This window comes from Bradyrhizobium sp. USDA 3256, from assembly GCF_054058275.1.
The window spans coordinates 4285372-4395644 of the sequence record NZ_JBSSAE010000002.1; the positions used below are offsets into that span (position 1 = coordinate 4285372).

At 64.3% G+C, this 110273-nt stretch carries 113 protein-coding genes and 1 riboswitch (2 of these 114 only partly in view); of the genes, 55 read left to right on the forward strand and 58 right to left on the reverse strand.

Annotated elements, in window-relative coordinates; translation table 11 throughout:
• From ACVWY5_RS22060 to ACVWY5_RS22085, 6 genes are all read right to left on the reverse strand, one after another.
• A protein-coding gene (locus ACVWY5_RS22060; RefSeq protein WP_018272401.1) for an XdhC family protein crosses the window boundary here: on the reverse strand, positions 1 to 236 show its 5' portion. It extends 88 nt beyond the left edge of the window; 236 of the gene's 324 nt are visible here — the first part of the coding sequence; its start codon is at positions 234 to 236; its stop codon lies beyond the left edge, outside the window.
• A gap of 29 nt (positions 237 to 265) precedes the next feature.
• Complete coding sequence (locus ACVWY5_RS22065) at positions 266 to 1468, reverse strand: vWA domain-containing protein (protein ID WP_028336802.1); 1203 nt, start codon at positions 1466 to 1468, stop codon at positions 266 to 268.
• Positions 1469 to 1573: 105 nt separating this feature from the next.
• Positions 1574 to 2479, reverse strand: coding sequence for an AAA family ATPase (locus tag ACVWY5_RS22070; protein WP_028336801.1), 906 nt, complete (start codon positions 2477 to 2479; stop codon positions 1574 to 1576).
• A 48-nt stretch (positions 2480 to 2527) separates the two neighbouring features.
• Positions 2528 to 3334 carry an FAD binding domain-containing protein gene (locus ACVWY5_RS22075; RefSeq protein WP_028336800.1) on the reverse strand — a complete coding sequence of 269 codons (807 nt, stop codon included), beginning with the start codon at positions 3332 to 3334 and terminating at the stop codon, positions 2528 to 2530.
• A 55-nt stretch (positions 3335 to 3389) separates the two neighbouring features.
• Positions 3390 to 3875 (reverse strand): (2Fe-2S)-binding protein, encoded by a 486-nt coding sequence (locus ACVWY5_RS22080; RefSeq protein WP_028336799.1) that lies wholly within the window; start codon positions 3873 to 3875, stop codon positions 3390 to 3392.
• 155 nt (positions 3876 to 4030) lie between these two features.
• Positions 4031 to 4477 (reverse strand): SRPBCC family protein, encoded by a 447-nt coding sequence (locus ACVWY5_RS22085; RefSeq protein ID WP_016840413.1) that lies wholly within the window; start codon positions 4475 to 4477, stop codon positions 4031 to 4033.
• 210 nt (positions 4478 to 4687) lie between these two features.
• On the opposite strand from ACVWY5_RS22085, the gene ACVWY5_RS22090 reads away from it, so the two are divergent.
• The 3 genes from ACVWY5_RS22090 to ACVWY5_RS22100 all read left to right on the forward strand — a co-directional run bounded on the left by ACVWY5_RS22090 (position 4688) and on the right by ACVWY5_RS22100 (position 7544).
• The gene (locus tag ACVWY5_RS22090) at positions 4688 to 6043 is read left to right on the forward strand and encodes a 3-carboxy-cis,cis-muconate cycloisomerase (protein WP_028336798.1); all 1356 of its coding nucleotides are present in this window, start codon (positions 4688 to 4690) and stop codon (positions 6041 to 6043) included.
• 83 nt (positions 6044 to 6126) lie between these two features.
• Positions 6127 to 6909 (forward strand): 3-oxoadipate enol-lactonase, encoded by a 783-nt coding sequence (pcaD, locus tag ACVWY5_RS22095; RefSeq protein ID WP_028336797.1) that lies wholly within the window; start codon positions 6127 to 6129, stop codon positions 6907 to 6909.
• 251 nt (positions 6910 to 7160) lie between these two features.
• Positions 7161 to 7544: a carboxymuconolactone decarboxylase family protein gene (locus tag ACVWY5_RS22100; protein WP_028336796.1), complete on the forward strand. Its 384-nt coding sequence runs from the start codon at positions 7161 to 7163 to the stop codon at positions 7542 to 7544.
• Between the two features lie 102 nt (positions 7545 to 7646).
• Here ACVWY5_RS22100 and ACVWY5_RS22105 read toward each other — a convergent pair whose 3' ends face one another.
• Positions 7647 to 8180, reverse strand: coding sequence for a hypothetical protein (locus ACVWY5_RS22105; RefSeq protein ID WP_028336795.1), 534 nt, complete (start codon positions 8178 to 8180; stop codon positions 7647 to 7649).
• A gap of 192 nt (positions 8181 to 8372) precedes the next feature.
• Between ACVWY5_RS22105 and ACVWY5_RS22110 the strand changes: the two genes are divergently transcribed.
• Entirely contained in the window at positions 8373 to 9131 is a 759-nt protein-coding gene (locus tag ACVWY5_RS22110; RefSeq protein WP_028336794.1) for a hypothetical protein, read from the forward strand.
• A gap of 94 nt (positions 9132 to 9225) precedes the next feature.
• Here the strand turns inward: ACVWY5_RS22110 and ACVWY5_RS22115 are convergent, their stop codons facing one another.
• Positions 9226 to 9372 carry a hypothetical protein gene (locus ACVWY5_RS22115; RefSeq protein WP_016840407.1) on the reverse strand — a complete coding sequence of 49 codons (147 nt, stop codon included), beginning with the start codon at positions 9370 to 9372 and terminating at the stop codon, positions 9226 to 9228.
• Between the two features lie 369 nt (positions 9373 to 9741).
• Here ACVWY5_RS22115 and ACVWY5_RS22120 point away from each other — a divergent pair, with 369 nt between their 5' ends.
• The 7 genes from ACVWY5_RS22120 (at position 9742) to ACVWY5_RS22150 (ending at position 16541) form a co-directional block, all read left to right on the forward strand.
• Positions 9742 to 10659 (forward strand): ABC transporter permease subunit, encoded by a 918-nt coding sequence (locus ACVWY5_RS22120; RefSeq protein WP_028336793.1) that lies wholly within the window; start codon positions 9742 to 9744, stop codon positions 10657 to 10659.
• A 10-nt stretch (positions 10660 to 10669) separates the two neighbouring features.
• Positions 10670 to 11995: a high-affinity branched-chain amino acid ABC transporter permease LivM gene (gene livM / locus ACVWY5_RS22125; protein WP_028336792.1), complete on the forward strand. Its 1326-nt coding sequence runs from the start codon at positions 10670 to 10672 to the stop codon at positions 11993 to 11995.
• A complete protein-coding gene (locus ACVWY5_RS22130) occupies positions 11992 to 12825 on the forward strand; it encodes an ABC transporter ATP-binding protein (protein ID WP_028336791.1) in 834 nt (277 codons plus the stop codon). Before livM ends, ACVWY5_RS22130 begins: the two co-directional genes overlap by 4 nt.
• 128 nt (positions 12826 to 12953) lie before the next feature.
• Positions 12954 to 13346: an endonuclease domain-containing protein gene (locus tag ACVWY5_RS22135; protein ID WP_431014791.1), complete on the forward strand. Its 393-nt coding sequence runs from the start codon at positions 12954 to 12956 to the stop codon at positions 13344 to 13346.
• The gene (locus tag ACVWY5_RS22140; RefSeq protein ID WP_028336790.1) at positions 13343 to 14077 is read left to right on the forward strand and encodes an ABC transporter ATP-binding protein; all 735 of its coding nucleotides are present in this window, start codon (positions 13343 to 13345) and stop codon (positions 14075 to 14077) included. Before ACVWY5_RS22135 ends, ACVWY5_RS22140 begins: the two co-directional genes overlap by 4 nt.
• A gap of 168 nt (positions 14078 to 14245) precedes the next feature.
• Complete coding sequence (locus ACVWY5_RS22145) at positions 14246 to 15364, forward strand: branched-chain amino acid ABC transporter substrate-binding protein (protein WP_028336789.1); 1119 nt, start codon at positions 14246 to 14248, stop codon at positions 15362 to 15364.
• 181 nt (positions 15365 to 15545) lie between these two features.
• The gene (locus ACVWY5_RS22150) at positions 15546 to 16541 is read left to right on the forward strand and encodes a P1 family peptidase (protein ID WP_028336788.1); all 996 of its coding nucleotides are present in this window, start codon (positions 15546 to 15548) and stop codon (positions 16539 to 16541) included.
• Positions 16542 to 16764: 223 nt separating this feature from the next.
• Here ACVWY5_RS22150 and ACVWY5_RS22155 read toward each other — a convergent pair whose 3' ends face one another.
• The gene (locus ACVWY5_RS22155; protein ID WP_028336787.1) at positions 16765 to 17556 is read right to left on the reverse strand and encodes an EF-hand domain-containing protein; all 792 of its coding nucleotides are present in this window, start codon (positions 17554 to 17556) and stop codon (positions 16765 to 16767) included.
• A 251-nt stretch (positions 17557 to 17807) separates the two neighbouring features.
• On the opposite strand from ACVWY5_RS22155, the gene rpe reads away from it, so the two are divergent.
• The gene (rpe, locus tag ACVWY5_RS22160) at positions 17808 to 18509 is read left to right on the forward strand and encodes a ribulose-phosphate 3-epimerase (protein WP_028336786.1); all 702 of its coding nucleotides are present in this window, start codon (positions 17808 to 17810) and stop codon (positions 18507 to 18509) included.
• Positions 18510 to 18522: 13 nt separating this feature from the next.
• Here rpe and ACVWY5_RS22165 read toward each other — a convergent pair whose 3' ends face one another.
• The 7 genes from ACVWY5_RS22165 to ACVWY5_RS22195 all read right to left on the reverse strand — a co-directional run bounded on the left by ACVWY5_RS22165 (position 18523) and on the right by ACVWY5_RS22195 (position 24271).
• Positions 18523 to 20001, reverse strand: coding sequence for a serine/threonine protein kinase (locus ACVWY5_RS22165; protein WP_028336785.1), 1479 nt, complete (start codon positions 19999 to 20001; stop codon positions 18523 to 18525).
• A gap of 5 nt (positions 20002 to 20006) precedes the next feature.
• The gene (locus ACVWY5_RS22170) at positions 20007 to 20747 is read right to left on the reverse strand and encodes a metallophosphoesterase family protein (RefSeq protein WP_028336784.1); all 741 of its coding nucleotides are present in this window, start codon (positions 20745 to 20747) and stop codon (positions 20007 to 20009) included.
• 108 nt (positions 20748 to 20855) lie between these two features.
• Complete coding sequence (locus ACVWY5_RS22175) at positions 20856 to 21449, reverse strand: TetR family transcriptional regulator (protein WP_028336783.1); 594 nt, start codon at positions 21447 to 21449, stop codon at positions 20856 to 20858.
• The gene (locus tag ACVWY5_RS22180; protein WP_016843141.1) at positions 21446 to 21580 is read right to left on the reverse strand and encodes a hypothetical protein; all 135 of its coding nucleotides are present in this window, start codon (positions 21578 to 21580) and stop codon (positions 21446 to 21448) included. Before ACVWY5_RS22180 ends, ACVWY5_RS22175 begins: the two co-directional genes overlap by 4 nt.
• A gap of 621 nt (positions 21581 to 22201) precedes the next feature.
• On the reverse strand, positions 22202 to 22810 hold the full coding sequence (locus ACVWY5_RS22185; RefSeq protein ID WP_028336782.1) for a hypothetical protein: 609 nt from the start codon (positions 22808 to 22810) through the stop codon (positions 22202 to 22204).
• A complete protein-coding gene (locus ACVWY5_RS22190) occupies positions 22803 to 23492 on the reverse strand; it encodes a hypothetical protein (RefSeq protein ID WP_028336781.1) in 690 nt (229 codons plus the stop codon). Before ACVWY5_RS22190 ends, ACVWY5_RS22185 begins: the two co-directional genes overlap by 8 nt.
• Complete coding sequence (locus tag ACVWY5_RS22195) at positions 23489 to 24271, reverse strand: MotA/TolQ/ExbB proton channel family protein (protein WP_028336780.1); 783 nt, start codon at positions 24269 to 24271, stop codon at positions 23489 to 23491. Before ACVWY5_RS22195 ends, ACVWY5_RS22190 begins: the two co-directional genes overlap by 4 nt.
• Positions 24272 to 24515: 244 nt before the next feature.
• On the opposite strand from ACVWY5_RS22195, the gene ACVWY5_RS22200 reads away from it, so the two are divergent.
• From ACVWY5_RS22200 to ACVWY5_RS22210, 3 genes are all read left to right on the forward strand, one after another.
• A complete protein-coding gene (locus ACVWY5_RS22200; RefSeq protein ID WP_028336779.1) occupies positions 24516 to 25886 on the forward strand; it encodes a histidine kinase in 1371 nt (456 codons plus the stop codon).
• 1 nt (position 25887) lies between these two features.
• A complete protein-coding gene (locus ACVWY5_RS22205) occupies positions 25888 to 26556 on the forward strand; it encodes a response regulator (protein WP_028336778.1) in 669 nt (222 codons plus the stop codon).
• 169 nt (positions 26557 to 26725) lie between these two features.
• On the forward strand, positions 26726 to 27898 hold the full coding sequence (locus ACVWY5_RS22210; RefSeq protein ID WP_028336777.1) for a M20 aminoacylase family protein: 1173 nt from the start codon (positions 26726 to 26728) through the stop codon (positions 27896 to 27898).
• A 214-nt stretch (positions 27899 to 28112) separates the two neighbouring features.
• On the opposite strand, the gene ACVWY5_RS22215 is transcribed toward ACVWY5_RS22210, so the two are convergent.
• Positions 28113 to 28676: a cytochrome b gene (locus ACVWY5_RS22215; RefSeq protein WP_028336776.1), complete on the reverse strand. Its 564-nt coding sequence runs from the start codon at positions 28674 to 28676 to the stop codon at positions 28113 to 28115.
• A gap of 184 nt (positions 28677 to 28860) precedes the next feature.
• Here ACVWY5_RS22215 and murI point away from each other — a divergent pair, with 184 nt between their 5' ends.
• From murI to ACVWY5_RS22255, 8 genes are all read left to right on the forward strand, one after another.
• Positions 28861 to 29658 carry a glutamate racemase gene (gene murI / locus ACVWY5_RS22220; RefSeq protein WP_028336775.1) on the forward strand — a complete coding sequence of 266 codons (798 nt, stop codon included), beginning with the start codon at positions 28861 to 28863 and terminating at the stop codon, positions 29656 to 29658.
• 158 nt (positions 29659 to 29816) lie between these two features.
• Positions 29817 to 30593: an HpcH/HpaI aldolase family protein gene (locus ACVWY5_RS22225; protein WP_028336774.1), complete on the forward strand. Its 777-nt coding sequence runs from the start codon at positions 29817 to 29819 to the stop codon at positions 30591 to 30593.
• Positions 30594 to 30845: 252 nt separating this feature from the next.
• On the forward strand, positions 30846 to 31235 hold the full coding sequence (locus ACVWY5_RS22230) for a cupin domain-containing protein (protein WP_028336773.1): 390 nt from the start codon (positions 30846 to 30848) through the stop codon (positions 31233 to 31235).
• A gap of 119 nt (positions 31236 to 31354) precedes the next feature.
• Positions 31355 to 32140, forward strand: coding sequence for a hypothetical protein (locus ACVWY5_RS22235; RefSeq protein ID WP_028336772.1), 786 nt, complete (start codon positions 31355 to 31357; stop codon positions 32138 to 32140).
• A gap of 270 nt (positions 32141 to 32410) precedes the next feature.
• Positions 32411 to 33028 carry a 30S ribosomal protein S4 gene (rpsD, locus tag ACVWY5_RS22240; protein ID WP_028336771.1) on the forward strand — a complete coding sequence of 206 codons (618 nt, stop codon included), beginning with the start codon at positions 32411 to 32413 and terminating at the stop codon, positions 33026 to 33028.
• Positions 33029 to 33147: 119 nt separating this feature from the next.
• The gene (locus ACVWY5_RS22245) at positions 33148 to 33375 is read left to right on the forward strand and encodes a hypothetical protein (protein ID WP_028336770.1); all 228 of its coding nucleotides are present in this window, start codon (positions 33148 to 33150) and stop codon (positions 33373 to 33375) included.
• Positions 33347 to 33652, forward strand: a complete 306-nt coding sequence (locus tag ACVWY5_RS22250) for a type II toxin-antitoxin system RelE/ParE family toxin (RefSeq protein WP_321177057.1) — start codon at positions 33347 to 33349, stop codon at positions 33650 to 33652. The genes ACVWY5_RS22245 and ACVWY5_RS22250 overlap by 29 nt, the downstream gene beginning before the upstream one ends.
• 39 nt (positions 33653 to 33691) lie before the next feature.
• A complete protein-coding gene (locus ACVWY5_RS22255) occupies positions 33692 to 34759 on the forward strand; it encodes a threonine aldolase family protein (protein WP_028336769.1) in 1068 nt (355 codons plus the stop codon).
• Positions 34760 to 34880: 121 nt separating this feature from the next.
• Here ACVWY5_RS22255 and ACVWY5_RS22260 read toward each other — a convergent pair whose 3' ends face one another.
• The 4 genes from ACVWY5_RS22260 to grxD all read right to left on the reverse strand — a co-directional run bounded on the left by ACVWY5_RS22260 (position 34881) and on the right by grxD (position 38460).
• Entirely contained in the window at positions 34881 to 36143 is a 1263-nt protein-coding gene (locus ACVWY5_RS22260; RefSeq protein ID WP_028336768.1) for a serine hydrolase domain-containing protein, read from the reverse strand.
• Positions 36144 to 36246: 103 nt separating this feature from the next.
• The gene (locus tag ACVWY5_RS22265; RefSeq protein ID WP_028336767.1) at positions 36247 to 37530 is read right to left on the reverse strand and encodes a serine hydrolase domain-containing protein; all 1284 of its coding nucleotides are present in this window, start codon (positions 37528 to 37530) and stop codon (positions 36247 to 36249) included.
• A 49-nt stretch (positions 37531 to 37579) separates the two neighbouring features.
• Positions 37580 to 38131, reverse strand: coding sequence for an O-acetyl-ADP-ribose deacetylase (locus tag ACVWY5_RS22270; protein WP_028336766.1), 552 nt, complete (start codon positions 38129 to 38131; stop codon positions 37580 to 37582).
• The gene (gene grxD, locus ACVWY5_RS22275; protein WP_028336765.1) at positions 38128 to 38460 is read right to left on the reverse strand and encodes a Grx4 family monothiol glutaredoxin; all 333 of its coding nucleotides are present in this window, start codon (positions 38458 to 38460) and stop codon (positions 38128 to 38130) included. The genes ACVWY5_RS22270 and grxD overlap by 4 nt, the downstream gene beginning before the upstream one ends.
• A gap of 293 nt (positions 38461 to 38753) precedes the next feature.
• Between grxD and egtB the strand changes: the two genes are divergently transcribed.
• Genes egtB through ACVWY5_RS22290 form a run of 3 tightly spaced genes read left to right on the forward strand, consistent with a single transcriptional unit; the run spans position 38754 to position 41453 of the window.
• Positions 38754 to 40007, forward strand: coding sequence for an ergothioneine biosynthesis protein EgtB (egtB, locus tag ACVWY5_RS22280; RefSeq protein WP_028336764.1), 1254 nt, complete (start codon positions 38754 to 38756; stop codon positions 40005 to 40007).
• 53 nt (positions 40008 to 40060) lie between these two features.
• Positions 40061 to 41029: an L-histidine N(alpha)-methyltransferase gene (gene egtD, locus ACVWY5_RS22285; RefSeq protein ID WP_028336763.1), complete on the forward strand. Its 969-nt coding sequence runs from the start codon at positions 40061 to 40063 to the stop codon at positions 41027 to 41029.
• A 28-nt stretch (positions 41030 to 41057) separates the two neighbouring features.
• The gene (locus ACVWY5_RS22290) at positions 41058 to 41453 is read left to right on the forward strand and encodes a DUF4345 domain-containing protein (protein ID WP_028336762.1); all 396 of its coding nucleotides are present in this window, start codon (positions 41058 to 41060) and stop codon (positions 41451 to 41453) included.
• Positions 41454 to 41462: 9 nt separating this feature from the next.
• Here the strand turns inward: ACVWY5_RS22290 and ACVWY5_RS22295 are convergent, their stop codons facing one another.
• Together ACVWY5_RS22295 and ACVWY5_RS22300 are read right to left on the reverse strand one after the other, a co-directional pair.
• Positions 41463 to 42644: a low temperature requirement protein A gene (locus tag ACVWY5_RS22295; RefSeq protein ID WP_038377820.1), complete on the reverse strand. Its 1182-nt coding sequence runs from the start codon at positions 42642 to 42644 to the stop codon at positions 41463 to 41465.
• A 33-nt stretch (positions 42645 to 42677) separates the two neighbouring features.
• Entirely contained in the window at positions 42678 to 42914 is a 237-nt protein-coding gene (locus ACVWY5_RS22300) for a BolA family protein (RefSeq protein WP_016843470.1), read from the reverse strand.
• Positions 42915 to 43140: 226 nt separating this feature from the next.
• Between ACVWY5_RS22300 and ACVWY5_RS22305 the strand changes: the two genes are divergently transcribed.
• Positions 43141 to 43500: a DUF427 domain-containing protein gene (locus ACVWY5_RS22305; RefSeq protein ID WP_028336760.1), complete on the forward strand. Its 360-nt coding sequence runs from the start codon at positions 43141 to 43143 to the stop codon at positions 43498 to 43500.
• Between the two features lie 129 nt (positions 43501 to 43629).
• On the opposite strand, the gene ACVWY5_RS22310 is transcribed toward ACVWY5_RS22305, so the two are convergent.
• Positions 43630 to 43803, reverse strand: coding sequence for a DUF1328 domain-containing protein (locus tag ACVWY5_RS22310; protein WP_028336759.1), 174 nt, complete (start codon positions 43801 to 43803; stop codon positions 43630 to 43632).
• Positions 43804 to 43990: 187 nt separating this feature from the next.
• On the opposite strand from ACVWY5_RS22310, the gene ACVWY5_RS22315 reads away from it, so the two are divergent.
• Positions 43991 to 45175, forward strand: a complete 1185-nt coding sequence (locus ACVWY5_RS22315; protein WP_028336758.1) for an acyltransferase family protein — start codon at positions 43991 to 43993, stop codon at positions 45173 to 45175.
• Positions 45176 to 45268: 93 nt separating this feature from the next.
• Here the strand turns inward: ACVWY5_RS22315 and ACVWY5_RS22320 are convergent, their stop codons facing one another.
• Both ACVWY5_RS22320 and ACVWY5_RS22325 read right to left on the reverse strand, forming a co-directional pair.
• Positions 45269 to 48349 carry an efflux RND transporter permease subunit gene (locus ACVWY5_RS22320; protein WP_028336757.1) on the reverse strand — a complete coding sequence of 1027 codons (3081 nt, stop codon included), beginning with the start codon at positions 48347 to 48349 and terminating at the stop codon, positions 45269 to 45271.
• A gap of 31 nt (positions 48350 to 48380) precedes the next feature.
• On the reverse strand, positions 48381 to 49496 hold the full coding sequence (locus ACVWY5_RS22325; RefSeq protein WP_028336756.1) for an efflux RND transporter periplasmic adaptor subunit: 1116 nt from the start codon (positions 49494 to 49496) through the stop codon (positions 48381 to 48383).
• Positions 49497 to 49660: 164 nt separating this feature from the next.
• Between ACVWY5_RS22325 and soxR the strand changes: the two genes are divergently transcribed.
• Together soxR and ACVWY5_RS22335 are read left to right on the forward strand one after the other, a co-directional pair.
• Complete coding sequence (gene soxR / locus ACVWY5_RS22330; RefSeq protein ID WP_028336755.1) at positions 49661 to 50137, forward strand: redox-sensitive transcriptional activator SoxR; 477 nt, start codon at positions 49661 to 49663, stop codon at positions 50135 to 50137.
• 109 nt (positions 50138 to 50246) lie between these two features.
• Positions 50247 to 50507 (forward strand): GlsB/YeaQ/YmgE family stress response membrane protein, encoded by a 261-nt coding sequence (locus tag ACVWY5_RS22335; RefSeq protein ID WP_016843463.1) that lies wholly within the window; start codon positions 50247 to 50249, stop codon positions 50505 to 50507.
• A gap of 90 nt (positions 50508 to 50597) precedes the next feature.
• On the opposite strand, the gene purL is transcribed toward ACVWY5_RS22335, so the two are convergent.
• Positions 50598 to 52829, reverse strand: a complete 2232-nt coding sequence (gene purL / locus ACVWY5_RS22340) for a phosphoribosylformylglycinamidine synthase subunit PurL (RefSeq protein ID WP_028336754.1) — start codon at positions 52827 to 52829, stop codon at positions 50598 to 50600.
• 173 nt (positions 52830 to 53002) lie between these two features.
• Between purL and ACVWY5_RS22345 the strand changes: the two genes are divergently transcribed.
• Positions 53003 to 53479 (forward strand): PaaI family thioesterase, encoded by a 477-nt coding sequence (locus tag ACVWY5_RS22345; RefSeq protein WP_028336753.1) that lies wholly within the window; start codon positions 53003 to 53005, stop codon positions 53477 to 53479.
• Positions 53480 to 53569: 90 nt separating this feature from the next.
• Here ACVWY5_RS22345 and ACVWY5_RS22350 read toward each other — a convergent pair.
• A protein-coding gene (locus ACVWY5_RS22350; RefSeq protein WP_456671695.1) for an IS5 family transposase occupies positions 53570 to 54330 on the reverse strand; the annotation gives its coding sequence in 2 pieces (ribosomal slippage) (positions 53570 to 54003 and positions 54003 to 54330; 762 coding nt in all).
• 244 nt (positions 54331 to 54574) lie between these two features.
• Here ACVWY5_RS22350 and ACVWY5_RS22355 point away from each other — a divergent pair.
• Together ACVWY5_RS22355 and ACVWY5_RS22360 are read left to right on the forward strand one after the other, a co-directional pair.
• Complete coding sequence (locus ACVWY5_RS22355; RefSeq protein WP_028337752.1) at positions 54575 to 56809, forward strand: alkaline phosphatase family protein; 2235 nt, start codon at positions 54575 to 54577, stop codon at positions 56807 to 56809.
• Positions 56810 to 57070: 261 nt separating this feature from the next.
• Entirely contained in the window at positions 57071 to 58039 is a 969-nt protein-coding gene (locus tag ACVWY5_RS22360; RefSeq protein WP_028337753.1) for a DMT family transporter, read from the forward strand.
• A gap of 218 nt (positions 58040 to 58257) precedes the next feature.
• Here the strand turns inward: ACVWY5_RS22360 and ACVWY5_RS22365 are convergent, their stop codons facing one another.
• Genes ACVWY5_RS22365 through purC form a run of 4 tightly spaced genes read right to left on the reverse strand, consistent with a single transcriptional unit; the run spans position 58258 to position 60962 of the window.
• Positions 58258 to 59220 (reverse strand): tripartite tricarboxylate transporter substrate-binding protein, encoded by a 963-nt coding sequence (locus tag ACVWY5_RS22365; protein WP_028337754.1) that lies wholly within the window; start codon positions 59218 to 59220, stop codon positions 58258 to 58260.
• Between the two features lie 5 nt (positions 59221 to 59225).
• Positions 59226 to 59927 (reverse strand): phosphoribosylformylglycinamidine synthase subunit PurQ, encoded by a 702-nt coding sequence (gene purQ, locus ACVWY5_RS22370; protein ID WP_028337755.1) that lies wholly within the window; start codon positions 59925 to 59927, stop codon positions 59226 to 59228.
• Positions 59928 to 59939: 12 nt separating this feature from the next.
• Positions 59940 to 60179 (reverse strand): phosphoribosylformylglycinamidine synthase subunit PurS, encoded by a 240-nt coding sequence (gene purS / locus ACVWY5_RS22375; protein WP_026192985.1) that lies wholly within the window; start codon positions 60177 to 60179, stop codon positions 59940 to 59942.
• Between the two features lie 15 nt (positions 60180 to 60194).
• Positions 60195 to 60962 (reverse strand): phosphoribosylaminoimidazolesuccinocarboxamide synthase, encoded by a 768-nt coding sequence (gene purC / locus ACVWY5_RS22380; RefSeq protein WP_016843454.1) that lies wholly within the window; start codon positions 60960 to 60962, stop codon positions 60195 to 60197.
• Positions 60963 to 61311: 349 nt separating this feature from the next.
• Between purC and ACVWY5_RS22385 the strand changes: the two genes are divergently transcribed.
• Entirely contained in the window at positions 61312 to 61635 is a 324-nt protein-coding gene (locus ACVWY5_RS22385; RefSeq protein WP_028337756.1) for a DUF1476 domain-containing protein, read from the forward strand.
• 29 nt (positions 61636 to 61664) lie between these two features.
• On the opposite strand, the gene ACVWY5_RS22390 is transcribed toward ACVWY5_RS22385, so the two are convergent.
• Positions 61665 to 62609, reverse strand: coding sequence for a LysR family transcriptional regulator (locus ACVWY5_RS22390; protein WP_028337757.1), 945 nt, complete (start codon positions 62607 to 62609; stop codon positions 61665 to 61667).
• Between the two features lie 112 nt (positions 62610 to 62721).
• On the opposite strand from ACVWY5_RS22390, the gene ACVWY5_RS22395 reads away from it, so the two are divergent.
• Together ACVWY5_RS22395 and purB are read left to right on the forward strand one after the other, a co-directional pair.
• Positions 62722 to 63534, forward strand: coding sequence for an isocitrate lyase/PEP mutase family protein (locus ACVWY5_RS22395; RefSeq protein ID WP_028337758.1), 813 nt, complete (start codon positions 62722 to 62724; stop codon positions 63532 to 63534).
• A gap of 195 nt (positions 63535 to 63729) precedes the next feature.
• Positions 63730 to 65160 (forward strand): adenylosuccinate lyase, encoded by a 1431-nt coding sequence (gene purB / locus ACVWY5_RS22400; protein WP_028337759.1) that lies wholly within the window; start codon positions 63730 to 63732, stop codon positions 65158 to 65160.
• 67 nt (positions 65161 to 65227) lie between these two features.
• Here the strand turns inward: purB and cynS are convergent, their stop codons facing one another.
• Both cynS and ACVWY5_RS22410 read right to left on the reverse strand, forming a co-directional pair.
• Positions 65228 to 65716, reverse strand: a complete 489-nt coding sequence (gene cynS / locus ACVWY5_RS22405) for a cyanase (protein ID WP_051376380.1) — start codon at positions 65714 to 65716, stop codon at positions 65228 to 65230.
• A gap of 119 nt (positions 65717 to 65835) precedes the next feature.
• Entirely contained in the window at positions 65836 to 66564 is a 729-nt protein-coding gene (locus ACVWY5_RS22410; protein ID WP_028337760.1) for an SDR family oxidoreductase, read from the reverse strand.
• Positions 66565 to 66808: 244 nt separating this feature from the next.
• Here ACVWY5_RS22410 and ACVWY5_RS22415 point away from each other — a divergent pair, with 244 nt between their 5' ends.
• Together ACVWY5_RS22415 and ACVWY5_RS22420 are read left to right on the forward strand one after the other, a co-directional pair.
• Complete coding sequence (locus ACVWY5_RS22415) at positions 66809 to 68047, forward strand: ABC transporter substrate-binding protein (RefSeq protein ID WP_028337761.1); 1239 nt, start codon at positions 66809 to 66811, stop codon at positions 68045 to 68047.
• Positions 68048 to 68258: 211 nt separating this feature from the next.
• A complete protein-coding gene (locus tag ACVWY5_RS22420) occupies positions 68259 to 69773 on the forward strand; it encodes a sensor histidine kinase (RefSeq protein ID WP_028337762.1) in 1515 nt (504 codons plus the stop codon).
• 66 nt (positions 69774 to 69839) lie between these two features.
• Here the strand turns inward: ACVWY5_RS22420 and ACVWY5_RS22425 are convergent, their stop codons facing one another.
• Both ACVWY5_RS22425 and ACVWY5_RS22430 read right to left on the reverse strand, forming a co-directional pair.
• On the reverse strand, positions 69840 to 70028 hold the full coding sequence (locus ACVWY5_RS22425; RefSeq protein ID WP_321177153.1) for a hypothetical protein: 189 nt from the start codon (positions 70026 to 70028) through the stop codon (positions 69840 to 69842).
• Positions 70029 to 70030: 2 nt separating this feature from the next.
• Positions 70031 to 70285: a hypothetical protein gene (locus tag ACVWY5_RS22430; protein WP_321177154.1), complete on the reverse strand. Its 255-nt coding sequence runs from the start codon at positions 70283 to 70285 to the stop codon at positions 70031 to 70033.
• 189 nt (positions 70286 to 70474) lie between these two features.
• Between ACVWY5_RS22430 and ACVWY5_RS22435 the strand changes: the two genes are divergently transcribed.
• The 3 genes from ACVWY5_RS22435 to ACVWY5_RS22445 all read left to right on the forward strand — a co-directional run bounded on the left by ACVWY5_RS22435 (position 70475) and on the right by ACVWY5_RS22445 (position 72622).
• Positions 70475 to 71167: a glutathione S-transferase family protein gene (locus tag ACVWY5_RS22435; protein WP_028337763.1), complete on the forward strand. Its 693-nt coding sequence runs from the start codon at positions 70475 to 70477 to the stop codon at positions 71165 to 71167.
• 181 nt (positions 71168 to 71348) lie between these two features.
• Positions 71349 to 71585, forward strand: coding sequence for a hypothetical protein (locus ACVWY5_RS22440; protein WP_321177155.1), 237 nt, complete (start codon positions 71349 to 71351; stop codon positions 71583 to 71585).
• 191 nt (positions 71586 to 71776) lie between these two features.
• Positions 71777 to 72622 carry a class I SAM-dependent methyltransferase gene (locus ACVWY5_RS22445; protein ID WP_038378027.1) on the forward strand — a complete coding sequence of 282 codons (846 nt, stop codon included), beginning with the start codon at positions 71777 to 71779 and terminating at the stop codon, positions 72620 to 72622.
• A gap of 364 nt (positions 72623 to 72986) precedes the next feature.
• Here ACVWY5_RS22445 and ACVWY5_RS22450 read toward each other — a convergent pair whose 3' ends face one another.
• On the reverse strand, positions 72987 to 74186 hold the full coding sequence (locus tag ACVWY5_RS22450; RefSeq protein WP_028337764.1) for a TrmJ/YjtD family RNA methyltransferase: 1200 nt from the start codon (positions 74184 to 74186) through the stop codon (positions 72987 to 72989).
• A gap of 356 nt (positions 74187 to 74542) precedes the next feature.
• On the opposite strand from ACVWY5_RS22450, the gene ACVWY5_RS22455 reads away from it, so the two are divergent.
• The 3 genes from ACVWY5_RS22455 to ACVWY5_RS22465 all read left to right on the forward strand — a co-directional run bounded on the left by ACVWY5_RS22455 (position 74543) and on the right by ACVWY5_RS22465 (position 78148).
• Positions 74543 to 76270, forward strand: a complete 1728-nt coding sequence (locus tag ACVWY5_RS22455; RefSeq protein ID WP_028337765.1) for an alpha/beta hydrolase family protein — start codon at positions 74543 to 74545, stop codon at positions 76268 to 76270.
• Positions 76271 to 76396: 126 nt separating this feature from the next.
• Complete coding sequence (locus ACVWY5_RS22460; protein ID WP_016848511.1) at positions 76397 to 77611, forward strand: NADP-dependent isocitrate dehydrogenase; 1215 nt, start codon at positions 76397 to 76399, stop codon at positions 77609 to 77611.
• A 36-nt stretch (positions 77612 to 77647) separates the two neighbouring features.
• Positions 77648 to 78148, forward strand: a complete 501-nt coding sequence (locus ACVWY5_RS22465) for a DUF3455 domain-containing protein (protein ID WP_051376381.1) — start codon at positions 77648 to 77650, stop codon at positions 78146 to 78148.
• Positions 78149 to 78251: 103 nt separating this feature from the next.
• Here the strand turns inward: ACVWY5_RS22465 and ACVWY5_RS22470 are convergent, their stop codons facing one another.
• Positions 78252 to 79502: a cyclic nucleotide-gated ion channel gene (locus ACVWY5_RS22470; RefSeq protein ID WP_028337767.1), complete on the reverse strand. Its 1251-nt coding sequence runs from the start codon at positions 79500 to 79502 to the stop codon at positions 78252 to 78254.
• Between the two features lie 11 nt (positions 79503 to 79513).
• Positions 79514 to 82201: an alanine--tRNA ligase gene (gene alaS / locus ACVWY5_RS22475; RefSeq protein ID WP_028337768.1), complete on the reverse strand. Its 2688-nt coding sequence runs from the start codon at positions 82199 to 82201 to the stop codon at positions 79514 to 79516.
• A gap of 202 nt (positions 82202 to 82403) precedes the next feature.
• A riboswitch (glycine riboswitch) is annotated at positions 82404 to 82492 on the forward strand.
• Between the two features lie 140 nt (positions 82493 to 82632).
• On the opposite strand from alaS, the gene gcvT reads away from it, so the two are divergent.
• From gcvT to ACVWY5_RS22495, 4 genes are all read left to right on the forward strand, one after another.
• Positions 82633 to 83778, forward strand: a complete 1146-nt coding sequence (gene gcvT, locus ACVWY5_RS22480) for a glycine cleavage system aminomethyltransferase GcvT (RefSeq protein WP_028337769.1) — start codon at positions 82633 to 82635, stop codon at positions 83776 to 83778.
• 20 nt (positions 83779 to 83798) lie between these two features.
• Positions 83799 to 84164, forward strand: a complete 366-nt coding sequence (gene gcvH, locus ACVWY5_RS22485; protein WP_028337770.1) for a glycine cleavage system protein GcvH — start codon at positions 83799 to 83801, stop codon at positions 84162 to 84164.
• A gap of 23 nt (positions 84165 to 84187) precedes the next feature.
• On the forward strand, positions 84188 to 87061 hold the full coding sequence (gene gcvP / locus ACVWY5_RS22490; protein WP_028337771.1) for an aminomethyl-transferring glycine dehydrogenase: 2874 nt from the start codon (positions 84188 to 84190) through the stop codon (positions 87059 to 87061).
• Between the two features lie 172 nt (positions 87062 to 87233).
• Positions 87234 to 87665, forward strand: a complete 432-nt coding sequence (locus ACVWY5_RS22495; RefSeq protein WP_028337772.1) for an acyl-CoA thioesterase — start codon at positions 87234 to 87236, stop codon at positions 87663 to 87665.
• A 28-nt stretch (positions 87666 to 87693) separates the two neighbouring features.
• Here the strand turns inward: ACVWY5_RS22495 and ACVWY5_RS22500 are convergent, their stop codons facing one another.
• From ACVWY5_RS22500 to ACVWY5_RS22515, 4 genes are all read right to left on the reverse strand, one after another.
• The gene (locus ACVWY5_RS22500; RefSeq protein WP_028337773.1) at positions 87694 to 88683 is read right to left on the reverse strand and encodes a hypothetical protein; all 990 of its coding nucleotides are present in this window, start codon (positions 88681 to 88683) and stop codon (positions 87694 to 87696) included.
• A gap of 144 nt (positions 88684 to 88827) precedes the next feature.
• On the reverse strand, positions 88828 to 89916 hold the full coding sequence (recA, locus tag ACVWY5_RS22505; RefSeq protein ID WP_028337774.1) for a recombinase RecA: 1089 nt from the start codon (positions 89914 to 89916) through the stop codon (positions 88828 to 88830).
• 451 nt (positions 89917 to 90367) lie between these two features.
• On the reverse strand, positions 90368 to 90841 hold the full coding sequence (locus tag ACVWY5_RS22510; RefSeq protein ID WP_321177157.1) for a hypothetical protein: 474 nt from the start codon (positions 90839 to 90841) through the stop codon (positions 90368 to 90370).
• Positions 90841 to 91329, reverse strand: a complete 489-nt coding sequence (locus ACVWY5_RS22515) for a helix-turn-helix domain-containing protein (RefSeq protein WP_456671696.1) — start codon at positions 91327 to 91329, stop codon at positions 90841 to 90843. The genes ACVWY5_RS22510 and ACVWY5_RS22515 overlap by 1 nt, the downstream gene beginning before the upstream one ends.
• A 732-nt stretch (positions 91330 to 92061) precedes the next feature.
• On the opposite strand from ACVWY5_RS22515, the gene ACVWY5_RS22520 reads away from it, so the two are divergent.
• Complete coding sequence (locus tag ACVWY5_RS22520; RefSeq protein WP_321177158.1) at positions 92062 to 92964, forward strand: transposase; 903 nt, start codon at positions 92062 to 92064, stop codon at positions 92962 to 92964.
• 219 nt (positions 92965 to 93183) lie between these two features.
• Here ACVWY5_RS22520 and ACVWY5_RS22525 read toward each other — a convergent pair whose 3' ends face one another.
• The 6 genes from ACVWY5_RS22525 to ACVWY5_RS22550 all read right to left on the reverse strand — a co-directional run bounded on the left by ACVWY5_RS22525 (position 93184) and on the right by ACVWY5_RS22550 (position 97373).
• Positions 93184 to 93534 (reverse strand): hypothetical protein, encoded by a 351-nt coding sequence (locus tag ACVWY5_RS22525; protein ID WP_028337776.1) that lies wholly within the window; start codon positions 93532 to 93534, stop codon positions 93184 to 93186.
• 487 nt (positions 93535 to 94021) lie between these two features.
• Positions 94022 to 95614: an IS66 family transposase gene (tnpC, locus tag ACVWY5_RS22530; RefSeq protein ID WP_456671629.1), complete on the reverse strand. Its 1593-nt coding sequence runs from the start codon at positions 95612 to 95614 to the stop codon at positions 94022 to 94024.
• A 74-nt stretch (positions 95615 to 95688) separates the two neighbouring features.
• Complete coding sequence (tnpB, locus tag ACVWY5_RS22535) at positions 95689 to 96033, reverse strand: IS66 family insertion sequence element accessory protein TnpB (protein WP_028338262.1); 345 nt, start codon at positions 96031 to 96033, stop codon at positions 95689 to 95691.
• Entirely contained in the window at positions 96030 to 96377 is a 348-nt protein-coding gene (locus ACVWY5_RS22540; RefSeq protein ID WP_028352414.1) for a transposase, read from the reverse strand. Before ACVWY5_RS22540 ends, tnpB begins: the two co-directional genes overlap by 4 nt.
• Before the next feature lie 187 nt (positions 96378 to 96564).
• Positions 96565 to 96798, reverse strand: a complete 234-nt coding sequence (locus ACVWY5_RS22545; RefSeq protein ID WP_321177067.1) for a hypothetical protein — start codon at positions 96796 to 96798, stop codon at positions 96565 to 96567.
• 2 nt (positions 96799 to 96800) lie between these two features.
• On the reverse strand, positions 96801 to 97373 hold the full coding sequence (locus ACVWY5_RS22550) for a hypothetical protein (protein WP_321177068.1): 573 nt from the start codon (positions 97371 to 97373) through the stop codon (positions 96801 to 96803).
• A gap of 642 nt (positions 97374 to 98015) precedes the next feature.
• Between ACVWY5_RS22550 and ACVWY5_RS22555 the strand changes: the two genes are divergently transcribed.
• Positions 98016 to 98201 (forward strand): hypothetical protein, encoded by a 186-nt coding sequence (locus tag ACVWY5_RS22555; RefSeq protein ID WP_028337109.1) that lies wholly within the window; start codon positions 98016 to 98018, stop codon positions 98199 to 98201.
• A gap of 936 nt (positions 98202 to 99137) precedes the next feature.
• Here the strand turns inward: ACVWY5_RS22555 and ACVWY5_RS22560 are convergent.
• Positions 99138 to 99323, reverse strand: coding sequence for a hypothetical protein (locus ACVWY5_RS22560; protein ID WP_157343216.1), 186 nt, complete (start codon positions 99321 to 99323; stop codon positions 99138 to 99140).
• A gap of 1332 nt (positions 99324 to 100655) precedes the next feature.
• Here ACVWY5_RS22560 and ACVWY5_RS22565 point away from each other — a divergent pair.
• Positions 100656 to 100859: a hypothetical protein gene (locus ACVWY5_RS22565; RefSeq protein ID WP_028337111.1), complete on the forward strand. Its 204-nt coding sequence runs from the start codon at positions 100656 to 100658 to the stop codon at positions 100857 to 100859.
• A 67-nt stretch (positions 100860 to 100926) separates the two neighbouring features.
• Here ACVWY5_RS22565 and ACVWY5_RS22570 read toward each other — a convergent pair whose 3' ends face one another.
• The 3 genes from ACVWY5_RS22570 to ACVWY5_RS22580 form a co-directional block, all read right to left on the reverse strand.
• Complete coding sequence (locus ACVWY5_RS22570; RefSeq protein WP_016848527.1) at positions 100927 to 101157, reverse strand: hypothetical protein; 231 nt, start codon at positions 101155 to 101157, stop codon at positions 100927 to 100929.
• Between the two features lie 97 nt (positions 101158 to 101254).
• Positions 101255 to 101560, reverse strand: a complete 306-nt coding sequence (locus tag ACVWY5_RS22575; protein ID WP_028337112.1) for a hypothetical protein — start codon at positions 101558 to 101560, stop codon at positions 101255 to 101257.
• A 175-nt stretch (positions 101561 to 101735) separates the two neighbouring features.
• Positions 101736 to 101867: a hypothetical protein gene (locus ACVWY5_RS22580; protein WP_050387707.1), complete on the reverse strand. Its 132-nt coding sequence runs from the start codon at positions 101865 to 101867 to the stop codon at positions 101736 to 101738.
• A gap of 218 nt (positions 101868 to 102085) precedes the next feature.
• On the opposite strand from ACVWY5_RS22580, the gene ACVWY5_RS22585 reads away from it, so the two are divergent.
• A complete protein-coding gene (locus ACVWY5_RS22585) occupies positions 102086 to 103561 on the forward strand; it encodes an amidase (RefSeq protein WP_028337113.1) in 1476 nt (491 codons plus the stop codon).
• A 40-nt stretch (positions 103562 to 103601) separates the two neighbouring features.
• Positions 103602 to 104063: a PaaI family thioesterase gene (locus ACVWY5_RS22590; protein ID WP_028337114.1), complete on the forward strand. Its 462-nt coding sequence runs from the start codon at positions 103602 to 103604 to the stop codon at positions 104061 to 104063.
• A gap of 152 nt (positions 104064 to 104215) precedes the next feature.
• Here ACVWY5_RS22590 and ACVWY5_RS22595 read toward each other — a convergent pair whose 3' ends face one another.
• Positions 104216 to 104509, reverse strand: coding sequence for an HdeA/HdeB family chaperone (locus ACVWY5_RS22595; RefSeq protein ID WP_028337115.1), 294 nt, complete (start codon positions 104507 to 104509; stop codon positions 104216 to 104218).
• Between the two features lie 214 nt (positions 104510 to 104723).
• Positions 104724 to 105677: an amidohydrolase family protein gene (locus tag ACVWY5_RS22600; RefSeq protein ID WP_028337116.1), complete on the reverse strand. Its 954-nt coding sequence runs from the start codon at positions 105675 to 105677 to the stop codon at positions 104724 to 104726.
• Between the two features lie 80 nt (positions 105678 to 105757).
• Between ACVWY5_RS22600 and ACVWY5_RS22605 the strand changes: the two genes are divergently transcribed.
• On the forward strand, positions 105758 to 106357 hold the full coding sequence (locus ACVWY5_RS22605) for a hypothetical protein (protein ID WP_321177069.1): 600 nt from the start codon (positions 105758 to 105760) through the stop codon (positions 106355 to 106357).
• On the forward strand, positions 106354 to 106578 hold the full coding sequence (locus ACVWY5_RS22610) for an MGMT family protein (RefSeq protein ID WP_080667252.1): 225 nt from the start codon (positions 106354 to 106356) through the stop codon (positions 106576 to 106578). The genes ACVWY5_RS22605 and ACVWY5_RS22610 overlap by 4 nt, the downstream gene beginning before the upstream one ends.
• Before the next feature lie 509 nt (positions 106579 to 107087).
• On the opposite strand, the gene ACVWY5_RS22615 is transcribed toward ACVWY5_RS22610, so the two are convergent.
• Both ACVWY5_RS22615 and ACVWY5_RS22620 read right to left on the reverse strand, forming a co-directional pair.
• The gene (locus ACVWY5_RS22615) at positions 107088 to 109112 is read right to left on the reverse strand and encodes a pyrroloquinoline quinone-dependent dehydrogenase (RefSeq protein ID WP_028337118.1); all 2025 of its coding nucleotides are present in this window, start codon (positions 109110 to 109112) and stop codon (positions 107088 to 107090) included.
• Positions 109113 to 109183: 71 nt separating this feature from the next.
• Positions 109184 to 110273 carry the 3' portion of a caspase family protein gene (locus ACVWY5_RS22620; RefSeq protein ID WP_028337119.1) on the reverse strand. Its footprint extends 353 nt past the window's final position, so 1090 of the gene's 1443 nt are visible here — the last part of the coding sequence; the start codon falls outside the window, past its right edge — the gene reads right to left on this strand; its stop codon occupies positions 109184 to 109186.

Consider the following 110273-nt stretch of genomic DNA (forward strand, 5'->3'; position numbering starts at 1 on the left):
AGCATTTTGGGCTGGCCGCTCGCGATGACGTCGAGCGCCTCAGTGACGACCGCGCCTTCGACGCAGCCGCCGGAGACCGAGCCGAGGAAGGTGCCGTCGTCATTGATGACGAGGCTCGAGCCGGCCGGGCGCGGCGCCGAGCCCCAGGTCTCGACCACGGTGGCAAGCGCCACGCCATGGCCCTCTTTCTGCCAGGTCTCGGCGGCCTGCAGGATGTCTTCGTCGCGGTTGAGCATGGTGGCCTCCTGCTATCGGGTCAGGCTTCTTAGGCTACAGAACGGATCAGGCTGCGGTGGTGCGCCGGCGGCGGGGACGACAGCGCCCCGATCAAGCCCTTGATGGACGTCAAGTTATGCACCGGGCGAAATTCGTCAACGTGGGGCAACATCATTTTGATGCCTTGCGCCTTGGCCTCGAAGCCGGAGTAGCGCAGCAGCGGATTGAGCCAGATCAGGCGGCGGCAGGAACGGTGCAATCGGTCCATCTCGAAGGCCAGTTTGGCATCTGCCTCCCGTTCTAGTCCATCGGATATAAGGAGGACGATGGCGCCCTGCCCGAGCACCCGGCGGGCCCAGAGCTGGTTGAAGCTGTGCAGCGAGGTCGCGATCCGCGTCCCGCCGGCCCAGTCCTCGACCGAGGAGGAGCAGCTCGCCAGCGCCTCGTCGGGGTCACGGGCCCGTAACGCCCGCGTCACATTGGTCAGGCGGGTGCCGAACAGGAATACCGAGACCCGCTTGCGGTAGTCGGTGATGGCGTGCAGGAAATGCAGGAACAGGCGGGTGTACTCGCTCATCGAGCCGGAGATATCGAGCAGCGCCACGATCGGCGCCGGTTTCTCGATCCGGCCGAGCTTTCGGATGTCGATGATCTCGCCGCCGGTGCGCAGCGAGTTGCGCACCGTGCGGCGCATGTCGAGCCGCAGGCCCCGCGCATCCGGCTGGTAGCGGCGTGTCACAAGCTCGGCCTGCGGCAGCCGCATCTTGGCGATCTCGCGCGTCACCTCGGCGATCTCCGCCGCGGTCATCTGCGCAAAATCCTTCTTCTGCAGGATCTCCTTGTCGGACACCGAGAGCTTCAGCTCCTGCTCCTGGGCCTGCGGCCGCTCCTCGCTCCGCGCCGGCTGGGCCATCGCCTCCTGGACGCGGCGCGAGGCCGGCGGCGGCTTCTTCCTGGCGTGGTCGGGCAGCGGCACCGAATCCAGCATGCTCTTCCACTCCTCGGCGGCGCGGAAGAACAGCATAAAGGCCTGGCGGAAGATCAGCGCGTGCTCGTGGCGCTTGACGAAGATCGCTTCCAGCGTGGCATAGAAATCGGAGCGATGGCCGACCTCGATCAGCTGCAGCGCGTCGAGCGCGTCGATCACCGAGCCCGGCCCGACCGGGAGCCCGGCCGCCCGCAGCGCGCGGGCAAAGCCGATCACGTTGTCGGCCATGTGGCCGGTCGGAGGCGCGAGGTGGTTGATCGCCATTGTTGTTTGGCCTCGTCATTCCGGACCGCACGAAGTGCGGATCCGGAATCTGGAGATTGCGGCGCGAGACTCCGGGTTCACGCTTCGCGTGCCCCGGAATGACGGCTAGTCGCTCGTCGCTTCCTTCAATGTCTTCTGCAGCGCATCGCCCTGCATGCGCGCGATGTCGTCCTGATACTTCAAGAGCGCGCCCAGCGTGTCGCCGACGACCTGCGGGGTCAGCGAGCGGGCGTCGAGCTCGGACAGCGCGGTGGCCCAATCGATGGTCTCGGCAACGCCCGGCGACTTGTAGAAATCCTGGTTGCGCAGCGCCTGCACGAAGCGGACGACCTGCTGCGACAGCTTGGCGGAGATGTTCGGCACCCGCGACTTGACGATCGCGAGTTCGCGCTCGGCGGAGGGATAATCCACCCAGTGATAGAGGCAGCGCCGCTTCAGCGCGTCGTGGATCTCGCGGGTGCGGTTCGAGGTGATGATCACGATCGGCGGTGCCGGCGCCTTCACGGTGCCGAGCTCGGGGATCGTGACCTGGAAGTCGCTGAGGATTTCCAGCAGATAGGCCTCGAACGCCTCGTCGGCGCGGTCGAGCTCGTCGATCAGCAGCACCGGAGGACCCGCGACATCGGGCTCGAGCGCCTGCAGCAGCGGCCGCTTGATCAGGAAGCGCTCGGCGAAAATGTCGCTCGCGAGCTGGTCGCGATCGGTATCGCCGGAAGCCTCCGCCAGGCGGATCGCGATCATCTGCGCCGCACTGCTCCACTCATAGACCGCGGAGGCGACGTCGAGGCCTTCATAGCATTGCAGACGGATCAGCTTGCGCCCAAGCGCCGCCGACAACACTTTTGCGATCTCGGTCTTGCCGACGCCGGCCTCGCCTTCCAGGAACAGCGGCCGGCCCATCCGCAGCGCGAGATAGGTCACGGTCGCGAGCGACCGCTCGGCGAGATAGCCGCGCGAGGTCAGGAGATCCTCGAGCGCATCGACGGAAGTGGGTAACGCCGATGCACTCATGGAACAGCCAGTCTTCGAACAGAGGTCAGCAAAGTCACGCCTTGGTACTTAGTCCTTGGCGTTCGCGGCTTCCACCGCCCTGCGCGTCAAAACGCCGATCAGATGCGCGCGGTATTCCGCACTGCCGTGCAGGTCGCTGTTCAGCCCGTCGGCCGAAACCGCGATGCCGTCGAGCACCTTGTGCGAGAAGCGCTTCTTCAAAGCGTCCTCGAACGCAGTGACGCGGAAGACGCCGTCGGAGCCCGCACCGGTGACCGCGACGCGCACGTCGGACGGACGCTTGGCCACGAACACGCCAACCAACGCATAACGCGAGGCCTGGTTGCGGAACTTAACGTAGGCCGCCTTCTTCGGCAGCGGGAACATCACCTTGGTGATGATCTCGTCGGCCTCCAGCGCGGTCGAGAACAGGCCCTGGAAATACTCCTCGGCCTTGAGGCGGCGCTTGTTGGTGACGATGGTTGCGCCCAGCGCCAGCACCGCAGCCGGATAGTCGGCGGTCGGGTCGTTGTTGGCGAGCGAGCCGCCGATGGTGCCACGGTGACGCACCGCGGGATCGCCGATCAGGCCGGCAAGCTCGGCCAGCGCCGGGATCGCCTCGCCCACGACCGCGGAGCTCGCGACTTCGGCATGCTTTGCGGTGGCGCCGATGACCAGCGAGCGGCCCTTCATCTCGATCGTATCGAGACCTTCGATGTGGGAGAGATCGACCAGATGCGGCGGGCTGGCGAGCCGCTGCTTCATGACCGGCACCAGCGTGTGACCGCCGGCGATCAGCTTGGCGTCCTCGTTCTTCACCAAGAGGTTGGCGGCCTGCCGCACGGTGCCGGGACGGTGATATTTGAATTCGTACATTGGAATGTCCTGATCGCGCTCGCGATGAATTGCTGACTAGGCGAGGTCCGACTTGTTAAGCGAGGTCCGATTTGGCCATCGCCTTGGCGCCGGCGGCGATCGAAGCGACGATGTTCTGGTAGCCGGTGCAGCGACACAGATTGCCTTCCAGCTCCTCGCGGATCACCTCGTCGGAGAGCTCGTGGCCCTTGCGATGGACCAGGTCGACCGCGGTCATGATCATGCCCGGCGTGCAGAAGCCGCACTGCAGCCCGTGATGCTCGCGGAAGGCCTCCTGCATCGGATGCAGCGGCGCACCGTCGGCCGCAAGCCCCTCGATGGTCTTGACCTCGTGACCGTCGGCCATCACCGCAAGCGTCGTGCAGGACTTCACCGCCCTGCCGTCCAGATGCACAACGCAGGCGCCGCACTGCGAGGTGTCGCAGCCGACATGGGTGCCTGTCAGCCGCAGGTTTTCGCGCAGAAACTGGACCAGAAGGGTACGGGGGTCGACATTCGCGTTCACGGGGTTGCCGTTCACGATCATTGAAATCTTGGCCATCAGCACTCTCTTATCTGCGCCACCGCATATCGGCGAAGCAGGCGGTTTTAAATCATTCCAGACGGCATAATATGGGCGCGCCCCGCGATGGGCAACCTTTCGAGCCACCCATCCAGGACATGGCCGGACCTGAATAATCCAGCCGAAAGGCGGGGCTAACCCTGCACCGCCTTGGCGAAATTTGCAAAGAATTCATCGGCCAGCTTCTTGGCGGCGCCGTTGATCAGGCGCTGGCCGAGCTGGGCGAGCTTGCCGCCGATCTGCGCCTCCACATTGTAGCTCAGAAGCGTGCCGCCATCCTTGTCGGCAAGGCCGACGGTGGCGCCGCCCTTGGCAAAGCCGGCGACCCCGCCCTCGCCTTCGCCCGAGATCTTGTAGCCGTTCGGCGGGTCGAGATCGCTCAATGTGACCTTGCCCTTGAAGCGGGCCGAGACCGGGCCGACCTTCATCTTGGCAGTGGCGCGGAAGCCGCCCTCGTCGGTTTTCTCCAGCTCTTCGCAGCCGGGAATGCAGGCCTTCAACACTTCGGGATCGTTGAGCTTGTCCCACACAGCCTGGCGCGGCGCTGCAAGCTGGACTTCGCCGGTCATTGTCATGGCCATGGGGGACCTCCTCGATCGCTAGAACCTTTTCCCCCAAGTAAAGCAGCCGGGACACAAAGGAAAGGGCACCTTCGGAGGATGAGCGATGCATATTCGCAACCGCAGCAAGCCAAGCCCATTGTTCACGAAATTGCGCAATCCCCGCTGTTGAAAATGCAGGCAGCCCCAGGGCATTGGCATCGACGCGCGACAGTGGTTAGGTCGCCGGCCATGAGCACAGCCCTCTCCCCCCTGCTTGCGCCGATGCTGTCGAGCGCCGCGATGCGCGCGGTGTGCGACGACGCCGCCACGCTGCAGAACATGCTGGATTTCGAAGCCGCGCTGGCCCACGCCGAGGTGGCCTGCGGGGTGATTCCCGCAGCGAGCGCAGGACCAATCGGCGCCGCCTGCAAGGGCGAATCATTCGACCTGGCCGCGCTGGCAGAGGCCGCGACGCGGTCCGGCAATCTGGCGATCCCGCTGGTGAAGGCCCTGACTGCCAACGTCGCCCAGGCGGATGCGGAGGCGGCGCGCTATGTGCATTGGGGCGCGACCAGCCAGGACGTCATCGACACCGCGACCATGCTGTCGCTGCGCGCGGGGATCGACGCGCTGCTGACCGACCTCGACCGCGCCGTTGCGGGCTTCGCCGGGCTTGCGCGCGCCCATCGCGACACCGCCATGGTGGCGCGGACCTGGCTGCAGCACGCGCTGCCGATGCCGTTCGGGCTGAAACTCGCCGAATATGCCGCGGCGCTGCATCGCTCCCGCACGCGCTTGCTGCGCCTGCGCCGCGAGACGCTGGCGCTGCAATTCGGCGGCGCCGCCGGAACGCTCGCCGCGCTTGGCGACAAGGGCCTCGCGGTCGCCGCCGCCCTTGCGCAAGAGCTTGATTTGCCGCTGCCGGATGCGCCCTGGCATACCCATCGCGACCGCATCGCCGAGGCCGCGTCGGTGCTCGCGATCCTCGCCGGCAGTTGCGGCAAGATCGCGCGCGACGTGTCGCTGATGATGCAGACCGATGTCGGCGAGGCCTTCGAGCCTGCCGGCGCCGGCCGCGGCGGCTCCTCCACCATGCCGCACAAGCGCAATCCGGTCGCCGCCGCGAGCGCGCTGGGGGCTGCGACCATGGCGCCGAACCTTGCCGCTACGATCTTCGCCGCGCAGGTGCAGGACCATGAGCGCAGCGCCGGCCCGTGGCATGCGGAATGGCCGACCTTGCCGGCCCTGATGCTGGTGACCTCGGGCGCACTTGCCGCGATCGTCGATCTCGCCGAAAGGCTCGAGGTCGATGCGGCGCGGATGCGCGTCAATCTCGATGCGACTCAAGGGTTGATCATGGCGGAAGCCATCACCTTTGCGCTCGCCGACAAGATCGGCAAGAGCGACGCCCATCATGTGATCGAGGCCGCCAGCAAGCGCGCGGTCGCGGAGAAGAAGCACCTGCGCGAGGTGCTGTCGGCGGATGCCAAGGTCACCGCGCATCTCGACGCGAAACGAATTACGGAGCTGTTCGAGCCGATGGCCTATCAAGGCGCCTCGCAGGTGCTGATCGACCGCCTGCTGGCTTCGCTGGATGACAAATAGCGACGATGTCGTTGCCGGGCAGAAGCGCGAAGCGCGTCTTCGCGCAGATGGCCCGGCAAGCGCATGACGAGAGGGACAAGACGATGCCGATGATCAACGCCGACGGATGCCTGCTCAACGTCCAGGTGGACGGCCGCGACGGCGGACCGACCTTGATGCTGTCGAATTCGCTCGGCTGCACCTTGCAGATGTGGGAGCCGCAGATGCGGGCGCTGACGCAGCTGTTCCGCGTCATCCGCTACGACCGCCGCGGTCACGGCAAATCCGGCGTGCCACCGGGCCCCTACTCCATGGAGCGCTTCGGCCGCGACGTGCTGGCGATCCTCGACGACCTCAACATCGAGAAGGTGCACTGGTGCGGCCTGTCGATGGGCGGCATGGTCGGACAGTGGCTGGGAGCGAATGCCCCGGAAAGATTCGGCAAGATCATCCTCGCCAACACCGCCTGCTACTATCCCGATCCGACCAACTGGCTGAACCGCATCAAGGCGGTGAAGGAAGGCGGCATCGCCGCCGTCGCCGACACCGTGATCGCGGGCTGGCTGACCGCCGATTTCCGCGAGCGCGAGCCGGAGACCACGGCGCGCATGAAGGCGATGCTGCTGGCCTCGCCGGTCGAAGGCTATCTCGCCTGCTGCGAGGCGCTATCGACACTCGACCAGCGCGCGCTGCTGCCCAGGATCAAGAGCCCGACCCTGGTGATCGCAGGAAAGCAGGACATGGCAACGCCGGTGTCGGCAGGCGAAATGATCCGCAGCGGCATTCCCGGCGCCAGCATGACGCTGCTCGATGCCGCGCATATTTCCAATGTCGAGCAGTCGCACGCCTTCACCGAGGCCGTGGTCGGCTTCCTGACGCAGCGGTAACGGTCGTCGTCATTCCGGGGCGATGCGAAGCATCGAACCCGGAATCTCGATCCGCATCCATAACTTCGAGATTCCGGGTTCGGTCCTGCGGACTGCCCCGGAATGACGTAACCGGGAAGGATGCTCTATTGGCGACAATCACTGTGCAGCCCGGATGCAGCGAAGCGAAATCCGGGACAAGTCTTCGGCAGACGCCGCCCCTCGGATTGCGCTGCGCTTTATCCGGGCTACGATTTCATGAGGAGACATCCATGGACGACAATCAGCGCCGCGACGACGGCATGACGCAGCGCCGCAAGGTGCTCGGCAATGAATGGGTCGACAAGTCGATCAAGAACCGCAATGCGTTCAACACCGACTTCCAGGACCTGATCACGCGCTATGCGTGGGGCGACATCTGGACCCGGCCGCATTTCGATCACCGCACCCGCCGCGTGCTTGTGATCGGCACCATGGTCGCGCTCGGCCAGTGGGACGAATTCCGCCTGCATGTACGCGCCGCGCTCGCCGAGGGCGGCTTCACGCCCGAGGACATCAAGGAGATCCTGCTGCAGCAGGCGATCTATTGCGGCGTGCCGGCGGCCAATCACGCCGTCAAGGAAGCCGGCGCGATCATTGCCGAGCTAGGAGCATGATCCGGAAAAGTGCGAAGCGGTTTTCCCTCGCGACAAACGCGGAACGCGTTTGCGCGGAGATCATGCTCAAACAACGAACTAAAGCGCGATGACTATAGCGCTTTAGGGCTGCTGAAGGGATAGCTGGCCTGCGGGCGTTTCGGTGGTCGTTGCTGCATTGGCAGATGCTTGAGCTCGCTTCGGCGAGGTCTCGAACAACATCACGATCGCGGTCCCGAGCAGCATCAGAAGCTCGGACGCATGCATGCGCATCGCTTCGACCTCGCCGACCTTGGAAGCCATCATCATGCTGGCGAAGCTCAGCACGCTGCCGAGGCAGAGCGCCACCGCAAGTGCCTCATCGGCGCCACTGCTGTTCTTGCGCAGCGGCGAGAACGCGGCCATCGCGAGGAAGACCGCGAAGAACGCCACCACGGTGATCCGCGCCAGCGCGAGCAGCCATGCGAGGCGCACCGTCGCCATCTTGCCGAGGTGCAGATAGTCGCTGGCATAGAACGCGATCGACACGCTCGGCCGCTCATAGAGGCCGTGGATCGGCGACACCATGATGCTGAAGGCGATAATGCTCCAGACCGGAATGAAATAGGCCGCAAGCAGCGCGCCGTTGAAGGAGCTGATCCGCCAGTTGTTCGACATTGCCGCTTCCCGTGCATCCGGCGCCTTTCAGACCGGCGACGGTTCAGGGCGCGAGCTAACGCCGATCAATTGCCGGCAGCAATTTAAACCCTTTGTTAAGGTTAAGCGCGATGCGATGGTTCCGGATCGATGCGATCGGGCCCGGCCGGGATCTGCGCAAGATCGGCGCCGGGCGGGAATAAACGGGGTAAAATGACCGAAAGAACGCGCGTTTTCGTCGCAACGCCCTGCTACGGCGGCGATCTGAAGATGGCCTATGTGTTGTCCGCCCTGAAGCTTCAGGCTGCGGCCACTGCCCGGGGCATCGACATCCAGTTTCATCTGATCGGAAACGAATCGCTGATCGTGCGCGCCCGAAATGAACTGGCCCACCAATTCCTTGCATCCGGCGCCAGCCATCTCCTGTTCATCGATGCCGATATCGGGTTCGAACCCGAGTCCGTCTTCCGGCTGCTGGATTGCGGCGCCGACGTTTCGGCCGCGGCCTATCCGCTCAAGCACATCGATTGGGCAAAGGTGCAGCGGGCCGCGGACGCCAAGCGCAAGAACCTCGCGTCATCCTCGCTCGACTATGTCGTCACATGGGAGGGCGACCAGATCACGGCGCGCGGCGACGGCTTCGCCAAGGTCCGCTATGCCGGAACCGGCTTTCTCATGATGAAGCGATCCGCCCTCGTCAGGCTGTGCGACGCCCATCCCGAACTCAAATATCGGGCGAACCACAAGTCCAACGACTTGAACACCGGCGACCTCCTGCGCGCCGACCTCGACCGCGTGTCGCTGTTCGAATGCATGATCGACAAGACGACCGGCGAGTATTTGTCCGAAGATTACGCGTTCTGCCGGCGCTGGATCGATCTCGGCGGCGAAATCTGGCTCGACCTTCGAAGCGAGCTTACGCATTTCGGTTCGTACGCCTTCCGCGGCCGCTTCGCCGACCAGTTGGCCTGAACAAGACAGCCCAAGCGAAAAGGGTCTCAGCCTGAACAAGGAAGGCCTCGCCTTTTGGCGAGGCCTTCCTGCTAGTTCGGCTCAATCGTCCGAATTAGCGCTCCGGATTGGGCTTCTGGCCCTGCCGGCCCGGATCCTGCTGTTGCTGGCCGGGCTTCTGGCCGCCGCCCTGCTGCTGCTGGCCGGGCTTCTGACTCGGGTTCTGGTTCGGCTGGCCCGGATTCTGATTTGGGTTGCTCATTCAGCTACTCCCTTTGCTTTCATGAAGCTGGGGACAACGCGCGCGTCGCAAGCGCAGTTGCTCGGGGAACACGGGTTCCGGCGTGATCATTGCAGGGCAAAGCCATGTCGGCCCTGTGACATCGGAACCGCATCCGCCAAACTAGTTGTGTACAAGCCCTTTCTGCTACTGCCACGCTGTTGCCGCGGCCGGGGTTCCACTGTTAGAAAACGACACGACGCGACGGATCAGGCTGCCGGGGCCCTCGCCGCGTCACCCTCGGCCAAGCGTTTTCAAGCGAAGTGGGAACCGGTTCGCGTGAAGAAAGCGCGTCCAGATCAACACGAGAGCCTGGTCGGTTCTCAACCGAACGGGCTCTGACGGCAGCGCATGGATTATTTCGCCCAGCAACTGATCAACGGCCTCGTGCTCGGTTCGATCTACGGCCTGATCGCCATCGGCTACACGATGGTCTACGGCATCGTCGGCATGATCAACTTTGCGCATGGCGACATCTTCATGATCGGCGGCTTCATCGCGCTGATCTCGTTCCTGGTGCTGGTGTCGCTCGGCCTCACCGCGATCCCCCTGATCCTCCTGATCGTGCTGCTGGTCTCGATGGCGATCACCGCGCTCTATGGCTGGACCATCGAACGCATCGCCTACCGACCGTTAAGGCATTCGTTCCGCCTGGCGCCGATGCTGTCGGCGATCGGCATGTCGTTCGTGCTGACCAATTTCTCTCAGGTGTCGCAGGGCGCGCGGGTGAAGCCGGTGCCGCCGATCATCACCGGCGGCTATACGTTGCATGAAGGCCCGGCGGGCTTCGCCGTGCAGCTCTCCAACATCCAGATCATGGTCGTGCTCGCCACCATCGTCGTGCTGGCGCTGTTCACCTGGCTGGTCTCGCGCACCCGGCTCGGACGCGACATGCGCGCCTGCGAGCAGGACCAGACCATGGCCGCGCTGCTCGGCGTCGATGTCGACCGCACCATCTCGATGACCTTCGTGATCGGCGCCGCGCTCGCCGCGGTCGCAGGCATGATGTATCTCTTGTATTACGGCCTGGTCGATTTCTTCATGGGCTTCGTCGCCGGCATCAAGGCGTTCACCGCCGCCGTGCTCGGCGGCATCGGCTCGCTGCCGGGCGCGATGCTCGGCGGGCTCGCGATCGGCCTGATCGAGACGTTCTGGTCGGCCTATTTCTCGGTGGAGTACAAGGACGTCGCCGCGTTCTCGATCCTGATCGTGGTGCTGATCTTCATGCCGACCGGCCTGCTCGGCCGTCCCGAAGTCGAAAAAGTCTGACAGGCACTTCGTGAGCGCGACCTCAGCCCGCCCCTCGCACGCCGCGCAGCCCTCGGGCAGCGCCTTCATTCTCAAGAAAGCCCTGATCAGCGCCCTTGTCGCGCTGGTGCTGTTCTCGCTGATGATCGGCATTCGCACCGAGGCCGGGCCGCAGGGCGGCCTGATCTACTGGACGCGGTTCGGCGACCTCGCGGCCCTCGTCGGCGCGGTGTTCGGCGGCAGCATCGTCGTCGAGCTGCTGCGGCAATGGTGGGGGCCGGTCGACAAGGACCGCGTCGTGCCGAAGCCGGTGCAATCGGCGATGTCGTTCGCCGGCCGCTGGCTGGCGCCGGCGCTGCTGGTGTTCACCTTCCTCGTGCCGGTCATCTTCTACAACCAGCGCTACATTCTCGACCTTTCGATCCTGGTCCTGACCTATGTGATGCTGGGATGGGGATTGAACGTCGTGGTCGGCCTCGCCGGCCTGCTCGACCTCGGCTATGTCGCCTTCTACGCGGTCGGCGCCTATTCCTACGCATTGCTCGCGACCAATTTCGGATTGTCGTTCTGGGTCTGCCTGCCGCTTGCCGGCATCCTGGCGGCGTTCTGGGGCGTGCTACTCGGCTTCCCGGTGCTGCGGCTGCGCGGCGACTATCTCGCGATCGTGACGCTCGCCTTCGGCGAGATCATCCGCCTCGTCATCATCAACTGGCAGAGCCTGACCGGCGGCCCCAACGGCGTCTCCGGAATTCCCCGCCCGACCATGTTCGGCATTCCGCTGACGGCGGGTGACGACGGGCTCGCCGCCAAGCTCGGCATCGAATTCTCGCCGACCCACCGCCTCGTCTTCCTGTTCTATCTGATCCTGGCGATGGCGCTGATCACCAACTGGGTGACGATCCGGCTGCGGCGGCTGCCGATCGGCCGCGCCTGGGAGGCGCTGCGCGAGGACGAAGTCGCCTGCCGCGCGCTCGGCATCAACACCACGACGACCAAGCTGACGGCGTTCGCGACCGGCGCGATGTTCGGCGGCCTCGCCGGCGCGTTCTTCGCCACGCGGCAGGGCTTCATCAGCCCGGAATCCTTCACCTTCCAGGAATCGGCGCTGGTGCTGGCGATCGTCGTGCTCGGCGGCATGGGCTCACAACTTGGCGTGGCGCTCGCCGCGCTGACCATGATCGGCGGCTTCGAGCTGTTCCGCGGCCTCGATCAATACCGCATGCTGGTGTTCGGCATGGCGATGGTGCTGCTGATGATCTGGCGGCCGCGCGGGCTGATCGGCCATCGCGCGCCGACCGTGTTCCTGGAACGCAACCAGGCGATCTCGTCCGACCTCGTCAAGGAGGGCCACGGATGAGCGGCGACCCCATCCTCACCGTCGACCGCCTGATGATGCGCTTCGGCGGCATCGTCGCGGTCAACGAGCTGTCCTTTGCGGCCGAGCGGCGCAAGATCACCGCGCTGATCGGGCCGAACGGCGCCGGCAAGACCACCGTGTTCAACTGCATCACCGGGTTCTACCGGCCGAGCGGGGGCGCGATCCGCCTCGCCCATGACGACGGCCGCACCATCCAGCTCGAGCGGCTGAACGATTTCCGCATCTCCAAGCAGGCCAAGGTGGCGCGCACCTTCCAGAACATCCGGCTGTTTCCCGGCATGACCGCGCTGGAAAATCTGATGGTCGCCCAGCACAACGCGCTGATGCGCGCCTCGGGCCTGACCCTGCTCGGGCTGCTCGGCCTGCCGTCCTGGCGCGAGGCCGAGCAGCGCGCCATCGATCTGGCGCGGACCTGGCTCGCGCGCGTCGGCCTGCTCGACCGCGCCGACGATGCCGCGGGCAACCTGCCCTATGGCGACCAGCGCAGGCTCGAGATCGCGCGCGCGATGTGCACTGAACCTGTGCTGCTCTGTCTCGACGAGCCGGCGGCGGGTCTGAACGCGCGCGAGAGCGGCGGGCTCAACGAGCTGCTGCTGTCGATCCGCAACGAACAGGGCACCTCGATCCTCCTGATCGAGCACGACATGTCGGTGGTGATGGAGATCTCCGATCACGTCGTGGTCATGGATTACGGCGTCAAGATCGCCGAAGGCACGCCGCAGACGGTGCGCGACGACCCCAAGGTGATCGCCGCCTATCTCGGCGCCGACGAGGAAGAGGCGATCGCCGTGATGGAGAGCGGCACGTGACGAGCGCAGCCAGCAAGCCCCCCACATCCCCCTGCAAGGGGGAGGTCGACCGCGAAGCGGGCGGGTGGGGGTCACGCTTTTCCCGCACGAAAGATATGACGGCACGGGCGCGGTCTCTCCGCGCAAACATGACCGATGCGGAAGCCTGCCTCTGGCGTGCGTTGCGTCGCGATCAACTCAGCGGCTTCTCTTTCCGCAAGCAGCACCCGATCGGCCCGTACACCGTCGACTTCTACTGCTCGCGCCTTGGTCTGGCTGTTGAGGTGGACGGTGGTCAGCATGCCGAGCAGCGGAAGCAGGCCGACGATCGCCGAACCGCATGGCTCGCGGAAAAAGGCGTCACCGTGGTTCGCTACTGGAACAACGACGTGCTGTCGAATTTGGACGGCGTGCTGAGCGACTTGGTCACGCACATGGAGAGATTGGCGCAAGCGGCGACAACCCCCACCCCAACCCTCCCCCTTTTAGGGGGAGGGAGAACCGACACCGCCATGTCGGCCAAGAAGGGGAACGAGTCATGACTCAGCCCCTGCTCGCGGTGCGCGGCGTGCGCGCGGCGTATGGCAAGATCGAGGCGCTGAAGGGCGTCGATATCGAGATCAATCGCGGGGAGATCGTCGCCCTGATCGGCGCCAACGGCGCCGGCAAGTCGACGCTGATGATGACGATTTTCGGCAGGCCGCGCGCCCGCGCCGGCGCCATCGAATTCGACGGCCGTGACATCACCGGCGTGCCGACCCACGAGATCGCGCGGCTGCGGATCGCACAATCGCCGGAGGGCCGGCGGATCTTTCCGCGCATGAGCGTCGCGGAAAACCTGCAGATGGGCGCCGATGCCACCGAATGCAGCGAGGCCGAACGTGCAGCCGGGCTGGAGCGGGTGTTCGCGCTGTTCCCGCGCCTGAAGGAACGCGTCGCACAACGCGGCGGCACGCTGTCGGGCGGCGAGCAGCAGATGCTGGCGATCGGCCGCGCCCTGATGAGCCGGCCGCGGCTGCTGATGCTGGACGAGCCCTCGCTCGGGCTCGCGCCGCTGATCGCGCGCCAGATCTTCGACGCCATCCGCACGCTGAACCGGCAGGACGGCCTCACCGTCCTGATCGTGGAGCAGAACGCCAACCATGCGCTGAAGCTCGCCCATCGCGGCTATGTCATGGTCAACGGGCTGATCACGCTGGCCGGAACCGGCGCCGAATTGCTGCAGCGCCCGGAAATCCGCGCCGCCTATCTGGAAGGCGGCCGCCGCGGCTAGCTTGACGTTCCGTGCCGCCCCCGCAAGCAAGACGCGGCGGATGCAGCGTCGATTTGCCTGAAAATTGCCGGTGACTTCGCCGCGAAATCAGCTGAGAATGCGCGCGGTTTTGGGGGCCCGGCGTGCCGGGCCCCTCCCGCAAGAGGCAACGACCACGAGGGACGTCTCATGAAATCACTGAAGCTGATCGGCCTGGCACTTGGCGCTTCGTTCGCATTATCGGCGAGCGCGTTCGCGCAAGACATCACCATCGCCGTCGCGGGCCCGATGACGGGCTCCGAATCCGCTTTCGGCCGGCAGATGAAGAACGGCGCCGAGCAGGCGGTCGCCGACATCAACGCCGCCGGCGGCGTGCTCGGCAAGAAGCTCGCGCTGGAAGCCGACGACGACGCCTGCGATCCGAAGCAGGCACGCTCGATCGCGGAAAAGATCGGCTCTTCGAAGATCCCGTTCGTGGCCGGCCATTTCTGCTCGTCGTCCTCGATCCCGGCCTCCGAGGCCTATGCCGACGCCAACGTGCTGCAGATCACCCCGGCCTCGACCAACCCGCTGTTCACCGAGCGCAAGCTCTGGAACGTGGCGCGCGTCTGCGGCCGTGACGACCAGCAGGGCCTGGTCGCCGCCGACTACATCATGAAGAACTACAAGGGCAAGAACGTCGCGATCCTGAACGACAAGACCACCTACGGCAAAGGCCTCGCCGACGAGACCAAGAAGGCGCTGAACAAGGCCGGCTTCCAGGAGAAGATGTTCGAGTCCTACAACAAGGGCGACAAGGACTTCAACTCTATCGTCTCGCGCCTGAAGCGCGACAACATCGATCTGGTCTATGTCGGCGGCTACCACCAGGAAGCCGGCCTGATCCTGCGCCAGATGCGCGACCAGGGCCTGCAGACCGTGCTGATGGCCGGCGACGCCATGAACGACAAGGAGTTCGCCTCGATCACCGGCCCCGCCGCCGAAGGCACGCTGTTCACCTTCGGTCCCGACCCGCGCAACAAGCCGACCGCGAAGGCGATCGTCGAGAAGTTCAAGGCCAAGAACATCGACCCCGAGGGCTACACGCTCTACACCTACGCCGCGATGCAGGTCTGGACCCAGGCCGTCGCCAAGGCCGGCTCGACCGACGCCAAGAAGGTGATGGACGCCATCAAGGCCGGCGAGTGGGACACCGTGCTCGGCAAGATGGCCTTCGACGCCAAGGGCGACATCAAGGCGATCGACTACGTGGTCTACAAGTGGGACGCCAAGGGCAACTATACCGAGATCAATCCGAAGGGCTCCTGAGCCTCTCGCGCGTCTGATCCAATCAGAGATACGAGAACGCCCCGGTCCCCACCGGGGCGTTTTTTCTAACCTGATGCCTGCAAGTCTTACCGCACGTCTCCGCCCGCCCGTGCCCGACGGTTGATGCATCCGTCGCGGCTGCTATACCGGATCGGTCGGACAGCAGGCGGATGGACCCATCGTGAAAAACCTTCTCACTGATATTGCCGGCGTTGCCGTCGGCCATGCCGACGATCCAACGGTCGCCTCCGGCGTCACCGCCATCCTGTTCGAGCGGCCGGCGGTCGCCTCGATCGATGTCCGCGGCGGCGGTCCCGGCACCCGCGAGGAAGCGCTGCTTTCGCCGCACAACGTCGTCGAGGCAATCGACGCCATCGCGCTGTCCGGCGGCTCGGCGCACGGGCTCGATGCCGCCGGCGGCGTGCAGGCCTGGCTCGCCGAGCGCGGCCGCGGCTTCCGCATCCGCGACGCGGTGATCCCGATCGTGCCGGGCGCGATCTGCTTCGACCTGCTCAACGGCGGCAACAAGGCGTGGGGACGCTTCCCGCCCTATCGCGACCTCGGCTACGCTGCGGCCAATGCCGCGTCCGATGACTTCGAGCTCGGCAGCGTCGGCGCCGGCATGGGCGCGACCACGGCCAACCTGAAGGGCGGCCTCGGCTCGGCGTCGGCACTAACCGATGACGGCGTGACGGTCGCGGCGCTCGCGGTGGTCAACGCGGTCGGCAGCGTCACGGTCGGCAGCGGCCCCTGGTTCTGGGCGGCGCCGTTCGAGGTCGGCCGCGAGTTCGGCGGGCGCGGCCTGCCGCCCTCGTTCACGGCAGACATGCTGAAGGCGCGGCTGAAGGGCGGCGCGGACGCCAGCGCCGCCGAGAACACCACCCTCGTCGTGGTGGTGACCGATGCGCAGCTGACGAAGCCGCAGGCGCGGCGGCTCGCGATGATCGCGCAGACCGGCATGGCGCGCGCGATCTATCCGGTGCACGCCCCGCTCGACGGCGACGTGGTGTTTGCCGCCGCGACCGGCGCCAAGCCGATCGATCCGCTGTTCGGCCTCACCAGGCTCGGTGCGCTCGCCGCCAACACGGTGGCGCGCGCCATCGCCCGCGGCGTCCATTCGGCGACCGCGCTGCCATTCGCCGGCGCGCTGCCGAGCTGGCGGGACAGATTCGGTTAGGCCGCGAAGGCAGTTGCTCCCTCGCCCCGTTCTTACGGGGTCGAGACGAGCGAAGCTCGCTCTTAGAGGGTTGGGGTGAGGGGCTGCCTCAGCATCGTGGGTGACAGACGGACTCGCGGAGACTCCCCTCACCCGGAACGCCTCTGACGATGCGTTCCGGCCTCTCCCCGCACGCTGGGAGAGGCGGAGCTCGCGGCTACGCCGTCTCAGATAGCGTAATGTGTTACGCGCTGACCGAAATCGCAGCGAAGTCCTGCGCCGAGATCGCCTTCGCCTGGCGCTGGATCAGCTGCTCGACGATATTGTAGGACGAGGCCGCGTTGAGGGTCGCGGAGGACGCGGCCGGCGTCGTCATCGACACCTTCGAGCCGTCGGCGTAGGTCGTCGTCGTGGTGGTCGAGCCGTCGCTGTTGGTCACCGACGTCGAGGTCGCGCCGTCCAGCGCCTGCATCAAGGGATCGGAGCTCGATCCGCCCGCGCCGCTGCCGGATTCGTCGGTCGAGCCGCTGGCCATGTGATGCCGATGATGGCCACCGCCCTTGTGACCCTGCAAGGCCTGGGACATCTCGTCGAGGCTGACGTTACCGTCGCCATTGCTGTCGAGCTTGGAGAACACGTCGTCGGCCTGCGCCGTGTTGGTGCCGCCGGCGCCGAGCGCGTTCTCGAATTCGGACTGGGTGATCTTGCCGTTGCCGTCGGCATCGATCTGCGAGAACAGGTCCTTGAGCGCATCCGAGCGGCTGGCCGCCGTCGGGCTGTTTGAAACCGCGGTTTGGGACTGGCTTTGCGCGGAAATCAGCGCGCCCATCGTCAGCGGCGAAATCTGCGCGGAGCCGCTGCCCGAGCTAGTACCGGTGCTGCTGCCGGTCGACGTCGATGTACCGGTCGAAGGGGCGAACAGGCCGGTGGTCTGGCTCCCCTGACTGGAGCTGCCGGTCCGGGTCGTCGACTTCGACGACATCAGCGAGCTCAAGAGGTCAATGGCCGACGACGCAGCGCCAAGGGCGAACAGCATGGCAATACTCCAACAGGGCCGCGCCTGGCGGCTCAAAGCTGGTCAGTGGCTGAGCAAAGGGCGTGCCATGGCAAAAACCCAGCAAAACCAGGCGTTCCTGCATCGAAGCGGGTTCCGCGCACCCGGCAAGAGCTGCCGCCGGCGGAAGAATTTTCCGGTCGCGGAGCGCCGTCCGCTCGCATTGCCCGCCACGCGTCCGCATGTTAGGCGGACTCACCCGTCGCCCCCTGAAGTGTTCCGGAACAGCTGACATGACTCAGTCATTCACCCCGCGTCCCCTCGTTATCGCTCCGTCGATCCTGGCGTCGGATTTCTCAAAGCTCGGCGAGGAGGTCCGCGCCGTCGACCAGGCCGGCGCCGACTGGATCCATCTCGACGTGATGGACGGACACTTTGTGCCGAACATCTCCTACGGCCCCGACGTCATCAAGGCGATGCGGCCGCACACCAGGAAGATCTTCGACGCCCATCTGATGATCTCGCCCTGCGATCCCTACCTGGAGGCGTTCGCCAAGTCGGGCTGCGACCACATCACGGTGCATGCCGAGGCCGGCCCGCATTTGCACCGCTCGCTGCAGGCGATCCGCGCGCTCGGCAAGAAGGCCGGCGTCTCGCTCAATCCGGCAACGCCGGCAAGCGCGATCGAATATGTGCTCGACCTGATCGACCTCGTGCTTGTCATGTCGGTCAATCCCGGCTTCGGCGGCCAGGCCTTCATCCGCTCGGCGATCGGCAAGATCAGCGATGTCAGGGCGATGGTCGCGGGCCGCCCGATCGACATCGAGGTCGACGGCGGCGTTGCGCCCGACGTCGCGGGCCAGCTTGCGGCCGCCGGCGCCAACGCCTTTGTCGCGGGGTCCGCCGTGTTCAAGGGCGGCACCGTCGATGCCTACAAGACCAACATCGCCGCCATCCGCCATGCCGCGGCCGAAGCTCGCGGCGAGGCGATCTGATGATCCGGGGGAGCTAGAACACTGCGGGCGGCGTGGCCGCGGCATTCGCCGCTTGCTCCGCCGCCTCATCGCCCTCGCCGCCGTCCGCTTGCGACGCCAGCCGCGACGGCCGTACCACGGTCACCGTGCACGGCGCTTCCCCCGCGACCCTGGCGGACACGCTGCCGAGCAGCGCGCGCCGCAGCGAGTTCTGCCGCGCGCCGATGATGATGTGATCGACCAGATTGAGCGCGGCGAATTCCAGGATCGCGGCGGCGGGATCGATCGCCTCCAGCACATGCACGGTCAGCCGCCCTTCCTCGAGCCCGAACGGCCGCACCCAGTGCTGCAGCGCCACCAGGCGGTCGACATGCTTGTTCTGGCCCTGCTCGTCGTGGGTGCGGTCGATCGCCAGGCGATTGAGCTTCAGCACGTTCACGCAGGCGAGTCGCGCCGACGGTGAGGTCGACAGCACGCGCTCGGCGGTGACGCGGATGGTGTCGTTCAGTGCCTCGGCACCCTCGCCGATATCGAGCGCGACGGCCACGATCGGGCTCGAGGCGAGCTGGGCCGCGACATCGGACTTCGGTCGCGGCGGCACCGCGCCGAGATTGAAGCGGCGGCGCCAGACCGTGGTGAGCGGGTCGCGGCTCAGCCGCTGCGCCCGCGCCGTCAGCTTCACCTGATCGGGATGGCCGAGATCGAAGGCAAGCTGCGCCGCGGTCGGATAGCGCGCGGCGGGGTCGATCTCCAGGCAGCGCAGCACGATCTCCTGCAGCCAAGGCGGATAGTCGGGCTTCAGCTCGCGCGGCGGATAGGGGTCACGCCACAGCCGCCGGCGCATGCCGCGCAGGCTTTCGGTCTCGCCGAACGGACGGACGCCGGTGGTGAAGAAATAGAGCAGCACGCCGAGCGAAAACAGATCGCTGCGCGGATCGTCGCGTACGCCGAGCAGACGCTCCGGCGCCATGTAGGGCGCGGTGCCGTAAGGCAGCCGAAACTCCTCCTGCAACAGATCGGGCAGATGTCGGTGATGCGAGAGGCCGAAATCGATCAGCACCGCCTCGCCGCGCTCGCGGAACATGATGCTGCTCGGCTTGATGTCGTGATGGATGACGTTCTGCCGGTGCAGGCTGGCGAGCGCGGTGGCGACCTTGCCGCCGATCACCCTCACCTCCTCATACGGCATCGGCAGCTCGCCGAGCCGCTTGTAGAGCGTCTGCCCGGGGATGCGCTCCATCACCACATAGGCCTGGCGTTCGAAGTCGCCGGTGCCGAAACAGGCCGGCACGTGCGGCCCAGACAGCCGCGGCAGGATCATCTGCTCCATCTCGAAGCTGACGATCGCGGCCGGATCCTCGCCCTCCGAGGTGAGCGGCACTTTCATCAGCAGCGGCACGGTGATGCCGGGATGGGTGACGCTCCACAGCGTTGCCATGCCGCCGCGGTGCACGCGTTCGCCGATGGTGAAGCCATCGATCTCGGCGCCCGCCTGCATCGCCAGCGTCGCCATCGGCGTCACCGGCCGAGCGGCAGGCGGTCGGCGAGCCAGTGCGGCAGGCCGTTCGCCTTGATCCGCGCCGCCGCGGTTGCGACGTCGTAGGGCACGCGATGAAAGGTGATCTCGCGGCTTACGGTGTCGAACATCGCAAACGACGCCGCGGGATCGCCGTCGCGCGGCTGGCCGACCGAGCCGAGCACGGCAAGCCAGCGCCGCCCCGGCAGCAACTGAACGGCGATGCCCGAAGTCGGAACGAAGCTCGTCATCTTGGCGGTCGAGGACATCGAATAGAGGCCGGGACGATGGATGTGGCCGCAGAACGTGATCTGCAGCCCGGTTGCCATCATGCTGCGCGCGGCGTCGGCGGTGTCGCGGACATAGCGCCACTTCGTGGGCTCCGAAGCTTCGGAGTGCACGTAGAGCCGATTGTCCTCCTCCCGCGACATCGGAAGCTCGGCGAGGAACTGCTTCTGCTCGCCGCTGAGCCGGCCGCGGGTCCAGTCGATCGCGGCCTGCGCCTCGGCATTCATGCTGTCGCTCGGCACGCCGATCGCATTGTCATGATTGCCGCGCACCGCGACCGCGCCCTTCGCGACGAGGTCCATCACCGTATCGACGGCCCATTCGGGATCGGCGCCGTAGCCGACGATATCGCCGAGGCAGATCAGCCGCTCGGCGCCGCGCGCACGCGCAGCGTCGAGGCAGGCGGCGAAGGCCTGCCGGTTGGCGTGAATATCGGCGAACAGTGCAAGCCGCATCGTGGTTCGCGTTGCTGATCCCTGTCCGATATCAAGCACACGCGGCCCCGGGCTCGCAATCGGGCCAAAGGCATCAGGTGGTCAGAGGGATGTCGGCAGAAAGCTCGGCTAGGGCTTGCAGACCCGCAGGCCCTTCAACAGCAGGGCCAGCAGCGCATCGATCCGCCCCGGGCATTCCGGCTTGGCCCATTCCTCGGCATGCGCCGGGTGATGGTAGCGGACGGTGGCGTCGAACACGGCACGCGCGGTCGCCTTCACATTGTCGATCTCGAACACGCCCTGCGCGACACCGTCGGACAGGATTTTCGCGATCAGGTCGACCTGCTTGTCCTTATAGGCTTCCACCACCTCGCGCGCGTCCTGCGCCAGCGCCAGGTAGGTCGCGAACATCTCGGGATCGTCACAGACCTTCTTCTGCTTGATCGTGAAGGCGGTGCGCAGCCATTGCTCCAGCCGCTCCGGCGCCGGGCCGTCGCCGGCTGCGATCTTGCACAGCGGCTCATTGGCGCGGTCGAGCCAGCGCTTGGCGACGGCATCGCGCAACGAGGCCTTGCTGGGGAAGTGACGGTAGACGCTGCCGTGGCTGACATCCAGCGCACGGGCAACGTCGACAACGGTGGCCTTGGTCAACCCGAAGCGCCTCAAGACATCCTCAGTTGCCTCAAGGATCCGCTCGGGTGTCAAAACCACCGCCTCGTTCATGCGTTTACCGTCTGGTTATCGCTGTCCTGCCCGCGGGTGAACTTGGCGGCCTGGGCGGCCAAGTGGCGGGCGACACGAAGATTGAGCCACTGTTGGATCTGGGCGGTCAATTGAAAGATTTCTATGGTCATGGAGGTAGTCCTTCGAGGTAGTCAAATTAAGTCCGGCTCCCCGGCCAAACGCCGGAATAGCTACTGGGCGCCCTCCTCCCTTGGGCTGGTGAGTATATACACCATCCCGCTGACAGATTTCAATATCTGTCAGACAATATTTTGTGAAATATTTTGTGAAATGACAGCTGCCCCCCTCGGAAAGCCCCGGCCTACAACGTTCCGTGAGCAGCCGGGGCGATCTGCCAAGCCGCGCCTATGTCTCGCTCGGGGCTACCTGGGAGAGACTTGCATGGACCGGCCAATGACCTTGAAGGAGATCGCGAAGATCACCGCGGGCGCGGTGGTCTCGCTCGTCATTGTCGGGTGGCTGATGGTTCTTGCGATCGCATTCCTGACGGTGCTGTGAGCCCGCCTCACCGCGCCGGCCCCTCGCCGGGCCTTGGCGCCGGAATCGAAAGGGGCCGCTTCACGCAGCGGCCCCTTTGCCGGGAAAATGTCTTGGGGATAAAATCTAGCCCCGGTTACCCCCAAGACTACACGCTTCGGGGAATTGAGGAATTCCGGATGATTACTGTCCATTTCGCTGACTGATTATTGCCGATCCCTATTTTTGTGCCATCCTCCCGGGTAGGCATCCGGCTATCGCTGCTCGTCCTTGGGCGGCATCCGGGGCGGTGGCAGTGGCGTGAACACCGACCCTTGCGCGCCGGCCGGCGGGGCCACGAACGTCCCCGTAGTGGAATCGCCGCCCGTCGTCTCCACGATCGTCTTCGGCGTGATGTACTCCCTGACGAAGTCCATGATGGTGCCGTCGCCACCGCCGAAATCCGCTGCCCGTCCGCCCTGTGGATGCCCGGCCTTGATCTCGTTCTCGGCGGTGTGGGTCTGCTCGGCCATTGCGTCGCTATAAGGAATGCGGAAAGCACGCGGGATCGCGCTCGGCCTGTTGTCCTCGTCAAGCTCCTCGACCCAGAGATAGATCGAGCCCGGGTCGCCCTCCAGCGAATGCGGCTCCACGATCCGCGTCGACAGCAGCTTGAAGTTCGCCGGCAATCTTTCCGCAGACGCCCAGCCGAGCAGACCGCGCATGCCGCCGAAGCTGACGAAATAGAACGCGCTGGTCACGACGATGACGATAGCCTTCAGCGACCAGTGCAGCCGCGCGTAGACCAGCACGATCAACAGCAGCGCACCGACCACAGCGTATGCGACCGCAAGCGTGAGGATCACCGACTGCAAGCTAATCATTGCGGAGCACCCTGACGCCGGATTTCGGGACGCCGGTGTTCGGATCGAGGTCGCCGCCGTTGCGCCAGCTGCTGCGGAAGGTCTCGAGCAGCGATTTCGGCCGCCGGTCGACGTTGATCACCTTGCCCTCGGCGTCGAGACGAAACCTGACCGCGGTCTTCTCGTCGCCGGTGTGATCGACGGTCAGCTTGTCGTCGAAGATCACCTGCGCCGTCGGATTGAGCTTCTGCACCTTCACATTGGCCTGCACCGGCTCGCCGGTCGTCGCCTGGAAGTGCGAGACGTTGACGGTGTATTCGCCGGCGACGATGCCGCGCAGCGTGACGATCTCCTCGCGGATCGGAGAGGCGATCTTCTTGCCGTTGACGATGATGAAGTCGTTGGCGCCGCCGCGGTCGTCGCGATCGAGGGTCAGGAAGCCGGCCTCGCGATGCCGGTACCAGGCGATGTTGCCGGCGGGGTCCTGCACGAACAGGTCGAGATCATCGGGGTGGTTGTCCGGCCAGTCCATCGTGATGATGAACTCCGCCTTGGATTCGATCTTGCCTTCCTTGGAGTCGGGTGACACCGCGAGCAGCGCCAGGAAGAACAGGAAGGCGATGACCTGCAGCGCCTTGAACAACATCACGCCGAGCGGATCGAACGGCTCCTCGCGCGGATAGAGCCCGAACTCATCCATCATGACGGCGTACCAAGGCGACGTTCCAGGGCCGGCGTGACGTGCGTCTCGGTCAGCACGACGGCGTCGGAAAACACCCGCTGGGTTGCGGAATCCAGCATGTAGTACTGAATCCGGACCAGGATCGATCCGATCAGCCCGGCCAGCGTCGTGTACATCGCGACCGCCATGCCGTCGCTCATCAGGCCCATCGACGATTTCATCGCGACCTTGTCGGCGGCATCCAGCGAAGCGATCGGCGCCAGCATGATGATGAAGCCGATGATGGTGCCGAGCAGGCCGAGCTTCATCAGCGTGTCGGAGACGAAGGCGCCGAAGCCGTTGGACCCGCGCAGCCGGTCCGCCAGCGTGCGCAGCAGCAGGGTCTGGTCGATGCGCCCCTTGGCCTGCGCCTCGGCCTTCTGCACCAGGCTTTTGATGTGATCGGTGACGAGCCCGCCGGGCAGGCCGCGCGCATCTGATGCAAGCGCCCCTGATGCAAGTATCTTGGCGCCATCGGGCGCGGCGAGGATGGTGCGGCAGGAGCGCGCTACCTCGCCTTCCCGTGCGATCGCCCGCGTCCGCCAGAAGCAATGGATGCAGGTGACGATGTAGAGGACGGCGATGACGCTGGAAATGTAGGTGCGGTCGGAACTGATCATGAGGCGGATCAGCCCGTAGCGCCACAGCAGGAAGGCGGCGAACACCGAAAGGCCGGTGAAGATCATCCAGAGCAGCAGGGCGCTGCGCTCTGCCGCGTCCGTGCCGGCCGATACGGCCGCGACGTCGACCTTGGCATCCATGCTGCGTGAGCTCCCTGTGTTCCACGAGGCTCCGCGCGGGCCTCACTTTCCGTTAGAGCAGAGCCGGCCAGCGCCGTCCAAAGACATCTGCCCAGATTTCGTCGGGCAAATTTCCCGACCTGCACAGCTTTGCATGCTTGCGATTGGCGGGGAACAGCGGTGCTGTTAGCATCGAACCTCTCGTTTGAGCATGACCGGCCGCTTCTCTCCGTTCCGGATCATGCTCTGGCCGTGGAGTGATCGCATGCGCCTCGTGCTTCAACTGGTCGCCCGCCTGCTTGTGATCGTCGCGCTATGCCTCGGCGCAGCCACCGTCTGGGCCACGATCGACGCCTATCGCAGCGTCGATCGTGCCACGGAGGCGTCCGCCGAGCGGGTTTCGCAATCGCTCGAAGCGCTGTACTGGCGCGAATTGCTGCTGCGCAGCAACCGGATGCGCGAGCAATTGCTGCCGGCACCGGACTGGCGCACCATCGAAACCATGGGCCTGATCGCGCCGGGGATCTGCGTACAGTTCGAACCGGCCGGCGCCTTCGAGAAGCCGCTCTGCGGCCAGAGCAAGGGGATCGGCAAGGCGCCGCCGCGCTGGTTCGCGGCCGCTGTGCAGATGCTGCTCGGCGATCACGCCACCGTGGAGCGGCCGATCAGCGCCCGCGCCGCGACCGCGGGAACCGTCCGCGCCATCGCCGATCCGGACGCAGCGATCGCGCTCGCCTGGCAGCACATTCTCGACAACATCCATGTCGCGCTGTTGATGGCGCTCGCCATCGCGCTGCTCGCTTCGCTTGCGATCGCGCACACGCTGGCACCCGCCCACTCGATCGTGTCGGCGCTGCGGCGGATGGCCGACGGCGAGTATCGTACGCCGCTGCCGCGCGTCCGCTCGATGGAGCTCGCGATGATCGGGCGCGCCGTCAGCGATCTCGGCGACCGCCTCGCGCTTGCCGAGGAGGAACGCACGGTGCTGACCAGGCGGCTGCTCGAGATTCGCAACGACGAACGCCGCACGCTGGCGCGCGAGCTGCACGATGAGTTCGGCCAGAATCTCACCGCGATCCTCGCCTTCGCCAACACGATCGAGGCAAGTGCCGGGGACAAGTACGCCGCCGGCACCGAAATTGCGCAGGACGCGCGGATGATCTCGCAGGCGACGCGCCGCATCATGGCGTGCCTGCGCGATACGTTGAACCGGCTGCGCCATCCGCCGGCTGAAGAGCTCGGGCTGGAGGCAAGCCTGGTCGATCTCGTCGACAGCTGGCGGTCGCGCACGGCGCAGCCGATGATCCAGCTCGATCTGCAGGGCGACCTTGCCGACATCAGCGGCACGGTCGCCGCCACCGCCTATCGCGTCGCGCAGGAGTGCCTGACCAATGCGCTGCGCCACAGCTCGGCGCGCGAGATCGTGCTGCGGATCGAGCGGCGGACCGGCAGCGAGAACGCCCTGCTGGTGCGCGTCGAGGACGATGGCGGCGGCGATGCGGCCAAGGTGGCGCAATCTGCGGGCTTCGGCCTCACCGGCGTCAGCGAGCGCGTCACAGCCCTCGGCGGCTCGCTGTCGATCGCGCGCGCCAGCCGCGGCCTGTCGGTCGCCGCCACGATCCCGCTCGCCGCCTGAGATGACAACCGTGACGACGACAACGGCGAAGATTCGGGGCATCTCGATCCTGCTGGTGGACGATCATCCGGTCGTCCGCCAGGGCTACCGGCGCGTGCTCGAGCATCAGGACGATTTCAGCGTGGTCGCCGAAGCCGACAACGCCGCCAGTGCTTATCGCGCATTCAAGTCGCACCAGCCCGATGTGGTGGTGATGGACATTTCGATGCCGGGTGCCAGCGGGCTGGAGGCGATCCGCAACATCCGCGCGCGCGACGCCGACGCGCGCATCCTCGTCTTCAGCATGCACAGCGAGGCGGCCCAGGTGAAAGCGGCATTCGGCGCCGGCGCCAGTGGCTTCGTCACCAAGGGCAGCGAGCCGGCCGAGCTGATCGCGGCGATCCGCTCGGTGGCGCGCGGCGAGCATGCGATGAGCGACGACGTCGCCCGCGTGCTTGCGATGGAAAGCCTGGTGCCGACCCGATCGGCGCTCGACCAGCTCGGCGAGCGCGAGATCGAAATCCTCCGGCAGCTGGCGGCCGGCAGCACCAAGGAGCAGATCGCCGCCAACCTCCACCTCAGCACCAAGACCGTGCAGAACTATCACTACCTCATCAAAGCCAAGACCGGCATGCGGACCGACGCCCAGCTGGTCCGCCTCGCCGTCGAATGCGGGCTGGCGAATTTGTAGAGCTCGTAGCCCGGATGGAGCGAAGCGAAATCCGGGATCTTCCCGCGCGCTCGATCCCCGGATTGCGCTTCGCTCCATCCGGGCTACCGACGTCATTGCCGCGTGACAAGTCGGCGGGTTACGCTACGCTGCGCCACCCACCAAAGCTCACAAGCAACGGACGCTCCCCATGCCCATCGTCAATCGCGTTGCCGCCCTCTCGGATGAAATGGCCGCCTGGCGTCATGACTTCCATGAGAATCCCGAACTGCTCTACGAGGTCCACCGCACCGCCGGCATCGTCGCCGACAAGCTGCGCGAGTTCGGCTGCGACGAGGTGGTGACGGGGATCGGGCGCACCGGCGTGGTCGGCGTGGTCCGCGGCCGCAAGTCCACTTCGGGTAAGACCATCGGCCTGCGTGCCGACATGGACGCGCTGCCGATCGCGGAGGCCTCGGGCGTCGCCTACGCCTCGAAGATTCCCGGCAAGATGCACGCCTGCGGCCATGACGGCCACACCGCGATGCTGCTCGGCGCCGCCAAATATCTCACCGAGACGCGCAATTTCGACGGCACCGCGGTCGTGATCTTCCAGCCCGCCGAAGAAGGCGGCGCCGGCGGCAAGGCGATGGTCGACGACGGGCTGATGACCCGCTGGGGCATCCAGGAGGTCTACGGCCTGCACAACATGCCCGGCCTGCCCGAGGGTTACTTCGCGACCACACCAGGCCCGATGCTGGCCTCGTCGGACACGTTGAAGATTGTCGTCCACGGCAAGGGCGGCCACGCCGGCGCCGCTCCGCACGAGGCGGTCGACAGCGTGCTGATCGGTGCCCAGATCATCAATGCGCTGCAGTCGATCGTGTCGCGCAATGTCGACCCGCTGAAATCGGCGGTCATCTCGATCACGATGTTCGAGGCCGGCACCGCGTTCAACGTGATCCCGGAGACCGTGACGCTGGGCGGCACCGTGCGCACGCTCGATCCCGGTGTGCGCGACCTGGTCGAGCGCCGGATCGGCGAGGTCGCCTCCAGCATCGCCAAGGCCTATGGCGGCTCGGCCGAGACGGATTATGGACGCATGTATCCGGTGACGTTGAACCACGCGCGCGAGGCCGGCGTCGCCGCCGAGGTCGCTCGCGACGTGGTCGGCACCGAACGCGTCAACGACAATCTGGTGCCGGTGATGGGTGCCGAGGATTTCGCCTTCATGCTGGAGGCGCGCCCCGGCGCGTTCGTCTTCCTCGGCATGGGCGACGGGCCGATGTGCCATCACCCCGCCTACAAGTTCAACGACAACATCCTCGGGCACGGCGCCTCCTACTGGGTGCGCCTGGTCGAGAAGCAGATGCCGGCGGGCTAAAGCGCGATGAGATTGGGTCGAATCGTCATCGCGCTTTAGCTCTTTGTTTGATTGTGATCTTTTCGGAAAACCGCTTCGCACTTTTCCGGATCATGCTCTAGACCCGCACGGACGTGCTCTTCACCTCTCCCTCCGGGAGAGGTCGGCGCGTAGCCCCTCACCCGATTTGCTGCGCAAATCGACCTCTCCCCATCGGGGAAAGGTAGACCTTGCGTCAAGCCGCGCGATCGGCGGGATTCGCCCCGATCATCCGCGCGGCAACGCGATCGCGCCTGACGAAATAGTGGAAGGCGACCGCGGCTAGGTGCAGCACGATCAACGCCAGCAGCACATAGGCGAAGAAGATGTGGCGATCCTCATAGGCATCCGCCGCCGCCTTGTCGGGCGAGGTGATCTGGGGAACGTGAAACAGGCCGAAGAAGCTCGAATAATCCTGGGCGCGGGCGCCGGAATGCGCCCAGCCCAGCATCGCCACCAGGATGGTGGCGGCGTAGAGCGCGCCGTGGCTGACCCGGGCGGCGATCCGTTGCCAGGAGGGCATCTCGGCCGGCAGCGCCGGCGTCGGGTTAAGGCCGCGCCAGAGCAGCCGCAGCACGGTGAGCAGCAGCACCAGGTAGCCGATGTCGGCGTGGATCGAGCGGTAGAAGAACTTGTCCGCCCGCGCCGGGACGTGGTTCATCCACCAGCCATAGGCCAGCATGCCGATGATGGCGATGCCGAGCACCCAGTGGAACGCGCGGGCGAGCGAGCCCCAGCTCGCGGCGGTATTGCGGATCATGTCGCGTGGCCCCCTTGCGGCCGCATTTTTGGATTTCACACGTCGCAGCAATAGTTTGCCGTGATACTTGCAGCTATCGGTCAAGGCCATATGAAATTCCCGGCCTCACCGCCTTTTGTCGGCCGCAGCGGCCGGATAGCCAAAAACAACTGAATGGTAACCCTGCTTCGGATAGAGTTTTCGCGTGTCCACTCCCCCGACCATCCTTGTGTTCGATTCCGGCCTCGGCGGCCTCACCGTGCTGCGCGAGATCGTCCGCGCCCGGCCCGACGCGCATTACGTCTATGTCGCCGACGACGCCTTCTTCCCCTATGGCCATCACGGCGAGGACGAGATCATCGCCCGCGTGGTGCCGCTGGTCGGTGAGCTGATCGCGGCCCACGCGCCCGACCTCGTCGTGATCGCCTGCAACACGGCATCCACGCTGGTCATGTCGCATTTGCGCGACGCCTATCCTTTGCCCTTCGTCGGCACCGTGCCGGCGATCAAGCCGGCCTGCGTCTCCTCGAAAACAAGGCGCGTCTCGGTGCTCGGCACAAGGGGCACCGTGAAGCGTGAATATACCCGCAAGCTGATCTCGGACTTTGCGCAGGGCTGCGAGGTGACGCTGGTCGGCTCCGGCGAGCTCGCCTCGCTGGCGGAGGCCGCCCTCAGCGGCGCGAGCGTGCGCGACGAGGATATCGCGGCCGAGCTCGCGCCCTGCTTCGTCGGCGATGGCGCCCACGACCCTGCCCGCACCGACACCGTCGTGCTCGCCTGCACGCATTATCCGCTGCTGCTGGAACGCCTCAGGAGGCTCGCACCCTGGCCGGTCGACTGGATCGATCCGGCGCCGGCGATCGCCCGCCGCGTCGCCGACCTGCTCGGCCCGGCAGGCTCGGAGAGTGACCAAGCCGGCGCAGAGATGATCTTCACCTCGAAGCGCCCGCACGCGCTGACGGAAGCGCTGACGCCATTCTTCGGCGGCCGCGTCCCGGCCTAATGCTTTTCGCCGTCACAACGCCGCTGGAGCGCGATGAGATCGGGTTGAAGCATCATCGCGCACCAGCTCCCTGTTTGAGTATGATCTTTTCGGAAAACCGCTTCACACTTTTCCGGATCATGCTTTAGCCTCTGCTCTCCTTCGAGGGAGGACCGAATTTGACCGCAGCCCCGCTGACACCGCTCAACCGCCTGCGCGAGGCGTGGCGCGACAAGCGCCCGACCTTCGGCGCGATCGCGACCATTCCGAGCATCCAGACCGTGCAGATCATGGCGCAGTCGCTGGACTGGATCATCGTCGATCTCGAGCACGGCCCGATCGATCTCGGCACCGCCCATGCGATGATCGTGGCCACCTCGGGCACGCCCTGCGTGCCGATGGTGCGGATCGCCGCCAACGAGCCGCATCTCGCCAAGGCACCGATGGACATCGGTGCGCTCGGCATCAATTTTCCGATGATCTGCAACGCAAGCGATGCGGTGAAGGCGGTGCGCAGCGTGCGCTACCCGCCGAAGGGCGACCGGCTCTGGGGACCGTTCCATGCGCCGTTCCGCTGGGGCGTCTCGATGAACGACTACATGGCGACCGCTGACGACGACATGATCTGCATGATCACGATCGAGCATGTCGATGCGGTGAACCGCATCGACGAGATCATGGCGACACCGGGCATTGACCTCGCGGTGATTGGCCCCGGCGATCTCGCCACCTCGATCAACAAGCGCGGTCTGCCCGACGATCCCGAAGTGGTCGCGCTGATGCAGCGCGCCGAACACGGCATCATGAAGAGCGGCGTGCCGATCGGCGGCGTCGCGCGCACCGCCGAACAGGCCAATGCGATGATCGACCGCGGTTACCTCGCGCTCGCGCTGGGCTTCGACTGGTCGCTGTTCCAGCGCGGCATCGCGGCCGCGTTCGCGGGGATCAAGCGGTAGGCGTCAAACGCGGCCGCCGCTAGTTCACAGCTGCCGGCGAGCAGGTTCCAGTCACGTCGTGAAGGAACCGCGGAGTGAACGATGCGTGTCGCCGGTACAGCTCGTTCGCCTGAGTAGCTCATGAATAAGCGGCACAAACCCACGCTGTTCGATGAACGGACTAATCCCAACGTCGCAAGTGCACATCACACATCGCACGCTTTCCGCCGCGATTCCGCGCTGCTAGAGTTTTGCGGGTTGGGAGGAAAATCCATGTTCAGGAAATTACTGCTTGGTCTCACCGTAATTGCCCTTGCCGGTGCCGGCGCTGCCTTGGCGCAGCAGAGCGGCATCAAGCGGACGCCGCTGCAGAAGGTCGATTTTCCACCGGGCTACAACACGGTCACCGCGATCGCCGAGGTTCCGGCCGGGGGTGCGTCGGGGCGTCACACCCATCCCGGCGCTGAAACCGGCTATGTGCTCGAAGGCGAGCTCGAGCTTCTGATCGACGGCAAACCGCCGTTGAAGCTGAAGGCGGGCGATTCCTACCAGATCCCGGAAGGCGCGGTGCACGACGCCAAGACGTCCGGCGACAAGCCGCTCAAGGTGCTCGGCGTCTACGTGGTCAAGGCCGGCGAGCCGTTGGCAAAACCAGCGCCGTGAGCAGAACCCCTTGGTCTCCGACCACTTGGTTCATCTGAGCTTCAGGTGCGGCGAGCAACCATTTGAGCTCGCCGGGCCTTTGATTTTTTGCCTGTTTGCTAAGGAACTGAATCGAACCGATGCGCGGTAAATTTCGTCAGATTTCATTGCCGCGCCGTCTCGTCGCCGATCTGATGCATGCATCGGCCGGCGTGCCGCTGGTCTCCCTGAAGCGCACCCTGAACGTGCGTGCAATCGTCGAGGCCCGTGCACGCGCGGCGCAGGCACCGGGCTGGGCCGCCATCTTCGTCAAGGCATTCGCGCTGGTCGCCAGGACCGAGCCGACGCTGCGCACGCTGCACGTCAAATGGCCGTGGCCTTGCCTCTACGAGCTGCCGCGCAGCGTCGGCATGGTGGCGATTGCGCGCGTTGAGAAGGGCGAGGACTGCGTGCTGTTCGAGCGCGTCTGTGCCGCCGACGAGATGCCGCTCGCCGAGGTCGACGCGCTGATCCGCCGCGCCAAGACCGCGCCGCTGCACGAAATCCCCTCGTTCCGCAAGATGCTCTGCGTGACCCGCCTGCCGCTTCCGCTCCGCCGCCTGGCGTGGGCGATCGGGATGAATTTTGGCCGGCAGCGCGCCAATTTCTGCGGCAGCTTTGGCGTGACCTCGGTCGCGGCCTATGGCCCGGGCGAGTTGCACGCACTGAGCCCGGGGCCATTCCTGTTGAGCTATGGGGTGATCAGGCCGGACCACACTGTCGACGTGGTGCTGCGCTGGGACCATCTGGTCTGCGACGCCGCCCTGATCGCGCAGACCTTGATCCGCCTCGAGCAGGTGCTGGGCGGCGAAATCGCCGCCGAACTGGGCGCGGGCCGGCCGCAAGCCGATGCCCGGCTGGTCCGGGCGGCCGGAAGCCGTCTCTGAGGGGCAGAATCGGCTAATTTTGACGCCGATTCGGCCCAAAATGCCCTGCGTTTTGTTTGACAGAACCGGACTTTCTCCTTAAGACCACGTTGCTCGCGGGCCGGTTTTCGGCCCGCGATGCGTTTCGCGACCCGTGGTCCTCCCCGAGCTTTCGAGGCGGACCTGTCGGTACAGGTCTTTTGGCCGGTACACAGGAGGGCGCGTCTCCTCAAACCTGAAACTGACAAACGCCGGCCGCCAGGGTGCGACGGCTATGCAAAAGAGGACGCGATGACAAAGCGCAGTGAGGCGAAGTACAAGATTGATCGCCGCATGGGCCAGAATATCTGGGGCCGCCCGAAGAGCCCCGTGAACCGCCGCGAATACGGCCCCGGCCAGCACGGCCAGCGCCGCAAGGGCAAGCTCTCCGACTTCGGCGTGCAGCTGCGCGCCAAGCAGAAGCTCAAGGGCTACTACGCCAACATTTCCGAGCGCCAGTTCCACGGCATCTATGTCGAAGCCAGCCGCCTGAAGGGCGACACCGGCGAGAACCTGATCGGCCTCCTGGAGCGCCGTCTCGACACCGTGGTCTACCGCGCCAAGTTCGTCTCCACGATGTTCGCCGCGCGCCAGTTCATCAACCACGGCCACATCAAGGTGAACGGCCGCAAGGTCAACATCGGCAGCTACAAGCTGAAGGTCGGCGACCTCATTGAGGTCAAGGAAGCCTCCAAGCAGCTGACCCCGGTGCTGGAAGCGAGCCAGCTCCCCGAGCGCGACGTGCCCGACTTCATCGAGGTCGATCACTCCAAGATGACCGCGACGTTCGCGCGCACCCCCGGCCTCTCGGATGTGCCGTTCCCGGTGCAGATGGAGCCGCATCTGATCGTCGAATTCTATTCGCGCTGATCACAGCACGCATGCGAGATCCGAAAGGCCCCGGTTTTGCCGGGGCCTTTTTGTTTGCCCACAAGATGACTATCATACGCGGGACCTGGCAGATGGTTGCCCGTTGAGGTTTCTTGCCGATGACCCGGTTACTCGAACAGGCCTTCGAGACAGTTTCAAACTTGCCTGACACAGAGCAGGACGAGCTCGCGCGCATCATGCTGCAGCTTGCCGGCGTCGACCAACCACCGCTCCAGCTCACGCCGGAAGAAGACGCCGATCTGGCTGAAGCCGACGCCGAGATTGCACGCGGCGAGCTGGCAACGGCCGAGGAAGTCCGTGCGATGTGGGCAAAGCACGGGCTGTGAACCTCCGTTACACGCGACGGGCTCTTGTCAAGATCGATCGAGCGCTCGCCTACATCGAAGCAAGATCGCCTCAAGGGGGGCGGTCCATGTTCGCGACCGTATCCTGACCCTTGTCACGCTGCTGCAGGAGCAGCCGCGTGCGGGGCGCCCGACAAGTCGCCCCGGCGTCCGCCGGCTTTCGGCCACGCCATACCCCTACTTGATCGACTATCGCGTGACGCCCACCGAGATCATTATTATGCGGTTTCGTCACGCTGCCCGGAGGCCTATACGCTAGCGGCGACTCCGCACGCCAGCGGAGCGATGAGGAAAGCCCATGCACTACACCCCTGCCCGTCCCGATCCCAAGGCACCCGCCGTCCGTATCAACCTGCTCTCGGACACGCAGACCAGGCCGACGCCGGCGATGCGCGAGGCGATGGCGAAGGCGGAGGTCGGCGACGAACAGGTCGGGGACGATCCGACCACCAATGAGCTCTGCGCCCGCGTCGCCGATCTGCTCGGCAAGGAAGCCGCCGTGTTTATGCCGTCGGGCACGATGTGCAACGTCGCGGCGACGCTGGCCTATTGCCGCCCCGGCGACGAGATCCTGGCGCATGCGACCGCGCATATCATTGCGCGCGAGGGCGGCGCCCATGCCGCACTCGGCGGTTTCCAGATCACGCAGCTGCCGGGAGATGACGGCCAGTTCACGCCGGACACCTTCCAGGCCGCGCTGCATCCGCGCACCCGCTACCAGCCGCCGCAAGTGCTCGTCAGCGTCGAGCAGACCGCCAATATCGGCGGCGGCACGATCTGGAAAAAGGCCGCGCTCGACGAGGTCGTGCGCATCGCCAAGGCCCACGGCCTTGTCACCCACATGGACGGCGCGCGGCTGCTCAATGCGACCGTCGCCTCCGGCATCTCGCCGCGCGACATGACGGCGGGCTGGGATTCCGCCTGGATCGATTTTTCCAAGGGCCTCGGGGCGCCGATCGGCGGCGTGATCGCCGGCACCCGGGCGTTCATCGACGATGTCTGGCGCTGGAAGCAGCGGCTCGGCGGCTCGATGCGGCAGTCCGGCGTCTGCGCCGCCGCCTGCATCCATGCGCTCGATCACCATGTCGACCGCCTCGCCGACGACCATGCCAATGCGCGGGCGCTGGCGCGCGGCCTGTCGCAGATCAACGGCATCGCGGTGCAGGCGCCGGAGACCAACCTCGTCTTCTTCAAGCCCGACGGCGCCGGCGTCTCAGGCGACAAGATGGTCGCTGAGCTGCGCAAGCGCGGCGTGACGCTGGCGATGATGGACGGCCGGATCAGGGCCTGCACGCATCTCGATGTGTCAGCGGCGATGATCGAGGAAGCAGTCGGACACGTCAGGGACATCGTGCGCGCGGCGTAGCAACCTCGGCAATCGTAGCCCGGATGCAGCGTAGCGAAATCCGGGACAGCACGATCCGACAGCAGGACCGCCCCGGATTGCGCTTCGCTCCATCCGGGCTACGAAACGACAAGATAAGCGTCTACCGTCCCATCGCCTGGTAGATCAGCGTCTTCAGCTCCTGCTGGATCCGGCCGCGCTGCGACGGCGTCTGCACCATGAAGATCCCGAACAGGTCATCCGCGGGATCGATGAAGAAGAAGGTGCCGCCGACGCCGTCCCAGCGATACTCGCCCAGCGGCCAGTCTGTGTTCGCCGGCACCGAAGTGCGGACCGCGAAGCCGAGGCCGAAGCCGGAGTTCGGACCGGGATAGTAGTTCTGGTCGCGCACGACGCCGGTCTCCGGACCGATATGGTCCCTCGCCATCAGCGCGATGGTCTCCGGCTTCAGATAGCGCCTGCCCTCATAGCTGCCGCCGTTCAGCAGCATCTGCGAGAAGCGCGCATAGTCGCCGATGGTGCCGACCATGCCGCCGCCGCCGGATTCCCATCGCAGCGGCTTGCGCGGATTGCGGACATCGGCGACCGGACTGATGGTGCGATCCTTCGGCATCGGCTCGGCGATCAGCGGCCATTTCGCCCGGTCGGCGACATAAAACGCAGTCTCGTTCATCCCGAGCGGGCCGAGCAGCCGTTCCTTCTCGACCTGAAACAGCGATTTCCCCGTGATCACCTCGATGATGCGGCCGAGCACGTCGGTGGAATGGCCGTAGTCCCATTGCGTGCCGGGTTGTTCGGCGAGCGGCAGCGACGTGAGCCGCGCCACGAATTCGGCATTGTCGGGATCGTTGTTGAACAGGCCGGCATCGGCGTAGGTCTTGTTCACGATACCACCGCCGTAATAGCCGTAAGGCAGGCCGGCAGTGTGGCGCATCAGGTCTTCGATGGTGATGGGGCGCCTCGGCGGCTCCAGCGTCATCGCCATCTTGCCCTCATCGCCGCGCTTTTCCACCCCGACCTTCATTTCGGCAAAGGCCGGGATATATTTCGACACGGGATCGCCGAGCGCGAGCTTGCCTTCCTCGACCAGCATCATCGCGATGACCGTGGTGATCGGCTTCGACATCGAATAGAGGCGGAAGATGGTATCGGCGCTCATCGAGAATTCGGTGGCGACGTCGCGAACCCCGAACTTCTCGCAGTAGACCGGCTTGCCATGTTGCTGCAGCAGCAGGATCGCGCCCGGGATCTTTCCAGTCGCGACCTCGTTCCTGACATAGTCGGAAACCCTGGCGAGGCCTTCCGCCGAGAAGCTGTGCGCGGCCGGCCGCGCGGAGCCGGCCTTCGCAACCGTTGCGACCAACGCGAACGCGAATGCCGCGACGAACGCGCGGCCCCCACGCATGCGAGCGCATGAGCCGATCCGCCTGAATCGGATCATGCCGTCATTCCCTTCTTTTCAACGTGTTTCTTCACGCGAACCGGTATCCACTTCGCTCGAAAGCGCTCTAGTTTTCCATGGCTTCATAGACGAGCTGCTTCAGCGTCCGCTGGATGCGCTGACGCTCGGTCGGCGTCTGCTCCAGCAGGACGAAGAAGAAATCCTGCTTGCGGTCGATGACATAATAGCAGCCGCTGGCGCCGTCCCATTTCAGCTCGCCGAGATCGCCGGGCGGCGGCGGCTTCGCAGTGCCGGGATCGGTACGCACCGCGATCCCAAGCCCGAAACCGAAGCCATCGCCGGGGAAGTAGAAAAAGTCGCGCTCGACGCCGGAGCCAGGCCCGACGCGGTCGGTCGTCAGCTCCTTGAACGTCTCAGGCTTCAGGATGGTCTTGCCGTCGAGGGTGCCGCCGTTAAGCAACATCTGCGCGAAGCGCGAATAATCCGCCATGGTCGAGACCATGCCGCCGCTGGCGGATTCCCATTTCTTGACCTTGGTCGGATCGTTGACCCGGCCGACCCGGAAGTCGCTGTCGTTCGGCATCGGCTCGGCCATCAGCTTCTGCTTCTCGGGTTCGGTGACGAAGAAGCCGGTGTCCTTCATGCCGAGCGGATCGAGCAGCCTTTCGTGCTCGATCGTCGAGAGCTTCTCGCCGGTGGCCACCTCCATCACGCGCGCCAGAATGTCGGTCGAATGGCCGTATTGCCAGAGCGCGCCGGGCTGGTTGTGCAGCGGCAGCTTGGCGATCCGCTCGGCGAATTCGGCGAGATCGAAATCTCCGCCGTAGATATTGGCGTCCTTGTAGGCCTTGCGGACCAGGCTGTCGCCATAGAAGCCGTAAGTGATACCCGACGTATGCGTCATCAGATCGAGGATCGTGATCGGCCGCTTTGGCGGCACCAGCTCGAGCGTCTTGGTGCCGTCCTCGGCCTTCTTCTCGACCCCGACCTTCACGTTGGCAAAGGACGGGATGTACTTCGAGACGGGATCGTCGAGCTTGTATTTCCCCTCCTGCAGCAGCTGCATCGACACGACGGCGGTGATCGACTTGGACATCGAAGCCAGCCGGAAGATGGTCTTGTCCGTGATCGGCACCTTGCTGGCCACGTCCTGCACGCCGAAGGCCTCGTGATAGACCGGCTTGCCGTGCTGCTGGATCAGGACGATGGCGCCGGGAATCTTTCCGGTCGCGACCTCGTTCTTGAAGAATTCGCTGATCTTGGCGAGCTTGGCGGGATTGAAATGGGCTCCCGCCGGAATCTCATAGGTACCCTCGGTGTGCGAGAACGCCGGCGCCGCCAGCACCACCGCGGCGGCTGCGACCGCGCACGTCAGACGAAATGAATGCATTTGGATTATCCCTCCCCGGAAATCACGGGGAAGTGTAGCGGCGGTATCATCAGGCACAAGGGCTGCCAAAGGTGTCCAGGACCTTCTGATGAAGCTCGCCGCTTTGGGCGGAAAAGCAGCAAAAGATCACCTGCGTGAGGCCGGGTGCGGCGGCCAGGGCATCGACGACGGCCTTGACCGCGATGCCGGCGGCGCGGTCCGGCGGGAAGTGATAGACGCCGGTCGAGATGGCGGGAAATGCAATGGAGCCAAGCTGGTTGGCGTGGCACAGCTCGATGCCGCGGCGATAGCAGGATGCGAGCAGCGCATCCTCGCTTTGGGTGCCGCCGTGCCAGATCGGGCCGACGGCGTGGATCACGTGCTTTGCCGGGAGCCGATAGCCTTTGGTGATCTTGGCGTCGCCGGTCTTGCTGCCGTGCAGGGTGCGGCACTCGGCGAGCAGCTCGGGGCCAGCGGCACGATGGATCGCGCCGTCGACGCCGCCACCGCCCAGCAGCGATGAATTGGCCGCGTTGACGATGGCGTCAACGCGCAGGGTCGTGATGTCGGTGACGATGACTTCGAGCCGCGCCTTGCCGATCTGGCGCGCCGTCAAGGTCAGGCAGCCACGTCGACCGGGATGCCCTTGTCGGCAAACAGCTGCTGCAATTCGCCGGCCTGGAACATCTCGCGGATGATGTCGCAACCGCCGACGAACTCGCCCTTCACATAGAGCTGCGGAATCGTCGGCCAATTCGAATAGACCTTGATGCCGTCGCGCAGCTCGGCGGATTCGAGAACGTTGAGGCCTTTGTAGCCGACGCCGATGTGGTCGAGGATCTGCACGACCTGACCGGAAAACCCGCACTGCGGGAATTGCGGCGTGCCCTTCATGAACAGGACGACGTCGTTCGACTTCACTTCGTTGTCGATGAATTGCTCGATGCTCATTTTCGCTTCCTTCGGGGGCGGCGCTCTCAGGCCTTGACGGGCCGGCCCGCCCTTCTAACCCGTGACTGACTATATATGTAGCTCAAACCATTGTGCATCCAAAGCAAAATGGCGGAAATCTGGCATGCACCGGGCGCTGCGGGCGCCCAAAATGGGCCGGGATTATCTGACGGCCCCAATATCATCGCGGGGGGAGGCTTTTTTCCCGTAACGGAGCCCCTATCTAGGACGAACTGTCCGTCAGGAACCAGTTTGCCGAAGCAACGTTCTCTCCCCTGAATTCGGAGACCCCTGTGACGAAACCAGCCTCTGCCGCGGCCGCCGTTCCCGCCGCCTCCCCGTCACTGTCCTCCGAATCCGGCCCGCTCGCCCAGCGGCTGGTGGAGGCCTATCGCGCCGTCCGTGACGAGACCGAGCGCCGGGCCGCACCGCTGTCGCCCGAAGACCAGCTGATCCAGTCGATGCCGGATGCGAGCCCCGCCAAGTGGCACCGCGCCCATACCACTTGGTTCTTCGAGCAGTTTCTGCTCGGCGAGCACGTCAAGGGCTACACGCCGTTCCATCCGGACTACGCTTATCTGTTCAATTCGTATTACGTCAGCGCCGGTCCGCGGCACGCCCGCCACCAGCGCGGCCATTTGACCCGCCCGACCGCCGACGAAGTCACCGCCTACCGCCGCCATGTCGACGCCGAGGTGGTGAAATTCTTCCAGACCGCCACGCTGGAAAAGCTCGAGGCGCTGGTGCCGCTGGTCGAGGTCGGCCTCAATCACGAGCAGCAGCATCAGGAGCTGATGTACACCGACATCCTGCATGCCTTCGCGCAGAACCCGATCCCGCCGGCCTACGATCCGGCGTGGCGCTTCCCGGCGTCGCAGCACGGGCCTGAGGAATGGGTGACGCTCAACGAAGGCATCCACACCGTCGGACATGGCGACGACAGCTTCCATTTCGACAATGAAAAGCCCGCGCATCGGGCTTTGGTCGGCCCGGTCAAGCTCGCGAAGAACCTCGTCACCAATGCCGACTGGCTCGCCTTCATGAAGGACGGCGGCTATTCCACCGCCACGCTGTGGCTGATGGATGGCTTTGGCACCGTGAGCAACGAGGGCTGGCAGGCACCCGGCCATTGGCGCGAGATCGACGGCGAATGGAGGATCATGACGTTGGGCGGCCTGCAGCCGATCGATCCGTCCGCGCCGGTTTGCCATGTCAGCTATTACGAGGCCGACGCCTTCGCCCGATGGGCCGGCAAGCACCTGCCGACCGAGATGGAATGGGAGGTCGCCGCGCGCGCCGGCCTGCTCAACGACGCCTACGGCATCGTCTGGCAATGGACCCGCAGCTCCTATTCGCCCTACCCGGGCTACCGCGCGATCGAAGGCGCGCTCGGTGAGTACAACGGCAAGTTCATGGTCAACCAGCTCGTGCTGCGCGGCTCGTCGCTGGCGACGCCTTCAGGTCACAGCCGCGTCACCTATCGCAACTTCTTCTATCCACACCATCGCTGGCAATTCACGGGGTTACGCCTCGCAGACTATGCCTGATTGAGTCCTGTCGACATCAATAACGCGTCGGTAAGCGCGTTCGGGAGAGTATCATGAATGTGCATGCCGCCGCTTTGGCCAAAGCGTATCCGCTCGACGAAGCGACATCGGTGTTTGCCGGCGACGTGATTGGCGATCTCGCCCGTCACCCGAAGCGGCTGTCGCCGAAATATTTCTACGACGCCACCGGCTCCGAGCTGTTCGAGCAGATCACGGTGCTGCCGGAATATTATCCGACGCGCACCGAGCTTGGCATCCTGCGCGACCGCGGCGACGAGATCGCCGCGATCATCCCTGACGGCGCGGCGCTGGTCGAGTTCGGCGCCGGCGCGACCACCAAGGTGCGCCTGCTGCTCGAGCATTGCGAATTCGCAGCCTATGTGCCGGTCGATATCTCAGGCGATTTCCTGAAAGCCCAGGCCGACGGGCTGCGGAAGGATTTCCCCGGCCTCGGCATCTACCCGGTCGCGGCCGATTTCACCACGCCGTTCACGTTGCCCGACGCCGTCGCCGCGATGCCGAAGGTCGGCTTCTTCCCCGGCTCGACGCTCGGCAATTTCGAGCCGAGCGAGGCCTTGGCCTTCCTGCGCAGCGCGCGGAAAATCCTCGGCCACGGCGCGCAGATGATCATCGGCGTCGACCTCGAGAAGGACGAGCGCGTGCTGTACGACGCCTATAACGACGCAGCCGGCGTCACGGCGCGGTTCAACCTCAATGTGCTGGTTCGGATCAACCGCGAGCTCGGCGGCAATTTCGATCTGTCGGGATTCACGCACCGCTCGATCTACAACCGCGATCGCCATCGCATCGAGATGCACCTGATCAGCCGCAAGGCGCAGACCGTGCGCATCCTCGGCAATACCTTCGCGTTCCGGCCCGGCGAGAGCATCCACACCGAGAACAGCTACAAATACTCGCTCGAGCGTTTCACCGCGCTCGCCCGCAGCGCGGGCTGGACGGTGCGCGAGAGCTGGACCGACGCCAACACGATGTTCTCGGTGCACGCGCTGGTCGCGGACTAGCGCCCAAACCAAGAGACGGGGCACGATCATGGGCAGGCGTCCGCTGCAGGTCGCGACGGCGTTGCTCGCCCTGGTCCCGATCCTGACCGGCATCATCACCATGCTGGGCGTCAGCGATCCGCTCTACGCCTCCGCGGGCGTTCCAGCGCTGCCGGTGCTCGACAGCAATCTGCGCTTCTTCGGTGGGGTCTGGCTCGGTCTCGGCCTCGCGCTGCTCTGGCTGGTGCCGCGGATCGAAAGCGAGAGCGTGCTGTTTCGGGCGGTCTGGGGCGGCATCTTCCTCGGCGGCATCGGCAGGCTGCTGTCGATGCTGATGGTCGGCTTGCCGCCGCTGCCCTTCGTGGGCTTCACCGCGCTCGAAGTGATCGGCGCACCGCTGTTTGTCTATTGGCAGCACCTGGTGGCAACGGCCGGCCGCAAGTAGCGGCGGCCGCTATTCCTCTTCCCCCGTCGAGCGCAGCGAGATCGACTCCCACGCCGCGACCACGATCATGATCGCGGTGGTGACGATCGAGAGCACCAGCGGCGACATCTCGCGGGCGAAATAGGCCGTGATCGCCAGCGCGATGATGCCGACGCCGTGCGAGAGCTGGAGGAAGTTGCGGATCACATATTTGAACAGGATGGTCCCGACCAGGAACAGCATGGGCCCGCCGACCGAGCTGACGATCGTGTTCAGATCGGAATGACCGGACGGGTGCTTCAGCACCAGTTCGTCGGCCACCGCGGTGAGGATGATGCCGCCGACGATCGGCATGTGCAGATAGGTATACGCGATCCGCGCCACGCGGCCGGATTCCTCTGACTTGGAGATCATGTCCGAGCCGGCCTCGGCGCCCTTGTGGAAATAGATCCACCACATCGCGATGCTGCCGACCAGCGCCGAGATGAACGCGGCGACGTTCTCCGGTGTCCAGGTCAGCTCGGCAAAGGTCGCGCCATCGACCACGATGGCCTCGCCGAGCGCAATGATGATGAAGCCGGCGCAGCGCTCGGCCATGTGGCCGCCCTCGACCGACCACGCCTCGATCGAGGAAAAGCCGAGTCCAGGGGTCCAGAACCGCGCGGCCGGCGCGATATATTCGATGGTCAGCGCCGCAATCCAGAGCCACATCCGCGTCTCGTGCTCGGCGAATCCGCCGAGAATCCACAGCACGGCCGAGCAGGACAGCCAGGTCAGGATGCGGATGGCGTTGTGGCGCACCGCCGTCCGGCGCCGCGGCGTCGCCAGCAGCCAGAACGCGGTACGGCCGACCTGCATTGCCGCATAGGTCCCGGCAAACCACAGCCCGCGGCCCTCGAAGGCGGTCGGTATCGAGGTCGACAGCAACAGCCCGCCCAGCATCAGCACAAACAGCAGCAGGCGGACCGGCGTCAGCTCGGGATTGAGCCAGTTAGTGACCCAGGTGGTGTAGACCCACACCCACCAGACCGCGAGGAACAGCAGCGTGACCTGCACCGCCCCAAGTGGGGTGAAGTGGTGCAGCAGCGTATGCGACAGCTGCGTGACGGCGAAGACGAAGACGAGGTCGAAGAACAGCTCGGCATTGGTGACGCGGCTGTGCTGGTTCGGCACGATGACGCGAAACATCGCACCGCGTGGATTGTCCACCATCGCTCGAGGCCCCCGCCCGCAGCTTTGCCGGGCCTAGCCTTCCGGCACGCCGGTCTGCAGGGCCAGCGCGTGCAGCACGCCGCCCATCTGGCCCTTCAGCGACTGGTAAACGATCTGGTGCTGCTGGACGCGGGACTTGCCGCGGAATGACTCGGAAATAACAGTGGCCGCGTAGTGGTCGCCGTCGCCGGCCAGATCGCGGATCGTCACCTCGGCATCGGGAATCGCTGCCTTGATCATCGATTCGATATCACGGGCGTCCATCGGCATCCCAGTCCACCTCCGTCAGGTCGTTCGAATCAGGGCCAGATCGGCCAAGTAAAGCCCAAGGATAAAGCCAAAGGATAAAACCCAAAGATATACCCAAGGAGAAAACCTAGCGCTTGGGGTCTTCTAGGTCATCCCGGGCTCACTATATTCCCATTCCCAGCGATTTAAACCTGCATCAATCGGTCACAAGCCATCACGCCGAAATGACCAGAAGAGGCGCAGAATCATGAAGCTCCCCGGCCCCGATCATCCCATTACGATCACGCCCAATGCCAGGCGCGTCCGCGTCACCGCCGACGGCGTCGTGATCGCCGAGACCACCCATGCGCTGACCTTGAAGGAAGCGAGCTATCCGGCCGTGCAATACGTCCCCCGGCAGGACGCCAACATGGAGCTGTTGACCCGCACCGAGCGGACCACGCATTGCCCGTACAAGGGGGACGCGAGCTACTTCAGCATCAAGGCCAATGGCAAGACGCTGGACAACGCGATCTGGACCTATGAGGAGCCCTTCCCGGCCATGACCGAGATCGCCGGCCACCTCGCCTTCTATCCGGACAAGGTGAAGATCGAGGAAGTCGCCTAGGGGCATCGTCGCCTGCCGCAAGCGCCGGGCCTCGCCCGGCCTTCCGTCGCGCGCTGGCCCAGCCTGCAGAACGGCAATGCCCGGGCGAGGCCCGGGCTTGACGTCGGGAGCGTTCGCGCCCGATCCCAGCTATACCCTGAAGACCGTGAGCCCGAGGATCAGGAGCACCAGGAAGATCACGACGAATACATAGAACAGAAAGCGGGCGATGTCGGCGGAGGCGGCGGAAATGCCGGTGAAGCCAAGCAAACCCGCGATGATCGATACGACAAGGAAGATCAGCGCCCATTTCAGAATTGTCATTGCCCGCTCCTCATAGCCGCGCGTGTCCGCCAGGTCGGACGAGAACGCCGGCACCCGACCGCAGTTCCAAAACCGAAACAGCCTCGCCGAGATGACCGACCTCGATACTTCCCCATCCGGCCGATTGGGCCTTGCTGAATCGGGTTCCCGACTGCAACATCAGGGTGCAGACCCGGCTGGTGGCACCATGAAATCGATTGCTCACGCGGCTCCGGCCGTCGACATCCAGGCAGCACCGAAGCTCCACAAGCGCAATGTCGCCCTCGATCGCGCGCGCACCTTCCTGACCCTGGTCGTGCTGCTGCACCACGCGGTGATTCCCTACACCTATTTCGGGCACACCGACCCGACATCGTGGATCGGCTTCGACTGCGTGGTGCTCGCCACCGACAGCTTCTTCATGGCGATGTTCTTCTTCCTGTCGGGGCTGTTCGTCTGGCCGGGGCTCGGCCACAAGCCGTGGCTGATCTTCCTGCGCGACCGGCTGCTGCGGCTCGGCCTGCCATTCGTGATCTGCGCTGTCACGATCATTCCGATCGCCTATTACGCGATCGCGCTGCGCGCGACGCCGGGGCTGAGCTTCTCCGAATTCTGGTGGAAAACCATGACGGTCGGGCCGTGGCCGAGCGGCCCGATCTGGTTCGTCTATGTCCTGATGGCCTTCGACCTGACGGCGAGCCTGCTGTACCGGGTGTCGCCGCGTCTGCTCGATCCGATCAACCGTCTGTCGATCAAGGGATTTCAACGTCCCTCGAAGTTCTGGCTGTTCCTCGTCGTCGTCAGTGCCGCCGCCTACCTGCCGATGCTGGTCCATTACGGCCAGAACTACTGGTTCGAGTTCGGACCGTTTTCGGTGCAGGCGAGCCGCGTGCTGCTGTACGCGTCCTATTTCTTCATCGGCGCGGGAATCGGGGCGGCAAACCTCGAGGGCGGCGTGCTCAGCGCGCACGGACGGCTGACCGAGCGGCGCTGGTTCTGGACCGGCATCACGCTGATCCCCTACTGTTTGATGTGGGTGATGATCTACATCAAGCGCATGATCATCGGTAACCCCGATCCGCTGCCCGGCTGGTATCTCGCGATCTATGGCAGCTTCTACGTCCTGTTCAGCGCCTCGATCCTGTTCGCGATCCTGGCCTACTTCCTGCAATCGAAATCGTCGGGCCCGACGCTGCTCGACCGCATGCAGGGCGACGCCTACGGCATGTTCCTGGTGCACTATCCGATCGTGCTGTGGCTGCAATACTGGCTGTTCGATATGGATCTGCCGGCGATCGCCAAGGCCGCGATCGCGTTCTTCGCCACTGTGGCGCTGAGCTGGGCCGCGACAGCCGTGCTGCGCAAGATTCCTGGTTCAAAGTACGTGCTGTAGCGCGATGAAGCCGTAGGATGGGTAGAGCGCAGCGAAACCCATCACCTCCGTGCCGTGCATCAGATGGTGGGTTTCGCTGCGCTCTACTCCACCCTACGCTGCGATCTCGCCCCTCGCCGCCACGCTTTCCAGCCGCGGAGCGGCCGCGGCGCGATGGTCGCGGGCGATCAGGATGTAGAAGGTCGGCAGCACGAACAGCGTGAACAGCGTGCCGATCAGCATGCCCATCACCACGACGATGCCGATCGCGAAACGGCTCGCCGCGCCGGCGCCGTCGGCATAGAGCAGCGGCGCAAGGCCCGCGACCATCGCGGCTGTCGTCATCAGCACCGGCCGCATCCGCACCGCGGCCGCCTTCTGGATCGCGGCGACCCGGTCGAGCCCTTCATGGTGCTGGATCTCGTTGGCGAAGCTCACCATCAGGATGCCGTGCTTGGAGATCAGCCCGATCAGGGTGACGAGGCCGATCTGGGTGTAGATGTTCAGCGTGGTGAAGCCGAAATACAGCGGCAGCAGCGCGCCGCAGACCGCGAGCGGCACCGTGACCATGATCACCAGCGGATCGCGGAAACTTTCGAACTGCGCCGCCAGCACCAGGAAGATCACGATCAGCGCCATGCCGAACGTGACGATGAGACGGTTGCCCTCCTGGACATATTGCCGGCTGTCCGACAGCCAGTCGACGGTCATCCCCGGCGACAGCTTCTGCGCCTGCATGAACGACACCGCCTGCCCCATGGTGACGCCGGGCTTCAGCACCGCCGAGATCGTCGCCGCGTTCATCTGATTGAACTGCGGCAGCCGGTTCGGCTCCGGCTTGACGTTGACCTTGATCACCGTCGACAGCGGAAACATCTGCCCCGAGCTCGAGCGGACGTTGAAGTTTCCCAGCCCTTCCGGCGTGACCCGGTCGGCCTGGCGCACCTGCGGGATCACCTCGTAGGAGCGTTCAAAGAAATTGAAGCGGTTGACATAGTTCTCGCCGACCAGCACCGCGAGAGTGTCGGCGATAGTCTGCATGCTGACGCCGGCCTCGGCCGCCTTGGCGTGATCGATGGTGATCCGTGCGGTCGGGCTGTCGAAGGCGAGATCGCTGTCGACGAAGGCGAACAGCCCGCTCTTCCAGGCGGCCCCCTTCAGTGTCTCGACCTCCTGATAGATGGTGGCGAAATCGCCGGCCGAGCGCACCACCATCTGGAACGGCAGGCCGCCGGTCGCCGCCGGCAGCGCCGCCGGCTGGAACGGCGTCACGCTGGCGCCGAGCACGCCGTAGGACATGCCGTAGAGCTGGTTCTGGATGTCGTTGGCCGAACGCTTGCGCTTGTCCCAATCGGTCAGGGTGATGCCGCCGAAGGCATGGTTCTGCCCGTCGGTACCGTTGATGAACCAACTCGCGTGGTATTCGGGAAACGAGCGAAACAGCTGCTCGATCTGGTCGGAGGAGCGCGTGGTGTAGTCGACGCTGGCATATTGCGGCGCGCGGAGCACGGTGAACACATAGCCCTGGTCCTCGGAGGGCGCGAGCTCGCGCTGGCTGCCGAGGAACAGCACCACGATCGCCGCCAGCACGCCGAATGCCACCAGCAGCACTGCGGCGCGCATCTTGAGCGTCGCGGCCAGCAGCCGGCCATAGCCGCGCGACAGCCTTGAGAACTGATGCTCGACAAAGCGGGCAAACCGGCCGTGCGAGGTGGCTTCGCCGAGCAGCTGCGCGCTCATCATCGGCGACAAGGTCAAAGCGATGACGCCCGAGACCACCACCGAGCCCGCCAGCGTGAAGGCGAATTCGCGGAACAGGCTGCCGGTCAGGCCACCCATCATGCCGATCGGCGCATAGACCGCGGCGAGCGTGATCGTCATCGCGATCACGGGACCGATGATCTCGCGCGCGCCGATCAGGGCCGCGTCGCCGGGGCTCCGTCCTTCCTCGATGTGGCGATGGATGTTCTCCACCACCACGATGGCGTCGTCGACCACGAGCCCGATCGCCAGCACCATCGCGAGCAGGGTCAGCAGATTGATCGAGAAGCCGAGCGCCAGCATCATCGCGGCGGTGCCGACCAGCGACAGCGGCACGGTGACCACAGGGATCAGCACGGAGCGGAACGAGCCCAGGAACAGCAAGATCACCACCACCACGATCGCGATGGCCTCGGCCAGCGAATGCTTCACCTCCAATATCGAGGCCTTGACGAAGTGCACGATGTTGAAGACGTCGGCGACCCTCAAACCGGGCGGCGCCACGCGGTTGAGGTCCTCGATCACCTTGGCGGTGGCGGCGACGATCTCCAGGGGGTTGCCGTCGGGGGTCGGCTGCACCGCGATGTAGACGGTGGGCCTGCCGCTGTCGCGCGCGTTGGAATCGTAGTTCTCGCCGCCGATCTCGAGGGTCGCGACGTCGCCGAGCCGCACCAGGCCCCCGCCGCCGGTGCCGGTCTTGATCACCATTTTGCGGAAATCGTCGAGATTGCGCAGATCGGTCGCCGCGGTGATGTTGGTGACGGTCATCTCGCCGCGCAGCCGCCCCGGCGCCGCCTGCACGTTGTTGGACCGCAACGCGGCGGAGATATCGGCCGCGGTCAGCCCGCGTGCCGCGAGCTTGAACGGATCGATCCACACCCGCATCGCCAGCGACGATCCGCCCGAGGTGTCGGCCGACGCCACGCCGGGCACCGAGGTGAGCAGCGGCTGCGCTACGCGGGTCGCGAAGTCGGTGATCTGCGCCGGCGTCAGCGTGTCGCTGGTGAAGGCGATGTACTGCACCGCCGAGGCGCCGTCGGTGATCTTGGTGATGACAGGGTCGAACACGCCGGCCGGCATGCGGTACTTGACCTGCTGCACCTTGGCGAGCACCTCGGTCATGGCGCGGTCGGCATTGGCGTTGAGCACCAGCTTGGCCTTGATCTGGCTGAGGCCGAGCGTCGAGTTCGAGGTCATGTATTCGATGCCGTTGGCGGTCGCGATCGACTGCGCGATGACGGACGTGACGAAGCCCTGCATCACGTCCTGGGTCGCACCGGGGAACGAGACGTCGACCTGGATCGTCGCGCTCTCCATGTTGGGATATTGCCGCACCGGCAGCGAGACCATCGCTGCGGTGCCGATCAACAGGATCAGCAGGCTGACGACCGTCGCCAGGATCGGCCGGCGGATGAAGATGTCGGTGAAATGCATGATGCTTGCCTTTGGGCGCGCCGCTCGCGGGTCAGCGTCCCTTCTCCGGCGTCTCCGCCATGGTCGTCTGGACGGCCGCGCCGGGCATGACGCGGAGCTGGCCCGCGGTGACGATGTGATCGCCGGGCGCAAGCCCCTGCTCCACCACGACACGCTCGCCGATCCGTTGCCCGGTCTTCACCGCGACGCCGACCGCCTTGTTGTCGCGCACCACAAGCACGCTCTCGCCGGATGCGCTGGTCTGGATCGCGGTAACCGGCACCACGATGGCGTCCGCCTGCGGCGGCAGCACGACGTTCACCATCACGAAGAGGCCCGGCCGCAGCAGCCGGTCGGGATTAGCAAACAGGGCTTGCACGAGGACATTGCGGGTGTCCTCGGCGACCTGCGGCTCGATGGCGTTGATCTTGGCCTCGAACACCCGATCGGGGAAAGCATCGGTACGGATCGTCACCGCGCCTCCCACCTTCAGATTTGACAGGCGCTGCTGCGGAACGGTGAAATTGGCATAGAGCTGGTCGAGCGCGGTCAGCGTCGCGAGCGCGTCGCCGGCATTGACGTATTGGCCGAGGTTGACCTTGCGCAGACCGATCTGGCCCGCGAACGGCGCGCGGATCGTCATCTGCGCGATCTGCGCATCGAGCTGGTCGAGCGAGGCGTCGGCCTGCTTCAGATCCTCCTGCCGCTGCTGCAGCGTCTCCTGGGTCACGAAGCCGGACGGCGCCAGCCCCTGCGAACGCTTCTCCTGCAATTGCGCGAAACGTCCCTTGGAGACCGCAACCGCACGCGCGGCGCGCAGCGGGGCGTCATAGAGTTGCACCAGCGGCGCGCCCTCGGCGACATCGGTGCCGGCATCGAAATTGATCGCGGTGACGCGGCCGGCAACCTCCGGCGCCAGAATCACCTGCCGCACCGCTTGCAGCGAGCCGATCGCCTCGATCGAGCGCGGCAAGGTTTCGGTCCGCACCACCATCGCCGCGACCGGCGTCGGCGGGGCTTCGGCGGTGGGCTTGGCCGAGGCGTTGGATCCGCCTGCGCGCCAGGCAAACAAGCCGGCCGCGGCACAGCCGAGCAACAGAACGGTGATGCCGAGCGGCCTGGCACGAAGCCCGAGCCAGCGGCGCGACGAAAATGATGCGGACGGCATATTGCTTCCAAGAACGAACCCCGGCGCGTTGGCCGGAAGCTTGCCCCTGCAAGCCCGCAACTGATATAGAACCTCAAGTATGATTGAGGTCAAGGCTGGCAGCTTGCAAGACTTCTAGCGCAAGGCTTCCAATGCAGGACCTCTGATCCGGGATTGCTTGGTCAATGACGCTTGCGCAGGAGCTTTCAGTCGGCGAAGTGGCGCGGCGCAGCGGACTTGCCGTCTCCACCCTTCACTTCTACGAGAGCAAGGGACTGATCGCGAGCCACCGCACCGGCGGCAACCAGCGCCGCTACATGCGCGGCGTGCTGCGGCGGATCGCGGTGATCAGGATCGCGCAGCGCGCCGGGATCCCGCTGAAAGAGATCAGGCAGACCTTCGCCGCAATCCCGCTCGATCGCGCGCCGACCGTGCGCGAATGGGAGCGCGCGATGCAGGCCTGGACCGAGACGCTGGAGCAGCGCATCAACGATCTCACCGACCTCCGCGACAAGCTGTTCAACTGCATCGGTTGCGGCTGCCTGTCGGTGACCGATTGCCCGCTGCGCAATTGCGACGACAAGCTCGGCGCCCAGGGGCCGGGCCCGCGCATCCTGATCACCGCAGCCGAACGCCGGGCACAGCGCAAACGGCGGGGCTGACGGCATTTTCGCGGCCGACAAGTTGCGCACAACCTGCCTTTGGTCACATCCCGCCAGGTGATTCTCAGGTATGCTGGCCGGACTGCCTGACCTCAAGGAGAGTCCTGAGATGAACGACCCTCAAGTTGGATGGATCGCCGCCATCATCGTCGGCGGACTGGCGGGCTGGCTCGCCGAGATGTTCATGAAGTCCGGAACCGGCATCTTCATGAATATCATCCTTGGCATTGTCGGCGCCGCGCTGGCGAATTGGTTGTTGGGTCTGCTCGGCGTGTCGCTCGGCGGAGGCTGGCTCAGCTATCTCGTCGCTGGCTTCATCGGCGCCTGCATCATCATCTTTGCCTGGCGCGCGGTCCGCGGCGCGACCTGAAGCGATCATGCTTGAGCAAAAAGCAATAGCGCGATGACGGAGTCATTGCGCTATTGAGATCGTTGCTTCGCAGCGCCTGATCCGTCCGGATCAGGCGGCGGTGCTGCGCATGTAGTTCGGCAGCCAGTGCTCGAAGGCGTGCGACAGGCTTTCGACCGCAACCGGCGACTCCCCAGCCACCGCAATCGCGTCGCCGCCGGTGGTACCGATACGCGCGCAAGGCACGCCGGCGCCCTTCATCTTGGCCAGTACGAGGCCTGCGTCGGCGGCCGGCACGGTGACGATGTAGCGGGCCTGATCCTCGCCGTACCAGTAGGCGTGCGGCACGATCGAGGACGGTGCGGCCAGGAGCTGCGCGCCGATGCCACTTGCGATCGCCATTTCGGCGAGCGCGATCAAAAGACCGCCGTCGGAGACGTCGTGCACCGCGGTCGCGGTGCCGGCGTGGATCATGCCGCGCACCACGTCGCCATTGCGCTTCTCGGCGGCGAGATCGACCGGCGGCGGAGCGCCCTCCTCGCGGCCGCAGACATCGCGCAGATAGACCGACTGGCCGAGCCAGCCCTGCGTGTCGCCAACCAAGAGGATCGCCTCGCCGGCCGCCTTGAACGCCAGGGTCGCGGACCTGGTGAAGTCGTCGAGCAGACCGACACCGCCGATCGAGGGCGTCGGCAGGATGCCGCGGCCGTTGGTCTCGTTGTAGAGCGAGACGTTGCCGGACACGACCGGGAAATCCAGCGTGCGGCAGGCCTCCGAAATGCCCTTCAGGCAGCCGACGAACTGGCCCATGATCTCGGGGCGTTCAGGATTGCCGAAGTTGAGATTGTCGGTGATCGCGAGCGGCCGGCCGCCGACCGCAGTGATGTTGCGCCAGGCTTCCGCGACCGCCTGCTTGCCGCCCTCGAACGGATCGGCCTCGCAATAGCGCGGCGTGACGTCGACGGTAAGCGCAAGGCCCTTCGGTCCGTCCTCGACGCGAACCACCGCGGCATCGCCGCCGGGGCGCTGCATGGTATTGCCGAGGATGACGTGGTCGTACTGCTCCCACACCCAGCGCTTCGAGCACAGCTCGGGCGTGCCGATCAGCTTTTCCAGCGCCTCCGCGATGCCGAGCGGCGGCTTGACGTCCTGGCCGCGGATCACCGGCAGCGCATTCGAGGCGACGTGCGGACGGTCATAGACCGGCGCCTCGTCGCCGAGCTCCTTGATCGGCAGATCGGCCATCACGTCGCCGGCATGCTTGACGACGAAGCGCTTGGTCGGCGTGGTGTAGCCGACGATGGCGAAATCGAGCCCCCATTTGCGGAAGATCGCCTCGGCCTCTTGCTCCTTCTCGGGCTTCAGCACCATCAGCATGCGCTCCTGACTCTCCGAGAGCATCATCTCGTAGGCGCTCATGCCGGTCTCGCGGGTCGGCACCGCGCTGAGGTCGAGCTCGACGCCGAGATCGCCCTTGGCGCCCATCTCGACCGCAGAGCAGGTCAGGCCCGCCGCGCCCATGTCCTGGATCGCGATCACGCAACCCTTTTCCATGATCTCGAGGCAGGCCTCCAGCAGCAGCTTCTCGGCGAAGGGATCGCCGACCTGCACGGTCGGGCGCTTCTCCTCGGAGGCGTCGTCGAATTCAGCCGAGGCCATCGAGGCGCCGTGGATGCCGTCGCGGCCGGTCTTGGAGCCGAGATAGACGATCGGCATGTTCACGCCGGAGGCCGCCGCGTAGAAGATCTTGTCGGCGTCGGCGAGGCCGACCGCCATCGCGTTGACCAGGATGTTGCCGTCGTAACGGGTGTGGAAACGAACCTGGCCGCCGACCGTCGGTACGCCGAAGGAATTGCCGTAGCCGCCGACGCCCGCGACCACGCCGGACACCAGATGCCGGGTCTTGGGGTGCTCGGGCGCACCGAAGCTCAGCGCGTTCAGGCAGGCGATCGGGCGTGCGCCCATGGTGAAGACATCGCGCAGGATGCCGCCGACGCCGGTGGTCGCGCCCTGGTAGGGCTCGATGTAGCTCGGGTGGTTGTGACTCTCCATCTTGAAGACCACGGCCTGCCCGTCGCCGATGTCGATCACGCCGGCATTCTCGCCGGGACCCTGGATCACCCAGGGGGCCTTGGTCGGCAGCCCGCGCAGATGGATGCGCGACGACTTGTACGAGCAATGCTCGTTCCACATCGCCGAGAAGATGCCGAGTTCGGTGAAGGTCGGAACCCGCCCGATCAGCTTCAGGATGCGCTCGTACTCGTCCGGCTTCAGCCCGTGGGCGGCGACGAGTTCGGGGGTGATTTGGGGCTCGTTCTTGGGGTCGTTCTTGGGCGCGTTCATGGGACCCTTAATAGGTAGATAGAACGGGGGCGAAAAGGCCTTTTAGGGCCCATTTCCGGCCTGTCCAGAGCTTTGCGGCAGCTGGCCGCGCCCCGGGATTTGGTCCCGGGATTTGCACAATGGGGATGGATCGGATTTAAGGACCCGAACCCGATAATTGAAGGCCATATTTCGTGAACGAGCTCGCCAAAACCGCATTCAACCGCCGCCCCGACCTGCACGTCGAAACCGAGGGCGAATTCGCCGGCTGGCGAACCTGGACCCGGGACAATTTCGAGACCCATACCGGCCCGTTCTACCACCGCATGGACGAGAACGGCCGCATCAGCTGCGCGTTCCGGGTCGGCAAGAAGCACCTCAACGGCTCCGGCAACGTCCATGGCGGCTGCTTCATGACCTTCGCTGATTACTGCCTGTTCGCGCTCGCCGGCTCGGTGCTGCAGGGCCCCGGCGTCACGGTGTCGTTCGCCTCGGAATTCCTCGACGCCGCCCGCGAGGGCGACCTGATCGAGTGCACCGGCGAGGTCACCCGCGCCGGCATGTCGCTGATCTTCGTGCGGGGCATGCTGACATCGGCGGAGCGGCCGCTGTTCACCTTCTCCGGCACCATCAAGCGGGTGAAGCGCAGGGCGGCGCAGGCAACGGCGTAAAGCGTGTGACGTCTGTGGACGCACGCCGTCATCCAGCCGTTACATCGGCACGGATTGAATCGACAGCACAGCTCTAGGTAGTATTGACACTTATCGCATCCATAGGACGATTGCAGCGAGCGTGACGATGGCTCGGTAATTTCGGGCGGTCTTTTCGAAGCGGGTTGCGACGCGACGGAACTGCTTGAGCTTGCTGAAGCAGCATTCCACGAGGTGGCGCTGGGCATAGAGATGCTTGTCGAGCGGATGTTTGAGGGCTCGCGAGGGGTTGTTGGGGATGACGGCGATCGCGCCTTTGGCTGCGATGGCCTGGCGCAAATGATCGGCGTCATAGGCTGCATCGGCCATGACGACCTCGGCGGGCAATCCCTCGATCAACGTGGCGGCTTGCGGGGCATCGCCCTTCTGGCCTGCGGTGAGGGTGAACCGCACGGGACATCCCAAACCTCGAACGGCCATATGTATCTTGGTGCTCAAGCCGCCGCGCGAGCGCCCGATCGCTTGATCTTCAGACCCCCTTTTTTTGCCCCGGCGTGCTGATGCGCCCGGACGATGGTGGAATCGACGATCAGATATTCGAAGTCCGGATCATCGGACATCGCCTCGAAGATCCGCAACCAGACACCCTTGGTGCTCCATCGACTGAAGCGCCGGAACACGCTGTTCCAATCCCCAAACGCCTCCGGAAGATCACGCCAGGGAGAGCCCGTGCGAACGATCCAGAGCACCCCTTCCACGAACATCCGGTTGTCGCGTCCGGTCGAACCTTTCTGGTCGGGCCGGCCAATGATGAGCGGCGCCATGCGCTCCCAAGCCGCGTCGCTCAACACCAAACGATCCATCACACCCAAGGCCGCCTCCCAAAAGAAGCCTTGAATCTGATTTGGCCTCAAAAGGGAATCCCTAGAGTCCACACCGCCTAGCGCGTTGTGTTCACGCGCGTTCTTCGCGTGAGGCAATACGAACTGCGGTTGTGACGCATCGACGCACTGTCGTTGCGTCGTCGCGCCCGCGTCACATGCCCGTCAGCCAAGCCCCCGAAGATTGCTCGACGTTTCCGTTTGTGCATTCGCGCAGCGATGTTGGGGCATTCTCATGAAATTGAAGACTTTCGTTTCCGTCACATCGGCGATGTCGCTTGTCGCGTCGCTGGCATGGACTGCAACTCCGGCACGCGCCGGTCAGGACGGCGACAATGGCGATCGCGGCTTCGGCGATTCTCGCGGTCACGATGCCGATCAGGATCAGGACCATGACGGTGGTCATCACGGCCGCAAGCCGCGCGTGGTGATGATCTCGCTCGACGGTGCCAAGCCCGATTTCATCCAGAAGTTCATCGAGGAGGGCGTGCTGCCGCGCGACGGCGGCCTCGCCCGGCTCAGCCGGCGCGGCGCAGTGGCGTTGCAGAACGTGACGGCGTCACCGTCGCTCACCGCGGTGTCTCATATTGCCATCGCGACCGGTTCGACGGCAGTCCACAACGACATCCCCTCGAACACGTTCGAGCCGATCGTCGGGCCGATCTCCGGCAGCATCAGCGGCTTTGCGGCGCCGATCGGCGGCTACAGCGAGAATCCGCTCGGGCCATCGCCGCACCCGACGGCGGTGCCGTTGTGGGTGCAGCTGCGCCAGCAGGGCAAGAAGGTCGTCACGGCGACCTGGCCCGGCGGCGACGGCGCCGACATCTCCATCAACAAGACCGTGGTGCAGCCGGCCCAGCCGACCCGCATCACCGACTTCACGGTCCCGTTCGGCGCGTTCGGCGGCATCGGGGCCCAGGGCTTCTCGCTGTCGCGAGGCGACTTCACGGCCGACCCGAGCATCGTGACGGCGCTGCAGGCTGCCGGCCATTTCTCGTTCAGCCCGGTGCTGGTGACCTCCGCACCGATCGAGACGTTCTCCTGCTCGGCCGCGGCAACCGCGACCTGCACCAACGCCTCGACGCTCGACGTCAAGTATTCGATCCGCGTGGCCGCGATCGACACCACCAACGATCGCAAGGTGAACTACGACACGCTGGTGTTCTTCGATGCCAACCGCGGCATCACCGCAGGCCCGTTCCACGCGCCGTCGACCGGACCGGCCTATGTCAAGTTCGGCGGCGAGAACGCACCGTTCTTCTTTGAAGGCAGCGGGGCGAAGGTTGGTGCCGCGTACTTCGTCTCTGCGCTGTCTCCCGATCTCTCGGTGGTGCGCTTCGCCCGCTACGGCGCCAACTACATCCCGCGCAACACGCCTGTTCTCGCCGACGTCGACGACATCAACAACAACATCGGGTTCTGGCGTCCGCAGGCCGACTTCCGTATTCCGGAACGGCTGAGCCCGGGCTTCACCAATTTCCCCGACGTCGAGATCGAGACGATGTTCGAGGACATGGTGAAGACCTTCGTGCGCTACCAGGCCAATATCGGCGAGCGCGCGATCAAGACCCATCCGGACGCCGACCTCGTCATGGTCTATATCGAGCAGCCCGACGGCTCCGAACACCAGTTCCTGCTGACCGATCCCCGCCAGGGCACCAACCCGACCGACCCGAATTCGATCGGCGCCAACCAGGATGCCGCCAAGGTCAAGCGCTACGCGTCCTACATCCGTTTCGCCTACCAGACGGCCGACAAGGCGGTGAAGCAGATCGCCGATGCGGCGGGCCGCGACAGCAACGTGATCGTGGTGTCGGACCACGGCTTCGCGCCGTTCCACACCTCGGTCAATCTCACCAACATCCTGCGCAACGCCGGTATCGACACCAGCAAGGTCGGGATCCGCACCTCCGGTCCCGCCGCCGACATCTACGTCAACCTGCAGAACCGCGAGCTCGGCGGCACCGTTGATCTGGCGACCTACCGCACACTGGTGGCGCAGATCACCGACGCGGTGAAGAACGCGATCGATCCCAATGCCCGCTTCAACTACTCACTCAAGGACCAGCGCATCTTCACCGTCGTCGAGACCCGGCCGCTGCAATGCGACGCCGGAACCGGACAATGCATCAGCAAGACCATCGGCCAGGACTATGGCGACGTGTTCGCGCTGATGGCGCCCGGCTACAATTTCGACGGCATCCAGAACCCCGGCGTCGCGCGCCAGGGCGACGCGCCGTTCAACGCGGCAACCACCATGCTGTCGATGCCGAACTTCTATGGCGCCCACGGTCACGACCCGGAGCTTTCCGTGATGAGCGCGACGTTCATCGCCGCGGGGCCGCAGATCCGCAAGGACACCGTGGTGCGGCACATGCGCAATATCGACGTGGCGCCGACCATCATGCGGATCCTCGGCTCGGCACCGCAGCAGGTCGACGGCGAGGTGCTGGGCCAGGTGCTGCGCTAGGATTCCGGGCAAATTCCGCGCGACGGACGCACACCGGCGTCCGTCGCTTTCTCCATGCTTGCACATATCCGGCGCGGGATTGCGCGCCTGATCCGTCGCCCCTAGCCTTTCGCCCCACCACCAAGCTACATTCGCTCCATCGCGCGCCAATGCGCGAAGGGAGCCAATCAAGGTGCCGCAGAGCACAGCCAGAGAATCATCCGGAAAAGTTCGAAGCGGTTTCCTCTCGCGACAAACGCGGAACGCGTTGACGCGGAGATCATGCTCAAGCAAAGAGCCAGGACGGGCGTGACGGCTCCCGCGAAAGTGCCCACTCCGTCGGTGCCGGGCGCGCGCGGCTGGCGCGACTACGCGCTGCTGCTGGCGCTGGCCTGCTGCTGGAGCTCGACCTACCCGCTGACCAAGATCGGGCTCGGCTCGATCCCGCCGGTCACCTTCATTTCCGCGCGCTCGCTGGTGGCCGCCGCCTTCCTGCTCATCGTGCTGCGCATTCGCGGCATCCGCATCCCGACCGACCTCAAGGCCTGGAAGCTGTTCGCCTTCCAGCAGACCATCAACTCCACGATCCCGTTTTTGGTGATCACCTGGGCGCAGCTTTACGTGCCGGCATCCAACACCGTGGTGCTGGCCTCGACGACGCCGATCTTCGCCTTCCTCATCACCTGGGCGATCACGCGGCACGAGCCGGCCTCGCTGCTCAAGCTGGTCGGCGCGATCCTCGGCCTCGCCGGCACGGTCGCGATCATCGGCCTCGACGCGCTTTCGGGCTTCGGCAAGGAGATCGTCGCCGAGATCGCGATCCTGCTCGCCACCGTCTCGTTCGCCTGCGCCACGATCTTCGGGCTTCGGCTGTCGGATTACGATCCGATGGTGGTCGCCGCGGGCTCGCTGTTGTTCGGCGGCACCGTGCTGCTGCCGGTCGCGCTGATCGTCGACCATCCCTGGACGCTGCACCCGACGCCGCAGGCGCTGGTCGCCACGGTCACGATGGGCATATTCTCCAGCGCGTTCGGCCTGATGCTGTTCTACATGTGCCTGACCCGGCTCGGCACGCTCACAACCAATGCGCAGGGCTATTTGCGTATTCCGATCGGCGTTGCGCTGTCGGTGATCCTGCTCGGGGAATCCGTGCCGTCGAATCTCGCGCTCGGCCTCTTGCTTGTGATGGCCGGCGTCGCCGCGATGACGGTACCGGCCGAGGCCGTGAAGCGTTGGCTCAGGCGGCTGTGAGCACCATAGCAGTCTCAGCAAGCCACGTCATTCCGGGGCGATGCACTAAAGCATGATCCGGAAAAGTGCGAAGCGGTTTTCCGAAAAGATCATGCTCAAACAAAGAGCTAAGGCGCGATGACGATTCAACCTAATCTCATCGCGCTTTAGCATCGAACCCGGAATCTCGAGATTCCGGGTTCGCGTCTAACGGCGCGCCCCGGAATGACCAACAAGAATTACTTCTTGTCGTCCGCCAGCAGGGCGCGGTATTTCGCGACGTCGCGGGTCACGAGCTGCTGCAGCACTTCGGGCGCGAGCTCGTTGGCGTCGGGGGCGACGGTCGACAGGTCGGCGAAACGCTTCTTCACCGCCTCGCTCGCAACCGCGGTGCGCACGGCGGCGTTGAGCTTGGCGATGATCTCGGGCGGAGTGCCCTTGGGGGCGAACAGGCCATTCCAGCCTTGCGCCTCGAATTCGGGCAGTCCGGCCTCGGCCGAGGTCGGCAGTTCGGGAAGCGACGCAAGCCGTACCGTCGAGCCGACCACCACCGCCTTCACCAATTTGTCGTCGATCGCCTGCGACACCGAGGCTGCGGCATCGCAGACCCCGTCGATCTGGCTGCCGATCGCGTCCGTCAGCGCCAGCGCCGCGCCGCGATAGCCGACCAGCTGCACGTCGATGCCGGCGGCATGCACGAAACTCTTGCAGATCAGGTAATTCGAGGAGCCGACGCCGGCATGGCCGAGATTGACCTTGCCCGGGTTCTTCCTGGCGTAGTCGATGAATTCCTTGAGGTCCTTGGCCGGAAAATCCTTGCGCAGCGCGACGATGCCGAAGGTCTTGGCGACCACGGCGATCGGGGTAAAGGAGTCAGGCGTGAACGACAACTTCGGATAGATCGTGTAGGTCGCGGCGTTGGTGCCGGCATTGCCGATCGCGATGGTGTAGCCGTCCGGCTCGGCGCGCGCGGCGCGGGCGAGTGCGGTCGAGCCGCCGGCGCCGCCGACATTCTCGATGATGATGCTCTGGCCGAGCGCAGCGCTCATCTGGTCGGCCACCGCGCGGGCGATGACGTCGGAGGTGCCGCCTGCCGTGAACGGCACGATCATCGTGATCGGACGCTTCGGGAAGTCCTGGGCGTAGGCCGACGTCGCAAGCAGAAGCGCCGCAGCCGCGGCAACGCACCACCGCCGCAGCATGATCGTTACGCCGCCTTTTCGAACTGCTGGACCAGGCCTGCGAACAGGCCGCGGCCGTCGGTGCAGCCCATGATCTCTTCGACGTGGTTTTCCGGATGCGGCATCATGCCGAGCACGTTGCCGCGCTCATTGACGATGCCGGCGATCGAATGCGCAGCGCCGTTCAGATTGGAGGCCTCGTCGACCACGCCCTCCGGCGAGCAGTAGCGGTACAGCACCCGCCCGTCGCCTTCGAGCCGCTTCAGCGTCTCTTCGTCCGCCTCGTAATTGCCCTCGCCGTGGGCCACCGGCACGCGGATCACCTGGCCGGCATTGTAGCCGCGGGTGAATGGGGTGTCGGAGCGCTCGACGCGCATATGCACGTCGCGGCAGATGAACTTCAGCCCGGCATTGCGCATCAGCACGCCCGGCAACAGCCCGGACTCGCAGAGGATCTGGAAGCCGTTGCAGACGCCGAGCACGAGCCCGCCCCTGGCGGCGAAGTCGCGCACCGCGTCCATCACCGGCGCGCGCGCCGCGATCGCGCCGCAGCGCAGGTAATCGCCGTAGGAGAAGCCGCCGGGCACCACCACGAGGTCGGTGCCTTTGGGCAGCGCAGTTTCGGCATGCCAGACCATCGCGGTCTCATTGCCGGATGCGAGCTTGAGCGCGCGCGCCATATCGCGCTCGCGGTTGATGCCGGGGAAGACGAGGACGGCTGATTTCATGTGCGATGCGGCCTAGAGCAGTTCGACCCGATAGTTCTCGATCACGGTATTCGCCAGGAGCTTGTCGGCGGCGGCCTTCAGCGCCGCCTCCGCCTTGGCCTTGTCGGTCGCGGCGAGCTCGATGTCGAACACCTTGCCCTGGCGAACGCTGGCGACGCCATCGACGCCGAGCGATTTCAGCGCACCCTCGATCGCCTTGCCCTGCGGATCGAGGATGCCCGACTTCAATGTCACAGTCACACGTGCCTTCACGGTCGTCCCTTCAGCTTAACTCTTCACCAGCACCGGGCCGCTGCCGGCCGGCCGCTCGTTTTCAATCAGAATGCCGAGCCGCTTCGCGACCTCGGTATAGGCCTCGAGCAGGCCACCCAGATCCCTGCGGAAACGGTCCTTGTCGAGCTTCTCGTTCGACTTGATGTCCCACAGCCGGCAGGAGTCCGGCGATATCTCGTCGGCGACGATGATCCGCATCATCTCGTTCTCGAACAGCCGTCCGCACTCCATCTTGAAGTCGACGAGGCGGATGCCGATACCGAGGAAGAGGCCGGTCAGGAAGTCGTTGACGCGGATGGCCAGCGCCATGATGTCGTCGATCTCCTGGGGCGTCGCCCAGCCGAAGGCGGTGATGTGCTCTTCCGACACCATGGGGTCGTTGAGCTGGTCGTTCTTGTAATAGAACTCGATGATCGAGCGCGGCAGCTGGGTGCCCTCCTCGATCCCGAGCCGCTGCGACAGCGAGCCGGCGGCGACGTTCCGCACCACCACCTCGAGCGGCACGATCTCGACCTCGCGAATCAGCTGCTCGCGCATGTTGAGGCGGCGGATGAAGTGGGTCGGCACCCCGATGTCGTTGAGGTGCTGAAACAGGTACTCCGAAATCCGGTTGTTGAGGACGCCCTTGCCCTCGATCACCTGGTGTTTCTTGGCGTTGAACGCGGTCGCGTCGTCCTTGAAGTGCTGGATCAGGGTTCCCGGCTCGGGGCCTTCGTAAAGCACCTTGGCCTTGCCTTCATAAATACGGCGTCGACGGCTCATTGGGATGTACCGTGTTTTGTTGAAATCCATGGATTTGGGTGCTCCGGATGACTTGGGGTTACGACCCACGACGGAGCTGCCGCGGAGGCCTGGAACCTGGGCAATCCAACTGGAAACAGAACAAGAACCATGCCTGTTGGCAACCTATCCGATTGGCCCATCCAGCACAATCGATAGTGCCCCCTTGAGGGCACTTATACCGCCCTATCATAAAGGGCCGATTCCGCCAGTTTTGCCTGCGGCTTAACGGCTCGTTGTCTTGCCGATTCCTCCCACCTATTTAGGCAGGCATCGGGGCTGCCGCAACGCGCGGCGGCCCTCATTCAGCAAGGGAATTGGAACTTCAGCCATGAGCGAATTCAACAAGCGCGAGGAAGGTTTCGAGAAGAAGTTCGCCCTCGACGAGGAGCAGAAGTTCAAGGCTGAAGCCCGCCGGAACAAGCTGCTCGGCCTGTGGGCCGCCGAGAAGCTCGGCATCACGGGCGATGCCGCCAGCGCCTATGCCAAGGAAGTAGTCGCCGCCGACTTCGAGGAAGCGGGCGACAACGACGTGCTGCACAAGGTTCTGAAGGACCTCACCGCCAAGGGGCAGGCCGCCACCGAGCGCGATATCCGCGCCAAGATGGACGAGCTGCTGGCGGTGGCCGCGGCGCAGGTGAAGGCGGGAAGCTGAGTTCCCCGGACACCCTACCGAGTCGACTTTTACGCGCGCCGGACACTGTTCCGGCGCGACGTGTTTGTGCCCCGCGTCTTGGTGAAATCGGCACGGAGGATGTCGAGCAGGCGGCGTGAGGCGGCGCTGAGGAAACCGCCATGCCGCGTCACGGCGACGACCTCGTGACTTGCGGCGAGATCGCCGACGCGGATCGTCGCGATCCTGGAGCTACCCAATTCCTCCGCTGCATTGCTTTGTGACAGCAGCGCGATCCCGAGCCCGGCCTCGACCAGGCGCTTCTGCGCCGTCAGGCTGTCGACCGGCGTCCAGGCGACCTCGCCGAGCCCGTGCGTCAGGAACAGGGCGAAGACGTGCGATGCGGTGATTTCGCGGCGTCCCGGCACCTCCGGGAAGGCGATCCACCGCTCATCCCTGAGATCGGCAAGCTTGCCGACCCGGCGTCCCGCCAGCGGATGGTCCGGCGCGCAGACCACCCCGAGCGGCTCTGCAAACAGCACCTCGCAATCGAGGTCGCGCGAGCGGTCGCGGTCGTAACGCAACCCGATCGTCGCCTCGCCGCGCCGGATCAGGTCGCTGACCTCGGCGCTGGTGGCGGTGCGCAGCGTCAGCGCAACGTCCGGGTGCCGGCGGGCAAAGCGCTTCAACACGTTCGAGAGCCGCTCGCCGGCGAGCGTGCCGGTCACCGCCAGCGCCACCGGGCCGGAATTGTCGCGCAGCAGCGCGCGCACCGCGTTTTCCGCATCCTGCGCCGCCGCCACCGCGCGTTCGGCATAGGGCACCATCACCCGCCCGGCATCGCTCAGCCGCGTCTTGCCCGCGATCCGCTCGAACAGGGGCACGCCGAGCTCCTGCTCGAGCAGCGCGATGCGCCGCGAAATCGCCGGCTGCGAGCGGTGTAGCGCCTTGGCGGCATGCGAGATCCCGCCGCGCCGATGCACCACCAGGAACGTGTTGAGCGCGTCGCTGTCCATCGCTCTCCTCATGCAAAAAGCTGATGATATCGAAAGAAATAACAAATTTGTCTGATGGGCGAAACCGCCCTATCGCTGCTTTCAGTCGCTTTTGACAACAGCAGGAGTTCACATGCGCACCCAGGCGGACAAGGCAGCACGGTTTCGCGAGCTGCATCAGCGGCCCGGCGCCTTCATCATTCCAAATCCGTGGGACGCCGGGACGGCGAAGCTGCTCGCATCGATGGGTTTCGAGGCGCTGGCGACCACCAGCCTCGGGCTCGCCAACACGCTCGGCCGTTCGACCGTCAGCCTCGACGAGATCATCGAGAATTGCCGGGTGATCGCCGAGGCCACCGACCTGCCCGTCAATGCCGATCTGGAAAAATGCGGCGCCGACATGCCGAAGCTCGCGGCCGAGGCGATCCGCTTCGCCGCCGAGGCCGGCGCGGTCGGCGGCTCGATCGAGGACTCGACCGGCGACCCGCAGCGCCCGATCTATGACTTCTCGCTGGCGGTCGAGCGGGTCCAGGCGGCGGTTGAAGCCGCACGGGCGCTGCCCTTCCCGTTCACGCTGACGGCGCGGGCGGAAAACTTCCTGCACGGCCGCAAGGACCTCGACGACACCATCAAGCGGCTGCAGGCGTTCGAGGCCGCCGGCGCCGACGTGCTGTATTCGCCGGGCCTCTACGATCTCGCCACCATCCAGGCCGTGGTGTCGTCGATCAACAAGCCGTTCAACCTGGTAATGGGCTATGCCGATCCGACCTTGACGGTCGAGCAGCTGTCGGCCGCCGGCGTCAAGCGCATCAGCGTCGGCGGCGCGATGCAGCGCCACGCGCTGGCTGCGTTCCTGCGCTGTGCCCGCGAGATGAAGGACAACGGCGCGTTCAGCTTCGTCCGCGACATGGCGCCGGTGAAGGAGGTCCGCGCGGCATTCAACTGATCGCCCCCTCATGCGTGGTGCGCCGCCGGCCAGCGCGGCGCATGCCTGCGCCGCCCCGGATTGCCTGAGGCGGCGCCTTCTAGAATCTGGTATGCTGGCGCCAGCACCGCAAGCCCGGCCGGGGCGTTATCAGACCTGACGATTCATCGCAGGTCGCGGCTTGCAGCCAGCCTCCGGCAATGCCAAGAGAGCGGGATGTCCCAAGATCACATTTCCAACGTCCTCGCCGAACGTTACGCCTCGCCCGCCATGCGCGCCATCTGGAGTGGCGAAGGCAAGGTCCGCCTCGAACGCGACTACTGGATCGCCGTGCTGAAGGCCCAGCGCGATCTCGGCATCGCGGTGCCGGATGGCGTGATCGAAAGCTACGAGCGCGTCAAGGACCAGATCAACCTGGCCTCCATCATGAAGCGGGAGCGCGTCACCCGCCACGACGTCAAGGCGCGCATCGAGGAGTTCTGCGAGCTCGCCGGTCACGAGCACCTGCACAAGGGCATGACCAGCCGCGACCTCACCGAGAACGTCGAGCAATTGCAGGTCTACCGCGCGCTGCAGCTCATCGAGACCAAGAGCATCGCCGCGCTCATCCGCTTTGCGACGCGCGCGACGCAATTGCGCGACGTCCCGTTCACCGCGCGCACCCACAACGTGGCCGCGCAGGTCACCACGCTCGGCAAGCGCATCGCCATGTCCGGCGAGGAGATGCTGCTGGCGCATCAGAGCCTGGTCAATGTGCTGCAAACCTATCCCGCGCGCGGCCTGAAGGGCGCGGTGGGCACCCGTCTCGACCAGATCACGCTGTTCAATGGCGATGCCGGCAAGGCGCGCGCGCTCGAGCAGCGCGTCCTCGTCCACCTCGGCCTGCCGAAGGCGCTCGACGCCGTCGGCCAGGTGTATCCGCGCAGCCTCGACTTCCGTGCGGTCAGCGTGCTCACCGAGCTCGCCAGCGGACCCGGCAATTTCGCCAAGACCATCCGCCTGATGGCAGGCCATGAACTCGCCAGCGAAGGTTTTGCCAAGGGCCAGGTCGGCTCCTCGGCAATGCCGCACAAGATGAACAGCCGCTCCTGCGAGCGCATCAACGGCCTGCATGTGATCCTGAAGGGCTATCTAGCGATGGCCGCCGGCCTTGCCGGCGATCAGTGGAACGAAGGCGACGTCTCCTGCTCGGTCGTCCGCCGCGTCATGCTGCCCGATGCCTTCCTCGCCATGGATGGCCTGCTCGAAACCCTGCTCACGGTGCTTGACCAGATGGAGGTGTTCAAAGCCGTGGTCGAGACCGAGCTCAACCGCTATCTGCCCTTCCTGCTGACCACCACGGTGATGATGGAAGCGGTCAAGAAGGGCGCGGGCCGTGAAGGCGCCCACGAGGCGATCAAGGAGCATGCCGTCGCAGCCATCGGCGACCTGCGCACCGGCAAGATCGTGCAGAACGATCTGCTGCAGCGCCTCGCCGCCGACAAGCGTCTTGGCCTGAGCGCAGCCGAGTTGCAGCACGTGCTCGACCAGGGCCGCGCCAACTCCGGCGACGCCGGCGCCCAGGTCGATTTCTTCGCCGAGCAGGTCGAGGCCCTGGCCAAGGCCAAGCCTGAGGCGGCGCGCTACAACCCGGGCACGATCCTGTAGCGAATGGTGAGGTGCGAATAGCGAATGGGCAAGAATCCATTCGCTGCTCGCCATTCGCCCCCTCGCCTCACTCTTCCTTGAAGCCGTATTCAGGCACGTTGCCGCTGGCGCCGTAGTATTTGTACGGCAGGAACTTGCCGCTCATGGTGATCTTGACGCGGTCGCCCTTCGGATTGGCGACGCGCTCCAGCGCCATGTCGAAGTCGATCGCCGACATGATGCCGTCGCCGAATTCTTCTTCGATCAGCGCCTTCCAGGCTGGGCCGTTGACCATCACCATCTCGTAGAAGCGGTAGATCAGCGGATCGGTCGGCGGCATCGGCGTGCCGGTGCCGCGCATCGGTACCTCGTTGAGCATCGCGACCTCGGCCTTCGACAGCCCGAACAGCTCGCCGGCATTCGCCGCCTGCGGCTTCGTCAGTTTCATCTGGCCGAGGATCGCGCCCGTGATCAGCACGTCGGAATAGCCGCCGACCTTCTCGCAGATGTGTTTCCAGCTCCAGCCCTTCTCGCGCTTGATGTCGAGCAGCTTCTCGGTGAGGTCTTCGCGTTTCATGAGGTGTCCTCCTTGGGCTTCAGCGCGCAGCGCTCTGCGCGAAATCAGGTTTGCAAACGGCCTGTTCGTGCACGAAGTGTGCCAGAAATCGCACTTCCGAACGACGTCGGAGCCAAGCCCTACAGGTCGAAATTCGTCGGCAGCATCACGACGTCGCGGATCGTCATGCCGCGCGGCCGGGTCAGCATGAACATCACGACCTCGGCGACTTCGCTGGCCTCCAGCAGGCTTCCGGCCGCCTTGGCCTCCGCAAGCTTCTCGGGCGGCCAGTCCGCCAGCAGCGCGCTGATCACGGGCCCGGGCGAGATCGAGCCGACGCGGATGCCGTGCTTGAACACCTGGCGCCGCACCGTCTGGACGAAGCAGTTGACCGCCCATTTCGACGATGCATAGACCGGCTCCCACGGTGTCGGAAAATGCGCGGCGAGCGAGCTTGTGACGATGATGTCGCCGGTGCCGCGCGCGATCATGTGCGGCAGCACGTCGTGCACGTTCTTCATCACGACGTTGACGTTGAGGTTCAGCATCCGGTCGATCGCAATCGTATCCGCATCGACGAGGTCGCCGCCGACATAGATGCCGGCATTGGCGTGCAGGATGTCGAGCTGGCCGGTCTTCTCGAGCACCTTGGGCAGCAAGCTTGCACACTCCCCGGGATCGAGCAGGTCGATCACCAGCGGGATCACCGCATCGCGGTGCTTGCGGGCGAGCGCTTGCAGCGCGGCGGCATCGCGGTCGACCATCACCACGCGCGCGCCCGCGGCCAGCATCGCCGCGCTGCTCGCCAGTCCGATGCCCGACGCCGCCCCGGTCACGGCCGCCACCTTGCCTTCCAGTGCTTTCGCCATCGGTCCACCCTGCTCTGATCATCACGACATCCGCCGCAGTATAGCAATCCCGGGCGGCATGTCGGTAACCGAGGATGGGGAACGCGGCTTCCGCGGCTGACACCGCACGAAAATTTCGGATGGTAGCGACTGCACACAAGTCCCAAAGCACTGCTGTGGAATGCTGCGCGCCGACATGCCCGTCAGAGGCTGCCAAACGGCCAATAATGCCAAAACGGCCAACAAGAAGAAGCGGAGGACTGCAATGACAAGGAACCGTTCGCCCCGGCTATCGCGCCGTCATCTCATCAAGGGCGCCGCCGCTACGTCAGCCACGCTGCTGCTCGGCAGGCCCGCGATCGCCAGAGGCAAGACGGAGGGCAAGACCGAAATCGTCATCGGCAACATCGACGCCTATTCGGGACCGGCCGCGGTCTATTCGTCGATCGGCCGCACCCCCGGCGGCTATTTCAAGATGATCAACGAGCAAGGCGGCATCAATGGCCGCATGATCAAGTACATCACCTATGACGATGCCTACAGTCCGGCCAAGACCGTCGAGCAGGCGCGCAAGCTGGTCGAAGGCGACGAGATCGATGTGCTGTTTGCGCCGCTCGGCGCGCCGACCAACGCGGCAATCATGAAGTACATGAACCAGAAGAAGGTCCCGCACCTCTTCATCGCCTCGGGCGCGACCAAGTTCGGCGACTACAAGAATTTCCCCTACACCATGGGGTTCCAGCCCTGCTACCAGATCGAGGGCCGCGCCTTCGCGCAGCATGTGCTGTCGACACAGAACGACCCCAAAATCGGCATCGTCTACCAGAACGACGATTTCGGCCGCGACGTGCTGAAGGGTTTCAAGGACGGACTTGGCGCCAGGACGTCCGCAATCGTTGCGGAGCTGTCCTATGAGACCGCCGACCCGACCATCGACAGCCAGGTGGTCCGCTGCAAGTCCGCCGGCGCCAACGTGTTCATGAGCATGACCACGCCGAAATTCGCCGCCCAAGGCATCAAGAAGATCGCCGAGCTCGGCTGGCAGCCGGCGCACTACATCGGCAACAACGCCTCCTCCGCCGGCTCGACGCTGAAGGCCGCGGGCTTCGACGTCTCCAAGGGAATTATTTCGAGCGCCTATCTGAAGGATCCCGTCGACGCCGCCTGGGACAGCGATCCCGCCATCCAGAAATGGCGCGCCTTCCTCGACAAATACGATCCGGCGGCCGCCAAGAACGACATCTACGCCGTCACCGGCTATCTCACCAGCCAGATCCTGGTCCAGGTGCTCAAGCAGTGCGGCGACGACGTCTCGTCCGAAAGCATCATCAAGCAGGCGGCCAACCTGAAGGATTTCGAATCCGACATGCTGCTGCCCGGCATCAGGATCAACACCTCGCCATCAGACTATTATCCGCTCGAGCAGTTGCAACTGGTGCGCTTCAGCGGCGAGCGCTACGAGCCGATGGGACCGGTGATCGACGGCGGCATTTCCAAGGCCTGACCGCCTGGGGCGTGCACCGTCAACGTCGGCTTCCGCTGGCAAAGCGGAAGTCGCCGGCTTGGGCGTCATCGGCGGCTCATATGACCAGGACCGGATCTGACCCGAATAGCCATTGTTAGCTCATTTGGCTCAACTGGCTCAGTTGACTAAAGGACCGGCAGGGGAATGCGGCTCTTGTCTCCGGTCGCAAAGTCCTGTTTGATTCAATGCAATGAGCACCACTCGCGAGACGAGTCCCAGCGGCAAATGCAAAACTGACTTCCTGCCGAGCGGGAGCGAATTGAGTGCGCTCATTCGCGCGCTCGATTGGTCCACGACCAGTTTGGGACCCATTGACGGATGGCCTGCACATCTCAAGAGCGCGGTCAGCCTTATGCTGCCTGCCAACGCACAAATCGTGCTGTTCTGGGGCGCGGACTTCGTGGCCCTGTACAACGACGCCTACGCACCAACCATCGGTGAGAAGCATCCGAGGGCACTTGGGCGGCCCGCGCGAGAGAACTGGGCGGAACTCTGGGACGATCTTGAACCTCTGCTAAGGCGTGTCCTCGACACTGGTGAGACCGTCTTCGCCAAGGATCGTCCGTTCTACATCGAGCGGCACGGCTATCCGGAGAACGTCTATTTTGACATCTCCTACTCCCCGGTTCGGAACGAGGCGGGCGACATTGGCGGCGTCCTCTGCATCGTGAACGAGACAACTGATCGGGTTGTGGCGCAGCGAAAACTGGCCAGAACGGAGAAACGGCTCACCCAAGCCCTAAGCGCCGCCGGAATGATAGGCACGTTCGACTGGCATGTGCCGACGGACACGTTCTATTCGGATGCGCATCTGGCGCAAATGTTCTCAGTCGATCCCGTCAAGGGCCAAGAAGGCGCACCTTTTTTGGACTATGTTGCCGGTATCCATCCGGAGGACGTGGAGCGGACTATTGCGGCCGTGAATCTTGCGGTCGCCAGCGGGGAAAAGTACATCCAGGAATATCGGCTGCTGCAGCAGGACGAGACCATCCGCTGGGTCGAGGCGCGTGGCGAGTGCCTGAGAGACGAAAACGGCGAGCTTACCAACTTCGTCGGCGTGGTGGTGGATATCACCACTCAGAAGGAAGCGCAGGAGCATCAACGGTTGCTTGCGCGAGAGGCGAACCACCGGGTGAAAAACCTGTTCGCGATCTTCCACGGCATCATTAGCCTTAGCGCTCGATCAGCTCGAACGCCGCAGGAAATGGCTCAGTCGCTTCGCGGGCGGCTGGATGCCCTTATGCGGGCCAAGGACCTCATACGTCCGGGGATTATGGGCACGGAAGCGCATAGCGAACGGACGACGGTGGACGAGGTCGTGCGAACTGTCTTGCAACCCTATGATGATGGCTCTCGCGACCGCATCGTGGTCAGCGGACCCGATGTGCCTGTAGGCGTGATGGCCGTAACAAGCTTCGCCCTTGCGCTGCACGAAATTACGACGAACGCAGCCAAATACGGGGCACTCTCGGAGCCGAGCGGGGCAATCCGTATCAAATGGGAAACGCAAGACGGCGACTTGAATTTTGAGTGGGATGAGACAGGCGGTCCCGTGATCGTCGCCCCGCCGCAAGCCGCCGGCTTCGGCAGCGTACTCACGGAGCGTAGTATTGCTGGTCAGCTCGGGGGCAAGATCGAATACGACTGGCGGCAGAACGGCCTTAAGCTCAGGATGAAGGTTCCTCTGGATCGCCTTGCGGTTTGAGGAGAGAGAAGGACAACAAACCGCGCGCCGAAGCGCGCGGCGGTATCGTCCATCCGGATGCCCCTGCTACTTCGGAGGCGGCGGCTTGGGCATCGCCGACAGCAGGCGAATTTTGAGCTTGCCTCCCTCGGTCACGTAAGTTGCTGTCCAGATGCCCCCTGTCTCGATAGGCGCTCCGCTCTGGTTCTTGCCCGAGAGACGATACCCGCCGATGGCGAGCGCCATGTCCGAGCCCAGCGGCCATGCCTGGTCCACCGTTATTTCCTCATGGTCGAACCCGGCCTTGAAGGCGCCTTGATAAAACTCGCAATGTCGGAGCGCGGCCCCGCGGGATTGACGTGGACGCCACCGGTCGCGAACAGCGCGGCAATTCCCGCACCATCCTGCTTGTTGAAACTCGCCGCATATTCGGAAGCAATCGCTTCGGCCTTCTGCTTTGGATCATCGTCGGCGGCCATTGCAGACAGCGAAAAGGCCGTCACGAACAGGCATGAGAAACACGTGCGCAGCATCGCAATTCCTCCCTGAAAAATATCCGTAAAAAAAATCGCCCGACCAGGGACAAGGACGACAATAAGACATCAACTACGGATTGTAGGCAATCGTTTCAGGCGTTGCGACGCAACACGCGGGCCTGCCTGGCATATCCAACCGAAAGATTCTGAGGTAGCCTGTAGCGACCTTGAACGCGACGGGCCGCCATGCTCACGCTCTATTCCTATCCGCCGTTGTTCGGCGTCGCCGATAACAATGGCTATGGTCTGAAGGTGTTCGCTTTCCTGAAGCTGGCCGGCGTGCCGTTCCGGCACGAGCACATCTTCGATGCATCGAAGGCGCCGCGCCAGCAACTACCCTATATCGTCGACGGCGACGACACTGTCGGCGACAGCGAGACCATCCTCGCCTATGTCACCGGAAGATATGACGTGACGCTGGATGCTGCCCTGACGCCGGCGCAGCGCACGACCAACCTCCTCGTCACGCGGACGCTCGACGATCTCTACTGGGTGATGTCCTATTCGCGCTGGCAGGATGCGCGCTATTGGCCCCAATTCCGCGATGCGCTCAAGCGCGAGCATCCGGGTCTCACCGACGACGGCTTGATGAAGGCCAAGGAGTTCAACGCCCAGCGCTATTACTACCAGGGCATCGGCCGCTTCGAGCCCGACGCCGCGATGGCCCGCGGCCTCGCCGATCTCGCCGCACTGGCGAGCTTGATCCCGAGCCAAGGCTATGTGCACGGCGACAGACCGACGACCATCGACGCCGGCATCTATGGCTTCGTGGCCAACATCTACTTCTACGACATCAATACGCCGTTGAAGCAATTCGTGGCCTCGCACGATGCCTTGGTACAACATTGCCGCGCCATCCACGCGGCAGTGAGCAAGTGAGCCTGGGCGAACTCAACAGCCAGCTCGCGATAGTGACGTTCGCGCGCCGTGAGCGCACAGGCCGTCGCTCCGTCCACGGCGCAGGTGGATATATCTGCGCTGGCGTGTCGCAGCCAGCCTCTCACAAACAGATCGATTTCAGGGATAGTATCCCGTCCAAGCGCTAATTGCGGAGCCGGTCATGGCTTCAAAACTGTCTTCGGGCATTTTCGCGTTAGTCCTCGTTGGAGCAGCCGTACTTTTGATTGCTGCTCCGCCACCTGCATGGGGCCTGCTGTTGCTCGGCGCCTTCGCTCTCGCCGCGCTCTATATTTTTGCGAGAATGAGGTCGCGCTACGATCCGCTCGATCCACGCTTCGGTAGCTGCATCCCTCCGATTTCCAAGCCGAAGGGCGGCGGCAATGAATCCACCACCTGAGCGCCGTCCGGCATCCATCAGATGCGGATCGTGCGAAGACATAGTGATGGCCTAGAGCCGACACGCGAAGCGCGTCGGCTGCGGTTCGCCAGTGCCGGTACGGACATTCAGCCTCGCGTTCGATCCGGAATTTTGTGCAGTTTGTTTCAGACGACACCCCGTCGGATTTTCAGCACCAGGAGATTGATCAAATGCAGACGCCCACGCAAAACCCCCGAGGAGCAGAGTTCTGGAACAGCACCATGGGGCACTCATGGGTTTCGCAGCAAGCCGTGATCAGCGATGTCTTCACCTCGGTCACCGGCGTCAGCCTGGGTGCTGCGGCGGCAAAGCCGGGCGAGCGTGTCATCGATATCGGATGCGGCACCGGTGACACACTGCTGGCGTTCGCCAAGGTTGTCGGTCCGTCGGGTGCTGCGGTGGGTGTCGATATCTCGGTCCCGATGCTGGATCTGGCCAAGCATCGTGTCGCCAAGTCGGGACTTGCCAACGTGACCTGTGCGCTGGCCGACGCAACGATCTACGGCTTCGAACCGCGCTGGGCGGATCTGGTGTATTCGCGCTTTGGCCTGATGTTCTTCGATGACCCGGTCAAGGCCTTCACCAACATCCGCGGCGGCATGAAAGCGGGTGGGCGGCTGGTGTTCGTCTGTTTTCGGACCATGCCGGAGTCGCCGTGGTTTCGCGTACCGATCGAGGCGGCCCGGCCGCATGTGCCGCCACAGCCGCCGCTCGATCCATCGGCGCCCGGGATGTTTTCGTTCGCGCGCGAGGAGCGTGTTCGCGGCATCCTGACCGAGGCCGGGTTTCACGAGATTGCGCTCAAGGCCACCGACGTGCCGATCCACGGCGGCGACATCGCGCAAAGCATGGCCTTCATCACGCAGGCCGGCCCGCTGCCTGCGCTGCTCGAGAATGCCACGGACGATCAACGGCATCGCGCCATGGAAGCGGTACGCAACGCGCTCGCCGCAAGCCTCGGAGCGGATGGGCGCGATCTGCATGTGGGCCTGTGGCTCGTATCGGCACTAGCCTAGCGAGATGCTGCCTTCTGGATTGTGAAGGCAGATAGCACGCCATCCGCGCCGCACCTGCGGTCGGCACCCGGCTTTCCGTGCGCCTTCTGTCATCAGAGCGGCGAAACGAGATGCAAAGCTCGGGCGAAGCGAGTCGCGAGAATGCGTATGTGTGACTCGCCGGCCGCGCAACAAACACAGTGTCGTCCTGGCGAAAGCCAGGACCCATAACCACAAATGCTGATTATCTTGCGATGGTGGAACGACGAGTCCCTTCAACAACACAAGCCGCGGCGTATGGGTCCCTGCTTTCGCAGGGACGACACGTGGAAGAAGCTACGCGCCCAAATGCGCGCTTGCCACGCGGACGGAACGGCAGCGTAAGCTACCGCTCCTGCCGCAGCCCTGCCTCCAGCCGCGCGAGCTCGGCGTCGAGGTCGCGCTCGACATCGGCCACCTGCATGTCGACCACCCGATAGTCGCGCGCCTCGAGCCAGGCTCTGCGGTTGGCGCGGTCGTCCCCGATCGCCTCGCTCTCGTTCGGGTTGACCAGCTCGATCGCGAGCCGGTGCACGAAGGAGACGAAGTCGGGGATGTGGCGGCCGACCGGGGTCTGACGCTTGAACTGGCCGGCGAAGCGGCGGTCCCGCGTCAGCGCCTGCCACAGGATCCGTTCGGCGTCGGTCGGGTTGCGGCGGAGCAGCCGGGCGAGCCCGCGCACGGTGCTGCTGCTGTCGGCGGTCGCGCCGCCGTGCCCCTGCTCGGCGAGCAGCGCCCGCAAGCGCGTCGCCTGGGCGCCGTCGAGCACGCCGCCCTTGGCCGGGCCCTTGCGGCCCTCGGCGATTGCCATCACCACGCCGTGCAGCGTGTGCATGTCCTGCTTGGTCGGATCCATCCTCGTGAAGATGTTGCGCAGGTTCACCAGCATGGTGTCGCGCTTCTCCGCCGGCCGCAGGAACTCGACCTTGTCGAGCTCGGCAACGAGGTTGTCGAAGAACGCCTGCATCTGGTGCTGGGAGGCCGGCTCGGACCGCTCGGGCATCGCGAACGGCAGCGTGCCCGCGGTCGAGAGCTTGAACCACTCGTACCCCATCAACAGCACCGCCTGCGCCAGATTGAGCGAGGCGAAGCCTGGATTCACCGGGAAGGTGATGATGCGGTTGGCGAGCGCGACCTCCTCATTGGTCAGGCCGGAGCGCTCGCGCCCGAACAGGATGCCGGCGCCGCCGCCGGACGCGACATGGCCGACGATCTCGCGCGCCGCGCCTTCCGGCCCGACCACCGGCTTGGCCTGGTCGTGGGCCCGGGCGGTGGTCGCAAACACCAGCGTGAGATCGGCGATCGCCTGCTCGACGGTGTCGAACAGCTCGACGGAACCGATGATGTGGTCGGCGCCCGCGGCCGCCCGCTGGGCCGCAATATTCGGCCAGCCGTCGCGCGGGTTGACGATGCGCATCCTCGACAGCGCGAAGTTGCCCATCGCGCGCGCGGCCATGCCGATGTTCTCGCCAAGCTGCGGCTCGACCAGGATGACGACGGGACCGGCAAGGTCGTGCCCTGCCTTGGTCTTGTCGGTACCGGACATCTCACTTCACTTTCTGATTCAACGTCTGAAGATTTTGAATCAGCTTCCGAGGACGCTGATTCAAAATCTCATGCAGGGACCCAAGACCGCACCGACCAGCTTTGCACCGGTTTTGCGCGGGACCATTTTCTCCAAGGAGATAACAGGGTTAGCGGCGTTTGCGAATCCTCAATCGGAGTCCCAATCGCACGAAGCGAAGGCTGCCGCTTGCGCGCACTTGGCCTTCGGATAGGCTATCAACCACAACCAAAGCGAAGCTGTAAAGGCACGCTCGAGATGCCGGTTTCAACGGCGAAACACTTGGGTCGAAACACTTGGGTCGAAGCACGTGGGTCGAAGCACTTGGGGGGACGAGGATGCGGGGCAGATGGACGCTGGCGATTGTGGGCCTGATCTTGATCGTGGCGGGGGGCCTGCTCGCCCACTTCACGCAGACCGCCGGCGGCATCCGGATCGAGGATGTGCGCTTCAAGGGCGCCAAGGGCAATACCATGAGCGCCCTGCTCTACATCCCGCCGAATGCCACGCCGCAGATCCCGGCACCCGGCATCCTCGCTGTCCACGGCTATATCAATTCGCGCGAGACCCAGGACGGCTTCGCCATCGAGTTCGCCCGCCGCGGCTATGTGGTGCTCGCGCTCGACCAGACCGGCCACGGCTACAGCGACCCGCCCTCCTTCGCCAACGGTTTTGGCGGACCTGACGGCCTTGCCTATCTCCGCAGCCTGCCGTTCGTCGACAAGGAGAATATCGGGCTCGAGGGCCACTCGATGGGCGGCTGGACCGTGCTGGCGGCTGCCGCAGCTCAGCCCAACGACTACAAATCGATGGTGCTGGAAGGCTCGTCCACCGGCAAGCCGTTCGCCGCCGAGGGCACCGCGAGCTGGCCGCGCAACACCGCGCTGGTGTTCGCGCAGTACGAGGAATTCCCCGACCTGATGTGGAGCGTCCCGCTCGCGCGCGACGTCACCAAGAGCCCAAAGCTCTGGGCGCTGTTCGGCACCCAAGGCGCGGTCGAGCCGGGCAAGGTCTATGGGGATCCGGCCAACGGCACCGCGCGGGTGCTGTACACCCCGGCGATGACCCATCCGGCCGAGCACATCTCGCATGAGGCGATCGGCTACAGCCTCGACTGGTTCGCCAAGACATTGAAGGGCGGCACGGCGCGGCCGGTCGATGACCAGATCTGGTTCCGCAAGGAGATCGGCACGCTCATCGCCCTGATCGGTTTCATTGCCCTGGTCATCGGGACGTTCGACGGGCTGCTGGAGGCGCCGATGTTCTCCCGCCTGCGGCTGCCCGCGGTTGCCGACGGCACGATGCCGCCGCATCGGGCCGCGAGCGGCCGGCGCTGGACCGCGGCATTCATCCTGTCCGCCTTCATCCCGGCGCTGACCTATTACCCGGCCTTTGCACTGGGCGGCACCTTCGTCACCCCGAGCGCGTTCCTGCCGCAGGGCATCACCAACCAGATCCTGGTCTGGGCCATCATCAACGGGCTGATCACGCTCGCCCTGATGCGGTTCGCCCCGCAGCGGGCCAGCCGGACCGGCCTCGTCGGTCAATCCGTCGTGATCGCGCTGGCTTCGGTCGCGGTCGGCTACGCCGCGCTGTGGCTCGCCGACCTCGCCTTCAAGATCGACTTCCGCTTCTGGATCGTCGCACTCAAGTTGATGAGCGCGAAGCAATTCCTCATCTTCCTGATCTATCTGATTCCGTTCACGGCGTTTTTCGTCGTGGCGCTGCACGTGCTGCACCGGAATTTCTCGACCATGGATGCGCCGCGCGGGGCGCTGTACCTGACCAACATCCTGGCGCTGACGTTCGGTTTCATCGTGTTGCTGGTGCTGCAATACGGCACGCTGTGGCTGACGGGGAAGCTGTTCAACCCGGTCCCGGACCCCGGTTTCGTGCCGCTCTCGACCATCGTCGCGATCCAGTTCGTGCCCCTGCTTGCGATCGTCGCCGTGATCGCGACCTTCACCTGGCGGCGGACCGGATCGAGCCTGCCGGGCGCCCTGATCGCGGGCCTGTTCGTGACCTGGTACATCGTGGCCGGGACGGCGACGCAGGCGGCGTTTTAGCTGAAAAGATGGGCTTAAAGTGCATACCCCCTCCGCTTCCGCCCGCCCCCGGGCGGTGCTATAGCGCAGGCGTATTTTCCACCCCCGCCGTCAAAAGCGCGCCGTTCCCAAGAGGGCCTCCCCGTCATGGCAAAAATCAAGGTATCCAACCCCGTCGTCGAGCTCGATGGCGACGAGATGACCCGGATCATCTGGCAGTACATCAAGGACAAGCTGATCAACCCGTTCCTGGATGTCGAACTGCTCTATTTCGATCTGGGCATGGAATACCGCGATGAGACCAATGACCAGGTGACCATCGACGCCGCCGAAGCCATCAAGAAGGTCGGCGTCGGCGTCAAATGCGCCACCATCACCCCCGACGAGGCCCGGGTGAAGGAGTTCGGCCTGAAGCAGATGTGGAAGTCGCCGAACGGCACCATCCGCAACATCCTCGGCGGCTGCATCTTCCGCGAGCCGATCATCTGCAAGAACGTGCCGCGCCTGGTTCCCGGCTGGACCAAGCCGATCATCATCGGCCGCCATGCCTATGGCGACCAGTACCGCGCCACCGACATCAAGTTCCCCGGCAAGGGCACGCTGTCGCTGAAGTTCGTCGGCGAGGACGGCACCGTGATCGAGAAGGAAGTGTTCAAGGCGCCCGGCGCCGGCGTCGCGATGGAGATGTACAATCTCGACGACTCTATCACCGATTTCGCCCGCGCCTCGTTCAACTACGGCCTGATGCGCAACTACCCGGTCTATCTGTCGACCAAGAACACGATTCTGAAGGTCTATGACGGCCGCTTCAAGGACATCTTCCAGGACGTCTTTGACCGCGAGTTCAAGAAGGAATTCGACGCCAAGGGCCTGACCTACGAGCACCGCCTGATCGACGACATGGTGGCCTCGGCGCTGAAATGGTCCGGCGGCTATGTCTGGGCCTGCAAGAACTATGACGGCGACGTACAGTCCGACACCGTGGCCCAGGGCTACGGCTCGCTCGGCCTGATGACCTCGGTGCTGCTCACCCCGGACGGCAAGACCGTGGAAGCCGAGGCCGCCCACGGCACCGTGACCCGCCACTACCGCGAGCACCAGAAGGGCAAGGAGACCTCGACCAACTCGATCGCGTCGATCTTCGCCTGGACCCGTGGCCTCGCCCATCGCGCCAAGCTCGACAACAACGAGGCGCTGGCGAAGTTCGCCACCACCCTAGAGAAGGTCTGCGTCGCGACCGTCGAGGAGGGCTACATGACCAAGGACCTCGCGCTCCTGGTCGGCGCCGACCAGCGCTGGCTCTCGACCACCGGGTTCCTCGACAAGGTGTCCGACAACCTCGTGAAGGCGATCGCGGCCTGAGGCCGTCGTCTTTGGAAGACAGGTGCGAGCATGACCATGGCCCTTGTCAGAGCCGTCGTGCTCGCATCGTTCTCGCTCACCGGGTCGGCGGCATTCGCTGCCGATCCCCTGCCCGACGCCGTCGCGGCGCCCGGCGAGTCCCCGGTTCTGTCGGTCCATGCCGAGGGCGTGCAGGTCTATGAGTGCAAGCCGGTCAGCGACGGCAAGCTCGCCTGGTCGTTCCGCGAACCGGTCGCCACCCTGATCGCCGACGGCCGCACGGTCGGCCGGCATTATGCGGGTCCGAACTGGGAGCATGTCGACGGCAGCGCCGTGACCGCCCGCACCGCCGGCAGCATACCCGGCACCACCGCCGCCGATATTCCCTGGCTGAAGCTCGAGGTGATCGCCCACCGCAGCAACGGCCTGCTCTCGGGCGTCGCAACCGTGCAGCGGATCAACACCTCGGGCGGCGAGCTCAGCGGCGCCTGCGACAAATCAGGCGCGCTGAAAGGCGCGGCCTACTCGGCGGATTACGTGTTCCTGCGACGGGACTGAGGCTAAAGCGCGATGAGATTAGGTTGAATCGTCATCGCGCCTTAGCTCTTTGTTTGAGCATGATCTTTCCGGAAAACCGCTTCGCACTTTTCCGGATCATGCTTTAATCGCGGATGCCGCCGTCGGTCTCGCGCGGCGCCTGGGCGATCTCCGCGGCGGCCAGGTCGCCGCCGGCCGCGAGCGGATCGGCAAGCCGCGCCTCCGCGGTCTCCCGGACATGGGCGGCGAGCGCCGGCATGCGCTCGATCAGGGCATGGAAGTCCTGCGCATCGAGCACCAGCAGCTTGGTCTTGCGCGTCGCCGTCACCGTCCCCGAACGGCTGGTCCGCCGCAGCAGCGCGATCTCGCCGAAGAACGCGCCGTCGGAAAGCCGCACAAGCTGGCTCGGCAGGTCGATCTCGACCTCGCCCGCGGTGATGAAATACATCGATGACGCCGCATCGCCGCGCCGCACCAGCACCTCGCCGGCCTCGATGGTCTGCGACCGCAGCAGGCGCATGATGTCGGAAATATCGGCGGCGCCAAGATGCGAGAACAGCGGCACCCGCGCCAGCATGCCCCAGGTCACGACGAAGTCGCGGCGCCGGACCTCGTCGGCGAACGCAGTCGAGATGATCGCGACCGGCAGCGCGATCATCGCGAAGCCGACCACGATCGCGATCACCGTGACGGTCCGGCCGAGCGGCGTAATCGGGACGACGTCGCCGTAACCGACGGTGCCGAGCGTCACGATCGCCCACCACATCGCCTGCGGCATGGTGCCGAACTTGTCCGGCTGCACCCTGTGCTCGATGGCATAGAGCAGCGAGGCGAACAGCAGCACCGCGCCGGTCAGGATCACCACGCAGCCGAACAGCGTGCGCCGCTCGGCGTGCAGTGCCGCCAGCAGCGAGCGCATCGCGGTCGAATAGCGCACCAGCTTGAGGAACGGCAGCATGCCGAACAGCACCAGCGCGGTCTTGTCGCCGACGACAAGCGCGATGGCCGACGGCAGGAAGGCGAGCAGGTCGATCACGCCGAGCGCCGAGAAGGCGTATTCCAGCCGCGCCCGCGCCGGCGTCATGTCGCGCAAGGAGTGGCCGACCACGCTCCAGAGCCGCGCGGCATATTCCAGCGCGAAGGCGATGACCGCCGCGATCTCGATGGTCGTCAGCAGCCAGCCGAACTGCGCGTCGATCTCGGGCACGGAGGCCAGAATCGCCGCCAGCACGTCGACGGCGATGATGGCGACGATGACCCGGGCAAACCGCAAGCCGCCCGAATGCGGCAGATCATCGCGTTCGAGCAGCTCGTAGAGACGGTCGCGCAGCCCGGGATCGCTGATCGTGGGCCTACCCGGAGCCGTCGCCACGATCAGACTCTCCGTCAGGCGCCGGCCGATGCCTGTTGAGTCATGGCCTGTTCGATCGCCGACAGCGCGGCGTCTGCCTTGGCGCCGTCGGGTCCGCCGGCCTGCGCCATGTCGGGCCGGCCGCCGCCGCCCTTGCCGCCGAGCACCTCGGAGCCCTTGCGCACGAGCTCGACCGCGTTGAACCGCGCGGTCAGATCGGCGGTGACGCCGACCACGATGCCGGCCTTGCCGTCCTCGGTGACGCCGACGATCGCGACCACGCCCGAGCCGATCTGCTTCTTGCCGTCGTCGACGAGACTCTTGAGATCCTTGGTCTCGACGCCCTCGACCGCGCGTGCCAGCAGCTTGACATTGCCGACCTCGCGAACGGCGGAGGCCGCGCCGTTCGACGCACCGCCGCCACCCATCGCGAGCTTCTTGCGGGCGTCAGACAGATCGCGCTCGAGCCTCTTGCGCTCTTCCATCAGCGCGGCGATGCGCGCCGGCACGTCGTCGATCGTGGTGCGCAGCTCCAGCGCCGCGGTCTTGGCCAGCGCGATGGTGTCGTTGGCGTGCTTGCGCGCGTGATGCCCGGTCAGCGCCTCGATGCGGCGGACGCCGGACGCCACCGCGCCCTCGCTGGTCACCGAGATCATGCCGATGTCGCCGGTGCGGCGGACATGGGTGCCGCCGCAGAGCTCGACCGACCAGCCGAACGCGTTCTGGCCGTGATCGCGGGCGCCCTTGCCCATCGACACGACGCGAACCTCGTCGCCATACTTCTCGCCAAATAGCGCGCGGGCACCGGCCTCGCGGGCATCGTCGACGCCCATGACCCGGGTCGTGACCTCGTCATTCTCCAGCACGACATCGTTGGCGATGTCCTCGATCCGGGCGAGCTCTTCCGGCGTGATCTGCTTCGGATGCACGAAGTCGAAGCGCAGCCGGTCCGGCGTGACCAGCGAGCCGCGCTGCGCGATGTGATCGCCAAGCACCTGGCGCAGCGCCTCGTGCAACAGATGCGTCGCCGAATGGTTGGCGCGGATCGACGAGCGCCTGGTGTGGTCGACCTCGAGCTGCAGCGCGGTGCCGACGCCGAGCGTGCCCTGCTCCACCGTGCCGAGATGCACGAACAGATCGCCGGCCTTCTTCTGCGTGTCGGCGACGCGGAACTTGACGCCCTCGCCGGTCAGCACGCCGGTGTCGCCGACCTGGCCGCCGGACTCGCCGTAGAACGGGGTCTGGTTCAGCACGATCGCGCCGCTCTCGCCGGCCTTCAGGCTCTCGACCTCGGCGCCGTCCTTGATCAGCGCCGTCACCGCGCCTTCCGCGCTCTCGGTCTCGTAGCCGAGGAATTCGGTCGCGCCGAGCTTCTCGCGCAGCGGGAACCAGGTCGCCTCGCTCGCCGCCTCGCCCGAGCCTGCCCAGGAGGCACGCGCCTTCACGCGCTGCCGCTCCATCGCGTCGGTGAACGACGCCTGGTCGACGCTGATGCCGCGCGACTTCAGCGCGTCCTGCGTCAGATCGAGCGGGAAGCCGTAGGTGTCGTACAGCGTGAACGCGGTGTCGCCGTCGAACATGTCGCCCTTCTTGAGGCCGGCGCTCTTCTCGTCGAGGATCGACAGGCCGCGCGCCAGCGTCTTGCGGAAGCGCGTCTCTTCCAGCCGCACCGTCTCCTCGATCAGCTTCTCGGCGCGGACCAGGTCCGGATAGGCCTGGCCCATCTCGCGGACCAGCGCCCAGACCAGGCGATGCATCAGCGGCTCGCTCGCGCCCAAGAGCTGCGCATGGCGCATCGCGCGGCGCATGATCCGGCGCAGCACGTAGCCGCGGCCCTCGTTCGACGGCAGCACGCCGTCGGTGATCAGGAATGCCGACGAGCGCAGGTGGTCGGCGATCACGCGGTACGACCCGACGTTCTGCTCGTTCGGACCGTGGCCGAGGGTCGACGCGGCGGCATCGATCAAATTGCGGAACAGATCGGTCTCGAACACGCTCTCGACGCCCTGCAGGATGCAGGCCATGCGCTCGAGCCCCATGCCGGTGTCGATCGAGGGACGTGGCAGCGCCACGCGCTCCTCCTTCGTCACCTGCTCGTACTGCATGAACACCAGGTTCCAGAATTCGAGGAAGCGATCGCCATCCTCCTCCGGGCTGCCCGGAGGTCCGCCCCAGATGTGCTCGCCGCGGTCGATGAAGATTTCGGAGCACGGACCGCACGGACCGGTGTCGCCCATCGCCCAGAAATTGTCCGACGTCGGGATGCGGATGATGCGGTCGTCCGAGAAGCCCGCGATCTTCTTCCAGTGGCCGGCCGCCTCGTCGTCGGTGTGGTAGACGGTGACCAGCAGCTTGTCCTTCTTCAGCCCGAAATCCTTGGTGATCAGATTCCAGGCGAGCTCGATCGCGCGCTCCTTGAAGTAATCGCCGAACGAGAAGTTGCCGAGCATCTCGAAGAAGGTGAGATGGCGCGCGGTGTAGCCGACATTGTCGAGGTCGTTATGCTTGCCGCCGGCGCGCACGCACTTCTGCGACGTCGTGGCGCGCTGATAGCCGCGCTTCTCGACGCCGGTGAAGACGTTCTTGAACTGCACCATGCCGGCATTGGTGAACATCAAGGTCGGGTCGTTGCGCGGAACCAGCGGCGACGAGGCCACGATCTCGTGCCCGTTCTCCTTGAAGAAGTTCAGAAATGTCGACCTGATGTCGTTGACGCTGCTCATGTTCATCCAATCGGAAAAAAGGGCCGGCCAGCCGCAAAAAGGCGTCATTTTCCGGCCGAACGCTTTTAGACATTGCCAGCTGCGGTGTCCAGAAACTGTGCAGGCGGATCATGGGCTTGCCGCGGCAGCACAAAGCCCATTGGATAGTTGCTGCAGCTGCGTTGACAGTCTTGGTGGCGCCGTGTTTTCTACCTACCTATACCTAGTCACGTCGGGAGAGACCGGCCTTACCGCCGGCGCCGAAGGAGCAACCGCCCCGGAAACTCTCAGGCAAAAGGACCGCGTGACGTCTGACATCTGGAAAGAGATGCTGGGGTTCGCCCCGATGCGTCCGCCGACGGGATAATACTCTCAGGCACAGCGACAGATGGGGCTTTCTGCAGGTTTCTCAAGGGGAAATGGGTCCCCGCGGGAACCGCGAGGGCCCTGTGATGCTTGCGCACGAAACCTCCCCGCTGAAACAGACCCCGCTGCACGCGCTGCACCTGGCGCGCGGCGCCAAGATGGTGCCGTTTGCCGGCTATGACATGCCGGTGCAATACGCGGCCGGCGTGCTGAAGGAGCATCTGCACACCCGCAAGGAAGCCGGCCTGTTCGATGTGTCGCACATGGGCCAGCTCGTGTTGAAGGCCAAATCCGGTAAGGTCGCCGACGCCGCGCTCGCGCTGGAAAAACTGGTGCCGCAGGACATCGTCGGTGTCGCACCGGGACGGCAGCGCTACGCGCAATTCACCAACAATGATGGTGGCCTGCTCGACGACCTGATGGTGGCGAATTTCGGCGATCACCTGTTCCTGGTGGTCAACGCCGCCTGCAAGGCCGAGGACGAGGCGCATCTGCGTGCGAATCTCTCCGACGCCTGCGAGATCGTCTCGCTGGCCGACCGCGTGCTGATCGCACTGCAGGGGCCGAAAGCCGAATCGGCGCTGGCGAAACTTTGTGCAGATGTCGGTTCGATGAAATTCATGGACGCCGGTCCGCGCCGCGTCGGCGACGTCGACTGCTTCGTCTCGCGCTCCGGCTATACCGGCGAGGACGGCTTTGAGATTTCCGTGCCCGCGGACAAGGCGGAAGCCCTGGTCACCGCGCTGCTCGACAATCCCGACGTGCTGCCGATCGGGCTCGGCGCGCGCGACAGCCTGCGGCTCGAAGCCGGGCTGTGCCTCTATGGCCACGACATCGACACCACGACGACGCCGGTCGAAGGCGCGCTGGAATGGTCGGTGCAGAAGGTTCGCCGCAGCGGCGGCGCCCGCGCCGGCGGCTTCCCCGGCGCCGACAAGATTCTCGCGCAATTCGCAGATGGCGCCGCGCGCCGGCGGGTCGGCCTGAAGCCCGACGGCCGCGCACCGGTGCGCGAAGGCGCCGCGCTGTTCGCCGATGCCGGCTCGACCGAGCAGATCGGCAAGGTGACCTCGGGCGGCTTCGGCCCGAGCCTCAATGCGCCGGTCGCGATGGGCTATCTGCCTACCGCCCTTTCCGCGGTCGGCACCACCGTTTTCGCCGAAGTGCGAGGCCAGCGGCTGCCGCTCAAGGTCGCCGCCACGCCCTTCGTCCCCAATACCTACAAACGCTGAACGCCAAAGGATCGATCCCCATGACGACGCTGTACACGTCCGACCACGAATGGCTCCGCATCGAGGGCGACGTCGCCACGATCGGGATCACCGACTATGCGCAGTCGCAGCTCGGCGACGTGGTGTTCGTCGAACTGCCCAAGGTCGGCCGCAGCCTGAAGAAGGCCGAGGCCGCCGCTGTGGTGGAATCCGTCAAGGCCGCTTCCGACGTCTACGCGCCGATCACCGGCGAGGTGGTCGAGGTCAACGACGCGCTCGCCGCCGAGCCCGCGCTGGTCAATTCGGACGCCGGCGGCAAGGCCTGGTTCTTCAAGCTGAAGATTGCCGACAAGGGCGAGCTCGGCGGCCTGATGGACGAGGCCGCCTACGCCGCGCACACCGCCTAAAGGATCACCCCGAGGATCACGTCATGAACGCGCCCTTCAAGCCGATCAACGAAGCCGCCACCGATTTCGTCCGCCGCCACATCGGACCGTCGCCGCGCGACGTCAACGCGATGCTGGAGACGGTCGGCGCCGCGAGCCTGCAGGCGCTGATGAACGAGACGCTGCCGGCGTCGATCCGGCAGAAGGCGCCGCTCGATCTCGGCCGGGCGCTGAGCGAGACCGAGGCGCTCGCGCATATGAGCGAGCTCGCCGCGCAGAACCAGGTGTTCACCTCGCTGATCGGCCAGGGCTATTCGGGGACCATCCTGCCCGCGGTGATCCAGCGCAACATTCTGGAGAACCCGGCCTGGTACACCGCCTATACGCCGTACCAGCCGGAGATCAGCCAGGGCCGGCTCGAGGCGCTGTTCAACTTCCAGACCATGATCTGCGATCTCACCGGGCTCGACGTCGCCAACGCCTCGCTGCTCGACGAGGCGACCGCGGCGGCGGAAGCGATGGCGCTCGCCGAGCGCCACTCGCAGGTCAAGGCGAAGGTGTTCTTCGTCGACAAGGAGGTGCATCCGCAGACGCTGGCGGTGATGCGCACGCGCGCCGCGCCGCTGGGCTGGGCGCTGGTGGTCGGCGATCCCCTGACCGAGCTCGACAACGCCGATGTACTCGGCGCGCTGCTGCAATATCCGGGCACATCGGGCGCGGTACGCGACCTTAAGCCTGCTATCGCCTCGCTGCGCGCCAAGGGCGCGCTGGCGATCGTTGCCGCCGACCTGCTGTCGCTGACGCTGCTCGCGTCGCCGGGCGAGCTCGGCGCCGACATCGCGATCGGTTCGGCGCAGCGGTTCGGCGTGCCGATGGGGTACGGCGGACCGCACGCCGCCTACATGGCGGTGCGCGACACGCTGAAGCGCTCGCTGCCCGGCCGCATCGTCGGCCTCTCGGTGGATTCGCGTGGGGCACCGGCCTATCGCCTCGCCCTGCAGACCCGCGAGCAGCACATCCGCCGCGAGAAGGCGACCTCGAACATCTGCACCGCGCAGGTGCTGCTCGCCGTGATCGCCTCGATGTATGCGGTCTATCACGGTCCGGAGGGCCTGACCCATATCGCACGCAGCGTGCATCGCCGCGCCACCGTGCTTGCCGCCGGCCTGCGCAAGCTCGGCTTTGCGCCGACCAGCGAAGCGTTCTTCGATACCGTGACGGTCGAGGCAGGCAGCAAGCAGATCGAGCTCGTCACCCGCGCGCTGGCGGAGCGGATCAATCTGCGCGTCGGCGCGACCACGCTCGGCATCGCGCTCGACGAGACCACGACGCCGGAGACGGTCGAGGCGGTGTGGCGCGTGTTCGGCGGCAAGCTCAGCTATGCCGAGATCGAGGCCGGCGCGCACGAGGCGCTGCCGAAGGAGCTGCGGCGCACCAGCGCCTTCCTCACCCATCCGGTGTTCAACACGCACCGTTCCGAGACCGAGCTGCTGCGCTACATGCGCAAGCTCAGTGATCGTGACCTCGCGCTCGACCGCGCGATGATCCCGCTCGGCTCCTGCACGATGAAGCTCAACGCCACCACCGAAATGATCCCGCTGACCTGGCCGGCGTTCGGCAACCTGCATCCGTTCGCGCCCGCGGATCAGGCCAAGGGCTATCACGCGCTGTTCAAGCGGCTGGAGCAATGGCTGTGCGACATCACCGGCTATGATGCGGTCTCGCTGCAGCCGAACTCCGGCGCGCAGGGCGAATATGCCGGACTGCTGGCGATCCGGGGTTATCACCTGGCGCGCGGCGAGCCGCACCGCAAGGTGTGCCTGATCCCCTCCTCCGCGCACGGCACCAATCCGGCCTCGGCGGCGATGGTCGGCATGGAGGTCGTGGTGGTGGCGTGCGATGCGCGCGGCGACGTCGACGTCAATGATCTCCGCGCCAAGGCCGAGAAGCACTCCGCCAACCTGGCCGCCGTCATGATCACCTATCCGTCGACCCACGGCGTGTTCGAGGAACATATCCGCGAGATCTGCGACATCGTGCATGCCCATGGCGGCCAGGTCTATCTCGACGGCGCCAACATGAACGCGCAGGTCGGGCTGTCGCGGCCCGGCGACTACGGCGCCGATGTCAGCCATCTCAACCTGCACAAGACCTTCTGCATTCCGCATGGCGGCGGCGGCCCGGGCATGGGCCCGATCGGCGTGAAGGCGCATCTTGCGCCCTATCTGCCGGGCCATCCCGCGACCGTCGGCGCGACGGCGCACGCGATCGGCCCGGTATCGGCCGCGCCGTTCGGCTCGGCGTCGATCCTGACCATCTCCTACATCTACATCCTGATGATGGGGGGCGAAGGTCTGACGCGGGCGACCGAGATCGCGATTCTCAATGCCAACTACATCGCCGCACGGCTGCAGCCGCACTTCCCGGTGCTGTACCGCAACGAGCGCGGCCGCGTCGCGCATGAGTGCATCGTCGATCCGCGGCCGCTGAAGACGACCAGCGGCGTCACCGTCGACGACATCGCCAAACGCCTGATCGACTACGGCTTCCACGCGCCGACCATGAGCTTCCCGGTGGCGGGCACGCTGATGATCGAGCCGACGGAATCGGAATCGAAGTTCGAGATCGACCGCTTCTGCGACGCCATGATCGCGATCCGCGACGAAATCGCGGAGATCGAGAAGGGCCGCTGGAAGGTCGAGGCCTCGCCGCTGCGCCACGCGCCGCATACCGTCCACGACATCGCCGACGATGCCTGGAACAGGGCCTATACCCGCGCCGAGGGCTGCTTCCCGGCCGGCGTGTCGCGTTCCGACAAATACTGGAGCCCGGTCGGCCGCGTCGACAACGTCTATGGCGACCGCAATCTGGTGTGCTCGTGCCCGCCGGTCGAGGATTACGCGCAGGCGGCGGAGTAAGGAGCTACTGCAGCTATGTGGCGTTGCGTCTCTGACGCCTGATTCACTCGGTGTCATTCCGGGGCTCGCGAAGCGAGAACCCGGAATCTCGATCCACGACCTCTGGATTCCGGGTTCGCGACTTCGTCGCGCCCCGGAATGACGGACTGGCCCGCCCGCGGCAGGAGGAAACATGCGCGAGGAATTCTGGTTCCATTTCCCGTTTCGCGTCCGCTATTCGGAGGTCGACGCGCAGGCCGTGGTGTTCAACGCGCACTACCTCACCTATTTCGACACCGCCATCACCGAATATTTCCGCGCGCTGGGCTACGATTATCTCGGCGAGGTGGCGCGGACCGGGATCGACTTCCACACCGTGAAATCGGTCGTCGAGTACAAGGCGCCGATCCGGTTCGACGAGGACATCGAGGTCTGCGTCCGGGTCGCGCGGATCGGTCGCTCCTCGATCAATCTTGCGCTCGCGATCTTCGCCAAGGGCTCCGATGACCTGCGCGCCACCGGCGAGATCATCTGGGTCGCGACCGACCAGAAGACGCACCAGTCGGTCGCCGTGACCGAGGATTTGCGGGCACTGATCGCGAGCCGCGAAAAGGCGCTGGCGTAACGCGGCCCTGCCGGCGGCGCGGTGTCGATCAAACCTGCGGAGCGACCAAGCTGGGGCTCTCGGTATCCCAGCGCCACAGCCGCTCATTGGTCAATTTGGTGCCGCCCCACCAGCGATGGATCGTGTTGTACTGGCTGAAGTCGAGCTCGCGATCCGACACTTCCTGGCCGAAATCGGTGAGCGACAACCGACTGTACAGGAGTCGTTCTCGTCGGGCCTTCAAATCGTCGGCCCCCTCGATCTCGGCGGGGAATCCGGTCAGGACCGGTGATGGACAATCGGCGAGCCGGTCCAGGATCAGCTCCGCTTCCTGAAAATCGAACACGCCGCGCTCCCTGTTCAGCTCGCTCGAAAGGACCTGTGGGCTTGTCTTGCCGTCGGCGACGAGATCCAGCATCCGCGGTTCGGACGCGCCGAGGCCGGTGTCTCGCCCGGGCAGCTCCTCGAGCAACGCAATCAGCGCCGCGCGGAGCTGCGGGATGGCCGACAGATCCTGCATGAGAAGGTCGAAACAGGGCTCGGGCGTCGGAGCGCGATAGGCATTCCAGGCGCGACTGGCCAATTCCAGCCGATCATCCGTCACCGCAAGTGCAGGCAATCGCCATTTCGCCGAGCTCTCACTTCGGTACCTGCCGATCTCGACATCGGTCTGGACCAGCTTGAGCTTCGCTACGATGTGGCGGTGCGGGCGGAGCACGAGCAACCAGGCCAGCACCAGCTGGTCATTCGGCTGAGGATCGGCCCATAGCTCGACCCTGTCGCAACGCTCACACAGCTCGACAAGTCCGACGTCCCGACCAATCGAGCCGGTCCATCTTGAACTGTCGAAGTCGAGCCAGTGCGTGTCGAAATCGACATGCTTTGCAGAACGCGGTTCCAGCAGGGTCGTGAGGTCAGCCGACGAGGGCATTTTCCTCCAAACGAAGCGCGGCCTCAAGCCGACGACGATATCCGCCCTTCCCGCCTGCCTCAGGCGATAGCTCGCGAGATCGCTTGTCGCCAGGATCAGACTCGTCACGACGCTCTCCAGCTACGCACGGTGGCATCAGCACCGCAAGCTGAGGATCAACTGCTTCACGAAACACACACAAAACCAAACGGGCGCCGAAGACGTCGGCAACTCAACGTCCTCAGCGCCCGCTTGCAGCGAAATAATTGAGCCTTACTCTTCCGTCGGCTCCTCGCCCTCGGCGTCGCGCTCGGGCGTGCCGGCGAGGATCTGCTCGGAGATCAGGCCGGAGTTCTGCCGGATCGCGGCTTCGATCTTGGCGGTGATGTCGGGATTCGACTTCAGGAATGCCTTGGAATTCTCGCGGCCCTGGCCGAGCCGCTGGCTGTCATAGGAGAACCAGGCGCCGGACTTCTCGACGATGCCGGCCTTGACGCCGAGGTCGAGGATCTCGCCCATCTTGGACACGCCCTCGCCATACATGATGTCGAACTCGACCTGCTTGAAGGGCGGCGCCAGCTTGTTCTTCACCACCTTGACGCGGGTGGTGTTGCCGACCACCTCGTCGCGCTCCTTGATCGCGCCGATGCGGCGGATGTCGAGGCGGACCGAAGCGTAGAATTTCAGCGCGTTGCCGCCGGTGGTGGTCTCCGGCGAACCGTACATCACGCCGATCTTCATGCGGATCTGGTTGATGAAGATCACCATCGTGTTCGACTTGTTGATCGAGGCGGTGAGCTTGCGCAGCGCCTGGCTCATCAGGCGGGCCTGCAGACCCGGCAGCGCATCGCCCATCTCGCCCTCGAGCTCGGCCTTCGGCACCAGCGCCGCGACCGAATCGATCACCAGCACGTCGACCGCGCCAGAGCGCACCAGCGTGTCGGCGATCTCGAGCGCCTGCTCGCCGGTGTCCGGCTGCGAGATCAAGAGCTCGTCGATGTTGACGCCGAGCTTGCGCGCATAGACCGGATCGAGCGCATGTTCAGCGTCGATGAAGGCGCAGATGCCGCCCTTCTTCTGGCCTTCCGCCACCGTGTGCAGCGCCAGCGTGGTCTTGCCCGACGATTCCGGCCCGTAGATCTCGACGATGCGCCCCTTCGGCAGGCCGCCGACGCCGAGCGCGATATCGAGCCCGAGCGACCCCGACGACACCGTCTCGACATCCATCGAACGGTCGTTCTTGCCGAGCTTCATCACCGAGCCCTTGCCGAACTGGCGCTCGATCTGGGAGAGCGCGGCTGAGAGGGCCTTGGACTTGTCCATGGAGGATCCTTCGACGATACGCAGTGCGGTGGCGGACATTTGGGATGTGCTCCTTATGGCGGGGATTCGCTAGCGGGAAAAACGGGCGATGAGATCAGGCGGAATGCGTTGTTGATTGGAACCTCGTACCACATTTGTTCTAGGTTCGCAATATGTTCTTTCGGGCAGACCGGCGCTGGCCTGTTTCCATCCCTAGTGGCCTGTTTTGAAAATTGCAGTGGCCTAGTTTGGGGTTAACCCATTTTCAACCAAGGCCCGTCCGCTGTTCTCGGTAGGACTACCTAGTGGTCCAGCAGATGTTCTGGCCCCATAACTTCGGGTGGGTCGCGATGTGTTCTTTGCTTGGAACAAACGTGCTTTGCAGCGCGTCAGTCTCTAGCCTCCAAAGTCAGCCCAGGTAGCTCCGGACTGCTGGAGGAAAACCCGTCCCGGACGGGTTGGCGGCCCCCGATTGGGGCCGTTTAAATTTCAAGGAAAATGTAAGGCCGCCTCAGTTGGCGGCCTCTTCTTGAGGTGGCCTTGAAATCACTTGAAGCGATCCAAGTCCATATCTTTTCCCCTCTCTAACGGCAGACACTCGCAGCCGTCCCTCGCGCTTGATTTCTAGTGGGCTAAATTCAAAAGCCAAGGCGATACCAAGCATAGGGTCATCATTATCCGGAGCGGGCGCTGGTAGCTTCGAAAGGACTTCGCTAGGAAAGGCCTCTGCTCGCGCAGACGGTTTGTCATCATCGTCGCCCGGCATATGAACTTCGAATACGACCGGCCCATCTGGATCGGTTATGCGTTGGCGATAACCGACATGAATGCAGAACTTATAAAGCACAGCCGGCAGAGGCCCCAGTATATTTAGTTCGCTGCCGATGTAGGCCCCAACATAAGTCTGTTTGTTATTTACCTCGTGTCTGATGTCGTCGCAAAAAATGCAGAACCCCTGCGGGCTGGCGTTAGCTTCAAACTCCATCAGCCAACCACCCTAACCAGCTTATCTCCGGCATTGCCGGAGGCTGTTATAGCATATTTCGAGTACGAATACGTTCTAGCTGTGCCCGGCAAAGATTGTTCGGCCTTCGTTGCGGCAAACTTATTTAGGAGATCGGCGTCAAAGCTTCTCTTCTCAAAATTTTCCCGTGATTGATTTTTCATGCGGCGCAGCCAATCGCTCCATTCAGGAAACTGGACGAGCAACGGAAGATCAAACGCCTCCGCAATTTCTAGCAGGGTTTGAAGGGAGACTTTGCCATACTCAGGATCTTCAAGTTTGGAAATCCAGCTCTGCGGTTTGTCGCAGCGCTTTCCTAACTCTGTCTGAGACCACTCCCGCCCCTCTTGTTCGCGCAGAATCCGGATGGCCAGAGCGATATGCGTGCGAACTTGATCAGCCATGTAGGCGTGGCGAAACTCTCGATCAGAAAGCTGATCGATGAATTCCTTAGTCCAAGATGAAGTCATGGGGACAACTTCGTTTGGCATCGGACTGAACCTCACTCTTACGTGCTAATCCAACAGCACAGGCATTACTCGGTACGAACTTTCCGCCCTTTTCGATGGCGCAGAAAACCATCGTGAAGCAAAAGTCGGTACGGAATCCCAGCGGGCGATGCTGAACATTCCCTACCTCGAATCGAATTTCCCCAAGCCCCGCACACTCATGTCGAAGCCAGCGAAAGGGTTTCGGTATCCAGAGTTCAGGATCGAGTTGGCGCAAGGTTTGTAGGCGCGAAATGAATTTGCCTTGGACTGCCCTTGGCTGGCTGTTGAACCAAGCGCGTATTTCATTTGAGCCTGCAGCGTTCACATAACAACGAAAATCCCAGACAACAGGCATGATATATGATTTTTCGTATATTGCGAGTGAAATCCGCTTGTGCGGATATATGAAATTTGATATATATCCCTCGACCTCAAAAAAAGCCCATCCAATCAATCGATTAGATGGGCCTTTCAAAAGGTCGGGGGTAGCAGGTTGCCGGAGAGCCCTTACGAAGTTCACCCGGTCGGTTCAATTCCGACTACCTCCACCGAGAAGTGGGACCGCCTTGGTTGCAGCCTCAGCGGCCCCGATCATACACCCCGGGATTGTGCCCCGAAGCGAATGACCATCTGGGCAATATACGCTTTGCAGAGCGTTTTGCCAGCTTCGCGACGGGCCAATCCCCTAGCACTTTAGAGGATTGTGCCCTCATGAACGTACTTCCCCGCGAAAAACAGATTGAAGTCATTGCCGCGCTTTGCGAAGGCGTCGGCATCCGCACCGCTTCGCGCCTGACCGGCGTCAACCGTGGCACCGTCGCGAACCTGGCCCTGCGCGTCGGCATGGGCTGCATGGAATTGCACGACCGGATCATGGTCGGCATCCGCACCGAACGCTTGGAGCTTGACGAGCTGTGGAGCTTCGTCGGCAAAAAGCAGAAGAACGTCCAGCGTCATGAGATCAACGCCAAGGGTGACCAGTACGTGTTCATCGGCATGGCCGGGACCCAGAAGGCGATCATTAGCTGGGGTGTCGGCAAGCGTAACACCGAAAGCACGATGGACTTCCTGCATGATCTGCGAGCCCGCGTGATCGGCCAGCCCGAGATCAGCACCGATGGCTTCCACCCCTACCGCATGGCGATCCGCGACGCCTTCGGCGACAGCGCGTCGCATGGCGTGATCGTAAAGACCTACTCGGTAACGCACCTCGTAAAGGAAGCGCAGGGCCGCTACTCGCCGGCCGCCGTAGTAGCAGTAGACCGCGAGGTAGTATCCGGCGACCCGGATCAATACGTCTCAACCAGCTACGTTGAGCGGCAGAACTTGACCCTGCGCATGGCATCGCGCCGGTTCACCCGATTGACGAACGGCTTTAGCAAAAAGCTGGACAACCACGTTGCGGCCGTGGCGCTATATGTCTGCCACTACAACCTATGCCGCACCCACGAAGCCCTGCGAACGACGCCAGCGAAGGCGCTGGGCGTGGCGGATAAGGCTTGGAGCGTTGCGCAGCTTGTGGACGCCGCGCTCTCTGTGGCCCCTGCGCTGCCGACTGAGACGCCTCCGGATCGGCGTCGGAAGTTCACGGTAATTGAGGGCGGTAAAACCTAGTTTTATCCACAACCTTGATTCGCCCTGTGGACTCGGAATGGTTGTATTGTCAAGAGGGCCAAGTCGATTCATACTGTGTGTATGAGCGATTTGGCCCTATTCACGGTACGGCTGCTCCGGAAACTGCCCCGGACCGCGAAGTTCGACGCGCACCTCACGGATTGCGCTGCCCTCGCGGTCCTTTACGGACCGATGGATGAGACGCTTGAGAGGTTGAGGCTAGCGCACGTAGTACGACTTGCGCCGCTTCCTAGCTTCTTCCCAAGCCTCGACGACGCGAGTGACAAGAGGGTCAAGCCCACCGTGCTTCGCAACGACTCTATCCGGGGCAACGTGGCACCAGTAGTTCTCAATCGCGCTCATCTCTTCCAGAACCGGTCGCAACCGCGTCAAGAACTCGGTTGAGGTTTCCGAGGTTACGACCACGATTGCGCAACTGCGACGGCAGTGCATCGCGGGACGCGCCCATGCTCGAATGTTCTTGATGACAGCACCGATAGCGCGTTGGCTGTCTTTACTTTCCAGATCGAATTTGAACTCAAGACGCAGCAGCAAAGGCTGGAGCGGCATTTTCTGAATTCTCCGGGTATGCGCCGACAGCCCGCCTTGACGCTACAAACCGAATCTGAACATTAAACAACTGCTAAACGAACTTCCGCCGGGGCTGTCCGACGCGGGATTTAGGGGCTGAGGCGTGTCACCGCCTCAGCCCCTCTGCTTATGTGAGTCGCCATCGTCGGTGGACTCGAAAAAACAGCTTTTCCCCGAATATCCGCAGTGGCCTATTTCGCATCTGCGAGTGGCCTATTTCGGCCAGTACCGTCTGCCACTACAATCTCTGCCGCACCCACGAAGCCCTGCGAACGACGCCAGCGAAGGCGCTGGGCGTGGCGGATAAGGCTTGGAGCGTTGCGCAGCTTGTGGACGCCGCGCTCTCTGTGGCCCCTGCGCTGCCCACGGAGACGCCTCCGGATCGGCGTCGGAAGTTCACGGTAATTCAGGGAGGCCGCAATTAGTGCAGGGGTGCAGGTACCTGGTAAGCGGCAAGCTGAGGCCGTTAGGCGGCGTGGTTCCATGGCATAAGCGCGTCGATTTCGCTGCTCGGCCAGCCGTTGGCGATACGCTGAAGTGTTAGGGCAAGCCAGGCGAACGGATCGACGTTGTTCATTTTCGCCGTCTGCAGCAGCGTTGCGATGGTTGCCCAGGTTCGTCCGCCGCCGTCGCTGCCCGCGAAGAGGCTATTCTTTCTCGTGATTGTTTGTGGCCGGATGGCGCGTTCGACGATGTTGGAGTCGAGCTCGATGCGGCCATCGGTCAGGAAGCGTTCGAAGATGGCACGGCGCGAGACGGCATAACGGATCGCCTCGGCCAATTTTGATTTGCCGGAGATCCGCCGCAAGGTCTGCTGCCAGAGATCGAAGAGATCTGTGACGATCGCCGCGGAGGCTTGCTGGCGCGCGGCAACGCGAGCGTCGGGGCTTTGACCGCGCACGGTTTTCTCGACCTGCCAGAGCTTCGCCATCCGCTCGACCGTCGCCGTTGCCACTTCTGAGCTCCCAGCAACATGCAGCTCGTAGAACTTGCGCCTGCAGTGTGACCAGCAGCCAGCCAAGGTGATGCCATCATTGCCGCGATCGGATCGCGCGAGCTTGTTATAGGCGGCATAGCCATCCACCTGCAGGATGCCGCGATAACCATTGAGGTGTCGGACCGCGCATTCGCTGGCGCGGCTGTCTTCGAAGCGATAAGCCACCATCGGCGGACCGTTGCGGCCAAAGGTTCGGTCATCTCGGGCATAGGCCCATAAGTAGGCCGTCTTTGTCGATCCGGAGCCCGGAGCGAGCGTCGGCAAAGTGGTTTCGTCGGCAAAGACCCGTTCGGCCTTCTTGACCTCGCTGAAGATGTAGTCGGCCATGATCTCGAGCTCGAAGCCGAGCTTGCCCATCCATTGTGCCATCAGCTGGCGGTCCAACTCGACATGATCGCGGGCGTAGATAGCCTCCTGCCGGTAGAGCGGCAGGCCATCGGCATATTTGGCGACGGCGATCTGGGCCAGAAGCGCTTCCGTCGGAATGCCTCCTTCAATGATATGGGCCGGGGCCGGCGCCTGGATGACGCCGTCCGCGTTCTTGAAGGCATACTTGGGACGGCGCGTGACGATCACACGGAACTTCGCCGGCACCACATCCAGGCGCTCCGACACGTCCTCGCCGATCAGCACCTTCTGCTTGCCTGCATGCTCAGCCAGCTCGTGCGGCTCAATGACAGTTTCGATCCGTTCCAGATGGGGCGCAAAGCCCTTGCGCCGACGCGGTGCACGCGTGCCATCCGCCTGCGCACGGCCCTTGCCGACCTGGGCCTTGATCGCAGCGATGCCGGTCTCGATCTCCTCGAAGACGAAGGCCTGCTGTTCATCGTCGCCGTTCGCCGAGCCGAGCTTTTCCGATCGTCGGCCGAACCGGGCGCGGTCGAAGGCCTTCAGGATCTGCGTCAGCCGCTCGATGCGCGCATCGGCATCGGCGCTGCGGGCCTTGAGATCGGCGACCTCGCTCTCCAGAGCATCGGCGCGGGCCGCTTTCTCGGCCATGGCAAGAACCATGGCCTTCAGCGTCTCTACGTCATTCGGGAGACTAAGATCAGGCGGCGTCATTGACCCGACCAGAGCACATTTTGCTCCGTTTCTCTTGCCCTTTCAGGCCGCTGATTCACTTCGCCGCAGTGCTTTTACCCAACAATCTCCGGCCGCTTGACCGCCACGGTCCGGACCCGCTTCCAGTCCATCCCATCCACCAGTGCCATCAACTGCGCGGGGTTCATCTGTACCCGATGATGTCCGATCCGCGGCCAGCAGAACCTCGCCTTCTCGAGACGTTTTAAATAGAGGCACACGCCGGAGCCATCCCACCATACGATCTTGATTCTGTCGGCTCTTTTGGCCCGGAACACATAAAGCGCACCGTCGAACGGATCTGAGCCCGCATCGCGCACCAGCGCAACAAGCCCATCGATACCCTTGCGGAAGTCGACGGGATGGCTGGCCAGGAACACCTTCACGCCGGAGGGGATCATGCCGAACGTACCGCCCGGATCACCCGCTGTAGCTGCGCCTCGTCGACGTCCACGCCGGCGCGCACGATCACCTCGCCAATGGCAATTTCGATCACCGCGCCTGACACAGACGCCATCTCACCCCCGCAACTCGAGTGCCGCTCGCGATAATGTCGTTCCGCCCGAGCGTCACGGCGCCACGCGAACAGCTGCGACGGGTGAATGCCGATCCGACGAGCGATCGCCGATACGCTCGCGCCAGGCTCCAGCGCCTCTGTCACAATTTGCGCCTTGAACTCGTCCGACCAGCGTCGACGAAGCTGCCGCGGCGCTCCCTCAAGACGGTCGGCGACCGCTTCGATCATATGGAAGGTTCTAGTTCCAGAACTAGGCGCAGACATAGAAGCTCACATCGGCTCACAAACTCAGCAGCCGATAGCCGATTGCTCACCCCTTGCGCCAGACGGGGTCTCTTTTCCGCTTACGGTACCTGCACGGTATAAAAAACCCGCCGGGCGACGGCGGGTTTTTAAACATCGGTGTGACTGGTTGCTATGCGGCCTTGAGGCCGTCATCCAGATCGCAGTCGTCTTCTAATCCGTTGGAGTCAGCGACAAGCGCCATTTCTTCCGACGCGTCCCATTTCACCCAATCTTCCTTGGAGATTTGGTCAACGAGATTTTGTCCGAGGTTGACTTCCTTGATGCGGAGCATGGCATCTTGGATAGCCTTGGTCATCAAGTCAGTCGTCTCGACTGACAGCGCCCCTTGCTCAAGATTTGCCATGGTCATAACTCCTTAGCCAGATAACTGGCCGTTGCCTTTGCTAGTTTATAGTCCGTGTAGCCGTATCGTTCATACTTCCTAGGGTCAACGGCATCCTTTACGAGAACGCGCTCGCACCCGAGCAGTTTCGCATACTCTTCCGCGCACGCCAATATGGGCAGCAAAATGCCTCCCTTGAAGTACGTTGGAGCGAACGACCTTTCAACCCAGTTAACGACTAAGTGAGTTTTGCCGTTGGACGGCTGCCCTATAGCCAACCCCTGCAAAACTCTAATATTGTCAATGACTTGCCATATAGCAAGGTCGAAATACGCCGGTCTGTGAGCGAACTTATAGAAGAGCCGCTCCCAGCTCACAGGGAACCCATTATGGGTGTTTGCCCCATAGTGTTTTGGCCATTCGGTGCGAGCGTAGTTGACCGCTTCGCTATCGATGGAGCAGAGGGTCAAGGAACTCCAATTCTCCCTCATCCCATATGCTTTTATCTTATTATTCAGAGACTTAACTACAAGACCCCGAGAATGATTTTTTAGTACGTAATAGTAGGGGTGATGATACTCATCAATCACTGGCATCCGCCCAGGTTCCATGCACGCGAAGCGCGATTCGCGACACTTTAACCACTTAGAGGGAAAAAGCACTCGGCGGCATTGGCCTACTTTGGAATAAACAGTGGCCTATTTCGGCCAGTACCGGCAGACCGGGGGCTGCCCGTATTTAAGCTCCCGTGTCCGAACTTGAATTCCAGAGTGTCCTAGTTCGGATTAAGCGAACGGAAACCATGGCTTAGCCGATGTTCTCGGTAGGACTACCGAGCGTGGGCCGGCGGCGTTCTCCGTTTGACCCAAGGCTTTGAGGCACATCAAAGCTTATGCCCTCGCTTCTCGGTGCGAGAACGAAACGCGTATCAAGGGGTTATTGAGGAGTTCAACAAGGTTGATCGTGGAGGCGATCAGTGGTGCGCGGATCTTTCATTCATCGGCCGAATGACTTCATCGATAAAAGAGCCATCGATGAGTCCCGCCGGGTCATCGATGAATCAATCCAAGTCCTCGAAACCCATCCGCCGCCGGATACATTCTTAGGGCGGCGGCAGACCCGCGAACCCGTTCCTCTGCCTGACGATGAACAGTAGATCCCGCCTTCCGCTGGGCCGCATTTTGTAACTGGCATATTCTGGTTTCTGAGCGCACTCTGGTTCCAGCCAGGAACCGGCAATGACGCTGGATGAAAAGATAGCTCAGGCACAGCGCCACGTTGATGGTGGCCGGCGCATCGTCGAGCGCCAGCGGGAAATCGTGGCCCGCAGCGGATTGCCAGACTCAGTCGACCTTCTCGATCTCTTTGAGCGCACCCAACTGATATTCGAGACGGACTTGGCCGATCTGTTCAAGAGGAAGTAAGGCCGCCTCAGTTGGCGGCCCTGTCCTTCAATCTTCATTTCGACGGGCTCGTCGTCTCCATCATAGATTGGGAGACGTTCATTGCGAATATCTTGAACCAACGCACCCGTTGCGCAGCGGGCCAGCCCTTCTCAGGGTCTGGAATCTTTTTCAAGAGCGCAAGCAACAGAGGATCAAGTTGTCATCCTCTCCGCCGCTTCCTCCGCCGCCACCGCCATCCACCACCGCTTGAATCGTTGCTCACGTCGGCGGGCGTGGCTTCGGTTGGGACGAAGCCGGGTAGAACGCGTCGATCTCGTCCAGCCTCGTAAGATCCAGCCTGCTCAGCCGAGCGCTCAATCACACGGCGCGCCGTGTCGGTCAACGTGCTGGCAACGCCAAGGGCAGCAAGCTGACATTCGATGACGCTGTGGAGATCTGGATTCGTCATTGGAACAGCGAATTTCAACATCGAATCGCGGCAACGTATGACGTGAATCCCGGCCGCGTGAATGAGGTGCTGAAGGGCTCTCGACATCGCGGCAGCCGAGAAGCGGCGCTATCTCACAAGTCAGCCTGAACAACGAAGCCCGGCGCGAGCCGGGCTTTTTTCTTTGCCCAAAAGAAACGGCCCCAGCGAGGGGGTACACGCTGAGGCCAAGGCGGTTGGATCATCCATGAGTAGACAGGCTCATCCGATCAACAGAGCGCCGACGCCTACGATGAGCGCTACGAGCGATATTGCCGCCAACGCCATGAAGCTGTACTCGACGCCGTCGTGGTGACTGAGCCTGAACATACAGAGAGCTTGCGCTCCAGCCTTAGTGTCCGCATTAAAGTAGGCATGTCAGCGATGGCGCCCTAATTGCGGTTCCAGGCTTAACTTAAGCGAAGATTTTTGAAACAATTCCCTCGATGCCGCTTTTATTGCTCATGCAACAGGCGACCGAGGTTCATCTAGTCCGCGTGACGACCGATGACGGTGAGGTCCAAATCTGGCTCGCTGCGACTTCGCGCGAAGAAGCTGTTGACCGAGTGCTCGACGCTATCCCGGAGGGATGGGCCGTTAGCCTCATTCAGCGACAGCTCGCCGCCGATCACATCCCAATTCTCAACATGGCGGCCGGAGAAGTGCGCCGGCATCAGGTGTCCTAATTCCCCTCTGCCAGTGTCCTAACTAGGACAGCCCGCCCCCGCGCCTTGTTCCTAAAAGAAACGGCCCCAGCACCCTTGGAGGGCAATGCTGGGGCCGTTCTATATTTCCATTCTCACGCCGAACCGCCGCTCTTCGATAATAGACGGCCCCTCTGGGCTCTGAAAATCGATCTTAATGAAACAGCCCTGCCCAGGGTTTGGATCATCAAATCAACGCCGGAGTTAGTCAACCAACTTGGGTGAATCAAAAGTAAATCAGTTGCCACTCTTTCCCGGATGCTTAACGGGTCTTAGTTCCCGCTGCTGGGCGCTTCCTGATTATCGTTAGCCGCGCACTCACGGCCGCCTCGGTGCGGCCTAGCTTCTGCGCAATCTCGCGCTGGGTTAGCTCGGTTTCGCGCATCATCCGTAGCAGGAGCTGTTCTTCTTCTTCGGCCCAAGCTGGCAAAACAATTCTCCGAATTGTTTCATTTTGGAAATGCCAGCAGGAATTGCAAATTTCGATAGCCGCGTCTGTCCGGTGTTTTCCGGGTTGTCCTAATTCCCCGTGACGAGTGTCCTAACTAGGACAGCACCAGCAGACCGGCGCCGGCCTGTTTCCATCCACAGTGGCCCGCTTTAATTTTTGGAGTGGCCTAGTTTGCCATTAACCCCGACGCAACCAAGGGTTAGCCGGTGTTCTCGGTAGGACTACCGAGAAGGCTCTCAGATGTTCTGGCCCCATAACTTCCTGCGGGTCGCGATCTGTTCTCGCGGAATGTTTACTGGAACAATTGACCCGGCAGTGCCCTTATTTGGGGGCCCCCAGCCAGACAGGTAGCCCCCCGACTGCTGGAGGAAAACCCGCCTCCGGGACGGGTTGGCGGCCCCCTGTCGGGGCCGTTTAAAATTCCGTAGTTCTCCGGCCAAGAACAAAGTTCCGGGCCGGGCGATGCACCTCGCGCCCGAAGTTCCCCTGATAATCAACAAGTTAACCTGACAGGCGCGACGGCGTCCGATAGCGGCTGGCACAATCTGCATACTACCTTCGTACCCCTCCTGAGCCCTGGAAAAACTCCGTAGCCTTCGATGGAAGACTCGGGTTCCGCCAGTGTTCGTAACATTGGCCTGCTCAACCAGCGCGGATGCGCGGCGCTGCGCAGGCAACACGGCTGGCGACCGTTCCGTGGCGACGCTGCCGGCGGACGAATCCTTTCCGGAATCCACAACGACAGTTCGAACGGACGCGGCCTTTCATACGATCTTTTTACGGGCGCCGATCATTACTACAACTAATGGTTTAAATGTCGACGACCGCCCTTCATTCGCGGAACCTTACCGATGATCCACAGGGGCATCGAGTTCAGCGTCACTCAGCTGATGGCCGGCGTCTGGAAATGGCGCTTCCAGATCGGCGATCGCGTCTTCACGGGCAAGACCGAAGCAAAGCTCGATCTGCTGGCGATCCGCCGCGTGCAGCTGCGGATCGATCGCGAGCTGAACAATCTGGGGCGGGAACGGACCCGCGGCAGCAATGGGGACTGAGGCACAGTCTATCGTGCACGCTCCGGTGCCCTGACGGGCTGGCCTGCGCGCTTCGCTCGAAAACGCTTCAATCCGCGCTGGCCAGCCGCCGCATCGTGAACTCGATGTCGCCGCCGGGAAGCTCGCGCCAACTCTCGACGGCGCTCATATAGGCCGCCTTCGGGTAGCGTTTGAGAAAGTCACGCGCCCTCACGCGGGCCTGATCGCGTGGCAGGCTGAAGGTCTCGCGCAGATAGCCGTCGTCCGGCTTTCGCCGCTCGGCCATCCGGCTGGCGAGATCGCGCGGACGAGACACCATGCCGCAACTCCGGACCAACTGACGACACCCCAATATAGGGGCGGCGGCGGAAGAATCCGAGTCTGCGGGAGATGGACGGCGTCGTCCCGAATGGGCGTTACTGGCTGCGCGGCGCGGCGCTTCCGGGCTGCGCCGAGCTTCCGGTCTTGGTCTTCGGCTTGGCGGGATGGGCGGCCGCCTTCGGCGGATCGCTGCGCACGACGCCCCAGGGATCGGACGATCCCTTGGAATCGGGAATCTTGCTGAGCGAGTCCTTGTAGGCCTTGTCCCTGACCGCGTCCTGTTCCTTCTCCTCCTGGGTCTTGCTCTTGACCTCAGGCATCAGGTTGACGTTCGGCATCATCTGCGCATAGGCCGGTGCCGACAGCAGCACCGCAACCGCGACTGCGCACAAAACTCTCATGAGAATACTCCCTGCATTTTCGTCGGCGGTATATCACCCCAAGAAAGCCGCCGCCAAGCGCGCCTGCCCCGGCCCTGGATCATGATGCGTTTCCACGGAATCGCATCATGATCTCATCTCTTTGTTTGAGCATGATCTTTTCGGAAAACCGGTTTCCACTTTTCCGGACCATGCTCTAGAGATGGTCTGACTTGCAGGATTTCGGCGACTGCATCCAGTCGTCCCAGATCGGACCGCAGCGCGTGCAACCGCTGAGCGCAAGCCCGATCGCAACCACGCCGCCCAGCAACACCAACCTGCGGAACATGTACGCCCCCACCTCGTGAGGAGCCGACTGGGCGCCGAAACTGGGGCATTTTCAAGCCGGGCACGGCGCTTGCAGCGCAGCGCAAGTGCGCGTCGGAGCGCAGCGCAAGTGCGCGTCGGAGCGCAACTGCGCGTCGGACGGGCTGCCGGCGCGCACTGGTTTGACCGGGCGGCCGCGCAAATTACAGTGCGCAACAAAGCAGAAAAGGAATCGATCAAATGACTTTGGCGATGAGCTGGGACGAGTGGACGCAGCACGACGGGACGGCGCTCGCGGAGCGCGTCCGGAACGGCGAGCTGACGCCCCGTGAGCTGGCGTCGCAGGCAGCCAGCGCCGTCGCCAAGGTCGATCCCGCGCTCTCCGGCGTCGTCGAGCTGTTCGACGACGTGATCGCCGATCCGACGCGCGACGGCGCCGACCTCGACGGCCCGTTCGCCGGCCTGCCCTTCCTGATGAAGGACCTCGGCCCGACCCTGAAGGGACGGCTGCAGGAGATGGGCTCGCTGATGATGCGCGGCAATCGCGCCGCGGCGGACACTTTCCTGACCGCGAAGATGCGCAAGGCCGGCCTCAATTTGATCGGCCGCACCACGACGCCGGAGTTCGGGGTCTGCAGCTCGGCGGAAAATCCCGCGGTCTATGTCACGCGCAATCCCTGGAACACCGACTACACCACCTGCGGCTCGTCGGCCGGCAGCGCGGCGATGGTTGCCGCCGGTGCCGTGCCGATCGCGCATGCGACCGACGGCGGCGGCTCGATCCGCATTCCCGCCGGGGTCAACGGCAATATCGGCCTGAAAGTCTCGCGCGGCGTGTTCTCGCTCGCGCCGCATCTGTCCGATCTCACCGGGCTGGTCTCGATCCAGGGCTGCCAGTCACGCACGGTGCGCGACACCGCTGTTTTCGTCGATGCCTGCCGTGGCCCCGCGCCCGGCGAGTTCATGCCGTTCTGGACCTCGCCCGAGCCCTATGCCGCGATGATCGCGCGCGATCCCGGCCGGCTCAAAATCGCGCTGTCGCACACATGGGGCGACTATCGCGCGACGCCGCACATCGCAGCCGAGCTCGAGCGGGTCGGACGTTTCCTCGAAGGCCTCGGCCATCAGGTCGATTACGCACTGCCGGCGGTCGACTATCGGGAAGCCTTCGCGGCACAGACCACCTGCTACATCAGCAATTTCGCCGTCGTGATCGGCAACATGCTCGCCGCGCGCGGCCTCGATCGGCCGCCGGCGGAGCTGATCGAGCCGATCAACATCCGCATCTGGGAGCATGGCCGCGACTTCAGCTTCGCCGATCGCGCCCGCATGCAGGCCGTCTTCAACACCACGGCGCGCGGCTTCGGCGCCTTCTTCGAGGATTGGGACATCATCCTGACGCCGATCACGGCACTGCCGACACCGAAGGTCGGCACCACCGAATATCTCACCATCAGCGACAATCCGTCGGTGCTGGACTGGTTCGGCAATCTCTGGCGCAACTTCGCCTTCACGCCGCTCGCCAATCTGTGCGGCATCCCCGCGATCTCGCTGCCGCTCGCGACCAACGAGCACGGCCTGCCGCTCGGCATTCAGGCGATCGGAAAGCAAGCGAGTGACGGGCTGTTGCTGCAGCTCGCCGCCCAGATCGAACGGGCGATCGACGGCAAATGGAACGACGGCAAGAGGCCGGGCGTGCATGTCGCGCCGAATTGAGACATAGATCGAAAACAATCAACTGAGGAAGCAGGACGTCATGCAGCAGGCCAGTGAATTCGGGATCGAGGACGCGCGACGGGTGCTCGGCGACGTCTTTGCGCCGTGGGTGCAGGACCTCAATCTGTCGGTCGAGCAGTTCGATATCGCAGCCCCCGCAGGCGGCGATGCCGACTGGCAGCCCGGCGCGATCCTGCGCATGCCGTTCTCCGAGCGGCTGTGCCGCAATGGCGGCATCGTGTGCGGCCAGGCGCTGATGGCGTTCGCCGACACCGCGATGGTGCTGGCCAATCTCGCCGCCAACAAGGGCTATCGGCCGATGACGACGGTCGACCAGACCACGCATTTCATGCGCGCGGTGACGGCGTCCGACGTGCTGGCCGACGCCCGCGTGGTCCGGCTCGGCCGTACCATGAGCTTCGGCCGCGTCACGCTATCCTCCGCCACCGACAACAAGCCGGTGGCGATGGTGTCGAGCGCCTTCGCGATGCTGCCGGGATAGGCCTCTCTCATCATAGACGGTGTATCTCCTCATCCTGAGGAGCTTGCGCAGCAAGCGTCTCGAAGGACGAGGCCACCAGGCCGGCCTCATGGTTCGAGACGCGCGTTCCGCGCTCCTTACCATGAGGGTTCAGGCTAATCACGCTGCAAGATTTACTTGCCGAGCACGGCCTCCGCCGCGTTGACGATGCTGATCGTCGGATTCTTTCCGCAATAGGTGCCGAACTTCTTGGCGTTCTCGGTGAACACGTCGGTGTCGATGATCGCCTCGTCGGAATCGCCCTTGTACCAGCCGTCCATCCAGACCAGCACCATCTTGATGGTGTCGTCGCCGCCGTCGACGAACTGCTTGCAGGTCATGGTCGAGAGATCGAGGACGGTGGCGCTGGCCGGTGCCGACGACAGCGCGAGCGCGGCGGCAAGCATGAGCGAGGCAGTGATCTTCATCGCAATCTCCATGGGCAATGATCTGGAATAAACCGGTCGCCGGGAAAGCCAGCGTGTCCGCTCGCGACCCGTAAGCGATGCGTTACATCGAACGCAAGCACGGGATCGCGCGGATCAGCCCGCACGTCGTTTCGGTGCACGCATTGAGAATTCGTGTTTCTGATCTGTGACGGCGCCGCGTTAAAGCGGACTCATGCATCGCCGCAAGCCCGGTTCACGTCCAGCGAAGCCGCGCCAGGATCGCGCGGCCCATGATCCAGTCCTTGTCGCTGTCGGTGAGGAACGGAAGCTCCTCTGTGAATTCCGTCACGCGCTGCCGGTAGGTGGCCCGGGCGAACGAATTGGTTAGATCGGTTCCCCAGTGGCAGCGCTCCGGGCCGTAGGCGTCGAATAGGCGGTGGATATGCGGGGTCACGTCACGGAATGGATAGGGCTCAGTCGAAATCAGCGGTACCGACGACAACTTCACCGACACATTCGCAAATTTTGCGAGCGCGACCGACTGGGCAATAGCTTCCGGCACCGCGTTGTTTCTTATGGAATCCGATGAATCAGAACGAGGGCGCAGGCCCGCGCCGACGCCCATGTGGTCGATGATGAGCGTAAGTTGCGGGTGTCGCTCGGCGATACGGGCGAACAGCGACGTCTGGCCCGATGTGAGAAACATCACAGGCAGGCGGGCCTTCTCCGCCGCCGGCCAGAACCAGTCCGCGGTTCCGTCTGTCAGCCACGCCGCTTCGCCGGGGCCGAAGTTCAACCTCACGCCCAGCACGCCGGGCTGGTCGCGCCAGGTCGCAAGCCGTGCCGCGCGGTCGGGCTTGTCGAGGGCTACACGCGCCATGATTGCGAAGCGGCCGGGGTACCGTTTGACCGCCTCCTGGGCATAGTCGATGCGCTCGCCTTCGAGCGACACCGGCGGAACGATGACGACGCGATCGACGCCGGCCTCGTCCATCAGTGGAATTATTCGCTCGATGGTGAAGGGCTCCGGAAGCTGCGGTTTGGCACCGGGGAGCCAGGGTCTCTCCGGGGTGCTCGCCGGCCACAGGTGAACCTGCGAATCAACGATCACTCGTTTTTGCTGCGCGACCGTTGTCGCGGCGTGCTGCATTGACAGCGCCACGCCGGTCGCGACGGTGCCGGTCAGAAAACTGCGGCGTGAAGGCATGTGAAGTCCTTCCTGTTCTATAGTTTTTTGTCACGACATGATGGTGATCGACACGGCGCCCCGCGCTGGATCACAGCAAATTGGCTCGCAATATTGAGGATCACATCAGGAAATTGCGACCATGGAAATCGGGTTCAAAGGTCAATTTGCGGCGCAACAATCTCGAACCGCACATGTCGCAGTCGGGTCAAATGCCGACTGCGGCGGTCCGCTTGACCTTGGTCGGCTTCCATTGCAGTCCTGACGTGGCCAGCGATGCCGTTGGGCTCTCATCTACCTCACGCCTTCGGCATGCCACGTCAATCAACAACTTCGCCGCCGTGACCGCCAGTAAGGCCGGCAAGATCGAATCGCTCGACGAAGAATGGCAGGACGGACACAAGCGCCAGATCGAGATCTATCGGTGGTGTTGCGTCTCCGACACCGGGTATCGGGTGTATGCGAACGCTAGCAAGGATAAGACCGCTTTTGACTGGAAATTAGAATTCGACCTTACCCTCGTTCCGTACACCGGTGACGATTCATGGGAGGAAGGAAAGCTCAAGAAAATAAAAGAGTGCCTGGACAGTGACGCGTTACCGGACGCCGCCGGTGGAACGGTTGGCAAGGAATTACGTTCCATACAAACACAAGGAACACTCCTGGCGGTCAACCGGAAGAAGGCTACGCTTGGCATATGAAAAAGACGTTCTCCGACAAAGTGCGCGATATCGTCCGGAAAATACCGAAAAGCAAGACGATGACGTACAAAGAGGTCGCTTCAAAAGCTGGAAATCCGAACGCCGCACGGGCTGTCGGAGCCGTTATGCGATCAAATTACGATCCGTCGATACCGTGCCACCGCGTCGTTGCGAGCGACGGGAAGATGCGCGGGTACAACCGCGGTGCGCGCATCCGCTGATCGCTCTGCGGATGAACGCGCGTGTGTTCTCTTCGGGTCCGAGGATAAGGTCCACTTTGGCCCAAAGCAGCGACGTCGTTTAGATCAGCTTCAGTTCTTTCAGACTGGCGTGACCTTGCTTGCCGACGATGATGTGGTCCCCGATCGCAATCGGAAGCGGCGAAGTTGGTCCACAAGTCGACATCCCCGCGGTCTGCGCCGCGGGTCCGCATTTCCTCTCGGAAGCGATACCCCGGATTTACGCGTCCACGCCCCAGGTTCAATGCATCCGCGAACAACCTGCGCTCCCTCTCCGGTTGCGGGAGGAGATGCAGCGAATGCCGCCAAGCCGATTCAACCCGACTTCATCGTGCTTTAGCGGAGCGAGGCGACGCTTGCATAATTTCTGAATAGTAGAAATATGACTTGCCCGACGTTTCAAGTTGCTTTTCGAACGCCGGCAGCCGCCGGCTACTTTGCATGGGGTTGTTTTCGATATTTTGGCGGCGCGCACCTGCTGCAGGGAGCACCTAAGCGGATCGCAAGCGGCGGCTCCGCCGCCAGCGCCACAACAGCGCGACGAGGGCGACGAGCACGAGACCGCCGGCCACAGCCTTGGCGACGAACCGTCCGCCCGGGCGATCGATCAGCCGGGCCATCAACGACACGCTCTCGCCCTGGCGCGGCAGGCGAAACGCCACCACGCTGTCGCCGATCGACGTGCCGGCTTCGGAATGGCCGCCGGCGCCGATCACGACGTACTGCTCGCCCTTCCAGAGATAGGTCATCGGATTGGCGACACCCGGCACCGGAAGCCGGCCGAGCCACAACTGCTTTCCCGATCTCGCATCGAACGCGCGCAAGTAGGCATCCATCGCGCCGGTGAACACCAGGCCGCCCGCGGTGATCGCGACGCCGTTGACCAGCGGCGTGCCGGTATCGAGCGCGATGCCGAGCGGCGCGAGATCCTCGCTGGTGCCGACCGACGCATGCCAGAGGATCTTGCCGGCCTTGAGATCGACCGCGACCGTCTCGCCCCATGGCGGCTTGTTGCAGGGCGTCCCAACCGACGTCATCGCCAGCGCCCGCGACATCGCAAACGGCGCACCCTGCTGCTGGCCGAATTCATGGCCGGGCGGCGGGTTGAAGCCCTTGGCCTGGTCGCGCGGAATCAGTGTGACGATGTGCGCCGCGTGACTGACATTGGCGTAGAGTATCTGATTGACCGGATCGAACGCCGCGCCGCCCCAGTTCACGCCACCTCCGGTCATCGGATAGATCACCGTGCCTTGCGTCGACGGCGGCGTGTATAGACCCTCATTGCGGGATTGCGCGAACAGCGTCTCGCAGGCCGCGCTCCCGGTGCCCGGCAACAGGCCGGCGATATCATCGGCCGTCATGCGCTGTGTCAGCAGCGGCGGCACATGGGTCGGGAATGGCTGCGTCGGCGACAGCTGCTCGCCCTCGGCGCCGTTCTGCGGCACCGCGCGCTCCTCGACCGGCCACACCGGCTTGCCAGTGTCGCGATCGAGCACGAACACAAAACCCTGCTTGGTCGGCTGGATCACGACGTCGCGCATGCCGTTGCCGGTATCGATCCGCGCCAGCGTCGGCTGCGCCGGCAAATCGTAATCCCAGACGTCGTGATGCACGGTCTGGAATGCCCATGCGAGTTCGCCGGTCTCGATCCGCAGCGCGACCACGGAATTGGCGTGCTCGTCATTGCCGGCGCGCTTGCCGCCCCAGAAGTCGGGACTGGGCGATGTCGTCGGCAGGAATACCAGGCCCCGCTCCTCGTCGACCGACATCGGCGCCCAGACGTTGCTGTGGCCGGCTTCGACCCCGTCATGCACGAGCGGATCGAAGCTCCAGCGCGGCTGGCCGGTTCGCGCATCAAAGGCGCGCACCGCGCCGAGCGGCGCGTCGACGCGCCGGTTGTCGCCGATCGCGGACCCGACCACGACCACGCCACGTCCCGTCACCGGCGCCGACGTGATCTGAAACTCGCCCGGCCATTCCAGCTTCATGCCAACATCGATCCTGATCTCGCCACCGTTGCCGAAGTCGGCGCAGGGCTTGCCGGTTCTGGCATCGAGCGCGATCAGGCGCCTGTCGTTGGTGCCGGTGAAAATGCGTGACTTGCAGGCGGCGCCTTCCGCCGCACGATCATCCCTCCAGTGCGCAACGCCGCGGCAGACAAAGCGATTGGCCGGCCGCTGCGCCATGCTGATCTTCGGATCGAAACGCCATTTCTGCGCACCGCTGCCGGGATCGAGCGCGATCACTTCGTTGAACGGCGTGCAGAGGATCAGGCTGTCCTCGACGAACAGCGGCGTCACCTCGAACTTGGTGCGCTTCATCACCTCGGGCGGGCGCGTATCGAGATCGCCGGTGCGGAATTCCCAGCCGCGCAGCAGCGTGCCGACATTGTCTGATGTGATCTGCGCCAGGTGCGAGAAGCGCTGTCCGCCGCGGTCGCCGCCCCAATACTCCCATGCGCGCGCCGGCTGACCATACAGCAGCAGCGCGGCAAGCAGGCAAAACAGCGACCGCATCGCGTCCTCCCCCAGGATGCGATCACCAGGCGCCGCATCTCATGCGGGAAAGCATTTACGCGATCGGCGCGTCAGTATCCACCCCGGCGATAGCCGCCGCCGTAGTTGCCGCGATAACCACCGCCGCCACCGATGCCGATGCCGATCCCGATTCCGATCGGCGGTCCGGCAGGTTCATAGACCACGGTTGGAGGCGGACGGCGCACCACCACGACGTCGTCCTCGACCACCACGCGCGGCGGGCGCTTGCCTGCGCGCCGCGGCGGATCGGGATCGGCGCGCTTCTTCGCCGGCGCGTTGACCCTCTGCTGCGGCGGCGGCTGCGGCGTGGCGTTGCACGGGCAGGTCGGCGCCGCCAGCGCGACGTTGGTCGCGGGCACGCTGAGCGCGACGGCGAGCGCCGGATCGGGACGGTAGCGCAGCCGTTCGATCATCTTGCGCGCGGTCGCTGTCAGGTCGGTGTCAGGATATTGCGCGAGGAAGCCGCGATAGGCCGCCGCCGTGTTGGCGAGAACAGCGCTATTCCACGCCAGCATGCGGCGATGCCGGTCGAGCCAGTCGCGCGCCTGCAGGCCGCGCGGCGTGCCGGCGAAGATCGCGGCGAAGGCCTCATAGGATTCGTCGGAGCCATCGATCACCATCAGTTCGTTCGCGGCCTCGATCGGCTTGCCCTGCAACTCGCGCTTCCATTCGTCGACGGTGCGCTTGGCCGCGGCCGGCGGCAACGTTGCTGCGGGCGACGCCGCAGCACCCGCCATGAAGCGGAAATCGTCGGTCAGTGATGAAGAGTCCCACGGCGTCTGGCGGCCGTCGGTTGCCTTGTTCACCGCGAGGCGAACGCGCTTGAAGGTGTCCTCGATCGGGATGCCCGGCTCCTTGGCCGAGGCCAGCAACGCGGTCGTGTAGGGGCTGTTGGCGCCGCTGCCGTCCTCGGCTTCGGCGCCCGGCGAGGTCGAGAACGAGACGAACGTGCCGGGTGCGCCGACCCTGGCATCGACGATGGCGAGGCCATGCCCCGCGGTCTTGCTGAGTTCCGGGAATGGATTGTTGCGGCAGGCATCGAGCAGCACGATGCGCATCCGGCTCGGCACCGAGGTCAGCGTATTCAGGATATCGTTGAGCCGAACCGCCTGGATCGGGATATCGGCCTCGCGCTTCGGA

Excerpts from the sequence above, each read along its gene's own strand:
- ACVWY5_RS22065 (WP_028336802.1), bottom strand. The coding sequence starts at position 1,468 with ATGGCGATCAACCACCTCGCGCCTCCGACCGGCCACATGGCCGACAAC.
- ACVWY5_RS22070 (WP_028336801.1), bottom strand. The coding sequence starts at position 2,479 with ATGAGTGCATCGGCGTTACCCACTTCCGTCGATGCGCTCGAGGATCTC.
- ACVWY5_RS22075 (WP_028336800.1), bottom strand. The coding sequence starts at position 3,334 with ATGTACGAATTCAAATATCACCGTCCCGGCACCGTGCGGCAGGCCGCC.
- ACVWY5_RS22080 (WP_028336799.1), bottom strand. The coding sequence starts at position 3,875 with ATGGCCAAGATTTCAATGATCGTGAACGGCAACCCCGTGAACGCGAAT.
- ACVWY5_RS22085 (WP_016840413.1), bottom strand. The coding sequence starts at position 4,477 with ATGGCCATGACAATGACCGGCGAAGTCCAGCTTGCAGCGCCGCGCCAG.
- ACVWY5_RS22090 (WP_028336798.1), top strand. The coding sequence starts at position 4,688 with ATGAGCACAGCCCTCTCCCCCCTGCTTGCGCCGATGCTGTCGAGCGCC.
- pcaD (WP_028336797.1), top strand. The coding sequence starts at position 6,127 with ATGCCGATGATCAACGCCGACGGATGCCTGCTCAACGTCCAGGTGGAC.
- ACVWY5_RS22100 (WP_028336796.1), top strand. The coding sequence starts at position 7,161 with ATGGACGACAATCAGCGCCGCGACGACGGCATGACGCAGCGCCGCAAG.
- ACVWY5_RS22105 (WP_028336795.1), bottom strand. The coding sequence starts at position 8,180 with ATGTCGAACAACTGGCGGATCAGCTCCTTCAACGGCGCGCTGCTTGCG.
- ACVWY5_RS22110 (WP_028336794.1), top strand. The coding sequence starts at position 8,373 with ATGACCGAAAGAACGCGCGTTTTCGTCGCAACGCCCTGCTACGGCGGC.
- ACVWY5_RS22115 (WP_016840407.1), bottom strand. The coding sequence starts at position 9,372 with ATGAGCAACCCAAATCAGAATCCGGGCCAGCCGAACCAGAACCCGAGT.
- ACVWY5_RS22120 (WP_028336793.1), top strand. The coding sequence starts at position 9,742 with ATGGATTATTTCGCCCAGCAACTGATCAACGGCCTCGTGCTCGGTTCG.
- ACVWY5_RS22130 (WP_028336791.1), top strand. The coding sequence starts at position 11,992 with ATGAGCGGCGACCCCATCCTCACCGTCGACCGCCTGATGATGCGCTTC.
- ACVWY5_RS22135 (WP_431014791.1), top strand. The coding sequence starts at position 12,954 with ATGACCGATGCGGAAGCCTGCCTCTGGCGTGCGTTGCGTCGCGATCAA.
- ACVWY5_RS22140 (WP_028336790.1), top strand. The coding sequence starts at position 13,343 with ATGACTCAGCCCCTGCTCGCGGTGCGCGGCGTGCGCGCGGCGTATGGC.
- ACVWY5_RS22145 (WP_028336789.1), top strand. The coding sequence starts at position 14,246 with ATGAAATCACTGAAGCTGATCGGCCTGGCACTTGGCGCTTCGTTCGCA.
- ACVWY5_RS22155 (WP_028336787.1), bottom strand. The coding sequence starts at position 17,556 with ATGCTGTTCGCCCTTGGCGCTGCGTCGTCGGCCATTGACCTCTTGAGC.
- rpe (WP_028336786.1), top strand. The coding sequence starts at position 17,808 with ATGACTCAGTCATTCACCCCGCGTCCCCTCGTTATCGCTCCGTCGATC.
- ACVWY5_RS22165 (WP_028336785.1), bottom strand. The coding sequence starts at position 20,001 with ATGGCGACGCTGGCGATGCAGGCGGGCGCCGAGATCGATGGCTTCACC.
- ACVWY5_RS22170 (WP_028336784.1), bottom strand. The coding sequence starts at position 20,747 with ATGCGGCTTGCACTGTTCGCCGATATTCACGCCAACCGGCAGGCCTTC.
- ACVWY5_RS22175 (WP_028336783.1), bottom strand. The coding sequence starts at position 21,449 with ATGAACGAGGCGGTGGTTTTGACACCCGAGCGGATCCTTGAGGCAACT.
- ACVWY5_RS22180 (WP_016843141.1), bottom strand. The coding sequence starts at position 21,580 with ATGACCATAGAAATCTTTCAATTGACCGCCCAGATCCAACAGTGGCTC.
- ACVWY5_RS22185 (WP_028336782.1), bottom strand. The coding sequence starts at position 22,810 with ATGATTAGCTTGCAGTCGGTGATCCTCACGCTTGCGGTCGCATACGCT.
- ACVWY5_RS22190 (WP_028336781.1), bottom strand. The coding sequence starts at position 23,492 with ATGATGGATGAGTTCGGGCTCTATCCGCGCGAGGAGCCGTTCGATCCG.
- ACVWY5_RS22195 (WP_028336780.1), bottom strand. The coding sequence starts at position 24,271 with ATGGATGCCAAGGTCGACGTCGCGGCCGTATCGGCCGGCACGGACGCG.
- ACVWY5_RS22200 (WP_028336779.1), top strand. The coding sequence starts at position 24,516 with ATGCGCCTCGTGCTTCAACTGGTCGCCCGCCTGCTTGTGATCGTCGCG.
- ACVWY5_RS22205 (WP_028336778.1), top strand. The coding sequence starts at position 25,888 with ATGACAACCGTGACGACGACAACGGCGAAGATTCGGGGCATCTCGATC.
- ACVWY5_RS22210 (WP_028336777.1), top strand. The coding sequence starts at position 26,726 with ATGCCCATCGTCAATCGCGTTGCCGCCCTCTCGGATGAAATGGCCGCC.
- ACVWY5_RS22215 (WP_028336776.1), bottom strand. The coding sequence starts at position 28,676 with ATGATCCGCAATACCGCCGCGAGCTGGGGCTCGCTCGCCCGCGCGTTC.
- ACVWY5_RS22230 (WP_028336773.1), top strand. The coding sequence starts at position 30,846 with ATGTTCAGGAAATTACTGCTTGGTCTCACCGTAATTGCCCTTGCCGGT.
- ACVWY5_RS22235 (WP_028336772.1), top strand. The coding sequence starts at position 31,355 with ATGCGCGGTAAATTTCGTCAGATTTCATTGCCGCGCCGTCTCGTCGCC.
- rpsD (WP_028336771.1), top strand. The coding sequence starts at position 32,411 with ATGACAAAGCGCAGTGAGGCGAAGTACAAGATTGATCGCCGCATGGGC.
- ACVWY5_RS22245 (WP_028336770.1), top strand. The coding sequence starts at position 33,148 with ATGACCCGGTTACTCGAACAGGCCTTCGAGACAGTTTCAAACTTGCCT.
- ACVWY5_RS22255 (WP_028336769.1), top strand. The coding sequence starts at position 33,692 with ATGCACTACACCCCTGCCCGTCCCGATCCCAAGGCACCCGCCGTCCGT.
- ACVWY5_RS22260 (WP_028336768.1), bottom strand. The coding sequence starts at position 36,143 with ATGCGTGGGGGCCGCGCGTTCGTCGCGGCATTCGCGTTCGCGTTGGTC.
- ACVWY5_RS22265 (WP_028336767.1), bottom strand. The coding sequence starts at position 37,530 with ATGCATTCATTTCGTCTGACGTGCGCGGTCGCAGCCGCCGCGGTGGTG.
- grxD (WP_028336765.1), bottom strand. The coding sequence starts at position 38,460 with ATGAGCATCGAGCAATTCATCGACAACGAAGTGAAGTCGAACGACGTC.
- egtD (WP_028336763.1), top strand. The coding sequence starts at position 40,061 with ATGAATGTGCATGCCGCCGCTTTGGCCAAAGCGTATCCGCTCGACGAA.
- ACVWY5_RS22290 (WP_028336762.1), top strand. The coding sequence starts at position 41,058 with ATGGGCAGGCGTCCGCTGCAGGTCGCGACGGCGTTGCTCGCCCTGGTC.
- ACVWY5_RS22295 (WP_038377820.1), bottom strand. The coding sequence starts at position 42,644 with ATGGTGGACAATCCACGCGGTGCGATGTTTCGCGTCATCGTGCCGAAC.
- ACVWY5_RS22300 (WP_016843470.1), bottom strand. The coding sequence starts at position 42,914 with ATGCCGATGGACGCCCGTGATATCGAATCGATGATCAAGGCAGCGATT.
- ACVWY5_RS22305 (WP_028336760.1), top strand. The coding sequence starts at position 43,141 with ATGAAGCTCCCCGGCCCCGATCATCCCATTACGATCACGCCCAATGCC.
- ACVWY5_RS22310 (WP_028336759.1), bottom strand. The coding sequence starts at position 43,803 with ATGACAATTCTGAAATGGGCGCTGATCTTCCTTGTCGTATCGATCATC.
- ACVWY5_RS22315 (WP_028336758.1), top strand. The coding sequence starts at position 43,991 with ATGAAATCGATTGCTCACGCGGCTCCGGCCGTCGACATCCAGGCAGCA.
- ACVWY5_RS22320 (WP_028336757.1), bottom strand. The coding sequence starts at position 48,349 with ATGCATTTCACCGACATCTTCATCCGCCGGCCGATCCTGGCGACGGTC.
- ACVWY5_RS22325 (WP_028336756.1), bottom strand. The coding sequence starts at position 49,496 with ATGCCGTCCGCATCATTTTCGTCGCGCCGCTGGCTCGGGCTTCGTGCC.
- soxR (WP_028336755.1), top strand. The coding sequence starts at position 49,661 with ATGACGCTTGCGCAGGAGCTTTCAGTCGGCGAAGTGGCGCGGCGCAGC.
- ACVWY5_RS22335 (WP_016843463.1), top strand. The coding sequence starts at position 50,247 with ATGAACGACCCTCAAGTTGGATGGATCGCCGCCATCATCGTCGGCGGA.
- purL (WP_028336754.1), bottom strand. The coding sequence starts at position 52,829 with ATGAACGCGCCCAAGAACGACCCCAAGAACGAGCCCCAAATCACCCCC.
- ACVWY5_RS22355 (WP_028337752.1), top strand. The coding sequence starts at position 54,575 with ATGAAATTGAAGACTTTCGTTTCCGTCACATCGGCGATGTCGCTTGTC.
- ACVWY5_RS22360 (WP_028337753.1), top strand. The coding sequence starts at position 57,071 with ATGCTCAAGCAAAGAGCCAGGACGGGCGTGACGGCTCCCGCGAAAGTG.
- ACVWY5_RS22365 (WP_028337754.1), bottom strand. The coding sequence starts at position 59,220 with ATGCTGCGGCGGTGGTGCGTTGCCGCGGCTGCGGCGCTTCTGCTTGCG.
- purQ (WP_028337755.1), bottom strand. The coding sequence starts at position 59,927 with ATGAAATCAGCCGTCCTCGTCTTCCCCGGCATCAACCGCGAGCGCGAT.
- purC (WP_016843454.1), bottom strand. The coding sequence starts at position 60,962 with ATGAGCCGTCGACGCCGTATTTATGAAGGCAAGGCCAAGGTGCTTTAC.
- ACVWY5_RS22385 (WP_028337756.1), top strand. The coding sequence starts at position 61,312 with ATGAGCGAATTCAACAAGCGCGAGGAAGGTTTCGAGAAGAAGTTCGCC.
- ACVWY5_RS22390 (WP_028337757.1), bottom strand. The coding sequence starts at position 62,609 with ATGGACAGCGACGCGCTCAACACGTTCCTGGTGGTGCATCGGCGCGGC.
- ACVWY5_RS22395 (WP_028337758.1), top strand. The coding sequence starts at position 62,722 with ATGCGCACCCAGGCGGACAAGGCAGCACGGTTTCGCGAGCTGCATCAG.
- purB (WP_028337759.1), top strand. The coding sequence starts at position 63,730 with ATGTCCCAAGATCACATTTCCAACGTCCTCGCCGAACGTTACGCCTCG.
- cynS (WP_051376380.1), bottom strand. The coding sequence starts at position 65,716 with ATGAAACGCGAAGACCTCACCGAGAAGCTGCTCGACATCAAGCGCGAG.
- ACVWY5_RS22410 (WP_028337760.1), bottom strand. The coding sequence starts at position 66,564 with ATGGCGAAAGCACTGGAAGGCAAGGTGGCGGCCGTGACCGGGGCGGCG.
- ACVWY5_RS22415 (WP_028337761.1), top strand. The coding sequence starts at position 66,809 with ATGACAAGGAACCGTTCGCCCCGGCTATCGCGCCGTCATCTCATCAAG.
- ACVWY5_RS22420 (WP_028337762.1), top strand. The coding sequence starts at position 68,259 with ATGAGCACCACTCGCGAGACGAGTCCCAGCGGCAAATGCAAAACTGAC.
- ACVWY5_RS22430 (WP_321177154.1), bottom strand. The coding sequence starts at position 70,285 with ATGCTGCGCACGTGTTTCTCATGCCTGTTCGTGACGGCCTTTTCGCTG.
- ACVWY5_RS22435 (WP_028337763.1), top strand. The coding sequence starts at position 70,475 with ATGCTCACGCTCTATTCCTATCCGCCGTTGTTCGGCGTCGCCGATAAC.
- ACVWY5_RS22440 (WP_321177155.1), top strand. The coding sequence starts at position 71,349 with ATGGCTTCAAAACTGTCTTCGGGCATTTTCGCGTTAGTCCTCGTTGGA.
- ACVWY5_RS22445 (WP_038378027.1), top strand. The coding sequence starts at position 71,777 with ATGCAGACGCCCACGCAAAACCCCCGAGGAGCAGAGTTCTGGAACAGC.
- ACVWY5_RS22450 (WP_028337764.1), bottom strand. The coding sequence starts at position 74,186 with ATGTCCGGTACCGACAAGACCAAGGCAGGGCACGACCTTGCCGGTCCC.
- ACVWY5_RS22455 (WP_028337765.1), top strand. The coding sequence starts at position 74,543 with ATGCGGGGCAGATGGACGCTGGCGATTGTGGGCCTGATCTTGATCGTG.
- ACVWY5_RS22460 (WP_016848511.1), top strand. The coding sequence starts at position 76,397 with ATGGCAAAAATCAAGGTATCCAACCCCGTCGTCGAGCTCGATGGCGAC.
- ACVWY5_RS22465 (WP_051376381.1), top strand. The coding sequence starts at position 77,648 with ATGGCCCTTGTCAGAGCCGTCGTGCTCGCATCGTTCTCGCTCACCGGG.
- alaS (WP_028337768.1), bottom strand. The coding sequence starts at position 82,201 with ATGAGCAGCGTCAACGACATCAGGTCGACATTTCTGAACTTCTTCAAG.
- gcvT (WP_028337769.1), top strand. The coding sequence starts at position 82,633 with ATGCTTGCGCACGAAACCTCCCCGCTGAAACAGACCCCGCTGCACGCG.
- gcvH (WP_028337770.1), top strand. The coding sequence starts at position 83,799 with ATGACGACGCTGTACACGTCCGACCACGAATGGCTCCGCATCGAGGGC.
- gcvP (WP_028337771.1), top strand. The coding sequence starts at position 84,188 with ATGAACGCGCCCTTCAAGCCGATCAACGAAGCCGCCACCGATTTCGTC.
- ACVWY5_RS22495 (WP_028337772.1), top strand. The coding sequence starts at position 87,234 with ATGCGCGAGGAATTCTGGTTCCATTTCCCGTTTCGCGTCCGCTATTCG.
- recA (WP_028337774.1), bottom strand. The coding sequence starts at position 89,916 with ATGTCCGCCACCGCACTGCGTATCGTCGAAGGATCCTCCATGGACAAG.
- ACVWY5_RS22510 (WP_321177157.1), bottom strand. The coding sequence starts at position 90,841 with ATGGAGTTTGAAGCTAACGCCAGCCCGCAGGGGTTCTGCATTTTTTGC.
- ACVWY5_RS22515 (WP_456671696.1), bottom strand. The coding sequence starts at position 91,329 with ATGACTTCATCTTGGACTAAGGAATTCATCGATCAGCTTTCTGATCGA.
- ACVWY5_RS22520 (WP_321177158.1), top strand. The coding sequence starts at position 92,062 with ATGAACGTACTTCCCCGCGAAAAACAGATTGAAGTCATTGCCGCGCTT.
- ACVWY5_RS22525 (WP_028337776.1), bottom strand. The coding sequence starts at position 93,534 with ATGCCGCTCCAGCCTTTGCTGCTGCGTCTTGAGTTCAAATTCGATCTG.
- tnpC (WP_456671629.1), bottom strand. The coding sequence starts at position 95,614 with ATGACGCCGCCTGATCTTAGTCTCCCGAATGACGTAGAGACGCTGAAG.
- tnpB (WP_028338262.1), bottom strand. The coding sequence starts at position 96,033 with ATGATCCCCTCCGGCGTGAAGGTGTTCCTGGCCAGCCATCCCGTCGAC.
- ACVWY5_RS22540 (WP_028352414.1), bottom strand. The coding sequence starts at position 96,377 with ATGATCGAAGCGGTCGCCGACCGTCTTGAGGGAGCGCCGCGGCAGCTT.
- ACVWY5_RS22545 (WP_321177067.1), bottom strand. The coding sequence starts at position 96,798 with ATGGCAAATCTTGAGCAAGGGGCGCTGTCAGTCGAGACGACTGACTTG.
- ACVWY5_RS22550 (WP_321177068.1), bottom strand. The coding sequence starts at position 97,373 with ATGCCAGTGATTGATGAGTATCATCACCCCTACTATTACGTACTAAAA.
- ACVWY5_RS22555 (WP_028337109.1), top strand. The coding sequence starts at position 98,016 with ATGACGCTGGATGAAAAGATAGCTCAGGCACAGCGCCACGTTGATGGT.
- ACVWY5_RS22560 (WP_157343216.1), bottom strand. The coding sequence starts at position 99,323 with ATGCCGGCGCACTTCTCCGGCCGCCATGTTGAGAATTGGGATGTGATC.
- ACVWY5_RS22565 (WP_028337111.1), top strand. The coding sequence starts at position 100,656 with ATGATCCACAGGGGCATCGAGTTCAGCGTCACTCAGCTGATGGCCGGC.
- ACVWY5_RS22570 (WP_016848527.1), bottom strand. The coding sequence starts at position 101,157 with ATGGTGTCTCGTCCGCGCGATCTCGCCAGCCGGATGGCCGAGCGGCGA.
- ACVWY5_RS22575 (WP_028337112.1), bottom strand. The coding sequence starts at position 101,560 with ATGAGAGTTTTGTGCGCAGTCGCGGTTGCGGTGCTGCTGTCGGCACCG.
- ACVWY5_RS22580 (WP_050387707.1), bottom strand. The coding sequence starts at position 101,867 with ATGTTCCGCAGGTTGGTGTTGCTGGGCGGCGTGGTTGCGATCGGGCTT.
- ACVWY5_RS22585 (WP_028337113.1), top strand. The coding sequence starts at position 102,086 with ATGACTTTGGCGATGAGCTGGGACGAGTGGACGCAGCACGACGGGACG.
- ACVWY5_RS22590 (WP_028337114.1), top strand. The coding sequence starts at position 103,602 with ATGCAGCAGGCCAGTGAATTCGGGATCGAGGACGCGCGACGGGTGCTC.
- ACVWY5_RS22595 (WP_028337115.1), bottom strand. The coding sequence starts at position 104,509 with ATGAAGATCACTGCCTCGCTCATGCTTGCCGCCGCGCTCGCGCTGTCG.
- ACVWY5_RS22600 (WP_028337116.1), bottom strand. The coding sequence starts at position 105,677 with ATGCCTTCACGCCGCAGTTTTCTGACCGGCACCGTCGCGACCGGCGTG.
- ACVWY5_RS22610 (WP_080667252.1), top strand. The coding sequence starts at position 106,354 with ATGAAAAAGACGTTCTCCGACAAAGTGCGCGATATCGTCCGGAAAATA.
- ACVWY5_RS22615 (WP_028337118.1), bottom strand. The coding sequence starts at position 109,112 with ATGCGGTCGCTGTTTTGCCTGCTTGCCGCGCTGCTGCTGTATGGTCAG.